We start from the raw sequence: 84,294 nt of genomic DNA, 5'->3' as shown, positions 1-84,294 counted from the left end.
TGGTTCGATTGAAACAGTCAAAACGCGATAAGAAGATAGTAGGAGGGGGCATAGAGGCGTGAAGTCGCTAAGCAACGTCGGCGCGGAGCGCCTGGGAGACGCCCTCGGCGAATCCATCGACGACGGCGCGAAGTTGTCGATAATCAGCTCGTATTTCACCGTGTTCGCCTACGGGGAGCTCAAAGAGGAGCTCTCCAAGGTCGACGAGGTGCGCTTCCTGTTCAGCGAGCCCACCTTCATCAAGCGCATGGCCGACTCGAAGGAGCCGCGCGAGTTCGAGGTAGCCCGCCGCGCGCGCGAGGTCGGCGTCGGCGGCTCGGGGCTCGAGCTCACGCTGCGCAACAACCTAAACCAACGCGCGCTCGCCCGCGAATGCGCCGAGTGGATCCGCGAGAAGGGCGTCTTCAAGTCCGCCAAGACGTCCGGCGCCATTCAGCCGGGCGGCACCTACGTGGTGGAGAACCCATCCGGCGACGACCACGCCTTCATGGGCGCCGCCGCGAACTTCACGCAGGAGGGCCTCGGCTACGAGCGCCGTCCGGGAACCGTGACCTGCGTGAGCCATTTCGAGAACGCGACCGAGGCCGTCGGCCTCAAGATGATGTTCGAGTCGGTCTGGGACAACCCTGCCATGGTCGAGGAGGTCACCGCGCAGGTGGCCGCCCAGGTCGAGACGCTCTACCGCGAGAACCCGCCCGAGTTCATCTATTTCCTGACCCTGTACCACCTGTTCCGCGACTTCATGGAGGACGACGAGGACAACGGCATCCGCCCCGGCCTCAAGTTCGAGGAGTCCGTGGTCTGGAGCAAGCTCTACGACTTCCAGAAGGACGCCGTCGTGGGCGCCATCCGCAAGCTGGAGAAGTACAAGGGCTGCATCATCGCCGACTCGGTGGGCCTGGGCAAGACCTACGAGGCGCTCGCCGTCATGAAGTACTACCAGGAGCGCAACGACCGCATCCTCGTGCTGTGCCCGAAGCGCCTGCGGGACAACTGGACCCTGTGGACGCAGGACAACGACGACCGCAACCCGCTGGCCGACGACCGCTTCAGCTACACGGTGCTCAACCACACCGACCTGTCGCGCTACCACGGCATGAGCGGCGAGGTGGACCTCGAGCACCTGCGCTGGGGCCACTTCGACCTCCTCGTCATCGACGAGAGCCACAACTTCAGGAACAAGAGCACCGACGCGGACAAGACCGACCGCTACACGCGCCTCATCGAGGACGTCATCAAGTCGGGCCAGCGCACGAAGGTGCTCATGCTCTCTGCCACCCCGGTGAACAACCGCCTGCTCGACCTGCGAAACCAGATCGAGCTCATCACCGAGGGAGACGACGCGTACCTCGCCGATACCGATGGCATCCCGTCGATCACCCACGTGACGCGCGTCGCCCAGCAGAGGTTCAACGAGTGGAGCAAGCTCTCCGACTCCGAGCGCACGACCGAGAGCTTCGTGAACGCGGTGAACGCCGACTACTTCAAGCTGCTCGACGTGCTGACCATCGCGCGCAGCCGCAAGCACATCACGAAGTACTACGGCGCCGCGAGCGGTACCTTCCCGGCGCGCCGGCCGCCCCTGTCGTTTCAGACGCCCATTGACCTAGAAGGCGAGCTGCCGCCGATTGCCGTGCTCAACGACATGATCGCCCAGCTCACGTTCGCCCAGTACCAGGTGCTCTCCTACGTGCGCGCCGACCAGCGCCGCAAGTACGAGGACCGCTACGGGGACACGTGGGGCAAGGACTTCGAGAGCCAGGTCCACCGCACGACGGCGGTGGCCAACCTCATGCGCGTCAACGTCCTCAAGCGCATGGAGTCCTCCGTGAACAGCTTCCGCATCACGCTGCGACGAATCCTCGACGGCTGCGTCGACCTGCGCGCGAGGCTCGACGCCGACGCGTCGGGGGTCGCCTACGGCACCGAGGGCCTCGAGGACGGGTTCGACGACGACGATGCCGAGGAGTTCGAGGCCGGCGGCAAGGTGCGAGTCGACCTGCGAGACGTCGACGCCCTGCGCCTGGGCCAGGACCTCGACTTCGACATCCAGGTGCTCCGGGCCCTGCTAACCTATGCCGACGCGGTGACGCCCGAGCGCGACGCCAAGCTCGTGAAGCTGCGCGACTTCATCGCGGGCAAGGTCAGCGAGCCGTACAACCCCGGCAACCGCAAGGTGCTGGTGTTCAGCGCGTTCGCCGACACGACGGCGTACCTTTTCGAGCAGCTGGCGCCCTGGCTGAAGCGCGAGCTCGGAATCGAGTGCGCCGAGGTGGCGGGCAGCTCCAACCGGACCTACTCGCTGAAGCTTCCCAGGACCACCTTCGAGAACATCCTCGCGAGGTTCTCTCCCGTCTCAAAGGAGCTGCCGGAGAGCCAGCGGGAGCTCGGCGAGATCGACGTCGTCTTCGCGACGGACTGCATCTCCGAGGGCCAGAACCTGCAGGACTGCGACTGCCTGGTGAACTACGACATCCACTGGAACCCCGTGCGTATCATCCAGCGCTTCGGCCGCATCGACCGCCTGGGATCGAAGAACTCCCAGATCCAGCTGGTCAACTTCTGGCCGGACATCGCGCTCGACGAGTACATCCAGCTCGAGGGCCGCGTGAAGGGGCGCATGGCGCTGCTCGACGCGTCGGCAACCGGCGAGGAGAACGTGCTGGAGGCCAAGGGCAATGGAGAGATGAACGACCTCAAGTACCGTCGCCGGCAGCTCCAGCAGCTCAAGAGCGAGGTGCTCGACCTCGAGGACATCTCGGGCGGCATCTCGATCACGGATTTCGCCTTCGACGACTTCCGCGTGGAGCTCCAGCGCTACGCCAAGGAGCATCCCGGCGCGTTGGAGAACTCGCCGGCGGGACTGCACGCCGTGGCCCCCATCCCCGACGAGCTTCGCAGCGACGTGAAGCCAGGCGTGGTCTTCTGCCTCAAGCAGAACGACGAGGGCAACGATCCCAGGGACACGAACCCTGTCTTCCCGTACTACGTGGTGTACGTGTCGGCCGACGGCGAGGTCATGACGAAGCACACCCAGCCCAAGCCGGCGCTCGACATCATGCGCGCCGTCTGCTCTGGGCATCCCGAGCCCATCGCTAAGCTGTGCCGCGAGTTCAACCGCGAGACCCGCGACGGGACGAGGATGGACGCCTACACCGACCTGCTTGACGATGTCGTTGCGGCCATCACCGGAACGCAGCAGGACAAAGGCATCGAGAGCCTGTTCAGCCTGGGAGAGGTCGGCAGCGGCACCGTCATGGGCTTCAACGACTACTCGTTGGTATGTTTCGCGGTGCTGCGATGAGCGGCATCGACTGGAACGGAATCCTGCGCCTGCCCGAAGCGGCGCTCGCGGGATGCCGCCGCATTCCCAAGACGGTGCTCGTCAAGCAGGCCATGCTCACCAAGACCGAGCAGAAGAGGCTCGACAAGGTCGCGCGCCTCGAGCACTTCGCCACGGTCCAGAAGTCCACGACGCGCATCCCGCCGTACGAGGACGACGAGCGCAACGTGCAGAGCGTCGTCTTCCTCCGTTGCGAGATGACAGCCGGGACCATGGCGGTGGCCGAGGTGGCGGAGCTCGTGCACAAGTGCTTCCCGAACCCGACGGTGCTCCTGGTCGAGGCGGGCGGCTGCGCGTGCATATCGGTCGCCCTCACGCGGAGGAGCCAGGCCGAGCAGGGCGCGACGGTCGTCGACCGAGTCGAGTCGACGGGCGCGTTCGATCCTGGCCGTTCAGAATACGCGGACTTCCTAGGCGCGCTGGCATTCGGGCGGCTCTCGCAGGGCGACCTCTGGGAGTACCTGGTCGACCTGTCGCGCACCGTAGCGCTGTCCCGCGCGATTGGCGGCCTGGGGTTCTACCCCGTATGCCCCGCTCGAGACCGGGAAAAGCTGATCGCCCTCACGTCGCGCTACGATGAGATGGGAGCCTCCGTCAAGCGGCTGAAGGAGCAGCGGCGGTCGAAGGACATAACGCTCAACGAGTCCGCGAAGCTGAGGATGGAAATGAAGGAAGAGGAGCGACGCCTGAGGGCGGTCGCCGATGAGATAAAGGAGATCTGCAATGGCCGTTCTAGATGAGTATATTTTGCGAGCGGCGCGCCTTTTGAGTGATGCTGCAGATGAGGATGTTGATGCGCTCTGCCGTGAAATCATGCAGGTCTTCGACCTCGACTACACTAACCCCGAGGCTTTAAAATATATCAATTCCTCAAGCTCATTTCGCTACTCGAAAAGCGACCTAGGGATGATTCTCCAGAAGCTGCGCCTAAAGCGGGAAGACTCAGACGACAAAGCGTTCGGTGCCGCATTCTGCGCAACTATAACGCAGCATATCAGGAGACTGGAGCAAGCTCTTGAAGAGGGCGTGAAAGACGACGAGCTCAAAGCCGTATACGACTCAATCGACTACGTCTACGCAAACGCGAGGGGCTACGACTCCTACACGGACGGACTAGCCTCCTATTCCTATGGGTCTTCCAATCGCAATGATTTCAACGATGAACAGACGCAACTACGTATCGACAAACTGAAGCATTTCCGTGATGAGGAGCTCCGTAAGCTGAAAATCGCCGAAGCGCAGGGCGCTAGCGTCAGCCTCACGGCATCCGCCACGAGCAACGTACAGGTCACGTTAGAGGCAACCTTTGAACAGATTGACAAATTGCCAGAGACAACGCTTTCCGATGACGAGAAGACGCTGCTCAAAGGGATGATGGGCGATCTCAACACAAAAGATAAAAGCAAACGGGGCAGCAAGCTTGACAAACTCCTGAGCTGGCTTGCCGGCAAGGGCACCGACGTTTTTATTGCCGCCATGCCCTACATAGTTCAACTAATCAAATCTCAACTTTCCTAGGAGGAGACCTCATGGGCGAGATAGAAAAGATGACTCTTGAATCGGAGAGTCTTATTGACGACCGCCTGAATAAGCTCAAGGAGCTGATGCCCGAAGTGTTCTCCGAGAGCGGAATCGACTTCGACAAACTGCGGCTGGAGCTTGGCGACGAGGTAGACGAGGGCCTGGAGCGCTATGCGTTCACGTGGCCCGGCAAGGCCGATGCCATCCGCCAGTCGCAGATGTCCAGCACTGCTACTTTGCGTCCCCGTATCGAGAAAAGCCGCAGCCGCGATGGAGAGGATGGGTCCTTCGACTCGGACAACATTTATATCGAAGGCGACAATCTCGAGGTGCTGAAGCTCCTACAGCGCGGCTACCACGGCAAGGTCAAGATGATCTACATCGACCCACCCTACAACACGGGTCACGACTTTGTCTACAAGGACAATTTCGGCAACTCTGTCGATAACTATAAGGAGCAGGCGGGACTCGCCGGCCAGTCCAACGCCGACACAAGTGGCCGCTACCATAGCGACTGGTGCTCGATGATGTACCCTAGGTTGAGACTGGCTCGAGAGCTCCTAACCGACGATGGCGTCATTTTCATTTCGATTGACGATAACGAAGACCGCAATTTGCGCATCCTCTGTGACGAGGTGTTCGGAGAGGCAAATTTCGTTTCTCAGCTAATCTGGGAACGAGCTTACTCGCCCAAGAATGACGCCAAATACGTTTCAAATAGCCATGATTATGTTCTCGTATACGCCAAATCCATTGAGCGCTTTGTGATTGGACGCCTGCCGAGAACAGACGAGGCAAACGCCCGCTACAAGAATCCAGACAACGATCCTCGAGGCGTTTGGAAGCCAAGCGACCTCAGTGTAAAGACTTACAGCCCAGATTCCGACTATCCAATCACAACGCCCTCGGGGCGTGTTGTAGAGCCTCCAGCAGGACGCTGCTGGAGGCTCTCGCGAAACGCGTTTCGCGAGAGACTCCAGGATAACCGCATTTGGTTTGGCCCAAACGGCGACAGCGTCCCTTGCATCAAGCGTTTCCTAACAGAGCTCAAATATGATGGAATGGCTCCAACTTCAATCATGTTTTACAAAGAAGTGGGTCACAGCCAGGAAGGCGCCAAGGAGCTCGTATCTCTATTTGACGGAAAGGGCTATTTCGATGGACCGAAACCGACGAAACTACTTCAGCGCCTGATAACCCTTGCGAATCTGCTAATGTGCGATAAAGAAGTAATAGAAGTGTAAAAAATTTTGCCGTTCCTATCCGGCACTTAGGGCTGTGTCGGATAGGTCAGGCGTTAGGCTTCCGGCAAGTCTATCTTGCCGACAAAGCTGTAATAAATCTCAATGTCCTGCCTGCGGGTGCCGTTCTCGTCATAGCTGCACTCATGCACGACGATTTTCTCAATCATTTCCCGCAAGAGGGTGGGGGTCAATTCTTCAAAAGCAAGGTGCGCTTTCTCACAATCCCCATGAATTTCTCGGCGTTGACGGTGGCGGCCTGCGACTTGGAAAGTTCCTCCTGCAAAGCGGCAGCCCGGTCTTTCAGTTCCCGCTGCTCCTGCTCATAGTCCGCCGACAGCTCCATGAAACGCTCGTCGCTGATTTTGCCGCTTACATTGTCCTCATACAGCCGCTTGATAATGCGGTTCACTTCGGCAATGCGTGTCTGGGCCTGTTCAAGCTGCTTCGTGGCTGCGGCGGTCTTTCTCTTGCCGCCGATTTCGTTCTGCTGGATGAGCAGCTTTACAAAGCGGCTCTCATGCCTGGCGGCGTATTCCGTCACTTGCCGGAGATTGGAAAGCACGCCCGCCGTCAAAAGGTCGGTGCGGATAAAGTGTGCCGTACAGTCACGGGTACGCTTCTTGTAGCTGCCGCAGATATAACAGTCCTGCTTGCGGTTCTATTCGTCTGTTCCTGGTTCAAAATAGTTTCTCCTCTCTGATACTGATTTTATCAATGATATTTCGCAATAGCCAGCAATGAACGCTTGCATTGCGCAAGACGTTACATTATCTTCTGAAGCATATAGCGCACCTTGTCCAGGCGGCTGTTTGGACGGCGGGGCTGGATGACTGGCTTGCCGACAGCGGCCTGATACCCTTTCAGTTCTGTAAGGCATACGCTCTGCCCGTTGGTGTAAAAGGCCAGATCAGTACGGTATGCCTGTATACAGCGGGCGGGAATCTCGCCAGTAAAGACAACTTCATCCTTTTTTACCTGGACCGTTTCGATGGTGGCACAGTATTTCGGTGCATCATGATAAGCCCTGGAAAGATATTCCCGGGGCGCATAGAGGGTGAAGGAGAGATAAGGTTCCAGCAGTTGCGTCCCTGATTCCTTCAATGCCTGTTCCAATACAATCGGGGCCAATGAGCGGAAGTCCGCCGGCGTGCTGACCGGACTGTAATAAAGCCCGTATTCAAAGCAAATCTTACAGTCCGTTACGTTCCAGCCGAACAAGCCCTGCTCCAGCCCGTAACGGATACCATCCCTGACAGCGTTTTGAAAACTCTGGTTCAAGTATCCCAGCGAAACCCGGCTCTCGTATTGTACACCGGAGCCAAGCGGGAGTGGTGTAACAGACAGTCCGATGGATGCCCAAAACGGGTTGGGCGGCACCTCGATATGGATGGTGTGGCTGGCTGCTTTGAGCGGCCGCTCCATATAAATGACGGTGGGTTCCTTTACCACTGTTTCAAGCTTGTATTTTTCCGACAGCAAAGCGGAAACAACCTCCAACTGCACCCGGCCCAAAAAAGAAAGAATGATCTCATGGGTGATGGAATCCACCTCGCAGCGCAAAAGCGGGTCAGTATCCGCAAGTTGCGTAAGAGCGTCCAGCAGCCGTTCTCTTTGCGCTGCCGTTTTCGGCGCAATCGACGTCCGCAGCATGGGGAGGGGGTCCTCACGCCACCTTTTACGAGGGAGCCGGGTTGGGTCCCCTAATACATCGTTTAACCTCACGCTGTCGCTGGGAAGGATAACAATTTCACCCGGATAAGCGGTGTCTGTCCGAACAATTTCCCCTTTGGATGGAATACGCATCTCTGTGATTTTCAGCTTTTCTCTCCCGGCCAGGGCCACCGTATCCCGCAGGCGCAGCGTTCCGCTGTATAGCCGTAGATAGACACGCCGCTGGCCGCAATCTGTATACTCCACCTTGAAAACGCTGCCGCATAGGGCGGCGCTCCCCTGTTCCCCAATCGGTTGGAACAGCCCTGTCACCGCATCCATCAACGGTTGAATGCCAAGGCCCTTTTTGGCGCTGCCATAATAGACCGGGAACAGGGAGGCGTCTTGAACCCGCCGCTGTTCCTCCCGCACAAGTTTTTCCCGGCTGATTGGTTCTCCTGCGATATACTTTTCCAATAATTTATCGTTATTTTCGATGACCGCATCCCATGCTTCTATGTCGGTATTTTCCTCCAGGACTATTTCCGGGGACAGCGACACCGTCTGCTCGATGATAATATCGGCGGAGAGCTTATCCCGAACAGACTGAACCACGCTCTGCAAATCAACGCCAGCCTGGTCGATCTTGTTGATAAAGATAACGGTGGGAATGTTCATTTTCCGCAGGGCATGGAACAGAATACGGGTCTGGGCCTGCACGCCATCTTTAGCGGAGATCACCAAGATGGCCCCATCTAAAACAGCCAAAGAGCGGTACACCTCCGCCAAAAAATCCATGTGGCCGGGCGTATCCACAATGTTGACTTTACATCTGTGCCACTGGAAGGAAGTGACTGCCGCTTGAATGGTAATCCCACGCTGCCGCTCCAAAAACATGGTGTCCGTCCTCGTTGTCCCTTTTTCGACGCTCCCCGGTTCTGAAATGGCTCCGCTGGCATATAGCAGGCTCTCCGTCAAGGTCGTCTTTCCAGCGTCTACATGGGCAAGAATTCCAATATTGATTATTTTCATGTGATTGTCCTCCCTTTACTGCCCCGAAGGGCATAAAAATCCCCAGCAGTAAAATACTTTTACCACTGGGGATGATAATTTGCGGACATACACATATGCAGCATACACCTGTTTGTGAGTGCTGTTTTTGGGGATATGTCAAAATTGATAAGGCAAAAGTATTCTTAAATTGGGTACAAAAAACTAAGCCCCTACAAAAGGAACTATCATAATCCTTTGTTCCCACTATTTGATTATAGTTTTATTTAAGAATACCTTGCCGCATATTTTTTACTCCTTTTCTGGACTTGAATTATTATATCACATCAGTTTTAGGAAAACAAGTATCTAAAAGAAATTTTTCTTCCCCTTATATGTAACAATCATACCGGCTTCCTAACGTTCAGAATGGTTTCTACTGTCTGCTGCGGTGTTTGGTTGGAATTGTCCAGCCAAAAGCCGATCCGTGGTGTTGTCTGCATTTTACTAAATACAAATTCAATGTATACAGAAAGAAATATATAAGGAGTGGGAGGGATTCCGCCGTAGTCGGCATTGTAGGAAAATCCAAAAGTTTAGATTTTCTCAAAATGCTTATCTTTTGGTCTTTGGTTCGGAATAGTGTAGTGCTGGCGGTCTATCTATTGTTTTCGGTTGCTTGCTTCTTTACCGTACATGAGCATTTAAGCACGGGTGATATTGTGCTTGATTTTTTCTCAGGCTCAGCATCGACCGCCCATGCCATGTTCCTGCAGGAGCTCGGAAAAGATGATCGCTATCAGTTTATCCTTGTCCAGCTTCCAGAGCCTTGTGACCCGAAACGCGACGCCTACAAGGACGGGTATGAGACTCTCTGCGACATAGGCGAAGGACGCATTCGCCGCGCAGGCGACAAAATCAAAACCGAGCTCGAGGAATCCAACCGTCAACTCAAGCTTGGCGAGGGACCCAAGCAGCTTCCCGACATCGGCTTCCGTGTGTTCGAGCTCGATGAGTCCGGCATTGAGAAGCCCGAGCCCGGTCAGCTCCTCTTCGACGTGGTCAAGCCCGATCGCTCCGATATGGATATCGTCTTCGAGATGATGCTCAAATGGGGCCTCGAGCTCACGCTGCCCGTCGAGAAGTCTGAAGCCGCGGGCTATCCCATCTGGTCCGTCGCTTGCGACGAGCTCGTCTGCTGCATGTCCCGAGGCCTCACCATTGAGGCGCTCGAGGCCATCGCCGACATGGAGCCCAGGCGCGTTCTCATCCTCGATTCCGTCCTCGACGACACCCTCAAGCTCAACGCCGTGCAGATCTTCAAGCACGCCGGCGAGCGCATGGGCTGTGAGATCGAATTGAGGACGGTCTAGCATGGCGGCGCTCGAGTTCAAGTTCTCATCCGACCAGCAGCACCAGCTGGAGGCCATCGAAGCAACCTGCGACCTGTTCCGCGGACAACAATTTATTGGCAGCGTATTCTCCGCCGATTCCGGCCGCAAAGGCCAGACGGCAATCGGCGAGCTCATGGTCGGCCACGGCAACGAGCTTCGCGTGGCGCCGGGCCAGCTCCTCGACAACCTGCACGCCGTGCAGGAGGAGGGCTGCCTCCCGGCAACCGACGTCCTCACCGATGGGCGCCTGCGAGACTTCACCGTCGAGATGGAGACCGGCACCGGCAAGACCTACGTCTACATCCGCTCCATCTACGAGCTAAACCGCCGCTACGGCATCACCAAGTTCGTTATCGTCGTGCCGAGCGTGGCCATCCGCGAGGGCGTCCTCAAGAGCCTCCAGACCACCCGCAGGCACTTCGAGACGCTCTACGACCGCACGCCGCTCGACTACTTCGTGTACGACTCGAAGGACATGGGGCCGGTGGGTAACTTCGCCACGTCGAGCTCCATCCAGGTCATGGTCATCAACATCGACGCGTTCAACAAGGGCCTCGAGAAGGATGGCACCGCGAAGGAGGGCAACCTCTTCCACCGTCCCAGCGAGAAGCTCACCGGCGGCTTCAGCCCTCGCGAGCTCGTGAGCGCCTGCAAGCCCGTCGTCATCATCGACGAGCCCCAGAGCGTCGACAACACCAAGCAGGCCAAGGCCGCCATCAAGAGCCTGAACCCGCTGTTCGTGCTGCGCTACTCGGCCACGCACAAGCAGGCCTACAACATGATCTACCGCCTCACGCCGGTCGACGCCTTCGAGCGCCACCTGGTGAAGGGCATCTGCGTGGACTCGATCAAGGCCGAGGCGAACCTCAACGGCGCGTACGTGAGGCTCGAGTCCGTCAAGTCCGACCCGTTCTCCGCCAAGGTGTCCATCGACGTGCGCCAGGCCGACGGCACGCAGAAGCGCAAGGCCGTCACGGTGAAGACCGGCAACGACCTCTACCAGAAGAGCGGCGAGAACAGCGACTACGAGAGCGGCTGGGTGGTCAACAACATCGGCGCCGCAGTGGGCGACGAGTTCATAGAGTTCCAGAACGGCGAGGTGCTCGAGCTCGGCGAGGCGCTGGGCGACGTCAACGAGGAGGTCGTCAAGCGCGCGCAGATCCGCCGCACCATCGAGGACCACCTGGCCCGCCAGTTCGAGCTGTGGCCGCGCGGCGTGAAGGTGCTCTCGCTCTTCTTCATCGACCGCGTCGACCGATACCGCGTCTACGAGCCCGAAGTCCACGGCGGCCTGTACGCCCTGATGTTTGAGGAGGAGTACGCAGGTGCCCTGAACTCGAAGGCGCCTCGTCGCATCGCAAAGGCGGCGGGGATCGGCAAGGGCACGTGGCTCGAGTGCTACGAAGCCGTCGGCGCCCCGCTGGTGCGCGACCCCCACGCCGTGCACCAGGGATACTTCGCCAAGGACAAGAAGGGCAAGTTCAAGGACTCCAAGGGAGCCGCCGGCACCGCCGACGACGCCGGGGCCTTCGAGCTCATCATGCAGAAGAAGGAGACGCTCATCTCCTTCCCGGACGGCAAGGACGCGGACAAGGACGTCTCTTTCGTCTTCAGCCACTCCGCGCTCAAGGAGGGCTGGGACAACCCCAACGTGTTCCAGATCTGCACGCTCGTCGAGACAAAGGACAACCTGACCAAGCGCCAGAAGATCGGCCGCGGTCTGCGCCTGTGCGTGAACCAGGATGGCGAGCGCCTGTACGACCCAGAGGCGAACGTGCTCACCGTCATCGCGAACGAGAGCTACGACGACTTCGCCAACGGCCTGCAGAAGGAGCTTGAGGCTGAGGACTTCAAGTTCGGCGTCATCACTCCGGAGAGCTTCACGAAGGTCACGGTCAAGGGCGATGATGGCGTCGAGGAGCGCCTGGGCTACGAGAAGTCCAAGCAGGTCTACGACCACCTCGTCGCGACCGGCATGGTCGACGACAAGGGCGCGGTGACGCCCGAGCTGAAGGCGGCCGCCGAGGAGGGCAAGGTCGAGCTCCCCGCCGAGCTCGAGCCTGCCAAGGAGCAGGTCGAGGCGATCATCATCCACAAGTCCCAGAGGGTCCAGATCCGTGACAAGGCCAAGGAGGTCTCGGTCGAGCTGCAGAAGGACGTCACGCTCGACCCTGCGTTCCAGGCCCTGTGGGACCGCATCCGCCAGCGCACGCGCTTCCAGGTCGAGGTCGACTCCGGCAAGCTCATCGAACATGCCATCGAAGCTGTCGACGGCATGCTCGCCGTGCGCCCGCCCCAGGTGACGAGCGAGCGTGCCTCGCTGGGCATCGACGACGCGGGCGTGAGCGCCGAGGGCACGGGCACCTCCGTGGTGTCCGTTTCGGGAAAGGTGAAATACGACCTTCCCGACCCGATCGCAGAGCTGCAGGACGCCGTCGGGCTCACCCGCGGCACCATCAAGGCGATCCTCGAGGGCTGCAGCCGCCTCGACGAGTTCGAGATCGACCCCGCGACCTTCCTCGCGCAGGTCGGCGACAAGATCAACCGCGTGAAGAACGACCTCATCGCCCAGGGCATCAAGTACGTGCGCCTTCCCGAGGACGAGTGGTACACCATGCGCGACCTCGAGCTTGACGACTACACGGCCTACCTTGGGCAGAACGCGTGGAAGCCGGACATGACGAGCAAGAGCCTGTACAACTACGTGGTCTACGACTCGGCGGGGGTCGAGCGCTCCTTTGCCGAGGCTCTAGACAAGCAGGAGGAGGTTCTCGTGTTCGCGAAATTGCCCTCGGCGTTCAAGATCGACACGCCGCTCGGCAGTTACAACCCCGACTGGGCGTACGTCGAGGAGGCCGACGGCGAGCGCCGCGTGTACTTCGTGACCGAGACCAAGGGCGGCAAGAACGGCGAGCCCGCCCTGCGCGACGCGGAGAAGATCAAGATCGGCTGCGCCAAGAAGCACTTCGAGGCGCTGGACCTCGGAAACGACTTCCATTACAACGTGCGCACGACCTACCAATACGAGGCGGTGAAGGCTTAGGATGTCGAAGCTGCCCGGAAAGATGACGCGAAAGCAGCACTGGGTGCCGCGGTTCTACCTGCGCCATTTCGCGGATTCCTCCGGGCAGCTTCATGCCTACAGCAGACAGAAGGGCTCCTTCTTCCGCACGAATTGCGAGAACCTTTGCAGCATGCGCGATCTTTATGAGGTCGAGCATGCCGATGCGACAGGCGATGCGACAGACAGATTCTATGCGCAGAACCTCATCGAGGTTAAGCTATCTGAGCTCGAGAGCCGCATCGCGCCGCTTTACGATCGCTTTTTGGAACGCCAGAAAGAAGACCAGTGCGAAGACGAAGGGTATTCTGATGGGAAAGCCGCCGTTTGCGAGCTGGCAGCAAATATCATCGTCCGGCACCCTATCAGTATGCGCGTCGACAAGAAATGGTCACGCGAGACTGCCGAAGAGCTGCTCAGAAACGTTCATCTGACACCCTATGAGCTCGGCTTGCTCGATTGGTCGGATTGGCGCGGGGATTCCCAAGCGGTGGTCGAGCTTGCCGCCGCCGCAACCATGCTCTTCTCCAACGATGATATTGTGCCAGTTAACCGTATTCGAAAGGCTTTTTTTGAGAAGAGCTTCTCCATCCTTAGGGCACCCGTCGGCTCAGGGTTCGTTACGACGTCGATGCCTATGTTCATCATCGGGCCCGAGGACGACTCGTACGATTTTCATCTCGCGTATATGCCGTTGAGCAGTGAGTATGCTGCGGTCTTTTCAGATGACCCTCTATTTCCGCCGTTTGCGAGACTCGGTTTTTCGGGCGTCGAGTTCATGAACCGACTTCTTCTGCTTAACTGCGAGCATTGGGATGTCGCCATATCGAGGGGAAGCGGCCCGCTCGAGCACGCGGTACGCGATTGAAGTCAAGCGAACAGTGCCGAATTCATGCACGAGATGTTCACGCGCGACGGCAGGGAGCTATCCCTCGACACAGTGATCTACGACCGCTCGAAGAAGAAGGGGCAGACGATGATCGATACCATCGACCGTGGCTGCCTCGAGGGCGGCTGCCTTGATGACGAGGACCTGCGCATCATCTTCGAGCACCTTCTGGGGAGAAGACGGCAAGGACCGGGAACATTAAAGGGTCAAGCAGCGTATTGATAAAATTGACCCCGCCAGCAATAACCGCAAAGGATAGATAGGGCTTTAAGGATGGATGCAGGAAAAGCAACGATAAGCGGCGTGTTCAACGGATCGCGCCTGCTCGAAATACCTTTTTACCAAAGGGCGTACGTCTGGGGAGAAGAGCAATGGGAGCGTTTCCTCGGCGACATGGAGTTCGTCACGGCCTCGAAGCGGCCCTATTTCCTGGGCTCCATCATCCTGAAGCAGGCCTCCTCCGGCAACGCCTGGTCCGAGGTCTCCGAGGTTCGCACCGTCATCGACGGCCAGCAGCGACTCACGACCATGGTCATCTTCTTCAAGGCACTCTGTGCAAAAAACGGCACCAACAATTTGTTTGAGCGAGATTTCGTCCTGGAGACCGGCGATGTCGCCTTGCGGCACGGCAAGTACGACCGGCAGGATTTCGAAAAGGTCGTCAGCGCCACGGGCTGCGAACCCCTCGAGGGCTCCTCGGCCATCGTCCTTGCCTACAACTACTTCCTCAAGAATATCGACCCGGAGAAGGTCGACAGGAACACGATCAAGTCGAACGTCCAGTTCGTCTGCATCGATCTTACCGAGGGCGAGGACGAGCAGCAGATATTCGACACCATCAACTCGCTCGGGGTGCGCCTGACGACGGCGGAGCTCCTTAAGAACTACTTCTTCAACCGCGAGAACGAGCAGGCGTTCAAGGAGTGCTGGGAAGACGTCTTCGAGCCCACGGCTGAGAAGAGGGAGTATTGGGAGCAGGAGATCGTTACCGGGCGCATCAAGCGCACGCTCGTCGACCTCTTCTTCGACGCGTTCCTCCAGATTCTGGTCCAGGACAAGAGGCGTGGCGTCACGACCGAGGACAAGCTCTTCTATTCGCGTACTTCGAACCTCTTCCAGTCCTACAAGGATTTCATCGGCAGGTACTGCAACGGCGACAAGGTCGAGATTCTCGACAACATGAAGGCGTATGCCGAGGCGTTCGAGTCCACGTTCGACCCTGGCTACTGCGACGCGGACATCCCCTCCGCTTCCGGCGTCGAGCGCCTGAACGTGCTGATATTCGGCCTCAAGAACTCGACGCTCATCCCGTACGTGCTCTACGTTCGAAAGAACGCGGAGTCTTCGAGCGAGGAATCTAAGATCTACGCCCTGCTTGAGAGCTACATCGTCCGCCGAATGCTGGTTCAGGCGACCACGAAGAACTACAACAGGCTGTTCACCTCGCTGATCTTGAACGAGGTGAAGGACGCGGAGGCGCTGAGGAAGGCTCTCGAAGCCAATGACGAGGCGACGACGTACATGCCCGGCGACGCCGAGGTTCGAGCGGCATTCGAGGAATCGTGTCTGTACAACCTCCAGTCCAAGGGCGTCCTCTATCTGCTGGAAAGCGCCATTCGTCCGGGCATGAGCAGCACGGCCCTGCTCGGGTTCAACCAGTACACCCTCGAGCACATGATGCCCAAGAAGTGGCGCAACAAATGGGGAGCCCTCGACGATGAGGCTGCCACGCGAAGGGACCGGAAGCTCCTCACGCTCGGCAACCTCGCCATCATCACGCATTCGCTCAACGCCTCCATCCGCGATGCCGATTGGCCCACCAAGAAGCAGGGAAAGGGATACAAGGACGGCCTTGCCCTCTGCGCCGCCGGCCTTGCGACCATGGCCGGCGCCCTAGAGAAGGAGTCTTGGAACGAGGGCGATATCGCCGATCGCGCCGAATGGCTTGCGGACAAGGCGTTGGAGGTCTGGCGCTAGGCCCTACCTGCGTCCCATCTCGAAGATGCTTGCGGTGTCGGAACCCGCATCGATGACGGATGGAACCGGCTCTTCCAAAAACGTAGTTCGTGGCGATGTCTCTTCCGTCGGCGCGTCAAGAGGCTCGCCGAGCGCTAGGAAGAACCTCATCACGTGCTCAATTCTCTGTTGCAGGGACTCGCTCAGCTCGCCGTAGGAGGCCGCCAGCCGCACCTCCTTGGCCAATTCCGCCATCGAGTCCCTCAGTGCCTTCTGCACGCTCACGGAGGGCCTCACCTCGACCTGGGTATCGGTGAGCTTGGCGATGATGTAGTCCTGCCTGTTCATGCCGCTCCAGGCTGCCATCTCGCATATGAGCTTGCGCTCCTCGGGCGTGCAGCGGAACGCCATCGTCTTGCTGCGCTTGCGGGCGCTGTTCTCGCACGGCATCCTTCTTACCCCCTCGCCCCGTCGAGCGCGGCGGCCATCTCGTCCTGCTTCGTGGGGAACAGGTGCGCGTAGCGGTAGGTGATGTCCACCGCCTCGTGGCCCATGCGCTCGGCGATGGCCAGCGCGGAGAAGCCCATCTCTATCAGCAGGCTCACATGGCTGTGGCGTATGTCGTGTATGCGGATGCGCTTCACGCCCGACGCCTTGCACCCGCGCTCCATCTCGTGGGCCAGGAAGTGCTTGGTCACGGCGAACAGGCGCTCGTCGGGGGCGACGTCGTCGCGCATCTCGATGAAGTCCGCCATCTCGTCGCGCAGGAAGGCGGGCATGACGATCGTGCGCACGGACTTGGGCGTCTTGGGGTCGGTCACGGTGTCAACGCCGTTGAGGCTCTGGTACGACTTGTTGATGCGCAGCCGCGAGCTCTCCAGCATGAAGTCGGACGGCGTGAGCGCCAGGAGCTCGCCGCAGCGTATGCCCGTCCAGTAAAGCAGCTCGAAGGCGTGGAATGAGAGAGGCTTGTCCATGACGGCCTCGCTGAACCTCAGGTACTCGTCCTTGGTCCAGAACTGCATCTCGCCGCCCTTCTTCGAGCCTATCTTGTCGACCCTGCGCACCGGGTTGTCGCTGAGGCCGTAGTAGCGCTCGGCGTGGTTGAAGATGGCGTTGAGCTGGTTGTTCACTGTGCGCAGGTACGTCGGTGCCCAGGGCTTCCCGTCGGCGTCCCGGTGCTCGGTGAGCTCGTTTTGCCACCTGATGACGTCGATCGGCCTCACGTCGCACATGCGCATGTCCCCGAAGAACGGCACGAGCTTGTCGTTGATGATGTACTCCTTGGTGATCCACGTGTGCTCGCGTATGCGCGGCTTCACCTCGGAGGCGTACACCTCGACGAACTCGGAGAACGTCATGTCCATGGCCCCGCCGTTAAGGCTCTTGAACTGGCTCTCCCACACTGCGGCCTCCACCTCGGAGGAGAAGCCGCGCTTCGTCTTGTGGCGCTTCGAGCCGCGGGCGTCGCGGTAGTAGCACTGCACGTAGAACGTGCCGTTGCCGTCGTCCTTGTACACGGGCATGTCAGTCCACCTCCGGGAAGTACAGGGCGTCGAAGACGTCGCTTCGAACGCGCCCGCGGATGACCACGCGCCCGCGCGCCTCCTGCTCGGCGTTTATCTTCCTGATCACCTCGTAGGCGCTGCCTTTCTTGATCCTCAGCAGCTCCGCGACCTCGTCGGCGTCCAGCATGTGCGGCCTCGGCGTCTTCGCCACCTTCTCGTCCATGGCTCCTCCAATCAATGGCGTACGGATACGTACGGTTCACAGATTCAGAGTAAACGTACATATCTGTACTGTCAATAGAATTGCGTACATTTGCGTACGCTGATAAGATGTGCTGGTACGTAATTCCAGGAGGAGGGCTCATGTCCGTAGGCGAGAACATAAGGCGGTACCGCAAGTCGCGCGGCATGACGCAGGCGCAGCTCGCCGAGGCGGTCGGCCTGACCGAGGGGGCCGTGCGCCACTACGAGAGCGGCATCCGCGCCGTGAAGCCCGAGCTGCTCGAGTCCATCTCCGCGGCGCTCGGCGTGTCCGTCAACGCCCTCAAGGATTACGGCGTCGAGACTGCGGGCGACCTCATGTCGCTGCTCGTGCGGCTCGAGGACTCCTTCGGCATCGTGCCCGCAGCCGACGGCACGGGCCTCTCCCTGAACCCCAAGGCGCCGCACGCGCCCAAAGCCGCGATGGCGATCGAACTGTGGGCAGAGAAGCGCGCGCAGCTCGAAAACGGCAAGATCGACGCCGACGAATACGAGGACTGGAAAGCCTCGCTGTAGCGGCTCTCCGCATTTCGCGATCAACGCAACCGAATCAGGACGGTGGACCAGGCGGCGAGCGCCGCTCGGGCCTGCGTAAGCTGAGTTTTTACTCCCCATTGCATGCCAAGGCATTTCCGGCGCACCTGGGGAGTAAATGACGCGGTGGCTTACACGGCGGCACGCGGCAGTACGCCGCGGCATTTCCCCTGGTTACTCCCGTTTTCATTGAGGCGGCGAGATTCTTTACTCCCCATTAACCACCTGGGAAAACGCTGTGAGAAGACCGCCGAAAAGCCTATTGAGTTCGATTTGAGTTTCACAGGCCCCGAAACGGCCCCGTTTGGCTCTCGGAGACAAAAATCGCGCGTCTACTCACTTGGGATGAATCCTTACTCCCGTTCCTCCGAATGCCGCACCGTGCCTTGCCGTCTTGAAACACGGGGGAGTAAATTGCGAAATCGCAGGTGAAAGGGAGTAAAACGACAAAGAAAAAGCCTCCGTCCCAACGCGGGAACGGAGGCTCGGTTATCGTATTTACTCACCAACATCGCTGGCGGCTTTGCCATGACTCTCGTACGAAACGAAACTCAGCGGCACAGTGCGGCACTCAAAAATGCAGGTCAGAACCCTATCAGCCTACTCCCACTCGATCGTCGCGGGGGGCTTGGGGGTGATGTCGTAGCACACGCGGTTGGCGCCCGGCACCTCGGCCACGATGCGGCTCGAGATCTTCGCCAGCAGTTCGTAGGGCAGCTTCGCCCAGTCGGCGGTCATGGCGTCGGAGCTTTCCACGGCGCGCAGGATGATGGGGCGCTGGTAGGTGCGCTCGTCGCCCATGACGCCCACCGATTTGATGTCGGGGAGCACGGCGAAGTACTGCCAGCAGCTGTGCTCGCTGTTACGCTCGCCGGTCTCCTCGAATAGGCGCTGGTTGTACGCGTCAAGCTCCTCGCGCACGATGGCGTCGGCGTTCTTCAGGATCTCAAGCTTCTCGGGTGAAACCGCGCCGATGATGCGGATGGCAAGACCCGGGCCGGGGAAGGGCTGGCGATGCACGATATGGTCGGGCAGTCCCAGCGCCGTGCCGAGCGCGCGGACCTCGTCCTTGAAGAAGTGGTCGAGCGGCTCGATCAGGTCGAAATGCACGCCCTCGGGGAACGGGATGAGGTTGTGGTGGCTCTTGATGGTTGCCGCCTTGCCGCCCGTCTTGCGCGCGCCGGACTCGATGATGTCGGGGTAGATGGTGCCCTGGGCCAGGTACTTCACGCCGTCGAGCTGCTGGGCCACGGCGAAGAACTCCTCCCAGAACTGCGTGCCGATGATGCGGCGTTTCTGCTCGGGGTCGGTGACGCCGTCGAGCAGCTTGGCGTAGCGCTCCTCGGCGTGAACGTGGATGAAGTCGACGTCGAACTGCTTGGTGAACACGTCCTCGACCTGCTCGGGCTCGCCCTTGCGCAGCAGGCCGTGGTTGACGAACACGCAAGTCATCTGCTTGCCGACGGCGCGAGCGCCCAGCGCGGCAACCACGGAGGAGTCGACGCCGCCCGAAAGGGCCAGGATGACGCGGTCGGAGCCGACCTTTTCGCGGAAGTCGGCGGTCAGGGTGTCCACCAGGTTGTCCATGGTCCAGTTCGGCTCAAGGCCGCAGATGTCGAACAGGAAGTTCTTGAGCATCTGGTTGCCGAACTCGGTGTGCTTGACCTCGGGGTGGAACTGCGTGGTGTAGATCTTGCGCTCGGGGCACTCCATGGCGGCCACAGGGCACACGTCGGTGGAGGCGACTACGGAAAAGCCGGCGGGAACGTCCTTCACGGCGTCGAAGTGGCTCATCCACACGGTCTGATCGGCGGGCGTGCCCGCGAACAGCTGGCCGCCGGAGACGTGCAGCGTGGCGGGGCCGTATTCGCCCACCTCGGGGTGGTACACGCTGCCGCCCAAGGTGACGGAGGTGACCTGATGGCCGTAGCAGAAGCCCAAGATCGGCACGCCCAGCTCGTAGATGGCGGGGTCGACGCGCGGAGCGTCCTCTGCGTTGACGGAGGCCGGGCCGCCGGACAGGATGATGGCGGCGGGCGCCATCTCATGCACCTCGTCGGCGGTGATGTCGCACGGGACGATCTCCGAGTACACGTGCAAATCGCGCACGCGGCGGGCGATCAGCTGCCCGTACTGCGCGCCGAAGTCGAACACGACGACTTTCTGGTTGGTGGAACTGGACGATGCGGTGCTCACTAGAAGGCTCCTTCTTCGGTTGTATCATGCTGCCCGGCCGCGCTTGCGGCTGCACTTTTGTCTGCGTATTTGTATCAACGATTGTACAGTAAGCTGCGCTAATCCATACCTGTCGGCTGTGCATCTTCAATACAACGCTACGCAAGGCCCATGTTATCGCCTGCGTTTTGCCCTTCCAATATCAAATGCAGGTAAAGAAAACGTGCGCCCGCTCTGGTTTATCGGGCCTTGTGCGGCTCTCGGTGCGCGTGGCGCTTCGCCGCCTTCTACAATTTCGAATCCGTGCGGCATCGCGGGCTTATTCGGCCCGCGTTCGCGCGTGAAGGGCTCACCGAAAGGCGGAACATGATCATCGAAGCGTTGAAATCCCTACTGATCGGCATCGTCGAGGGCGTCACCGAATGGCTGCCCATCTCGTCGACGGGCCATATGATCCTCGTCGATGATTTCGTGCAGCTCCAGGTTTCTCCGGAGTTTCTTGCGCTGTTTTTGGTGGTCATCCAGATCGGCGCCATCCTGGCCGTGCTCACGCTGTACTTCCACAAGCTCAATCCCCTGAGTCCGCGCAAAAACGCCGACGAGAAGCGCGCGACCTGGCGGCTGTGGGGGATGGTGGCGATCGGATGTATCCCGGCGGCTGTCGTGGGCATTTTGCTCGACGACTGGGTGAACGCCCACTTCTACAACAAGGTCACCGTTGCCGCCATGCTTATCTTGTACGGCGTGGTGTTCATCGTCATGGAGCGCCGCAACCGCCGCCGCATGCGCCGTGCCCGTGCCGCGGTGCGCAACCAGGCGCGTGCCCGTGTCGAGCAGCCTCCGGCACCGCGCGGCCGCCATGCCCGCGTGCAGGCTCCGTCTCATCCCGCGCCCGCTCATGCCTGCGCCGCCGACCTTGACGCCGCGGCAGAGCGCGGCATCTTCCGTATCGCCGATGTCGACGACATCGATTGGAAGACGGCCCTGAAGATCGGTTGCTTCCAAGTGCTCGCCATCGTCCCCGGCACCTCCCGTTCGGGCGCCACCATCATCGGCGGCATGCTGTGCGGCTGCAGCAGGACCGCCGCGGCGGAGTTCACGTTCTTCCTGGCCATCCCCATCATGTTCGGCTGGGGCCTGGTGAAATGCATCAAGTTCGCCGCCGCAGGCCTTGCCATGACGACCACCGAGGCAGTGGTGCTCGCAGTAGGCGTGGTTTCGGCGTTCGCCATGTCCGTGGTGTCCATCAAGTTCCTGATGGGGTACATTAAGAAGAACGACTTCACGGCGTTCGGCTGGTACCGCATCGCGGTGGGCGCGCTGGTGCTCGGCGTCTTCGCGCTGCAAACCGCGGGCATCCTGGCGTAACGGTCCGCGCCCGGCGCTTTCCCGCCCTGCTCCGTGAGCTCGCGCAATGCACGGGGAAAGGGAAGGGAAGCGGTGCTTAGCCAGTTCAGCAGCATCTTCACGCAGATGGTGGCCCTGTTCGCCGCCATAGGCGTCGGCTATATCTGCAAGAAAACGGGCGTCATGGACGCCGATTTCGACAAGAAGCTCTCGGGGCTTGTCCTGAGCGCCACGTTGCCGGCGCTGATCTTGGCGTCGGTGCTCAACGTGGATAGCTTGCCCGATCCCGCGCTTATGGCTCAGATCATCGGGCTTTCAGTGCTCAGCTATGTGCTGTTCATCCCCATCGCCTACCTGGTCACCTACGTGCTGCGCATCCCCGACGGCCGGCGCGGGGTGTACCGCTTCATGCTCATTTTCGGCAACACGGGCTTCATCGGTTACCCCGTGCTGTCGGCCATCTTCGGCCCGCAGACGGTTGTATACGCCGTTGTGTACAACATCGTGTTCAACCTGCTGTCGTTCACCTTCGGCGCCTGGCTCATCGCATCGGACAACGAATACGGCGTCAAGGTGCGCATGAGCTGGCGCGATTTCGTCACGCCCTGCAACATCGCCACGCTCATCACCATGGCGTTGGCGTTTTACGGCGTGCATGCCGTTCCTGTGGTCGGCCCCGCGCTTTCCACCATCGGCAGCTTCACCACGCCCGCCACGCTGCTCATCGTGGGTTCGTCGCTGGCGAACCTTCCCGCCGCCAAGCTTCTGGGAACCCCTCGCCTGTGGATCGCGTGCCTGGTCCGCATGGTGGCCACCCCGCTGCTCATCTTCGCCGTCATGCGCCCTCTTGCCGGCGGAGCATTGCTGGGTGTCGTCGTGGTGCTGGCCGCCATGCCCGTGGCCACCAACGGCACCATGTTCTGCTACCAGTACGGCGGCGACGCCAAGACCATGGCGCAGGGCACCTTCATCACCACTGTCTTGGCGCTGGTCACCATCCCGTTGCTGGCAACGTTCTCGGCTGTTTTGTAGCCGGGGCAGGGCGCTGTTCCCATTTACCTACTTTATTCCTCAGAATTTCCGGAATCGGTCTGTGGTTTTGCTATCATGATGCGCACACGAGGGCCGCTTTCGTCCTGCACGGCGCGCGTCTGGTACTCGACGCGCCGCGCGGCCATGCTCGTTACCGCTCAAGAACAGGAAGGAACGCCGATGTCTGATCAGAACAGCTCGTTCGAGCAGATCCAGGAACATCGTGCAAAGATCGACGAGCTTGACCGCCAGATCGTCGCGCTGCTCAACAAGCGCGCCGGTCATTCGCTGGTCATCCGCGGCCTGAAGCCCGGTGCGCACCTGGGTCTGTACGACCCCAAACGCGAAGAGGAGATCTTCGAGAAGGTGGACAGCTATAACGAGGGCCCGCTCTATAACGATAACCTCCGCGAGATCTACAGTACTATCCTGAAAGTCATGAAGGAGACCCCGTCAGCATGAGCGAGCAGAGAATCGAAGCGAAACTGCCGGATTACGGCACTCGTACCGACGAGATAACCATCTACGCCGGCCCTTGCTCGGTCGAAAGCGAAGAGCAGTTCTTCGAAGTGGCCGAGTGCATCAGCGACCTTGGCCTGACCTGGATCCGCGGCGGCGCGTACAAACCGCGTACCAACCCGCATAGCTTCCAGGGTCTTGGCGAGGAAGCCCTTAAGATCATGAAGGCCGGCGGCGAGAAGTACGGCCTGAAAACCCTTACGGAAGTCATGGACTCCGAGCACTGCGAGCTGGTGCATTCCTATGTGGACGGCTTGCAGGTGGGCGCCCGCAACTTCCAGAACTTCAGCTTGCTGAAAAACATCGGCAAGGTCACGAAGGACTCCCATAAGATGGTGCTGTTCAAGCGCGGCTTCGCGGGCACCATCGCCGAGTGGCTGGCGGCAACGGACTACATCACCATGGAGGGCAACGACAACGTGGTGCTGTGCGAGCGCGGCCTGCGCACGTTCGAGACGGCCACGCGCTTCACGCTCGACATCTCGGCCGTGCCCGTCATCCACAAGCAAAGCCTGCTGCCCATCTGCGTGGACGTGTCCCACCCGGCAGGCGTGCGCGACCTGGTTCCCAGCCTGGCGCGCGCTGCAGTGGCCGTGGGCGCCGACTCCATCATGATCGAGGTGCACCCCAACCCGCCGGTGGCGCTTTCCGACGGCCCGCAGCAGCTGACTCCGGCGCAGTTCCGCGTCCTGGTCGAGGAGCTGCGCGAGATCGCCGCGGTGTTCGGGAAGAAGATCGTCTAGCGGTCGCGAAGCGTTTTGCATAACGTAACGAAGGCGGATCGGGAAACCGGTCCGCCTTTTTTCGTGTTGGATTCGGTTGGCGGCAAAGGCGTTTTGGACCGCGGCCTCTGCAAGGGCGGGGAGTTTGCGTTGCCCGGGCGCGCTTCCGACGGTGCGCACCCGATTGTTCAGCGCTTGCCGTACGATATGGCGCGCTCAGGGCAGGCGCGCATACATCCAAGGCACATGAGGCATTTCTCGTATGGCCAGGTAGGGCGACCGTGCTTCATAACGATGGCGTTGGCGGGGCAGGTGCGCTCGCAGCGCCCGCAGCCCACGCACGCATCGCTCACGGCAAAGTTGCTGCAGGATGCTACGCGGTCGAGCTCCACATGGCGCATAAGACCGTCGACGCTGCTCGCCTTCCTCCACGTTCCCATAGCCGTCTCCCTTGTGCCGCCTGCGTTTTCGCCCTTCACGTTATGGTATCGCAAAATCGCGGTTCCCCTCGAAGCCATCTCCTCGTTCGCCAGCGGAATCGAACGTTATCTGCCTATGCTGTGCACGCGCGCCCGGGCGCATGCCGCCGCCGTGCGAAAGCGGTAGAATCTTCAAGTTGCGCTCATTGCAGCGCGCATGGATCGTAACAAGTCTCCGCCGCCGTTCCCGCTGTTTCAGGTTCACGCCCGAAGCGCCCGTTTCCGGTGGCGAGTTGCTAGCGCGAAGGAACGTCATATGCCCGTCGATATCACCACGCTCAACGGCCCCCAGCGTCAGGCCGTCGAATGCACCGAAGGCCCGCTTTTGGTCTTGGCTGGTGCTGGATCAGGCAAAACGCGCGTGCTCACGTACCGCATTGCGCATATCCTGGAGGACTTGAGCGTGGCGCCATGGGAGATCTTGGCCATCACGTTCACCAACAAGGCGGCCGCTGAGATGCGCGAGCGCTTGCAGGGCCTGGTCGGCCCGCGCAGCCGCGGCATGTGGGTGTCCACCTTCCACAGCATGTGCGTGCGCATGCTGCGCGCCGACGCCGAGCGCCTGGGATTCTCGAAGAGCTTCACCATCTACGACACCGACGACCAGAAGCGCCTGTATAAGGAAATCATGGCCGAGCTGGACATCGACCCGAAGCGTTTCCCGATAAACGCCCTGATGAACCGCATTTCCACGGCAAAAAACGAGCTGAAGGTGCCCGGTAACTTCGCCAAGGAGGCCAACGACCCGGTGGGCAAGGTGGCCGCGCGCGTGTACGAGAAGCTGCAGGAGCGCTTGAAACAGGCCAACGCCTTCGACTTCGACGACCTGCTGCTGTACGCGTACCTGCTGCTGAAGAACCATCCCGACGTGCTCGAGGCTTATCAGCTGCGCTTCCGCTACATCATGGTCGACGAGTACCAGGACACCAACCACGCCCAGTACGAGATCACGCGCCTTCTGGCCGAGCAGCACGGCAACATCATGGTGGTGGGCGACGACGACCAGTCCATTTACAGCTGGCGCGGCGCCGACATCCGCAACATCTTGGAGTTCGAGAAGGATTACCCCCAGTGCACCACGGTGAAGCTGGAGCAGAACTACCGCAGCGTGGGCAACGTGCTTGCGGCGGCCAACGCCGTCATCGCGAACAACCAGCATCGCAAGGTGAAGAAGCTGTTCACCGATCAGGAGGACGGCGAGAAGATTCACGTGTACATGGCCTCCGACGAGCGCGATGAGGGCCGCTGGATCGCCGGCGAGATCGAGAAGCAGCGCCAGAAGGGGCTGTCCTACAACCAGGTGGCGGTGTTTTACCGCACCAACGCCCAGTCGCGCATGCTTGAAGATATGCTGCTGCGCGCCGGCGTTCCGTACCGCATCGTCGGCGGCACGCGATTCTTCGACCGCGCCGAGATTCGCGATGTCATGGCCTACCTCACGTTGGTGGTCAACCCCGCCGACGACATCGCGGCGAAGCGCGTCATCAACACGCCGCGCCGCGGCATCGGCAAGTCCACGGTGGAGCGCATCGAGCAGTTCGCGCGCGAGATGGATATGACGTTCATGGAGGGCGCCGAGATCGCCATAGCCGACCCCGAGCTGCGCGCCGCCACGCGCCGCAGCGTGGGGGAGTTCGTGCAGATCATCAAGGACGCGCAGTCCTACTCGGGTGACCTGCGCAAGTGCATCGAGGCCGTCATCGACAAGTCGGGCCTGATCAGCGCCTTGCAGGCTGAGAACACCGACGAAGCGCGCGGGCGCGTGGAGAACATCCAGGAGTTCCTGTCCGTAGTCGATGAGTTCGTGGACACCCACGATGAGGAGGACGCCGACTACGCAGCTCCCACGGCAGGTGAGCAGGGCGGGGAAGGCGAAGGTGCCGCCGAGCCCGTACGCGTGCTGCGCGGCGATTCGCTGGCCGACTTTTTGGAGTGGGTGCGGCTGCGCACCGACCTCGACACCATGGACGAGGACGGCCAGGCGGTCACCATGATGACGGTGCACGCTTCGAAGGGCCTGGAGTTTGACTGTGTGTTCGTGGCGGGCATGGAGGAGACGCTGTTTCCGCATATGAACAGCGTCGGCGATGCCGCCGGCATCGAGGAGGAGCGCCGCCTGGCTTACGTCGCCATCACGCGCGCCCGCAAAGTGCTGTTCCTCACCTGCGCCTACACGCGCCAGATTTTCGGCCAGACGCAGGCGAACCCCGTCTCGCGCTTCATCCACGAGATCCCCGGCGAGCTTCGCCAGACCATGGGCGTGGGCAGCCAGGGCTTCTCCGGCACCGGCTGGGAGAAGCGCGGCAGCCGCAAGGGCATCTCCGGTAGCGGCGTGGAGGCGGGCGGCGGCCGCGTGTTCGGCCGCTCGAGCGCCAGCGCCCCCGGCGGCAGGTCCGAGCGCGAGCGTCGCGAGGTGCGCACGAACCGCATCGGCGCAGGTCGTTCGGTATCGGGCGCCTACGTGCGCCCCGGGGCGGAGAAGAAGGCGGCAGCCAAGATGACCTTCGCCGCAGGCGACACCGTCGATCACAAGACGTTCGGCCGCGGCAAGGTGACGAAGGTGGACGGCGACACGCTCTACGTCCGCTTCTCCAAGTCCGGCCAAACGAAGAAGCTGCTGAAAGATTACGCGCCCATCGTGAAAATAGGGTAGGGCGAAAGCGACTACAATCGGGTCGTCGCGCTGCGGCCTGCATACGGAAGCGCCCCGCAAACCTCGGTGGTTTGCGGGGCGCTTCGCTTGTTGAACGGGGGCGAATGTGTGCTCGCGTTGCGAGCCTTGATGGTTCGCAACGGCCCCTTGTTCGCGCTGGTTTTGCGCATGGGTGCGGAAAGCCGGCGACGCGGCCTTCTATTTCCCACACATGTGCGATTCGCACCAGGCGCAGGCGTCGGGGGTTGCCGCCAGGCCGCCCAGGGCCGATTCGCGCAGCTCGAAGGGAAGGCTGCGGCCCACCTTGTACATGGCCTCCACCGTTTGGTCGAAGCCCACCAGGTTGCCGATGCCGGCAAGCGAGGTCTGGGCGCTCACCAGCGCCGTTGCCGCGCCCGAGGCGTTGCGCTTCTGGCAGGGCACCTCCACCAGGCCGGCAACCGGGTCGCACACCAGGCCCATCATGTTGGTGAGCGCGTTGCCGGCGGCGTTCAAGCATTGCTCGGGCGTGCCGCCTTCAAGCTCCACGCACGCGGCCGCGGCCATCGCCGCCGCCGAGCCGATCTCGGCCTGGCAGCCGCCTTCAGCGCCGGAGACCGTGGCGTTGCGGGTGATCAGGTAGCCCACGGCGGCGGCGCAGGCAAGCGCGTGCTGGAGCTGCTCGTCGGAATACCCCTTCGCCTTCTGCAGCGCCAGCAGCACGCCGGGGATGACGCCGGCCGATCCGGCGGTGGGGGCCGCCACGATGCGGCCCATGGAAGCATTGGTCTCCAATACGGCCATGGCGTAGGCGGCTGCGCTGGCTATGGGCTCGCCGAGCACGTCGACGGCCGAATCGCGCACCTTCGCCATGCGTTGCGCCTCTCCGCCCAAAAGCCCGCCCATGGATGCGGCCGGTGCATCGAGCGGCAGGAACGCGGCGTCCTTCATGACGCGCAGCGCGTAAGCGAGATACGCGCTCGTGTCGTCGGCATGCCCGCCTGCCTGCTGCACGGCGGCCTCGCGGCGTAGGAACACCTCGGAGATGGCGGCCTTCTGTGCGGCGCAAAGCGCGAGCAGCGGCGCCCCGTTCGTGAAATCGAGCGCCCGCAGACGCTCAAGCGCCGCTGCCTGTTCGGCTTCCCCGATGACAGCCTGCGCTTGGCCGAGCGCGGCGGCGGGGATGACGCGCACGCCGCGGATCAGGGGGTTTTCCAAGATAGTCGCCTGTGCATCGTCGTCGATGCGCTGGTCGGTCTCGAGCACGGTCCATGCCGTGTCGCCGCGCTGCTCGCGGTATAGGCGGGCCGTGGCGATGTTGACGCCGTGCGCCGAAAGGCTGGTGGCGATGTGCGCGAGCACGCCCGGCAGGTCGCGCTGCTGCACCACGATCGAGTGGTTCTCACCGGTGATGCAGACGTCCACCTCGTCGATCTTGCGGATGACCGCCGCGCCGCCGCCCACGCTTTCGCCGCGCACCTCCATGCGCCCGCCTTCAGCGGTGTCGATGACGATATCGATGGTGTTGGGGTGCTCGTAGTCGTCGCAGTCGGGCAGGGGGGTGAACGTGAAGTCGAGCCCCGCCTCGCGGGCGTGTGCGAACGAGCTGCGGATGCGCAGGTCGTCGGGTGCGAAGCCGAGCATGCCGGCGACCAAGGCCTTGTCGGTGCCGTGGCCGGTCAGGGTGTGCGCAAAGCTGCCGAGCAGGCGGAACTCCACGTGCACAGGCAGCTCGCCGGCCAGCTTGCGCGCCATGTACGCGATGCGCAGCGCGCCGGCGGTGTGGCTGCTCGAAGGCCCCACCATCACCGGCCCGATGATATCGGTCAACCCAATCGTTTCCATGCCTGCTCCTTCGCCCTCGTCGCCTTATGCGGTCGTTTCCGTTTCCGTACACTATACCGGCTTGGCGGCGCAGCGCGTAGCGGTTTACGCATGGTTATCGGTTCCAACATGGAGAGGAAACCGTGCCTGCGGGCATCAGGGCTGCATGACGGCAGCCGTCGTTCCCGGCTCCGCTCGGCCGTTCGGCATGGTTTTCCGCGTCAGGCACTGTTTCCCGACCTTCGTTTGCGCTGCATGACGGCGGGGTTTGTCTTGGTCGATGCTGTATCGGCGCGATATAGGGGCGGCGCATGCTACGTTCGAACGCTGCATCCGGCGGTCGTTTGCGCTCGGTTCGTGGCTGTTCGCTAGCGTTTTGGGCATGCGCGGTAAGCGAGGTTATAATAAATGGTCGGCGTCGCGTCTTTTGCGAACGCTTCGCCGAAAAGGGTAGGACGATGAAGGCCGGGCGTAACCCGGCTAGCGAAGGAGCGATCACATGGCGGCACCCATCCTGGTGTTCGGTCACAAGAACCCCGACAACGATGCCATCAGCGCAGCTGTTGGCTATGCGTACCTGAAAAACGAGCTGGCCAAGCGCGCCGGTTCCGACGCCGTCTACGAGGCGTGCCGTCTGGGCGGCCTTCCGCCGGAGACCGAGTGGATCTTGGGCGAGAACGGCATCGAGGCGCCGCGTCTGATCGAGTCCCTTTCCGAGGGCCAGCAGGTCATCCTCGTCGACCACAACGAGGCCCTGCAGTCCGCCGACGGCCTTGACGCCGCCGAGATCGCCGAGATCGTCGACCATCACCGCCTGGGCGGCCTGGTCACCGCGCAGCCGCTGCGCTTCAACGCCAAGCCCGTGGGCTCCACCGCCGCCATCGTGGCGCGCGAGTTCGAGATCGAGGGCGTGGAGCTGCCGCGTGGCATCGCCGCGCTGCTGCTCGGCGCCATGCTCACCGACACCGTCATCATGAAGTCGCCCACTACCACCGACTTCGACCGCGACATCATCGCCCGTACGGCCGCTGCCGTGGGCGTCGATCCGGTCGAGTACGGCATGTCCATCTTCAAGTGCCGCTCCAACCCCGCCGAGCTGTCCGTCGACAAGCTGGTCAACGCCGACGCCAAGGAGTTTGAGCTGTCCAACGGCAATAAGGTCTACATCGGCCAGTACGAAACGGTCGATCTGCAGGCCGTGCTCGGCCGCGAGGCCGAGATCCGCGAGGCCATCAAGGGCCTGGTTGCGGACAAGGGCTACCAGTTCGTGCTGTTCTTCGCCACCGACATCCTGGCCGAGGGCAGCCAGTTTATCTGCGAGGGCGACACCGACTTCGTCAACCGCGCTTTCGACATCGACTGCACCGGCAAGTCCGTCTGGATGCCCGGCGTGCTCTCCCGCAAGAAGCAGGTGGCCGCACCCATCCTGGCGCTCTAACCCCGTGTTAGCAAACGTCATCGCGAAAGGAAGCCCCCGCGCAACCGTGCGAGGGCTTCCTTTCGCTTTCGGACGCATTGCGCGCCCGCTCGCCGACGCTCGGACGCTTTGGGTGGACGCTTCGGGGACGTAGCGTTATCTGTCAGGTTTCGTCCCGCTCTGCTTTCGCCCGCCGGTCGTCCCTATCTTGCTGCCCAATCCGCGCATCTCAATTCCGGGTGTCCGGCCTTCGCTTGCGGGGCCCATACGCCGCTTATGCGTCCGCTTCGCCCATGCGCCGCCTTATGAACTCCAGCAAAAACGCGTGGAACTCGGCGGCCTTCTGGCCGAGCGGGTGCTTGGCCGTCTCCACCACGATATCGCGCGCGAACCCCGCGTCCGCGATCGGCGCCAGCGCCACGTCCGACTCCTCCAGCGCACCCCAGCTGTGTTCAGGCCAAAATCCCACGCCAAGCCCCAGCGCGATGAACTTGCGCACCACATCGGGGCTGTCCGACTCGAAGACCACGTTCGGCGCGAACCCCGCCTTCAGGCACAGCTCGTCGCATACGCCGCGGAACCCGCGCGTTCCCGCCAGGCACACGAACGACGCATCGGCGAAATCCGCCAGGCGAATTGCTTTGCCTTTCGCCTGCTCCTTGGGGATGGCCAGGCATATGCGCTCGCGGAACACCTGGGACGTGCGCGCATCCGGCTTGCCGGCGTCTCCGGGCGTCACCGTGCGAACCCGCACGTCCCAGCGAGCTTCGCTGTTCGCTTGGTTGATAACGAAGGCGGCCTGCGGAACCGTCGCGCGAAACGCCGCGATGGCGTCGACCGTCATGGATGTTGCGGCTTCGACATCGATGCGCACCGTGTCGCGTTCCTGGCCCTTCGCCTGTGCAATGGCCAGGGGAATCTCGTCGAATGCGGCAAGCAACGGCGCTACCTTGGCCTCAAGCGCTTCGCCGCAGGGGGTCAACCTGATGTTGCGCCCGGCGCGCTCGAACAGCTTCGCATCCAACTCGCCCTCAAGACGGCGGATGGCCTGCGTCAGCGCCGGCTGAGCCACGCCAAGGCGCTTCGCCGAGTTCGTCATATGCTGGGTTTGCGCCACCTCGTGAAAATAGCGCAGCTGCAACAGCTCCATGCGCACCTCCTTCAGCCTCAATGTGATGATAACGCGCAGATTATGGAAAACGCTTAACCTATAACGTTGACAGTTTTACCATAGCAAATCGCCGAGGGCATGCGCCCGCGGCGAACCTGCAGAATACCACTAAGGGAGATGACGGAAATGGCAGAGGCGCTTGAGGCGATCATGCTCATTTGCTTCGGGCTTTCGTGGCCTATGAACGCATACAAGAACTTCAAGGCCCGTACGGCTGCGGGAACCAGTTGGCAGTTCATCCTGCTGATCACGCTTGGCTATTTCGCCGGCATCGCCGCGAAGTTCGTGTCCGGCACCATCAACTGGGTGCTTGCCGTGTATTTCATCAACGTCGTCTGCATCGCCGCAAATTGGGTTGTGTACTTCCGTAATTGCGCCATCGACCGTGAGCGCGATCGACTGCGCAAAGAGGAGGACGCGCAGGACGCCATGGCGCAAGCGCGCGCCGCGCGATAACGGCGCCTCCCTGTGCCGCGTGGTCGTTTCAAGCAGTCCTTGCGTTCGCGCGGGCGCTGGCCTATATCTATATATGAATCATTTCGGAAAGCCGCCTGAGCGCGGCTTTCCGCGTATCCCGGCGAATCGGCATCCCGATTTACCGACGTCCTGACTGAAAGGGGAGCCTGTGAAGCCCGACCGCCTGCTCGATTTGTTCTGCGAACTTGCGCACATCGAAAGCCCGTCGCGCCATGAGGCCGTTATGGCGAAACGGTGCAAGGCCGAGCTGGAGGGCCTGGGCTTCACCGTCCGCTTCGATGATTCCGCGGAACGGACCGGTTCCGACACGGGCAACCTGATCGCTTTCCGCGCCGGCAGCGCCGCCGGCGCGGTGGCGTTGTGCGGGCATATGGATACCGTGCGCCCATGCAAGGGGATCGAACCCGTGGTGGAGGACGGCGTGATCCGCAGCGCGGGGGGTACCATCCTCTCTGCCGACGATAAGGCTGGCGTGGCCGCCATCCTCGAGGGTGTTCGCAGCCTCATCGAAGCAGGGGAGACGCTTCCGGATGTGCATGTCGTCCTGACCACGTGCGAGGAGATGCACCTGCTGGGCGCCGGCGCGCTCGATACGTCGTTTTTGCCGGAAGGCACGCCGTGCTACGTATTGGACGCCGATGGCGATCCGGGCACCATCATCAACCAGGCACCGTGCCATTGCACGTTCACCGCAACCTTCCGCGGAAAGTCGGCGCATGCCGGCGTCGAGCCCGAGCGCGGCGTCTCGGCGCTTGCCATGGCGGCGCAGGCGGTCTGCCATATGCCCTTGGGGCGCATTTCCGCGCATACCACGTCCAACGTAGGCGTCATCGAGTGCGATGGGGCCACGAACGTGGTGCCCGGCACTTGCTGGCTGTCGGGCGAATGCCGTTCCACCTCCCTTGAGCGCGCCCGTGCCGAGCGCAGCGCCATGGACGAGGCCATGCGCTCGGCCGCGGCGCAGGCTGGCGGCAGCGTCGACATCGAGTGGCGCACCGACTACCTTCCTGTCTCCTACGCCTCCGATCACCCGTTGGTCGAGGGCGTCATTCGCGCGGCCCGGGCGGCCGGGTTGCGTCCCCGCCTTGCCGCATCCGGCGGAGGAGCGGATGCGAACATCTTGGCGGGACGTGGAGTCTCGGCGATCACGCTTGCCACGGGTATGGCCAACTACCATTCCTGCGACGAATACATCACCGTGGACAATCTGAACGGCTGCGCGCGTCTGGTCGAGCAGCTGGTGCTCGAAGCCCGCGAATAGCGGCTCTGCCGCGCCGAGAGCGGTTTCGCCGCCGGGGAAGGGCCCAGGGAGGCGCTGCCGGCGTCCTTGAAACGTCGGTTTCACGCCCGTTGCAGGGCTTGCGGGGATGCGCGACGACCATGCCGATCAGGGCCGTGCACCGTTTCGCAACTTTTGCAACAACTTTTCGCGAAATTGTGTGCAAAACGTGCATCGCGGAACAACAAAACGTTGCATGACCTGCCAAAACACGGTACAATACCAATAGACACGCCCGGGTGCGTGGCGTTTGACAGCCCCTATACCCGGTGATAAAGTTCCAACTCGCGCTCCGAAAGGGGCAGGGTTTTCGCGTGCGTATCAGCTGAACGCACTTGGAAACCCGCGAGTAATGCGGCGGTGGTCTCGTACGCCGCCGGAGGCAAATACAGAAGGAGAAGATTTTGCCTACCATCAACCAGCTGGTCCGCAAGGGCCGCAAGAAGTCGGTCGACAAGAAGAAGACGCCGGCTCTGAAGGGCAACCCGCAGAAGCGTGGCGTGTGCACCCGCGTGTACACCACCACCCCCAAGAAGCCGAACTCGGCTCTGCGTAAGGTCTGCCGTGTGCGCCTGGTCAACGGCATGGAGGTCACGGCCTACATCCCCGGCATCGGCCACAACCTGCAGGAGCACTCGATGGTGCTCATCCGCGGCGGTCGTGTTAAGGACCTCCCCGGTGTGCGCTACAAGGTCATCCGCGCCGCGCTGGACTGCGCCGCCGTGGACAACCGCAAGCAGGCTCGCAGCCGCTACGGTGCCAAGCGCCCGAAATAAGTAACCGCTAAGCCGCGCGGGTTGCATGAAAGCGCCTCTCTCGAAAGGGTCGGGAAGGCGGCAACCTAATGGGAAGGAGAAAGCTTCCCCGAAGCGCGCAGGAATCAGAAGGAGTTTTACATGCCGCGTCGTGCAGCAGCAGTCCGCCGTGAAGTTCAGCCGGACGCCGTCTACAACAACCGCCTTGTCACCCAGTTGATCAACAAGATCCTGCTGGACGGCAAGAAGTCCACCGCCGAGGGCATCGTCTACGGTGCTTTCGAGCTGGTCCAGGCCAAGACGGGCGAGGATCCGCTGGCTATCTTCAAGAAGGCCATGGACAACGTCCGCCCCACCCTCGAGGTCAAGCCGAAGCGTGTCGGCGGCGCCACCTACCAGGTGCCCATGGAGGTCAACTCCCGCCGCGCCACCACGCTGGCCATCCGCTGGATCGTGGACTTCTCCCGTAAGCGCAAGGAGCACACCATGAAGCAGCGCCTGGCCGCTGAGATCATGGACGCCGCCGAGAACACCGGCGCTTCCGTGAAGAAGCGCGAGGACCTGTATAAGATGGCCGAGTCCAACCGTGCGTTCTCGCACTACCGCTTCTAGGGCGTGAACTAACATGGCTAAAGCTAATGATCTGAAACTCACGCGTAACTTCGGCATCATGGCCCACATCGATGCCGGTAAGACCACCACTACCGAGCGTATCCTGTACTACACGGGCAAGACGCACAAGATCGGCGAGGTGCACGACGGCGCCGCTACCATGGACTGGATGGTCCAGGAGCAGGAGCGCGGCGTGACCATCACCGCTGCCGCCACCACGTGCTTCTGGAAGAAGGACGACGAGACGTACCGCTTCCAGATCATCGACACGCCCGGCCACGTGGACTTCACCGCCGAGGTCGAGCGCTCCCTGCGCGTCCTCGACGGCACCGTCGCCGTCTTCGACGCCGTTGCAGGCGTGCAGCCGCAGTCCGAGACCGTGTGGCGTCAGGCCGAGAACTACGGCGTGCCGCGCATCGCGTTCATCAACAAGTACGACCGCGTCGGCGCAGACTTCGAGCATGCTATCCAGACCATGAAGGATCGCCTGCATGCCAACGCCGTCGCTGCTCAGCTGCCCATGGGCGCCGAGGACAACTTCTGGGGCGTCATCGACCTGGTCACCATGACCGCTTGGGACTTCAAGGCCGACGACAAGGGCATGACCTACCCCGAGCCCATGGATGCCATCCCCGCAGAGTTCGCCGACGAGGCCGAGCTGGCTCACCAGGAGCTGGTCGAGGCTGCCGCCGACTGCGATGATGAGCTCATGGAGAAGGTCCTCATGGAGGAGGAAGTCTCCGTCGAGGAGCTGAAGGCTGCTCTGCGCAAGGGCGTCATCGCCTGCAAGATCAATCCCGTGTTCGTGGGCTCCGCCTACAAGAACAAGGGCGTCCAGGAGCTGCTCGACGCCGTCGTCGACTACCTGCCGGCTCCCGTCGACGTTCCCGCCATCAAGGGCACCATCCCCGGCACCGACGAGGAAGACGAGCGTCCTTCCGACCCGAAGGCCCCGTTCAGCGCCCTGGCGTTCAAGATCATGACCGACCCGTTCGTGGGTAAGCTGACCTACCTGCGCGTCTACTCCGGTTCCCTTGACGCCGGTTCCTACGTGACTAACGCCACGAAGGACAAGAAGGAGCGCATCGGCCGTCTGCTGCAGATGCACTCCAACCAGCGCGTCGACATCGATTCCTGCTCCGCTGGCGACATCGTCGCCGTCGTCGGCCTGAAGAACACCACCACCGGTGACACCCTGGCCGATGACAACGCTCCGATCATCCTGGAGTCCATGGAGTTCGCCGACCCGGTTATCGACATCGCCGTCGAGCCGAAGACCAAGGCCGACCAGACCAAGATGGAGATCGCCCTGCAGAAGCTGGCCGAGGAGGACCCGACCTTCCGCGTGTCCACCAACCATGAGACCGGCCAGACCATCATCGCCGGCATGGGTGAGCTGCACCTGGAGATCATCGTCGACCGTCTGATGCGCGAGTTCAAGGTGGAGGCAAACGTCGGCAAGCCGCAGGTTGCCTACCGCGAGCGTCCGGGCCACGAGGTCCTCTCCGCCGAGGGCAAGTTCGTCCGCCAGTCCGGTGGTCGCGGCCAGTACGGCCATGCGGTCATCAACATGTACCCGCAGGAGCCGGGCAAGGGCTACGAGTTCGAGAACAAGATCGTCGGCGGCGTCGTGCCGAAGGAATACATTCCTTCCATCGACAAGGGTATCCAGGAAGCCCTCAACACGGGCGTTCTGGCCGGTTACCCCGTCGAGGACGTCCGCGTCGAGCTCATCGATGGTTCTTACCACGACGTCGACTCTTCGGAAGCTGCCTTCAAGGTTGCCGGCTCCATGGCCATCAAGGAAGCTCTGCGCAAGTCCGACCCGGTCATCCTCGAGCCTGTCATGGCCGTCGAGGTCGAGACCCCGGAGGAGTACACGGGCTTCGTCATGGGCGACATCCCGTCTCGCCGTGGCATGATCCAGGGCCAGGAGCAGCGCAACGGCGCCGTCGCCATCTCCGCGAAGGTGCCGCTGGGCATGATGTTCGGCTACGCTACCGATCTGCGTTCCGGTACGCAGGGTCGCGCAACCTACACCATGCAGTTCGACTCTTACGAGCCGGTTCCCAAGAACGTCGCTGCAGAGATTATCAGCAAGGCCGGCGGCAACGCTTAAGCGTTGAACGTCCGAAAGCTTAACGGAGGAAATGAAAGTGGCTAATCAGAAGATTCGCATCCGCCTCAAGGGATACGATCATGAGATCGTGGACCAGTCCACGAAGCTCATCGTCGATACCGCTCAGAAGACGGGTGCCAAGGTGTCCGGTCCCATCCCGCTGCCGACGGAGCGCAACCTGTTCACCGTCGTCAAGGGCCCCCATGTGGACAAGGATTCGCGCGAGCAGTTCGAGATGCGCACCCATAAGCGCCTGATCGACATCCTGGAGCCCACCCCCAACACGGTGGATTCCCTGATGCGTCTGGACCTCCCTGCCGGCGTCGACATCGAGATCAAGCTGTAAGGGGTGTCAATTAGCATGATTAACGCTATTTTTGGTAAGAAGATCGGTATGACCCAGATCTTCAACGAGGAGGACAAGCTCATCCCCGTGACCGTGATCCAGGCTGAGCCGAACACGGTGTGCCAGGTCAAGACGAAGGCCACCGACGGCTACGAGGCCGTGCAGCTGGGCTTCGGCGAGATCAAGGCCAAGAAGGTCAACAAGCCCATGGGCGGCCATTTCGCCAAGCAGGGCATCGAGCCTACCCGCTACCTGCGCGAGGTGCGCGTCGAGGACGCCGCCGAGTACAAGGCCGGCGACCAGCAGACCGTGGCGGCGTTCGCCGAGGTCAAGAAGGTCGACGTCACCGGTACCTCCAAGGGTAAGGGCTTCGCCGGCGTCATGAAGCGTTACGGCTTCGCCGGTGGTCCGGGCGGCCATGGTGCTCACTTCCACCGCGCTCCCGGTTCGGTGGGCATGTGCGCCACGCCTTCCCGCGTGCTCAAGGGCATGCGCCTGCCTGGTCACATGGGCTGCGACACCGTCACCGTCAAGAACCTGACCGTGATGCGCGTCGACGAGGAGCAGAACCTGATCCTGGTCAAGGGCGCCATCCCCGGCGGCAAGAACGGCATCGTGCGCGTGCGCATGGCGTAACCTGGACTATCTATAAGGAGTTTTCACTACCATGACGACTATCGAGATCAAGGACGCAAGCGGTAAGAAGGCCGGCGACGCCGAGCTTTCCGCTTCCGTGTTCGGCATCGAGCCGAACGTGCCCGTCATGCACCAGGTTGTGCGCGCTCAGCGTGCGTCTTGGCGTGCCGGCACCAGCAACACCCTCACCCGCGGCCAGGTCCGCGGCGGCGGCAAGAAGCCGTGGCGCCAGAAGGGCACCGGCCGTGCCCGCCAGGGCTCCATCCGCTCCCCTCAGTGGGCTGGCGGCGGTACCGTGTTCGGTCCGCATCCGCGCAGCTACGCCTTCCGCGTGAACAACAAGGAAGTCAAGCTGGCCATGCGCTCCGCTCTGTCCGCCAAGGTGGCTGACGGTCAGTTCACCGTTGTCGACGAGTTCAAGTTCGAGAAGCCTTGCACCAAGGACGCCAAGGCGTTCATCAAGGCCATGGGCTTCGAGGGCCAGCGCACCACGCTGGTCATCGGCAACGACGACGTCACCACGTGGCTGTCCTTCCGCAACCTGGAGAAGGTCAACATCCTGCCCGTCGCCGAGGCCAACACCTACGAGCTGCTCGACAATAAGCAGCTGGTGTTCACCGCTGAGGCCCTGAAGCGCATCGAGGAGGTGCTCGCATAATGAAGGATCCCCGCGAGGTCATCATCCGTCCTATCGTGACGGAGCACAGCTACGACCAGATGGAGAACAACGTGTACACCTTCGAGGTGGCCAAGGACTCCAACAAGGTTGAGATCCGCCAGGCCATCGAGGCTATCTTCAACGTCTCCGTGGTCAAGGTGAACACCCTGAACGTCAAGCCGAAGCCCAAGCGCGTGCGTTATCAGGTCGGTCAGACCCGTACGTGGAAGAAGGCCATGGTGACGCTGAAGGAAGGCGATACCATCGAGCTGTTCGGCGCCAACTAAGGTTGACGTTACACCAAGCTAACGCTTGAACCGCTTAGAGCGCCCCGGCACATATGCCGGGGCGCTCTTTTGTATAATCAGGTGAAGGAAAGCACCCGAAGAGCAAGGTGGGGACATGGCGTTCGTGGAATTCAACGATGTTCGTAAGGTGTACAAGATGGGCGAGGTGGAGGTTGCCGCTGCCGATGGCATGACCTTTTCCGCCGAAGCTGGTGAGTTCGTGGTGGTGGTGGGTCCTTCGGGTGCCGGCAAGACCACGCTTTTGAATATGCTTGGCGGCATGGACTCATGCACGTCCGGCACCATCACGCTTGATGGGCGCGAGATCAGCCGATTCACCGAACGTCAGCTCACGCAGTACCGCCGTCTGGACATCGGCTTCGTGTTCCAGTTCTACAACCTGGTTCAGAACCTTACGGCGCTCGAGAACGTCGAGCTTGCCAGCCAGATATGCCCGCATCCGCTTGATGCGGCGCAGGTGCTTGCGCAGGTGGGCCTTGCGCATCGCATGGACAACTTCCCTGCGCAACTTTCCGGCGGCGAGCAACAGCGCGTGGCCATTGCCCGAGCGCTTGCCAAGAACCCTAAGTTGCTGTTGTGCGACGAGCCTACCGGCGCCTTGGATTACAAAACCGGCAAGGCTATCCTGAAGCTTCTGCAGGACACGTGCCGCACTACCGGCAAGACGGTGGTGCTCATCACCCACAACTCCGCTTTCGCCGACATCGCCGATCGCGTCATCCATGTGCGCGAAGGCCGAGTAGCCAGCTGCTATATCAACCCCCATCCTGGCAACGCCGCTGATTTGGAGTGGTAGACATGGGAGCCTTTCGTAAAGAAGTCCTGCGCTCCATCACGCATTCGTGGGGAAGGTTCTTGGCCATTGCCGTGATGGCGGCGCTCGGTTGCGGCTTCTATGCCGGCTTGCGCATGACCGGTCCCGATATGCGCTTGGCAGGGGACGAGTATTATGACGCAACCGAGCTGTGCGACCTTCGCGTGGTGTCATCGCTCGGGATGTCCGATGAGCAGGTCGATATGCTGCGCGGCGTCGAAGGCGTATCGGGCGTCATGCCCGCCTACGAGGCGGATGCCGTATCTCAGCTGGCAGGCGTGCAGTACACGCTGCGCTACCATTCGCTTGACGTTGATGCTGCGAAAGCGAGCAGTTGCGACGATGGCATGCATGTGCGATCGGACGATGACGACTACGTGAACCGGCCCATCTTGGTGGAGGGCAGCTGGCCGGAATCGGATGACGAGTGCCTGCTTTCCGTTGACAACGTGTGGACGTCCCCGGTTCATATCGGCGATACCGTCGAGCTGCTTGAGGGCACGCAAGACCTGGATGGCGTGTTCACCACCCGTACCTTTACCGTCGCGGGTTTCGTGCGGTCCTCGTATTACACGTGCACTACCAATACCGGCGCCACCTCGCTTGGCTCGGGAGAGCTTTCGTCCTTCGTGTTCGTGTCCGAAGGGGCGTTTGCGGCCGATTATCCTTATACGGAAGCGTTCCTCACCGTCGACGGGGCGGCTGGCGAGGCATGGCCCGATAGCGCCTATCAGGAGCGCGTCGACGCGGTGGCGCAGCGGTTGAACGACCTTTCCCCGCGGTTGTCTGCATCGCGCGTCGAGCAGCTACAGCGTGATGCTCAGGCAGAGCTTGACGATAAGCGTGCGGAGTTCGAGCGCGAGAAGGCAGACGCCGTCGCGCAGATGGACGATGCCCAAGCGCAGCTTGACGATGCGAGCGCCCAGCTTGATAACGCTGCGGCTCAGCTTTCCTCCGCGGCGGCGCAGCTCTCCAGCAGCCAGGCTCAGCTTGCCCAGGGCGAGTCGGAGCTTGCCAGCGGCCGGGCGCAGCATGACAGCGGCACGGCTCAGCTTGCCGAGCAACGCGAACAGGCTCAGTCGGCCATAGCGCAGGCCCAGGCTCAGCTCGATGCCGCACAAGCGGAGTACGACCAGGCCATGGCGCAACGCAGCCTGCTCGAGGCGCAGCTCGAGCAGGCGCGCGCGGCTCAGCTTGCCGATGTGGCGGCGCGGCTGGAGGCCGCAATCGCTCAAATCGATGCCCAAACCGCCGGCGCACCCGATCAGCTGGCCGCAGGTCGGGCCGAGCTCGATGCGCAGCGAGAACAGGCCGCGTCGCAGCTTTCCGCGGCGCAGGCTCAGCTTGATAGCGCGCAATCCCAGCTTGATGACGCCGCGGCCCGTCTGACATCCGGTCGTGCGCAATATGCCGCCGGGCAGCAAAGCTACGAACAGGGTCGTGCCGAGTACGAAAGCGGCTTGGCCGAGCAGCGAAGCGGGCAATCCGAGCTTGATGGGAAGCGTGCCGAGGCGCAGCAGCGCTTCGCCGACGCCGAGCGGCAGCTGGCGGATGCGCAGGCCGAGATCGATGCCATCGCCGATAAGGACGCCAGCGTGTACGTGCTCGATCGCTCGAAGAACCTGGGGGCGGAGAGCTTCCGCAGCGATGCGGGACGCATGGACCAGATCGCCGCAGTGTTCCCGCTCATGTTCTTCCTGGTTGCCGCGTTGGTGTCGCTTACCACCATGACCCGCATGGTGGAGGAGGAGCGCGTGCTCATCGGCACGTACAAGGCGCTGGGTTATTCCAATGCGCGCATCACGTCGAAGTACCTCATCTATGCGGTGGTGGCGTCGAGCGTGGGCGCGGCCGTGGGCATCGCGTTGCTTTCCCAGTTTCTGCCGTGGTTCATCATGAACGCGTATTCCATCATGTACATGGTGCCTTGCATGCCCACTCCCGTGAACCCGGGCGTTGCCGCAAGCGCCGCCGGCTTGGGCGTGGGCATCACCGTGGCCGCAACATGGTTCGCGGCGGCTGCCACCCTGCACGAGCGCCCGGCTTCTTTGATGCTGCCGCGTGCGCCGAAGGCCGGCAAGCGCATCTTGCTCGAGCGCATCCGCCCGCTGTGGAGCCGGATGACGTTCAGCTGGAAGGTCACGGCGCGAAACCTGTTCCGCTACAAGCGCCGCTTCTTCATGGCTATCATCGGCATCGCGGGCTGCACCGCGCTGCTGCTCACAGGCCTGGGGCTGCAAAACGCCATCAACGACATCATCGATAAGCAATACGGCGAAGTGTATAGCTTCAACACCATCGTGCGCATGGATGCCGACGAAGCCGACCAGACGGCTAAGGATGCGGTGTCGGATGCGGTCAGCTCGGATGGCCAGGAGTTCACTTGGGTTTCCACTGAGAACAAGATCGCCCGAGCCTCCGAGGGTGGGGCAGAGCATCGCCTGGAGCTGGTCTGCTCCCAAGACCCTCAACAGCTGCAGCGTTTCGTGCAGATGCGCGAACGCGCAGGTGGTCGGCCGCTCACGCTCGATAGCGGCGGCGCCATCATCAGCGAGAAGCTTGCCAGCCAGCTGAGGGTTTCCGTCGGCGACACCCTGACGCTCTACGACGAGGATGGCATCGGCAACTTGGTGGGGGATGGGCATGCAGTGACCGTCGCCGGCGTCATGGAGAACTACGTGTCGCAGTACGCCTATGTCACCGCCGACGTATACGAGCAGGCCATGGGTCAGCCGGCTGAGTTCGCTACCGTCTATGCGGACCTTGGGGAAGGCGTCGATCGCGACGCGTTCTCCGATCAGCTGCTTGCCATGGATGGAGTGAAAACCGTTACCTATAGCGACGAGACCATCGACAGCTATCGCACCATGCTCAAGACGGTCGATAGCGTGGTGGTGGTGCTCGTGGTCGCAGCGGCGCTGCTGGCGTTCGTGGTGCTGTACAACCTCACCAACATCAACATCACCGAACGCGCGCGGGAGATCGCCACGCTCAAGGTACTCGGCTTCACGTCGCGCGAGGTGGATGCCTACATCTTCCGCGAAACCATCCTGCTGTCGGTGATCGGTGCCGCGATCGGCCTGGTGCTCGGCGTATTCATGGAAGGGTTCGTCATCACCACCGCAGAGGTCGATCAGGTCATGTTCGGCCGCGACATCCACGCGGCAAGCTTCGCCATCGCGTTCGCGCTCACCATGGTGTTCTCGGGCATCGTGGCCTTTGCCATGCGCGGCAAGCTGCGCCGCATCGACATGGTGGAAAGCCTGAAGTCCAACGAGTAAGGCCCGCCGCAGCCGATTTCGCTATCCGATCATGCGGGGCTTGCGCGGGGCTGCTGGAAGAAGCCGAAAGGCAGAAGGGTTTTGCTGCAATGGAGGGGGCCCCGGTGGCGCTCCTGCGTCTTTCCGTCTCCCGCATGAGCCGTCCATTGCGTCTGCGTGATTTGCGTTAAAATAGGCCGTACCGCTTTGTTTCAAACAAGAAGGGGACACCCAATGAAGGTTACCGAAAAGAAGAATCCCGACGGCACCATCGATCTGACCGCCGTTGCCGCCACGGCGGAGGTCGCCCAGGCGTTCAACGTCGCCCATCACTCGTTCCTGGCGAACATGGGCCTGCAGGTCGGTCCGACCCAGACGCCTGCGCAGGTCGCCGAGGAAGAGCTGGGCATCGTGAACCTCGATGCGGTCTCGCAGCAGCTCGCCGTCGATTACCTTGTGCCGTTCGCCGTCGACAAGCGCAATCTGTGCCCGGCGTTTCCGCCCAAGCCGGTTATCAACCAGATGATCAAGCGCGGCGAGCCGTTCGAGTTTCAACTGATCGTCACGCCCAAGCCCGATTACGAGCTGACCAGCTACGAGCCGGTTTCCGTCACCGTGCCGGCGCTGCGCTTTGACGAGGCCATGGTCGACGAGCAACTGCGCCAGGTGCTCGAGAGCTATGCCACGTATGTGCGTTGCGATTCCCATCCGCTCGGCGAAAACGACGCCGCGCGTATCAAGGTCGAGGCTACGCAGGGCGGCAAGGCCAACAAGAACCTGTCCACCGATGGCCGTACCTACATCATGGGCATGAACCTGTTGCCCGAGGGCTTCGAGAAGAACCTGCTTGGCATGGCCGAAGGCGACACCAAGTCCTTCAGCTTCGATATCCCTGGCGCCGAGGAGGGAGCCGACCCCATCGACTGCACCGTCACCGTCCTGGAGTGCCAGTGCAAGAAGGTCCCCGAGCTTACCGACGAGTGGGTCAAGCAGAACATTCCGATGCTGCCCGATGCCGCTGCGCTGCGTGCTTCCATCCGCGAAGCCCTGCTTGCCCAGCAGCAGGCGCAGTATCGCGAAATGCAGCTGTCCATGGTGGCCGATGAGCTGGCTCGTCGCTTCGAGGGCACGATTGCTGACGAGGTATACGAATCCATGCGCGACACGCTCATGCAAAACGTCAAGGGTTCGCTTGCCCAGCAGGGCCTGCAGTTCGACGAGTTCGTGGCCATGCAGGGCGGTATCCAGCAGTTCAGCATGATGCTCATGGTCCAGGCACGCCAGATGCTCGTGCAGGGCTATGCGCTCGATGCGCTGTTCCGTCACGAGAAGATGACCCTCGACGACGAGGACATCATGGCAGCTTGTCGCGCCATGAACCCTGCCGACCCCACCACGGCTCGTCGTCAGATGGAGGGCAACGGACAGGCGTTCGTCCTGCGCGAGACCGCAGGCCGCCTGAAGGCAAACCGTTGGCTGCTCGAGCACGCCGACATCACCATTTCCGACGAGCAGCCCGAGGCCGAGAAGGCCGAGTAGGCGAAAAGCCGCTCGCAGCCGGGGTTGGGGAAGCCCGAGCTGGCGGCTGTGTTATGCCGCTGCCAGGGGATTTCTCTCTCGGAGCCCCTTTCGCGGAAAACATGTGAACGCCACGCGGGAACGTCTTCGTGCGTGGCGTTTTCCGTGCTATAATGCAAAGGCTTGTCTTCCGCCTTGGTCGGAAACCAAGGCACGGTAAAAGGAGTACCAGACTATGAAACAAGGAATCCATCCGGAGTACGTGGAGTGCACCGTCAAGTGCAGCTGCGGCAACACCTTCACCACCCGCTCGACGAAGTCCGAGCTGAAGGTCGACATCTGCAACGTGTGCCATCCGTTCTACACCGGCCAGCAGCGCTTCGTCGACACCGGCGGACGCGTCCAGCGCTTCGCCGACAAGTTCGGTTCCGCTAAGGAGCAGGTGGCTGCTCGCGAGGCTGCCAAGAAGGCCGAGCGCGCCGCTAAGGCCGCTGAGATCGAGGCCGCCAAGAAGGCCGAGCGCGAGGCTAAGGCCGCCGCTAAGGCAAAGCGTGCCGAGGAGTTCGCCAAGAAGGCTGCTGCCGAGGCTGAGAAGGCTGCCGAGATCGAGGCTGCTACCGCCGCTGCCGAGGCCGTCGAGGCTCCTGCAGAGGCCGAGGTTGAGGCTGCTGCCGAGACCGCTGCCGAATAGCACCATAGCGCCAAGCACAAAAAGCACTGCACAAAAAGCAACAGGAAGGCCCGCGAAAGCGGGCCTTCCTGCATGTCAGGGGCTTTCGCGTATGCAGCATGTCGGTAACGCTTTGCTTTTGCGCCGCAATCGGGGTGCTGGGCGGCGTATAGTCGAAGATATGGAGGGATGAAGCGCGCTCTGCGGCGTGCAGTCGACGGCGCGGCCGGGGTCGTGCTGCATCAGATCGCTCTGCGTCTCTTGTTGCTTTCGGCTCCTCGCTTTTCGTTCGTCGTCTCTGGGTGCTTCAGCCTTCCGATGTTCGTTATCCCGTCCTTTCCGTTGTTGGTGCAGGAAAGATAAGCTAACACTAATAGGAAGCTTTATCATTTATAATGAAAAACATGTAAAGCGAGACCAAGGAGGCTCCTATGTTCGATAAGCAGGCATTTCATTCGCTCAGCTACGGCATGTATGTCATCGGCGCGCGTTGCGATGGCAGGGATTACGGTTGTGTAGCAAACACGTTCGCCCAGGTCACTTCATCTCCCTTGCAGGTGAGCGTGGCGCTGAACAAGGAAAACGCCACTACGGCCGCCGTGCGTCAAGCCGGTCGGTTCACGGCATCTTGCTTGTCTGAGCAGGCCGACATGCAGCTGATCGGCACGTTCGGGTTCCATACCTCCACCGAGCTCGACAAATTCGCGCAGCATGCAAGTGCGCGCGATGAGGCCGGCATGCCCTATGTGGCCGAGCAATGCTGCGCGTGGTTTTCCGCGAGGGTGGTCTCCGAACTTGACTTGGGCACGCACGTGCTGTTCGTGGGGGAGGTGCAGGAATGCGCCAAGGTCGCCGACGCGGCCGCTCCTATGACGTATGCGTTCTATCATCAGGTTAAGGGCGGCAAGACGCCTCCTAAGGCTTCCAGCTATTTGGGCGAAGAACAGCCCGCTGCCGCACCGGCTGAGTCGAACGGCGCCGAACAGCCCAAGGTTGCCTGGCGTTGCACCATTTGCGGGCATATGGAGTATGTCGATGAGCTTCCCGATGATTTTGTTTGCCCCGTCTGTGGCGTTGGCAAAGAGTTTTTCGAGCGGGTTGAACTGTAAGGTTTCATGCGGGTTTTGCCGCTCTCGGCGGTTGGGGTAGGCAGCTTGCGCGGCACAACGCCTCGAGCTGTTTCCTGCCCATCAGCTGGCTTTCTTGCTAGAAGCGTTCCGACGGCATATCGCGAAAGGGCGTGCAAGCTGTTCTAAGGCTTGCACGCCCTTTGTCGTTTCAGCGAGGGACGTTTTCTAGAAGAACACCTTCGCTGCGTGGTTATAGAACCCTTCGTCCTTGTAACGCAGAAGGGTGGTGGGTACGTCGCCGCGGCGAACGTACAGGCGGCGAAGGGGGCGGTCGAGCTCAACCAGTTCGCCGTCTATGAACAGGGTGGCATTGCGATCATCCTGGTTTTCGGACAGGTCCATCTCCACCACATCGGATGGTGCGGTGACCACGGCACGGGAATGCAGCGTATGCGGTGCGATGGGCACGGCCACCAGGCCCGTGAAACCCGGCGCCACCAGCGGTCCGCCCGCTGATAGCGCATAGGCCGTGGATCCCGTAGCGCTTGCGACCACCAATCCGTCACCGCGCATGTTCGCCAAGTGCGACCCCGAAACGCCCAGCCCGAAGTCAATGATGCGGCCGTTGGCGCCGCGGGTGACGGCAACCTCGTTCAACGCGAAGAAGTCACGTTGTTCGTCCGGCTCGGCTCCGGCGCCATCATCGGCATAGGGGTCGGCTTCGCCTTCGCACACCACCCGTATGTCCAGGTTCGTGCGCACCTCATGGGCCGCGTCGCCGGAAAGCGCTGCAACCAGCGGTTCCATGACCCCCGATTCGTTCGGGTTCGCCAAAAAGCCCAGTCGGCCGTAATTGATACCGAGGATCGGCGTGCCGTGGAAGCCCACCTGGCGTGCCGTGCGCAGGATAGTCCCGTCCCCGCCTAAGGCCACCGCCATGTCCACGCCATGCTCGAACAGGTCGGAAAGCTCTGGGGCGGCCAGGGGGGAGGCAAGCTTCGAGGAGTCCACCACGGTGTAGTCGATTCCCTGTGTGGCCAGGTACGTTACCAGCAGCAGCGATGCATCGATCGCCTGCGAGTTGGAGTTATTACGCACGATGAGGATGTGCATGCGGAGCCTCTTTCCGTGTTTGCTATGATGATCAATCATACCATCACGAGAAAGCGCTTTTTCATGTCCGACAAGCTCGCACGAGCTCGACACACTCGTTCTGCCGATCTCGCGGCCTCTGCCGCTTCCCCGCAAACCCAGCAAGCCATGCACCAGGTGGATAACGCACCCGGCGAACCTCGTCCCTCTCAGGGCGGTGCCGACCAAGGGTCCACCGCTGCCATCGGCGGTTCTGCGGCCCTCATCAGCATCTGCACCATCATCTCCCGCATCACCGGTTTCGCTCGCACCTGGGCCATGGCCTTCGCGCTCGGTTCCACGCTGTTGTCAAGCTCCTATCAGGTGGCGAACAATCTTCCCAACCAGCTCTACGAGCTGGTCTGCGGCGGCATGATCGTCACCGCGTTTTTGCCCGTGTACGTTTCGGTGAAGAAGAAGCTGGGGCAGCGTGCCGGCAACGAATACGCTTCGAATCTGCTTACGCTCGTAGTGCTGCTGCTTGGAGCGGTTTCGCTTCTGTGCATGCTGTTCCCCTCGGCGGTCATCTACACGCAGAGCTTCTACTCCGATCAGTCGCAGATGGCCACCTCGGTGTTCTTCTTCCAGTTCTTCGCCATACAGATCGTGTTCTATGGATGCTCGGCTATTGTGTCGGGCCTGCTCAACGCAAGCCGCGACTACCTGTGGTCTTCCATCGCTCCAGTTGCGAACAACCTGATCGTCATCGTCACGTTCTTGGCCTATTCGTTTGTGGCTCCGTACGATCAGCAGTTGGCGCTTTATATCATCGCCATCGGCAACCCTGCCGGCGTGTTCGTCCAGATGGCTATCCAGCTGCCCGCGCTCAAGCGCAATGGCATCCGCATCCGTCCGCGCGTGAGCCTACGCGACCCCGCGCTTCGCGAAACGTTGGGAATCGGCGTTCCTGCGGTGCTTGTCATGCTTTGCTCCTTCGCCATCGTGTCGGTGCAAAACGCCGCTTCTTATAACTTCGCCGACAACGGTCCTTCCATCCTGGCATACGCGCGCCTGTGGTTCACGTTGCCGTATTCGTTCTTGGCCGTGCCCATTACCACCGCCATGTTCACCGAGCTTTCCGATATGCAGGCAGAAGGTAACACGGAAGGCGTGAAACGCGGCATTGTGTCGGGCACCGATCAGATCCTGTTTTTCATGATCCCGTTCGCTATGTACCTGGCTGTGTTCAGCATGCCTCTGGTTACCCTGTATCATGCCGGTGCCTTCACCATGGAGAACGTCTCCGCTATCGCCACGTATCTGGCAGTGTGGGCCGTTGCTTTGCCCCTGTACGGCGTGAACACTTACTTGCAGAAGACGTTCTCCAGCCTTCGTCGGATGGGCGTGTTCGCCGGCTTCAATTTCATTGCGGGTGCCGTGCAGATCGGCCTGACCATGTTCGCCGCAAGCCATTCCGATGTTATGCCCATTAGCTCCATCGCCGTTGCCGAGGCGCTGTTCTACTTGGTTTTGGACGTGTGCTTGTTCGGGTATCTGCGACGAACCCTGGGCCCGTTCGGTCTGCGTTCCGTGGCACGTGCCTTGGCGACGGCCGTGTTGCTCGGCGGTGCCGGTGCCGCTGCCGGCGCTGCTGTGCTGTGGTTGCTGCAGACGCTGATTTCCCCGCTGTCCGGTTCTATCGTGCAGGCTCTAGCGTATGTCATGGCGGGTGGGCTGGTTGCCTTGGCCGTCACGTTCGTGCCGGCTTGCAAGCTCAAGGTGCCCGAGGCCGCCTTCATCAACACCATCGTTCGCAAGATCGGCGGGAAGCTGGGTCGGTAGTCGTTCCGCCGTCGATAGGGCGGTGCGCTTTGCTTGCTGCTTTCTGATTTCCGTGATTCCCGACGTGCCCTGCGCTGTTTGAAGAGCGCAGGGCACGTTTGTATTTGGGCCCTGGGGTTGGTCGCCTATTCTTCTTACATTCGGCTTGATGCGCGTTATGGGTTGCTGCTAAGCCTTTGCGGGCTTTTATCTGCACGGCTTCTGCTGTGCGCTGTATGCGTTCAGGCGCTCATTGAGCGAGTCGGTCTAACGGATGTGCTGTGCAGCCTCTACTCCAATCCTTGCTTGTTGCTGCTTGTCCTTACTGCTGTATTCGATTGGCGGTGCATACCTTCATGTAGGTCATGTTGCGACCTATCATCACGTCCTCGTATCATCGTTCGTGCCAGTGTCTGCATGCCGTTTTGGTTGCCGGTACACGGTGTCGTCATCCCTTTGCATTCGCCTGTTTGCTTTGAGGGCTCTATGGGACCCGCTGCAAGGGTATTTCCAAACAAACTAGCCATTAATCTGCACAAATAGGAGAAACCGATGCGTATATGTCTACAAAAGGAATAACCGATACACGCCAGGTAAAGCACAGGTTCGGTAAGCAATCGGCTAAAATCGCTTGCGTTGCATACGACTCTGCAAAAGCCCTCGAACGCATCCTTATGCACCCTTATCCGGAAACTGTTCATTGCGCGCGTTCGCTTGTTCAAACAAAAACGCCCCGCGAGCAATCTCGCGGGGCGTGAATACCTTGGTTGTGGGCACCAAGCAACTATGTAGTTAGGTCCTATTTGTGGAAGTACCTACGCTGCTCGTACTTCGGCTCGCAGCAGATGTTGATGCCGAGCGTGCGGTAGAGCTTCTCGTCGGTGGGGCTCAAGATCACGCTGAAGAACGCATCGCAGCCGCGCAGCTGATCGGCTGCATCCACCAGCTGCTTGGCAACCGGGTCGGTGGCGCTAGACACGGAAAGCGCTAACAGCGTTTCATCGGAATGCAGGCGCGGGTTCTTCGCGTGCAGCGTGGAGGTCTTCAGGTCGCAGATGGGCTCGATAACCTCGTCGGAGATGACGAAAAGATCCTCGTCAACACCAGCCACGCCTTTGAGCGCGTTCATAAGCAGCGAAGAAGCTGCGCCCAGCAAATCGGACGTCTTGCCGGTGACCACGCGGCCATCGGGCAGCACCATGGCGCCAGCCGGAGCGCCGGTCGCCTCGGCCTTGAGCAGGGCGGCCGAGCGTGCGGGCGAGAAGTTCGTGTCCACGCCCACCTGGTTCATCAAAAGCTCCAGGTGCTCCACGTACTCGTGATGCAAACCGGTGCGGCGCTCGTCCACCGCGGCTTGGAAGTAGCGGCGTACGATCTCCATCTTCGCAGCCTCGCGACATGCCTCGTCGTCGACGATGGCCATGCCGGCCATGTTCACGCCCATGTCAGTGGGGGACTGGTAGGGGCTCGTGCCCAGGATGCGCTCCATCATGGCCTTAAGCACCGGGAAGATCTCAACGTCGCGGTTGTAATTGACCGTGGTTTCCCCATACGCCTCAAGATGGAAAGGGTCGATGGTGTTGGCGTCGTCCAGGTCAACGGTTGCAGCCTCGTACGCCACATTCACCGGGTGCTTGAGCGGAAGGTTCCAAATGGGGAAGGTCTCGTACTTCGCGTAGCCCGCCTCGACGCCGCGCTCGTGCTCGTGGTAGAGCTGGGAGAGGCACGTGGCCATTTTGCCGGAGCCGGGGCCGGGAGCGGTGACCACTACCAAGGGGTGCGTGGTTTCCACGAACTCGTTTTTGCCGTAGCCTTCCGACGAGACGATGCGCGCCGTATCGTAGGGATACCCGGCGATGGGGTAGTGCAGGTAGCTCTTGATGCCCAGGCTGTCTAGGCGATGGCGGAATGCCAGCGCGTTGGGCTGGTTCTCGAAGCGGGTGATCACCACGCCGGCGGTGGCGAAACCCATGGAGCGGAAGATATCCAGCAAGCGCAGGACGTCTTCGTCATAGGTGATGCCCAAATCGCCGCGCACCTTGTTCTTCTCGATATCGTTGGCGTTGATGGCGATGATGATCTCAACGTCCTCGGCCATCTGCTGCAGCATACGGATCTTGCTGTCGGGCTGAAAGCCCGGCAGCACGCGCGAGGCATGGTAGTCGTCGAACAGCTTGCCGCCGAACTCCAGATACAGCTTGCCGCCGAACTGGCCGATCCTTTCGCGGATGTGCTCAGCCTGCAAAGCCAGGTATTTATCGTTGTCGAAACCGATGCGCATGGGCGCAACCCCTTTCCATGATGGTAGGTTTAACCGAACCAGTATAAGGTTCGCGCGCGAAAGCGAGAAGAGATGTGCCCATCAACACGCGAAAAGCGGAGATGAAGCCAGAGCGATCGCGTCCGATAAAGAAGGCGAAGGGAAGCGCAGTGGCACGTCCTTCGGTCCGGCATGATGACGTTCGGCTTTGCCGGGCCGGTTCCGCATAAGCCGGAAAGGCGGCGAGGCCTCCCTTGCCGTCCATCTCGTTTCGGTTTCGTTTCCCCTCTGTTAAAAGGTTCGCGCGGCGCTGCGGGAGAAGTTGCGCGGCGCGTACAATAAACCAACGTTTGGAGTTTGCCGTTGGCGTGCTGCAGGCGTATCGGCCTAGGCGCAGCGTGATCGGCGGTGGGGAAATACACCGGTTTTTAAGCGCGAAGGAGAACTATGGCCAAGCATATTTTCGTAACCGGCGGCGTCGTGTCGTCTTTGGGCAAGGGTATCACGGCCGCCTCCCTGGGGCATTTGCTGAAGGCCCGCGGCTACAAGGTGACCATGCAGAAGATGGACCCGTACCTCAACGTGGACCCGGGCACCATGAGCCCGTTTCAGCATGGCGAGGTCTTCGTTACCGAAGACGGTCACGAAGGCGATCTTGACCTGGGGCATTACGAGCGATTCATCGACGAGAACCTGTCCCGCGAATCGAACTTCACGCAGGGTTCCATTTACAAAACCCTTATCGCCCGCGAGCGTCGCGGCGACTTCCTCGGCGGCACGGTGCAGGTGATCCCGCACGTCACCGAGGCTATCAAGGAGCGCCTGCGCCGCATCGCCGATCAGTCCGGCGCCGACATCGTCATCTCCGAGATCGGCGGCACCATCGGCGACATCGAGTCGCAGCCCTTCATCGAGGCCGCGCGTCAGTTCAGGAAGGAAAAGGAGCGCGGCGACGTTTTGTTCATCCATGTCACGCTGGTTCCTTACATCGCCGCAGCCCACGAGGTGAAGACCAAGCCCACGCAGCATTCCGTCAAGGAGTTGCGCTCCATCGGCGTGCAGCCCGACTTCATCGTCTGCCGCAGCGACCACGAGATTTCGGACAAGGTACGCGAGAAGATCGCCTTGTTCTGCGACGTGCGACCTGACGAGGTGCTCGCGTGCACCGATAGCCCTTCTATCTACGAGGTGCCGTTCGGCTTGTACGATCAGCGTTTCGACGTGAAGGTGCTCGATCGCCTGGGCCTTCCCGAGCGTCAAATCGACTTGAGCCCCCTGCGCTCCTTCGTGGATGCGGCCGCTCATGTGGAGCATGACTGCGACGTGGCCATCGTCGGCAAGTACACCAGCCTGCCGGACGCGTACCTTTCGGTCATCGAGGCGCTGCATCATGCGGGCGTCTACAACAACACCCAGGTCAACGTGCATCTTATCGATGGCGAAGAACTTAATGACGGCAACGTCGAAGAGGTGCTGGGGTCCATGGACGGCATCCTGGTGCCCGGCGGCTTCGGCCAGCGCGCCTTCGAAGGCAAGATCTGCGCGGTGCGCTACGCCCGCACGCATGATGTGCCGTTTTTGGGCATCTGCCTGGGCATGCAGGCGGCGGTGTGCGAGTTTGCGCGCGATGTGGCGGGCATGCCCGGCGCGACGTCTGCGGAGTTCGACGAGAACGCCGAGTTCCCCGTGATCGACCTGATGCCCGAGCAGGAGGATGTCGAGGACAAGGGCGGTACCATGCGACTGGGCGCCTACCCGTGCAAGGTCGCTCCCGCGTCCATGGCCTTCAAGGCCTACGGCGAGGAGCTCATCTACGAGCGCCATCGCCATCGCTATGAGGTGAACAACGCGTTCCGCGACCGCTTGGCGGAAGCGGGCCTGGTCATCTCAGGCGTTTCTCCTGATGGTCGCCTGGTTGAGATGATCGAGCTGCCCGACCATCCATGGTTCGTGGCAAGCCAGGGCCATCCTGAGTTCAAAAGCCGTCCGACCAGGCCACACCCCTTGTTCCGCGACTTCGTCGCCGCGGCACTGGATCATCGCGAGTAATCCGGCAGGTTCCGGGGTTCGGACTAAACCGGTTGAAGGTTTACATAATGTTGTTGTTGCGAAAAGGCCGCCGTATCGGGCGGCCTTTTCGCGTGCTGGGGTATATAAAGATGGACCGATAGGGAAGGAAGCGCTAGTGGACGAGAGCATCGATACCGACGATCTAATCGATTTGGCGGCAGAGTACATCGCCTATCTGCGCATCGAGCGAGGCAGCTCGCCGCGCACCATCGAGGCCTACGAGGCCGACCTGGAAACCTACCGGGATTTCCTGTCTTCGCAGGGCATCGAGAAGCTCTCGCAGGTGTCGCGCGAGTCTATCGTGGCGTACCAGGAGCATCTGTTCGCGCAGGGCTACGCCGCCTCGACGGTGTGCCGAAGAGCGTCGGTGGTGAAGGGCTTTCACCGGTTTTGCGTGGCCGAGGACTACACCGAAAGCAACCCTGCGGCAGGGCTGCCGCTGCCGAAAACCCCGGAGCGCCTGCCCGACGTTCTGTCCATCGACCAGGTGCAACACTTATTCGAAGAGCTTGAGGGGCAGGAGGGCGGTCCTGCGGCAGCGCGCAACCACGCCATGCTCGAGGTGCTCTACGGATGCGGTCTGCGCGTCAGCGAGCTGTGCGGCCTCGACCTGTCCGACGTGATGCTCGACCAGGGGTATCTGCTCGTGCTCGGCAAGGGCGGTAAGCAGCGCATCTCCCCCATATCGGGTGCGGCGGCAACTGCGTTGGCCGACTACTTGGAGAGCGCACGCCCGCAGCTGTGCAAGCCTTACGCCAAACCCACCGATGCCGTGTTCTTGAACGCTCGCGGCGGCCGCCTGACGCGCCAAAGCGTGTTCAAAGTGGTGGCGCGAGCGGGCCTTGCCATCGGCGTGGACAACCTGCATCCGCACACGCTGCGCCATTCGTTCGCCACGCATATGCTGCAGGGCGGGGCGGACCTGCGCGTTATCCAGGACATCCTGGGGCATTCCGACATCTCCACCACGCAGGTATACACCCACGTCGATCGCAGCCACCTGCGCGAGGAATACCTGCACGCGCACCCGCGCGCGTAAAGGTTGGGGAGCGAAAGCATTCGCAACCGTATTCAACCGGTCCCGCTATCGGTTACAGACGGTTACCGGTATCATTTCTCGCGATGCGTCGGCGGACAACGGACAGCGCCTTGCGCAGCGCGGCAGCAGCCACCGCGCCAACGCCTCCCACTTTGTCCCACTCATCCCACATCGCCCCACGCCACCGAATCCGCACAAATGCAATCCCACTTCATCCCACCCCATTTTCGCCCTTAGGCAAATCTATATATTGTGGTTGGCGAAGCACCTTGCGCACCATATGGAAACCACCCCCGAAAACACCTGTTTTACGAATGAATCAGGCAGGTTACAAGGGGTCAACGCCTGTGCAAAACCGCCCAAAACGTGCCGCAAGATGTTGCGAAGTGGGATGAAGTGGGGTAGAATCCCAAACACCGAACGGAACAAACGGAAAGCAGCGGAAGGAAGGCATGGCAGAAGGCGTCGACAAGCCGATCGACATGAACGGCTCCTACCGACATAAGGTAGACGCCAAGGGCCGTATGTCCCTGCCCGCCGCGTTTCGCAAAGTCCTTTCGGAAGATCTGGTGGTAACCCTCAGCCCCGATGACGAGTGCCTGTACGCATTCGAGCCTCAGGCGTTCGAGGACTGGATCGTGTCGCTGTTCGAAAGCAAGTTCGGCGGCTACGACCCCACGTCCAAGGCCCACGTCGGCTTGCGTCGCAAGCTGAAGAGCCGCGCCAACAACGTCAGCGTCGACAACGCCGGGCGCATCGGCATCCCCGCCGAGCTGCGTCAGAAGGCCGGCATCGACAAGGACGTCGTCGCACTGGGCAACACGGGCTACTTCGAGATCTGGGACGCAAAGCGCTTCGATGAGCAGGATGACGACATCGACTTGAGCGTGTTGTTCAGCTAATCGGAAGGCGTGAGCGAATTGGCAAACCAAGAGTTTCGGCATATACCGGTCCTGCTCCCCGAGTGCCTCGAGCACTTGAACCTCAAACCGCAGCAGACGTTCGTGGACGCAACGCTCGGCGGGGCAGGGCATTCCTTCGAAGTTGCCCAGCGCATCGGATGCGGGGGCACCCTCATCGGCATCGATCAGGACGACGTGGCGCTTGCCGCGGCCGCCCGCAAACTCGGCTCGCTGCCCGATGAGCTGCGCCCGCATCTGGAACTGGTGCGCAACAACTTCGGCAACATGGACGAAGCGCTTCTGAGCGTGGATGTTCCCGGTGTTGACGCGTTCTTGTTCGACATCGGCGTATCCTCCGTTCAGATCGACACGCCATCACGGGGCTTCTCCTTCAAGGAGGACGGCCCGCTTGATATGAGGATGGATCCGGGGAAAAACACCCTAACCGCAGCAGAGGTCGTGAACACCTACAACGCAGCAGACCTCACTCGGATCATCCGCTCCTACTCCGATGAGCGGTGGGCCAGCCGCATCGCGGACTTCATCGTCCGCGCCCGCGAGAAGGCCCCGCTTGAAACGAGCGCGCAGCTGGTCGACGTCATCAAGGCGGCCATCCCGGCAAGCGCGCGCCGCGCTGGCGGGCACCCTGCCAAACGCACGTTCCAAGCCCTGCGCATCGAAGTCAACGGTGAGCTCGACGTTCTGAAAAGCGGCCTGGAAGCTGCCATCCGCTGGGCGAACCCCGGCGGGCGCATCTGCGTGATCAGCTACCACTCGCTTGAGGACCGCATCGTCAAGGATATGTTCCAAAGCTTCGCGAACCGTTGCACCTGCCCGCCCGATCTTCCGGTGTGCATGTGCGGCAAGGAGCCGATACTCAAGGTGCTTACCCGAAAGCCCATCGTCCCCACGGCCGATGAGATAGCGCGAAACCCCCGCGCCCGCAGCGCCAAGCTGCGCGTGGCGCAGAAGCTGTAGCGCAGCACGACGACAGCAACAACACGACAACCGAGCGAACCCGTTCGCGCAACGTGCCACCGTAAACGAAGCAGAAACACGAAAGGAGGTGGAGCATGAGCGCCCAGCCTGCGTATTCCCTGTATCCCGAACGCGCCGTCGAGCGCGCCCCGCGCACGCGCATCTCCGTCGTGCCCGGCCAGCGCACCCGCTCCGCCGCTCCCGCCTCCACCGTCACGCCCGGCCTCGTGCTGAAGGCGGCGATCATCGTCATGGCGGTTTTGGCCCTGGTGGGCATCGCAAGCCTCACCCTTTCGGCGGCCACCGTGACCACCTCCATGCAATCCCAGGCGCTTTCCAGCCAGATCGATGATGCCCGTGCGCAGGGCAGCTCGCTCGAGGTCACGCAAAGCCTGCTTTCCAACTCCACCCGCGTGCGCATGCAGGCCGAGAAGCTCGGCATGGCGGCGCCTGCGGAAGTGGGTACCATCAACATGCCCGAAGACGTGGTTTCCACCAACGACGATGGGTCGCTTTCCCTGTCCCGCAGCGTGGAGACCGCCACCAACGCCGGGGAGTAGCCCGTTATGCAGAATCGAAACCGCCCGCCTCGCAACGACGGCGGCGCCCGCGATGCCCAGCGTCGCGCGAACAACAGCAGATCAGGCCGTTCGTCAGGCCAACACGCAAGCCGCACCGACGCCCGCAGCGCATATCGCTCCGGGCGTCACGGCGCTTCGGGGCAGGGCCGTTCCCGCAACGCGCGCTCTGAGCGCGATGTGCGCACGTTTCGCTCGCGAAACGGCGAATCCCGCCGTCAGCCCGCCCAGCCTAAAAGCGGCGCCGCGGGCTTCCTTGCGTTCCTCAATGCCGAGCGCGCGCTTGCGCCGCTGTTCCTGTTCGGCCTTGTCGTGGCGCTGTTCTTCGGCAAGCTCGTGTGGCTGCAGGTCATCAAGGCCCCCGAGTTCACCGAGCAGTCCCAGGCGCAGCGCACGTCCAAGATCGTGCTCGAGCCGCGCCGCGGCACCATATACGATCGCAACGGGGTGGTGCTCGCCACCAGCGTCGACGCGACCACCATCTACGTCAACCCCGTCGAGGTGAGCGACCCCAACCTGACCGCGGGCATCCTCGCGCAGGTGCTCGGCGGCGAGGCGAAGGACTATCTGGAAAAGGTCACCGCCAGCGACACGTACTATTCCATCATCAAGCGCAAGGCCGACACGAGCGTCGGCGACGAGGTCAGGCAGCTGGCCTCCGAGCGCGTCGAGGAGGCTCAGAATAAGGAGACGGCCGACGCCAAGGCGGCGGGTCGCAAAGCCGAGACCATCGCCTCGGGCATCCATTACGTCTCCGAGAGCCGTCGCGAGTATCCTAATGCCCAGGTGGGCGGCCAGGTGGTCGGCGCGTGCAGCATCGGCGTGGATTCGGACACGAACCGCGAATACTATTACGGCATCTGCGGCCTCGAGGCGCAGTACAACGACGTGCTCTCCGGCACGCCGGGCTACATGGAGCAGGAATACGGCCAGACCGGCCAGCTCATTCCTAGCGGCACGCACGAGAAGGTGGACGCCATCGACGGGCAGGACATCGTCGTGTCCATCGACATCGAGCTACAGCGCCAGGTCGAGGAATCCCTGACGTCGGGCTGCAAGGGCCTCAACGCCACGGGCGGCTCGGCCGTGCTCATGGACGGCTCCACCGGCGAGATCTACGCTGCCGCATCCCTTCCGCTGTTCAACCCCGCCGATCGAAGCGAGGTCAAGGAAGGCGCCATGCAGCTCAAGGCCGTCACCGACCTGTTCGAGCCCGGCTCCATCTTCAAGTCGGTCTCGGCAATGGCCATCTTGGAAACGGGCACGCTCACGCCCGATTCCGAGCTTTTCTGCCCGGCTTCGATCACCGCGGACGGCTATACCATCTCCGACGCCCACGAGCGCGGCGACGCCACGTTCACGCTGCGCCAGATCCTCGACCAGTCCTCCAACGTCGGCATCTCGCTTGCCACGGAGAAGATGGGCTTCGAGGAGCTGTACAACCACATCGTCCGCTACAACCTGCACTCGGACACCGGCGTGGATTATCCCGGCGAAGGGGAGGAGGGAACCGACGTGCTCGGCATGCTCGCGCCCTACGACCAGTGGTCGGCGGTCCAGGCGTACAACGTCTCGTTCGGCCAGGGCGTGTCGGTCACCCCGCTGCAGATGACGCGCTTCTACGGCGCCATCGTCAACAACGGCGTCGAGTGCGTGCCGCACTTCCTCATCGGCATGCCGCAAAGCGGCACCACGCCCGCCTACGGCACCACCCAGGTCATCGAGAACACCGATGCCCTCGGCGACATGCAGTCGATGCTCAAGACCGTCGTCACCGACGGCACGGGCAAAAAGGCCGCTATCGACGGATTCAGCGTGGCGGGCAAGACCTCCACGGCCGAGATCTACGACGAGGAGAACGGCGGTTACCGCAAGAACGTGTGCAACTTGGCGTTCACGGGCTTTTTGGCGGATTCGTCAAGCAAGCTGGTGTGCTTTGTGGGCGCAAATGAGGTTCCTGGGGACGGCGTCGTCACGCCTATCTTTAAGGATATAATGACTGCAGCAATCGATCGATTCGGGATTACGTCTGAGTGAGGTATCCAAATGGGTAAGACCTGCACCGAACTGTTTGAAGGCATGGACTGCACCATCATCGGCAACGCGCAAGATGAGGTTGAGGGCATCGCCTATCGAAGTGATAAAGTCAAGCCCGGCGACGCGTTCTTCTGCATCGTCGGCATGAAAACCGACGGCCACACCTTCGCCCAGGACGCCATCGACCATGGCGCGAAGGTGCTCGTGGTGGAGCGCAAGGTCTACCTGGCCGACGCCACCGACGTCACGGAGGTCGTGGTGTCCGATACGCGCAAGGCCATGGCAGAGGCATCGGCGCGCTTCTATGACGATCCGTCGCGCGCGCTTTCGCTGGTGGGCGTCACGGGCACCAACGGCAAAACCACCACCACGTATCTGGTGGAGCATATCGCCCGCGTGGCGGGCAAGCGAACGGGCGTCATCGGTACCGTGGGCACCGTCATCGGCGATGTACACGAGAAGTCTTCGCACACCACGCCGGAATCGCCCGACCTGCAGCATCTGCTCGCCCGCATGCGCGACGCGCGCTGCGACGTGGTGGCCATGGAGGTCTCCAGCCACGCGCTCGACCTTGAGCGCACGTACGCCTCGTCGTTCGCGGTCACGGCGTTCTCCAACCTGACGCAGGACCACCTCGACTACCATCACACCTTCGAGGCCTACTTCGAGGCGAAGGCGCGCCTGTTCAGCAAGGATTACCCTGCCCGCCGCGTCATCTGCATCGACGACAAGTGGGGCAAGGAGCTGCTGCGCCGTTGCTCGGAGGCCGGCGATAGCGTGGTCACCACGGGCTTCGATCGCTCGGCTCTCATCCATCCCAAGGATGTGCAGTACTATCCCACGCACACCTCCATCACGCTCAACGTGCGCGGCTCCTACTATGAGTTCGACTACCCGCTCGTGGGCAAGTTCAACGTCGAGAACATCATGTGCGCGTTCGGCATCGGCATCCAGCTGGGCATCGGCGTGTCCACCATCATCGATGCGCTTCGCGAGGCCCCGCAGATCCCGGGCCGCCTCGAGCGCGTGCATACGCCGCATGACGGCGGCGTGTCGGTGTTCGTGGACTACGCGCACACCCCCGATGCCCTGGAGAAGGCCCTCGGGTCCATCATGGCGCTCACGCCCGGCCGCACCATCTGCGTGTTCGGCTGCGGCGGCGACCGCGATGCATCCAAGCGCCCCATCATGGGCCGCGCCGCGCTTGCGGCCGACCATGCCGTGGTCACGTCCGACAACCCCCGCACCGAGGATCCCGATGCCATCATCGCCGATATCGTGGCGGGCATGGGGCAGGGCGAGGGCCGTTTCGACGTGCAGCCCGACCGCCGCGCCGCCATCGCGCGCGCCATCCAGCTTGCAAAGCCCGGCGATTCCATCCTCGTTGCCGGCAAGGGCCACGAGGACTATCAGCTGGTAGGCAAGGAAGTGCTCTCCTTCGACGACCGCGTCGTCGCCCGCGAGGAGCTTGAACGTGCATTCGGCGAAGGAGCTTGTGAGTAACCAATGCGTTTCACCATCGACGAAGCCGCCCGTGCCACGGGCGGCTCCTTTTCCATCGACCCTGTAAACGATCAGGCGGAGATCACCAGCTTGACCTGGGATTCCCGCAACGTCGAACCCGGGGCGCTCTACGTTGCGCTGCCCGGTGAGCGGGTGGACGGGCATGCCTTCGCCGCCTCCTCCGTGGCGGCGGGCGCGGTGTGCGTGCTCGCGCAGCACGCGCTCGACCAGGCTTCGGACGACGAGATCGCAGCCGTCGGGGCCGCCGTTATCCAGGTCCCCGATACCCAGGCCGCCGTCACGGCGCTTGCGCGCGCATGGCGAGACCGTCTCGAGGGCCGCGTCATCGGCATCACCGGGTCCACGGGTAAAACCACCACGAAGAACCTCGTGCGCGACGTGCTCGCCGCAGCTGGCAGCGTGTGCGCAACGAAGGGCAACCAGAACAACGAGCTCGGCGTCCCCAACACCGTGCTGGCCGCTCAGGCCGACACGCGAAACGTCATCGTCGAGATGGGCATGCGCGGCCTTCATCAGCTCGAGGAGCTGTGCGGGTTCGTGCGCCCGCAATGGGGCCTTGTCACCAACGTCGGCGAAAGCCACATCGAGCTTCTGGGCAGCCGCGAGAACATCGCGCGCGCCAAAGCCGAGCTCCTCGAGGCGTTGCCCGCAGGCGGCATGGCGTTCGTCAACGCCGCGAACGATATGACCCCGAAGCTGCTCGAGTTCGCCAACCTGGACTCCCGTGGCGTCACGTGCGTGCTCTACGATGGCACCGCTCAGGCCGCCGAGCGTCGTGCGGCCCTTTCCGCCGTCGACGCGGCGCGTCCTGCCGTGTGGTCCGAGGATGTGCGTCTCGATGCGTCGGGCTGCCCGCGTTTTGCGCTGTGCGCCTGCGGGTTCGACGGTATGCCCGAGCCCGTGCGCGTGGAATGCGCCCTTGAGCTGCGCGGCATGCACAACGTGTCCAACGCCTGCTCCGCCGCCGCCGTTGGATTCGCCGCCGGCATGGAGGCCGCGCAGGTTGCGGCGGCGCTTTCGGGCGCCAAGCCCGAGGCGGGCCGCCAAGAGGTCATCGAGGCTCCGGGCGGCTTCACCGTCGTCAACGACGCCTACAATGCGAACCCCGATTCCATGCGCGCGTCGCTTTCCACGTTCGCCGCGCTCGATGTCGCCGGAGCGCGCATCGCGGTGCTCGGCGACATGGGCGAGCTCGGCTCGTTCGCGCCGCAGCTTCACGAGGAAGTGGGCGCCTTCGCCGCCGAATGCGGCCTTGACCGCCTTGTGTGCGTCGGGCAGCTTGCGCAGGGCATTGCGGCAGGCGCGCAAAAGGCCGGCATGCCGGCTGATCGCATCGTTCTCGTCGCCGACGGGGCCGCCGCGCTCGCCGACGTTCGCGAGTATGCCGCCTCCGGCAGCGCGGTGCTCGTGAAGGCCTCGCATTTCATGGGCCTTGAGAAAGTGGTGGAAGGATTGGTTGAATAGCTATGTTGCACATATTCGCGTCATACCCCACGTTTTTGGTGTTCGTGGCCATCGTGGTCGCCATTGCGGTCACCATGGTGCTTATGCCGGCGTGGATCAAGTTCCTCAAATCTAGCCATATCGGCCAACAGGTGCGCGCTGACGGCCCTGAAAGCCACTTGGTGAAGCAGGGCACGCCCACCATGGGCGGTGTCATCATGCTCGTCTCCGTCATCCTCACGGCGCTCGTGGTGGGCCATCCCACGCCTGAAACGTTCGCGCTGCTCATCGCCACCGTCCTCACGGGCTGCCTGGGCCTTATCGATGACGCCGAGAAAGTGGTCAAGGAGCGCAGCCTGGGCCTTACCCCGAAAGCCAAGCTGGTGGGCCAGTTCGTCATCGCCACGGTGTTCGGCCTGGTGGCCGTCAACGTGATGGGCATCGCCCCCACGGTCGAGATCCCGTTCGTCTACACGTTCGACCTTGGCGTGCTCACCACGCATTTCGGCTCCGTGGAGGTGCCGTGGCTCTACATCCTGTTCGTGGACATCCTGCTCATGGGCATGTGCAACGCCGTCAACCTCACCGACGGCCTTGACGGCCTGGCAGCAGGCACGGTCATGATCGTCATGATCGTCATGGCGGCCATCGCATACCGCTCAGACATGCTTGACTCCGCAATCTTCGCCGCCGCGCTCGCCGGCGCCTGCGTGGGCTTTCTCTGGTTCAACTCGTTTCCCGCCGACATCTTCATGGGCGACACGGGCTCCCTCGCCCTCGGCATGGCGCTCGGCTGCCTTGCGGTGTTCACCAAGTCCGAGTTCATCGTGCTCGTCATCGGCGGCCTGTTCGTGGCCGAGGCCCTGTCGGTCATGATCCAGGTGTTCTACTACAAGAAAACCCATAAGCGCATCTTCCTGATGGCCCCGCTCCATCATCATTTCGAGAAGAAGGGCTGGTCCGAAACGAAGGTCGTCGTGCGCTTCTGGATCGTCTCCGGCGTGCTGGCCGCGCTCGGCTTCGCCGTGTACTTCGCAGAAACCTTGATGGCGGTGGCATAGGGTATGGAGAACCAGAAGATGCTTGCAGGCAAGAAACACGCTCCCGAAAGCTTGGGCCGCGTCCTCGTGCTCGGTCTGGGCAAGTCCGGCCACGATGCTGTCGATTACCTCATGGCGCAGCTCGGCGGCCGCGTGGCCCAGCTGGCCGTGTTCGGCGGGCAGCCCAATGCCGCTTCCGATGCGTATGCGGGCAAGGCGCGCGACCGCGGCGCCATCGTCGAGTTCGGCGAGGGCGCGGTCGATCGCTTAGCGCAAGCGTGTGGAGGGCATTTCGAGCTGTGCATCGCAAGCCCGGGCATCTCCGAGTTCTCCGACCTGTACCGCTCGGCCGCTGCCGTAAGCGACGAGGTCGTCAGCGAGGTCGAGCTCGCATGGCGCGAGTCCGATGACTCCAGCACGTGGGTCGCCGTCACGGGCACCAACGGCAAGACCACCGTCACGGCGTTGACCAACCATCTGCTTCGCGCCGCGGGTATGGCAAGCGCCGCTGTCGGCAACATCGGCGACACGTGCATCTCCGCCGTGGCCGCCGGCGAAACCGACGTCTACGTGGCCGAGGTGTCGTCGTATCAGCTCACATCCACGAAGCTGTTCGCGCCCAATGTGGCCGTGCTGCTCAACATCACGCCCGACCATCTGCATTGGCACCATACGCTGGAAAACTATGCCGCCGCCAAGATGAAGGTGCTCGACAACTTGTCTCAGGTTCCCGGCTCGGTCGCGGTCATGGACGCCTCCAACGACGTCGTCCGCGCCGAGGTCCGCCGTCTGCGCAGCATTGATGGCGGATGCGGTTTCGCCATCGTGCCCATGGGCACGGCAGAGGGCTTGCAGGGCGACATGCGCGCACGTTGCGGTGCCGACAACGCCGCGTTCATCAACGGCGAAGGCGAGCTCGTCGTGGCCCTCAAGGGGCAGGAGCATGCCCTCATCAACGCCGATCGCCTCAAGATCAAGGGCGCGCACAACGCCGGCAACGCGCTTGCCGCCGCCGCGGCGGCGCTGGCCGCCGGCGCTTCCGACGAGGCCGTGTGCGAGGCGCTTGCCACGTTCAGCCCGCTCGAGCATCGCATCGAGCCTTGCGGCACCGTGCGCGGCGCCGAATGCTATAACGATTCGAAGGCCACCAACGTCGACGCCACGCTCAAGGCGCTGGCGGCGTTCCCTCATACCCGTCCCATCGTGCTGCTCGGCGGCGACGACAAGGGCACCGATCTGGCCGACCTGGTCGCGGCGGCCCATGCCCACACGCGCGCCGTGGTGTGCTTCGGCGCGGCGGGCGCCCGCTTCTTCCAGGCGTTCAAGGAGCAAGGTGCTCAGGCGCCGGCGGATTTCCAACTGCTCACGGCGAACAATATGGAGTCTGCGCTTGACGTCGCGCTCGAACAGGCGAAGGCTGGGGAAGTGGTGTTGCTTTCGCCCGCCTGCGCATCGTTCGACGAGTTCCACTCCTTCGAGGAGCGCGGCGAGGTCTTCAAGAAGCTCGTGGCCGCTCGCGCGGCCAAGCTTGGCGCGTAAGGGCGGTTTTACATGCTTTCCGCGCGCAATAGGCGCTCCGATGCAGAATCGGTCATCTGGCCCCAGGTGCTGCTTGTGGTGGCCGTGGTGGCCCTCACGCTCATCGGCTTCGTCATGATCTACTCGGCCTCGCAGGTTACCATCCTTTCCGAGGCCGCCACGAACTACTATGCCGACACCGAGGCGGGTCAGTACCTGCGCGATACCATTTCATATTCGGACTACATCGCACAGCAAAACCCTTCGGCGAAGCTCATCAGCCAGTTCATCTACTCTCTGGCCGGCATCGTCATCGCCGTGGCTATCTGGTTCATGCTCCCCCGCAGCGGTTGGAAGGGCGCCATCGTCAAAGGCTATTGGGGAGTATGCGTAGCGCTGCTCGTCATCACGTTCCTCTTCGGAGCCGCGGCGCTCGGCGCCCAGCGCTGGATCGTCATCGGTCCGTTTTCGCTGCAGCCCTCGGAGTTCGCCAAGATCGCCATCGTGCTCATGGCCGCCAACCTTATGGACGACCTCAACGAAGGGGCTGAGTTCAACGCCACCATGCTCAGGGCTGCGATCTACGTGGCCGCCCCCACGTTGTTTTTGCTGTTCACGCAATCGGACCTGGGAACCACCATCATCATCTTCGTGGGCGTATACGCGGTGCTGTGGTTCGGCGGCGCTCCCGGTAAGCTCATGCTCGCCATCGCCGGCGTCGCCGTCCTTGCGGTCATCGCCATCGTCTTGTTCGGCTCGGGCTATCGCCAGGACCGCTTCGTGGTGTACAACCCTTGGAACGACGGCGAAGGCGGCAGGGGCAACGGTTACCAGACCATCCACTCGTTCTACGCGTTCGCCGAGGGCGGCCTGTTCGGCGTGGGCCTGGGCAATTCCAGCGAGAAGTACGACTACCTCCCCGAGGCCGAGACCGACTTCGTGTTCTCCATCATCGGCGAGGAGTTCGGCATGCTCGGCGCTCTCGTGGTCATCGCGCTGTTCTGCTGCATCCTGTTCGCCGGCATGCGCATCGCGAGCGCCGCGGCAACGCCCAACGAGCGCATCGTGGCGGGCAGCGTCACCATCATGCTCGTGTTCCAGGCGTTTCTGAACATGGGCTGCGTCATCGGCCTCGTGCCCACCACGGGCAAGCCTTTGCCGTTCGTGTCCGCAGGCGGCTCGTCGCTTATCGCGTCACTCATGATGGTCGGCATCATCATGGCCGTTGCACGAAACGCCGATAACACCACCGTCTACGATCGACGCCGCGCGAACCTGCGCGTCGTGCGCGCGGTCGACGACGATTTCAACGGCTCCCGCAACGCCTTGCGCGGCCGCGGCAGCGCCGAATCGCGCACGCGCGCCCCGCAAGGTGCGCGGCGCCGTCAAACGCATTCTTCATCCCGGAGGTGACATCATGCGCATAGTCCTTTCCGGCGGCGGTACCGCCGGCCACATCAATCCGGCCCTCGCGCTTGCCGATGTGCTGCGCGAACGCGGGCATGAGGTGCTCTTCGCCGGGACGCCCGGCGGCATCGAGTCGCGCCTCGTCCCCGCGGCGGGCATCCCGTACAAAGCCTTCGAGGCCGCGGGCTTCAACCGCAATCATCCGCTCACGTTGCCGAAGGCCGTCATGAAGATCCAGCGTTCCACGAAGCTGGCGCGCAAGTGGTTTTCCGAGGTCCATCCCGACTGCGTGGTGGGTTTCGGCGGCTACGTATGCATCCCGGTCGCCCGTGCTGCCGAGCAGTGCGGCATCCCCGTGGTGGTCCACGAGCAGAACTCGGTCATGGGCATGGCGAACAAGTACCTGGCTCGTAGGGCCCGCGCCGTGTGCCTGACCTACGACCATGCCGCTCGGGCGCTTTCCGACAAAAGCCATGTCGTGCTCACCGGCAACCCCGTGCGCGCTAGCGTGTTCGCCGCAACGCGCGCCGAGGGCCGTGCCGCGTTCGGCGTTCCCGAGGATGCGCGCATGCTTCTCGTCACCGGGGGAAGCTTGGGTGCACGCCATCTCAACGCGGCCATCGTTCAGCGCAAGGATATGCTGCTCGGCTACCCCGACCTGCATATCGTGCACGTCACGGGCCCCAAGGAGCTCGATAGCGTCACCGAGCAGCTGGCCCTGACCGACGAGCAGGCAAAGCGCTGGCACCTCATGGGCTATACCGACCAGATGGGCCTTGCCATGGCCGCCGCCGATGCCATCGTCAGCCGCGCGGGCGCCACGTCGCTCGCCGAGATCTCGGCCCGTCATCTCCCGGCGCTGCTCGTGCCGTTCCCGTACGCCACCGAGGACCATCAGACCACGAACGCCCGCGCATGCGTGGAAGCGGGCGCGGCCTTCCTCGTGGCCGACGCCGACGTCGAGGGCGCGCAGTTCACCGACTACCTCAAAACGCTCGTCGAGGATGAAAAGGCCCGTCAACGCATGTCGGCTGCAGCGGCCGCGGCGAAGACGCGTGATGCGGCGGGGCTGCTCGCTGATGTAGTCCTTAAGGCGTGCGAATCCAAGTCGGCGCAATAGGGTAAGATAATAGAGTTTGAGCAAGCACGGGCGGCCTTGGCGCCGCCCGTTTCCCGGGTGCGCCCGGGTTTCACATCATCGCGCCGCGGGCGGTTAAGGCTTCGGCGCATAGGCTTCAGGAGGCAGGCAACATGAGCGAAGAGCGCATCAAGCAGGTGCACTTCATCGGCGTCGGCGGCGTGGGCATGAGCGGTATCGCCCGCGTGGCCCACGACCAGGGCATGCAGGTGTCGGGCTCCGATATCAAGGAAAGCCGTTACACCAAGCAGCTGCGCGAGGCCGGCATCACCGTGTTCATCGGCCAGAAGGCGGAGAACATCCCCGAGGGAAACCCGGTCATCGTCATCTCCACGGCAATCCTCGAGAACAACCCCGAGCTCATCGAGGCGCGCCGTCGCGGCCTTGAGATCTGGCATCGCGCCCAGATGCTCGCGCATCTCGGCGTGGGCCTCGATACGCTCGCCGTGGCCGGCACGCACGGCAAGACCACCACGTCGTCCATGCTCGCCAGCGCGCTCGACGCGCTGGGCGCCGACCCCACCTTCCTCATCGGCGGCATCGTGCGCGCCTATGGCACCAACGCCCACTCCGGCACCGGCGACCATTACGTCGTCGAGGCCGACGAGTCCGACAAGTCGTTCACGTATCTGTCTCCCAAGGCGGTGCTCGTCACCAACATCGAGGCCGACCACCTCGACCACTACAAGGACCTTGATGAGATTTACGACAAGTTCCACGACTTCATGGGCCTTGTTCCCGAAGATGGCGTCATCGTGGCATGCGGCGAAGAGCCCCATGTGGTCGAGATCGCCCGCTCCGAGGGCCGTCGTATGTACACGTACGGCTTCAACGAGGGGTGCGACGTGCGCATCACCTCCTACGAGCCCCACGGCATCGGCAGCCGCTACACGGCGGTCATGCCCGACGGCACGCAGGTCGAGGGCACCATCAAACAGAACCCCGGCCGTCACAACGTCTTGAACGCCACGGGCGTCGTCACGCTGCTGTGGGCGCTCGGCTTCGATGCGGCCAAGGTCGCCCAGGCGCTTTCGGGCTTCGCCGGCGTTCGCCGCCGCTTCGACCTGGTCGGCGAAGTGGGCGGCGTCACCGTCGTCGACGACTATGCGCATCACCCCACCGAAATCGCCGCAACCATCTCCGCCGCAGCGGGGCTTGGCTATAAGCACGTCCATGTGCTCTTCCAGCCGCATCGCTACTCCCGCGCGCCCCTGTTCACGCAGGTGCTACACGACGAGTTCGGCGCCGCATTCGACAAGGCCGACAGCGTCACCTTCATGGATGTTTACCCGGCAGGCGAGGCCCCGGTGCCCGGCGTTTCCGGAAAGACGTTCCTCAACGTCCTGCTCGAGCACGAGGGCCATCCCCAGGCTGATTTCGTGGCCCATCGCGTCGACGTCGTCCCGCATCTCATGGACAAGCTCCAGCCGGGCGACCTGGTCATCACCATGGGCGCCGGCGACGTGACGGCCATGGGCCCGCAGATCATCGACGCGCTCCTCAAGGTGCGAGGCTAGGCTGCCATGTGCGCGCGTCACGCATGCTCGCCGCTTGAGGCGCTGCTCGTCGACAGCGCCTTCGACGCCGACGTCTATCCCGACGAGCCCATGCGCCGCCATACCATGTACCGCATCGGCGGGCCTGCGCGCTTCTATGTGCAGGTCGGTTCCATCGGCGCGCTCAAGCGCTTGGTTGCCGCCTGCCAAGAGTGCGCCATCCCGTGGGTTGCGGTCGGCCGTGGGTCGAACCTGCTCGTCTCCGACGAGGGCTTCCCGGGCGTCGTCATCGCCCTCGGGCGCGATTTCCGCGCATGCCGCTTCGACGAGGAAACCTGCAGCTTCATTGTGGGCGCCGGGGTACCGCTGTCAAGCGTTGTGCAGGAGGCGTTCCGCCGCAGCCTTTCGGGGCTTGAGTTCGCGGTGGGGACGCCGGGCACCGTCGGCGGCGCCGTGCGCATGAACGCCGGCACCCGCGAGCAGGGGATAGCGGACAGGGTGGTATCGGTCACCACGTTATCGCCGCGCTCGGGGCTCGTGCGCCGCGAGGCGGCGGATATCCAATGGGGTTACCGCTCAAGCTCGTTCGCCCCCGACGAGGTCATCGTCGAGTGCGAGCTTGCGGTCAAGCCCGCCGACCCCTATCTGCTGCGCGGGAAGATGGAGGCCGCCCACGCCCGTCGCAAGAAGACGCAACCGCTCACGCTTCCGAGCTGCGGCAGCGTGTTCAAGAATCCCGAAGGGTCGTCTGCGGGCCAGCTCATCGAGCAGGTAGGGCTCAAAGGGGAGCGCGTCGGCGGCGCGCAGATATCCGAAGTTCACGCGAACTTCATCGTGAACAGGGATAATGCTACCGCTCAGGACGTGTTGGAACTCATTAACATGGCAAGGTCGAAGGTATACGAGGCGTATGGCATCGAATTACAACCGGAAGTCCGCTTCCTCGGGTTCGCATAGGCGCGCTCAGGCGCCCCGCGGCGGGTCGCGCTCTCCGCGTGGCCCGCAGCGCCCATACAGCCCGGCGCCTGGCGCCCGGCTCACATCGGTGCGCGTAGGCGACCTTCCCCAGAGCGACCACGGCTCGCGGGCGCGACGGACCTACCAGCGTTACCTGGTGCGCCTCGGTGCCCTTGCCGCCGCGGTGGCGGCGCTCGCCATCGCGGCCGTCATCGTGTACAACTCCAGCTTGTTCACCATCGAAAGCGTTTCGGTTTCGGGTGCCGATCACCTTACCGCCTCCGACATGCAGCAGCTTGCCGGCGTGCCCGCCGGCACCACGCTTCTGCGCGTGGACGCTGCGGGCATCAAGGAGAACCTGAAAAAGGACGCATGGGTTGCCGACGCGAAGATCAAGCGCGTGTTCCCCAACACCCTGCAGATCGACATCACCGAACGCACCATCACGGCGGTGGTGGAGGTCCCCAACGAGAACGCGCAAAACTCCACGCAGTGGGCCATCGCGTCGGATGGCATGTGGCTCATGCCCATCCCCGATCGCGATTCCGAGGCGGGGCGCCGTACCAACTCGAAGGTGTACGAGGACGCCGAATCGGTGCTGCACATCACCGACGTGCCCTACGGCACCAAGCCCGCCGTCGGCTCGTACTGCACCGACGCCAACGTCAACAACGCGCTCGCCATCGTGGCCGGCATGACCACCGAGCTCGCCGACCGCGTCACCTCGGTGAAGGCCACGGAAACCGCATCCACCACGCTCACCATCAAAGACGGTCCCGACATCGTCTTCGGCACGGCGGACAACATCCGCGAGAAGGAGCGCGTGTGCCTGCAGATCATGAAGGAGCATCCCGAGGGCGTCACGTACATCAACGTGCGCACGCCCGATAGGCCCACGTGGCGTTCTTTATAGCCTCAAGCGGCCCGTGCGCGCAGGCGTGCGGGCCGCTCTGATATGTGCATGTGGTTGCCGTTGGGGGGCGAAGCGTTGCAAACCCACCCTCTTTGTGTAAAATAATCCCACGTGAATACAACCACGAGTGTGTGAAACGCAGCTCAAAGCAAGCGTAATAGTGTGGAGGAATACAATGCCAAACAATTCGGGCGAGCATCTGGCGGTCATCAAGGTCGTCGGCGTCGGCGGCGGCGGCACCAATGCCGTTAACCGCATGGTCGAGGCGGGCGTCAAGGGCGTGGAGTTCATCGCCGTCAACACCGACCGTCAGGCCCTTCTGATGTCGGATGCCGATAAGACCATCCACATCGGCGAGGAGCTCACGCGCGGCCTGGGCGCCGGCGCGAACCCCGAGGTCGGCTGCCAGGCCGCCGAGGAATCCCGTGCGGAGATCCGCGAGGCGCTGGCCGAGGCCGACATGGTCTTCGTCACCGCCGGCGAGGGCGGTGGCACCGGCACGGGCGCCGCACCCATCATCGCCGAGATCGCCCGCGAGGAAATCGGCGCGCTGACGGTGGGCATCGTCACCAAACCGTTCTCCTTCGAGGGCCGCACCCGCCGCAACCAGGCGGAGCAGGGCATCGATCTGCTGTCCCAGAAGGTCGACACGCTCATCGTCATCCCCAACGACCGTCTGCTCGAGATCGTCGACAAGAAGACCAGCATGCTCGATGCGTTCCGCATCGCCGACGACACGCTGCGTCAGGGCATCCAGGGCGTCACCGATCTAATCACCATCCCGGGCCTGATCAACCTCGACTTCGCCGACATCCGCACCGTTATGAAGGACGCCGGCACCGCCATGATGGGCATCGGCCTGTCCTCCGGCGAGAACCGCGCCCTCGACGCCGCGCAGCAGGCCACCAATTCGGCGCTGCTCGAGGCATCCATCGCCGGTGCCTCCCGTGTGCTGTTCTCCATCTCCGGCGGTCCCGACCTCACGCTTACCGAGGTCGACGAGGCTGCCCGCACCGTCGAGGCCTGCGCCGATGAGAACGCCAACATCATCTACGGTCAGATCATCGACGAGAGCATGGGCGACAGCGTGCGCATCACCGTCATCGCCACCGGCTTCAAGGTCAATGCGCCCCAGCAGTCCGCCATGGACTTCAACCGCAAGGACCTGTTCGCCTCCACGGCCGCTCCCGAGCCTGCACCGGCGCCCCAGCCGTCCACGTATTCCACGCTCACCAGCACGCCCGGCCGCTTCGCCGACGAGGACTACATCCCCGATTTTCTGAAGCGCCAGCGCTAAGGAGTAAAAGCTTTGCATACCGTGTGCGAAACATTGCCTGCACCGAAACTCGACGCGCGCCCTTGCGGCGCGCGTCGCATTTCCATGCTCACCGACGATGCGCTCTTCCAGGCCTGCGGTGTCCGCATCGCCTTCACCGGGCGCGACGGGGGGTCGAGCCAGGGGCCGTTCGCCTCGCTGAACCTCGGTGCCCACGTGCAGGACAACCTCGATCATGTCATGGAGAACCGCCGCCATGCCATGCAGGCTCTCGACGGCGAAGGTGTTCCGGTCATCGTGCCCAACCAGGTGCACGGCACCGAAATCGTCTCCATTCACGCCTCCGATGCCGCCAGCGTCGTGGCGGCCCAGCAACGTGCGCAAGCCGCTGCCGATGCGCTCGTGGTCACCACATCCAACGTGGCGGCCATGCTGTGTTTCGCCGATTGCACGCCCGTCATCGCGGTGTCGCCCACGGGGCGCTTCGCCGTGGCCCATGCGGGGTGGCGCGGGGTGGTCGGCGGCATCGCGGCTTCGTGCGTCAAGCGCCTAACACTCGAAGATGGAGCGAAAACGCCTGATGAGCAGCGCGAAATCGCTGCCGGCTACAACGTCTACATCGGCCCGCACATCCACGATTGCTGCTTCGAGGTGGGAAGCGAGGTCGAGCATCGCTTCGCCGAGCTGTTCGGGCAGGGCTGCGTTCGCCCATCGCGTCACGTCAGCATGCTCGATGCGTTGCGTGTCCAGCTTGCGGCCGTAGGCGTCGACCCTGCGCGCATCTGCGATGCAGGCATCTGCACGCAATGCAATCCGCAGCTCTATTTCTCGTACAGGGCATCCGGCGGCACCTGCGGCCGCCACGGCGCCATCGCGTTTCGAAAGGAAGCATAGCCATGTCATTCGCTCAGCATTATCAGGAAACGCTCGAAGAGCTTGCCCGCGTGTGCGCTTCGTGCGGACGTGACCCGCGCGAAGTGAAGGTCATCGCCGTGTCCAAGACGGTCGATGCGCCCGCTATCTCCGCAGCTATCGCCGCGGGAGCCCACGATTTCGGCGAGAACCGCCCCGACGTGCTTGCCGCCAAGGTGGCGCAGCTGCCGGAGCAAACCTGGCATTTCATCGGAAACGTCCAGTCGCGCAAGATCCCCGAGATCGTCGCTTGCGCATCGCTTGTGCACTCGGTTTGCAAAGAAGAGCATTTCGCCAAATTCGACCAGGCGGCCGAGCGTCTTGGCAAGGTGCAGGACATCCTGCTCGAGGTCAACGTGTCGGGGGAGGAGAGCAAAAGCGGTTTCACCCCGGATGAGGCGATTCATGCGCTGCAGCTTGCCGAGACGTTCCCCCACATCGCCGTTCGCGGCCTTATGACCATGGCCCCGCAGGGTAACCTGGATGTGGCGCGCGAGTGCTTCGAGGGTCTGGCCGCCTTGCGCGACGCGTTGCGCAGCCAGCTTCCCTCTGAGCAGGGCGCACGCTTCAATGAACTTTCCATGGGCATGAGTGAGGACTGGCGCGAGGCCGTTTGCGCGGGTGCTACCATGGTGCGGATAGGCCGAGCTCTGTTCAGCGACTCCTTCGAGTCCGTTCAGGCATAAGGCTCGCGTCCGCAATACCGAACATGCAGCGGCGGCGTCGACCGCCGTCCTTAAGAAACGAAGCAGGAGAGCGGTATGGCAATGCCCAAGTTCAACAAGCCCGAAGGCATGCTCGACAGCATCAAGTCAAAGCTCGGGTTCTCCGATGGCGGCGATTACTACGATCGCGGCCGCAAGGACTACGACGATTACGATTCCGGCGACTACGACGATTACGACGATGACTACGAAGAGGACGATGCTGCCCCCAGCTCGAACTACGATCCGTACGATTCGGTCACCACGCGTCCCGCGCGCGGCAATCATGCCCGTACGTCGGTCGGCTCGGGCGGGTATCGCCCGGCCAAGCTCGTCTCCATCGACGACGTGCGCGCGCACACCACCGTGCCCGACAGCCTGAACCGCGACCCGCTGCCGCCGCGTAAGGTCAGCTCGGCATCATTCGGCAACCGCACCATGGTGGACCCGGCGTTCACCGCTCCGGCCAACACGCCCAACGCAAGGGCTGCGGCAGCTGCCGACCAGGAGCGTTCGGAAAGCCTGAACGCCCTGTTCAGCACCACCGCCGCCGAGGCTGCCGAATCTAGCGCCGCCCCGACCGCCCAGACGGCCGCGAAGCCTATCGAAGGCGCGTTCACGGCGGCTGCTAAGGCTGCTTCCGCCGCCTCCTCGTTCGATCCGTACAAGGCCTACGAGGGCACCGCAACGGGCACGCACAGCCCCACGCGTTCGGTCACCATCGTCAAGCCCACCAGCTACGGCGAGTGCGAGAAGGTCGCAAAAGCCCTCAAAGCCGGAGACGCCGTGGTGCTCGCGCTCAAGGAAACCCCCGATGCGCTGGCTAAGCGCGTGCTCGACTTCTCGTTCGGTGTTTCGAGCGCCCTCGATGCAAGCGTCGACTGCGTCGCCGACAAGGTCTTCGTCATCGCGCGCGGGGCGGCTCTCAGCGAAGCCGAGCGTGCAAGCCTGCGTTCTCAGGGCATCCTGTAACCGTACATATCGAAACCGACCCCGGGCTTGGCGTCCGGGGCGTTAGCAAGGAGCGAAACACCCCGCATGCTCAGTTTGAAGTACCTTATCGTGTCGCTTTCCGATGCGTACAGCATGATCATCTTCGTATATGTCATGCTGTCATGGTTCCCGACCGATCGGGGCATCCTCGCAGACATCAACAACGTGCTCGCACGCATATGCGACCCGTATTTGAACCTGTTCAAGCGCCTGATCCCCCCTATTGGAGGTATGGTGGACGTAACGCCCATCGTCGCGCTGCTTGTACTACAATTCGGTGTACGTTTGTTGGTAAACTTGTTCTAGGTGCGCACCTGCGCATTCCCGCACATCAGATGAAGGGATACAAAGATGGCTATCACCTCTGCTGAAATCCATAACCAAAGCTTCTCCATCGATCGCAAGGGCTACGACGTCGACGAGGTCGATGTCTTCCTCGAGCACGTCGCCGATGAGATCGACGGCCTGAATCAGCAGATCGCCTCGCTGCAAAGCCAGATCGGCGAGGACACGTTCGCCGGCTTCGACCGCCCGGCCACCTTCGACGACGAGGTGTTCGACGAGCCCGAGCCCGAGCATGCCGCCGAGCAGGACGACCAGCCCGCAGACTCCGTCGACCCGGCCATCCTGGCCGAGAAGGATGCCGCCATCGCCGAGCGCGATGCCCGCATCGCCGAGCTCGAGAAGCAGCTCGAGTCCAAGAAGGCCGACGGCAACGCCATCGCCCAGGCGCTCATCATCGCCCAGCGCTCCGCCGACGAGATCCTGGCCAACGCCAAGGCCGATGCTGCCGCCACGATCAAGGATGCTGAGGACGAGGCCGACCGTATCCTCGACAAGGCCGAGAACGATCGCCAGAAGGTCATCGATGCCATTCACAAGCTCGAGGATGATCGCGAGGAGGCGCGCGAGGATTATCGCGACCTGCTCAATGACTTCATCACCGACGCCACTCGCAAGCTTGCCGAAATCGGCGAGAAGGCCCCGAAGGCCGCAGGCGCGCTCGCGTCCGGTCAGCATGGCCGCTATGCCACACATGTCGACTCCGAGCCGGTCGTGAAAGAGGCCGCTGCAACCGCGCCGCAAGCCCCGCTCACCGTCGATGGCTCCGATGCCTATGACGACGCGCCCGCAATCCCGGCTGCCGTTCCGGCTGCTGCCGTAACCGCTGCATCGCCCGCGGTCACCGGTTCGGTCGCTCCTGTGGCATCCAGCGTTGAGAAGGACTTCTCCGGCTTCGGCGATGCCGCCGATGATTTCGAGATCGACGATCTCGATTAATCTGCAGCGGCAAACGCCTGCAGGTTCACGGTTAGGCGAGCGCTTTCGCCTAACCTGGCAGCTTCGGCCGTTCGCCCTTGTACAGCGCTTTCGCGCAATACGCACCATAAAGCGGGGATCAAGCACAAGCTTGATCCCCGCTTTCGTCTAATTGGAAGGTTCGCCGGTCCAATAAGGTTCGGCTAAAACTCGCGTTCAGGCATCCTTCGTCGCCGGACATCGATAAGCGCGATGCCTATGAAATGAAAAAGCTCCCGAATGGGAGCCTTTTGAAAACCGCGAGCGAGTCGATAAGCCGGGTTCTGTCGTTGGACGACCATTTATCTCGAACGCGCGTCACCGCGCGTCTCAAGCACGCAACCCGAATGCACGGAAGGGCGGCCGTATGGCATTCCTATTTGCGCTTGCTCCAGATGGGGTTTTCCAAGCCACGTTGTTGCCAACGCGCTGGTGCGCTCTTACCGCACCGTTTCAGCTTTTCTCCCGCTTGCGCGGGGGAGTTTACTTTTCTGTGGCACTTTCCGTCGGGTCGCCCCGCCCAGCCGTTAGCTGGCATCTTGCCCTTTGGAGCCCGGACTTTCCTCACGCCGCTCAAGACGGCGCGCGATCGTCTGGCCCGCTCGCAGTGTGGTATTCTACCATATCGGAACCGAAACAAGGAGCATCATGACAACCTGCGCATTGGTTGGCGCCACATATTTCAACGAAAAAGATTTCATGGCACGCTATAACGAGGGGTTTTTCGACTTCATCATCGCCGTCGACGGCGGTTTCGCCCCGCTCGATCGGCTCGGCGTTGCGCCTGATATGGCCATAGGCGATTTCGATTCCCTCGGCTACGTTCCTCGTGCGAAGCGGGTTTCCCGTCACCCTGTGAACAAGGACGCATCGGATATGGAGCTTGCCCTCCAAAGAGCGGCGAACTATCACCATACCGACATCTATGTATACGGCGGCATCGGCGGCAGGCTCGATCATACGTTGGCGAACCTGCAGCTGTTCGCCGCGTACTCCGAGCGTGGGTTCTACGTTACCGGCATCGCCGAGGGATTCGCCATCCGCTGCCTTACCGGCCCCGACGTGTTCACCCTTCCCGATAACGTGGAGAAGGGCACCGTCTCGGTCTTCGCGGCAAACGATCGCGCCGAGGGCGTCATCGAGCGTGGGCTGGAGTATTCGCTTGACGACGAGCCCCTCACCAATCGAACCAGCCTCGGCCTTTCCAACGAGCTGATCGGCCAGGAGGCCACCATCGCCGTGGAGTCGGGCACGCTTTATGTCTTTTATCCTTTGCCTTGGGAAACTTCTGAGTAGCCGGGGATATAATAGCGGCCACATCAACCGTATATCGGGGGAGCTTGCTAGCGCCGTGCGCCGGGCAGGCTGAGAGGAGGCCCCGCATAAGCCTCGACCCGCCGAACCTGCATGGGTAATGCCAACGAAGGGAGCATCTATGGGTAACGAATCCTCGAACCTCATCACGCAAATCGACTTCGCCCGCGCGGGGCAGATCACGCCCGCCATGCGCGTGGTCGCCGAGAAGGAAGGCCGCAGCGCGGAGTTCATCCGCGAGGGCGTCGCCGCCGGCCGCATCGCCATCCCGGCCAACATCCACCACACGTCGCTGTCGCCCGAAGGCGTCGGCGAGGGCTTGCGCACCAAGGTAAACGTCAACCTGGGCATCTCCGGCGACCTTGCCGACGAATCCGTCGAGTGGCAGAAGGTCGATACGGCCATCGAGCTTGGCGCCGAGGCCATCATGGACCTTTCCAACAGCGGCAAAACCCAGGCGTTCCGCACCAAGCTCATCGAGAAGTCGCCTGCCATGATCGGCACCGTGCCCATGTACGACGCCATCGGCTATCTGGAGAAGGCCCTCATCGCTATCAAGGCGGAGGACTTCCTCGATGTGGTCCGCCGCCATGCCGAGGATGGCGTCGACTTCGTCACCATCCACGCCGGCATGAACCGCCGCACCATCGAATCCTTCAAGGAAACCGGCCGACTTATGAACATCGTCAGCCGCGGCGGCTCGCTCATCTTCGCCTGGATGGAGGCTACCGGCAATGAGAACCCGTTCTACGAGCATTACGATGAGGTTCTCGAGATCTTGCATGAACACGATGTGACCATCTCCATCGGCGATGCCATGCGTCCTGGTTGCACCTACGACGCAACCGACGCCGGCCAGATCGCCGAGCTCATCGAGATCGGCAAGCTCACCAAGCGCGCTTGGGACGCCGGCGTGCAGGTCATGGTGGAGGGTCCCGGTCATATGGCCCTCAATGAGATCGAGGCGAACATGCGCCTGGAGAAGCGCCTGTGCCACAACGCGCCGTTCTACGTGCTCGGCCCGCTCGTAACCGATATCGCCCCGGGCTACGACCATATCACCGCCGCCATCGGCGGCGCCGTGGCGGCCTCCTCGGGCGCCGACTTCCTGTGCTACGTCACTCCCGCCGAGCATCTGCGCCTGCCCGATGCGCAGGATGTGCGCGACGGCCTAGTCGCCACGAAGATCGCCGCGCATGCCGCCGATATCGCCAAGGGCATTCCGGGCGCCCGCGATCGTGATAACCGTATGAGCGACGCCCGTCGCCGTATGGACTGGGAAGAGCAGTTCGGCCTTGCCATCGATTCGGTTCGCCCGCGCAAGGTCTTCGAAAGCGCCCCGCCGAGCAACGAGGGCACCTGCACCATGTGCGGCAAGATGTGCGCCGTGCGCACCGTCAACACCATCATGGACGGCCTCGTCATCGACCTCGACAACGAATAAGCCGATAGCGCTGGCGTCAAAGGGAGGTTTCCGATGAAAGCAGTGCTCAGCATCGCAGGCTCCGACTCAAGCGGCGGAGCGGGCATCCAGGCCGATATCAAGACCATCGCATCGTATGGTCTGTACGCGGAAACGGTCATCACCGCCATCACGGCGCAAAACACCTGCGGCGTGCGCGCGGTGCAGGATATCTCGCCCGAAGTGGTCGGGGCGCAGATCGATGCGGTGTTCGAGGATATCCGCCCCGAAGCGGTGAAGATCGGCATGGTCTCCTCCGCCCAGATCATCAACGTCATCGCCGAGCGTCTGCGTTTCCATCAGGCGCGCAACGTGGTGCTCGACCCGGTCATGGTTGCCACCAGCGGCTCTCGTCTCATCGAGCAGCAGGCTGTCGATGCGCTGGTCTCGAACCTGGTGCCCCTGGCTGACGTTATCACCCCGAACATGCCCGAGGCCGAGGTCCTGTGCGGTTTTCCCGTCGCCGACGACGAGGGCATGATGCGGGCGGCGAAGCTGCTTTCCGGGAAAACCAACGGAGCCGTGCTCGTCAAGGGCGGTCATCGCGCCGATACTGCTGACGACCTGCTCGTTCTGCCCGATGGCCGTTACGCTTGGCTGAGGGCGAAGCGTATCGCCACCGGCAACACCCACGGAACCGGCTGCACGCTCTCCAGCGCTATCGCAAGCGGTTTGGCGCAGGGGAACGGCATCGAGCAGGCGGTTCGCCGCGCGAAAGGCTTCGTACGAGGCGCTCTGTCAACCGGCCTTGACCTTGGGCAGGGCAGCGGTCCCCTCGATCACATGTGGTGCCACGGAAAGCCGCACCTGCCGTACAACGCCTAAGCAACGGCGTCTCCGGCGCCACACCTATGCTCACGGCAACGCCGAAGGCGATCGATTGCGTGCCCATGCAGTCCGGCGGCTGTCCGGCGTGGTTGGGGATAGACGTGCGCAGCACAGCCCGTCTATCCCCGTTTTGCTGGCGTCGAAACGTTACAAATGCAAAGCGCCCCAAGAGGCTTGCCGAGCCCCCTTCTATTTCGCGGAAACGCGGAAACGGAAAGGGGCTCGCTGGCCATCTTGGGGCGCTTTCGGTCCTTCTAGGCCTCGAACACGCAGCGTCCGCCCATCCAGGTGGCGGTAACATGCGCATCCAGGATCTCGTCGTCGGCGCATGCAAGCAGGTCGGTGTCCAGCACCGCCATGTCAGCCAGCTTGCCTGTTGCCAGCACGCCCGCTTCGCCATTGCGCTGGGCGGCGGCGTCGCTGCCGGCGGTGTATGCGCGGATAGCCTCCGCGCGGCTGATAAGCTGCTCAGGGCGCCAGCCGCCTTCAGGCGCGCGCGTTTGCGGGTCGCGGCGCGTGGCGGCGCTGTACAGCACGCCCATGGAGTTCACGTCCACCACCGGCGAATCCGTGCCGAACGCAAGCGTCTCGCCTTCATCCAGCATGGTCCTGAACGGCCACATCAGCTTCACGCGCTCGTCGCCCAAGTCACGCTCGGGACCGCCCGGGTCAAGCGTCATATGCGGCGGTTGCACCGCAGCGATCACGTCAAGCTCGGCCAGGCGCTCCACGTCGCCGGGCAGGAAATTCTCCAGGTGCTCAAGGCAGTTGTGACGCCCTTCGGGAAGCGGGCCGAATTGCGCGCGGGCATCTTCGAAGATGTTCAGCGCTTCGTGGATCGCCGCATCGCCGATGGTGTGGATGCGCACAGAGTAGCCCTTCTCGGCTGCTTGCATCACCAGCGCACGCATCTTGTCGGGCTCGATGGTGGGCCTGCCGCAGTCGTCCTCGCATCGAGCGTTGCTATAAGGCTCGGTCACCCATGCGGTGTGCTGGCTGGATACGCCATCGAAGAACTGCTTGAAACCGGCGCAGCGCAGCACCGGGCCTGTATAACGCGCAGACATCGCCTCGAACCTGCTCATATCCTCAAGCAGGGTGGGGAAGAGATTCACGCGGCACGTCAGCTCGTCGGAGTCAAGCAGGCGTGCATGGACGTCGTCTCGGATGAAGTCCAGGCCGGGGTTGGCCATAAGCGACATGTCGCAAACGCTCGTGATGCCGTTTTGCGCCAACGTGCGCAAAAACCCGCGATAGGCATCGGCTATCTCGTCGTCGGAAAACGCGTTCATGATGCGCGGCATCAGCTCCATGGCGGCCGCTTCGCGCACGATGCCCGTCAGCTCGCCATCGGCATCCCTGTCGTAGCTTCCTCCCGCGGGGGGCACGCTGTCGCGATCGATCCCCAGCTCGGCCAGCGCGCAGCTGTTGAGCCACAGCGTATGCGCGTCGCCGGAGTACAGCGCCACGGGGCGGTTGGGGAACGCCTCGTCAAGCGAGTGCTTCGACGGCAGCACGGGCGGGTCCCATCGATATTCGCGCCAGCCCTGGGCCAGCAGCCATCCCTCGGGACGGCCTTCGGCGAAACGCTTCATGCGCTCAACGCAATCAGCCTCGTTTTCACCCAGGAAGTTCGTGGCCAGCGGGGAAGAGTACACCGCAGAATGGAAGAAGTGCACGTGCGAGTCATGAAAGCCGGGTGCGATGAAGGCGTCGCCGTAGTCGACCACCTCAGGTTCGGCGTTTTCGTCGGCTTCGCGGGCTAACGCAAGCGCATCTTCTTTCGATCCGACGAATGCGATCTTGTCCCCGGAAACGGCGATGGCAAGTTCCTCGGCGCTTTCGGTCAAACCGGTGAATACGCGCTTGCTGCAAAGAATGCGGTCGATTCGCATGATGGTCAACCTTTCCTCAAAACGTTGAAGGCTCGATTGCTACATCGTCCCCAGCGACGCGCCTGTCGGCCTTTCAGTTTCGTCACATGCCAGCGAGGATATATCCAATCAGCCCATCATGTCCAGTGCGATCACCCGGGTATCCAGAAGAGGCATCGCCTTATCGAGCATCGGGAAGGCGCACAGTGCATCTTCGCAAGAGTTGGGAACGCGTACAGCGTGATTCGCCTGGCCCATACACCAATCGTCGTCAATCGTCACATCACCCGTAATTTCTCGCAATCGCCGATGTGCGCCGAATGCTCATAGGTCCGCTACGTTAATCGCGTATATGTTCCTTCGGTCTTTCTATCATGCTGCTTGTTGCATATCGAATAGGCGGCAGCAGGTCTTTTGCTTAGGAGTAGAGAGCATCCGCCGTCCAAACTGCGGCGCACGACCGAGGTCACGTATATCGGGAATGCTGATATCGGGATAGGAGTTCTTGCGTCAGCGATACTTCGTTTGCGAAGCTTGCTGTGTGCTGCATTTTGCAGCTCGAGTAAGGGGGGGCGGTATCGCTGATAACAAAAAAGCCGAGGCAAAAGCCTCGGCTGTACCTGTGGTAGCTCCGACCGGATTCGAACCGGCGACCTTCGCCTTGAGAGGGCGACGTCCTAAACCGCTAGACGACGGAGCCATTAAAAAGGCCGCGAAACACGTGGCCTGGGTAAAGCTTGGTAGCTCCGACCGGATTCGAACCGGCGACCTTCGCCTTGAGAGGGCGACGTCCTAAACCGCTAGACGACGGAGCCATTAAACGAATTTACCAAAAATGGCTGGGGTGGAAGGAGTCGAACCCTCACATACGGTACCAGAAACCGCTGTCCTGCCATTAGACGACACCCCAGTGGCAAATCCTCTGCGCCATTTCCTTCGATTTATGTCGGAGGGCCAAGCGCGAGAAGATATATTACGCACCTTCCCCTATTCCGTCAACACTTTTTGGCAACTTTTTTGAAAAACTTTTCCCAATCACGTTGCGCAATGCGTATTCCTCCAGGTCAGGTGCCAAATTTGCAACTTCTCCGTCAATAACGGCATCAAGCAATTGTGCAAGGGCTTCTCCAATCTCGGGCCCTTGGGCAACTCCCAGCCGCATAACGTCACGCCCGTTGATAGCCAAGGACTTGACCGTAAATGCCTCGTCGGCGGCGATTATCTCCTCAAGAGTGCGTTGCAGGTCGTCGGCAAGCGCTATGCGCGGGCCGCTGAACTTCGGCGATTGCCCCCTTGCGTCCCCTCGCTTCAAATCGCAAAGCGCGGCGAACAGCTCGGTGTCGCCGCCAAGCCGTGCCAGCATGCGCTTCACCGCTTTAGGGTTAGCCGGCACCACGTCGTCATGACGTCTCACCAAAGCAAGCACCCTATCGATGAAGGTGTTGGAGAACGTCAGCCGCTGCATGATGCCGCGCGCTATGGGAACGCTCACTCCTGCGTGGCCATAAAAATGCCCGGTGCCGTTTTCGTCTTTGAAGAAGCACGCGGGCTTGCCCATATCATGGAACAACGCGGCCCAGCGAACCAGCGGGTAGGGTGGAACGCCATCGACGACCCGAGCGGTATGCTCAAGCACGTCGAATATGTGATAGGGCGTCTGCTGATCGAAGCCCTTCATGGCGACAAGCTCGGGCAAAACGGCCGAAAGCGCATCAACGCAGGCAAGCAGAGCGTCGCCGGCATGCGGGCCAAGCACCAGCTTCTGCAATTCATGGGTTACGCGTTCGGCGGATATCTTAGACAACAGTCCCTTGTTTTCCAGCATCCCCTGATACGTGCAAGGTTCGACGGCGTATCCAAGCTCAGCGCTGAAACGACAAGCCCGCAGGATGCGCAGCGCATCTTCGGCGAACCTTTGATGGGGATCGCCTACTGCACGGATGACGCCGAGCTGGATATCGGCCTTTCCCCCGAAGGGGTCGACCAGACCTCGGTCGGGTCGCCAAGCCATAGCATTGATGGTGAAATCCCTGCGGGCAAGATCTTCCTCTATCGAGGACACGAACGACACCGAATCGGGGTGCCTTCCATCCTTATACTGTCCATCGCTGCGGAAGGTCGTCACCTCGAACGCCGAATCCCCGCAGATAACGGTGATGGTTCCATGGGCGACTCCGGTTTCGTGGGTTCTCAGCCCCGCCTGTTCGCAAACGCGTTTCGTGTCGGCCCACATCGCGCTGCAGGCGATATCGATATCCGAGCAAGCTCGACCCAACAGCGCATCGCGCACAAAGCCGCCAACGGCCCAAGCCTCGAATCCCGCGGCATCCAATATAGAAAGAAGCGCAAGGGCATCCTCAGGAAGATCGATCCGCAGATCTGCGTCCAAATCCATCACCCCCTTATATAGATTCCTCAACCCCATAGTAAAACAAGGAAGCGAATGGGAGAGAGGGAAGTCCGCATCCGATTACGGCGAACAGCCGTTTCCGGGTTGCCGACGAACGGGTCGGGGCCAAAGTAGTTTCGGGCTAAAGGGGGGCCGGCATATCACTGTTTGAAAAACGACGGGATCAAGCAATCGATTGATGCCGGAAGCGGACAGGAAGGCGGCAAGGCCTTGCGCGTTAACGGCGAACAGCCGTTTCCAGCATGCCATGGACCTCATAGGGGGGGTGAAGCGAATCATCGACCGCATGAGCAACAGGAAAACTCAAGAAGAAGAATGCTCGAGGTGCAAAAGAAGCCGAATAAGGTAAAAAGGTAATTAGGAAAAATCGGAAATAGAAGCACTATATAAGCCAAGAATGAAGAAGTGAAGGAACGTGGCTAAGCCGTAAGGGGCTTGGTTCTAAGGGAAGTTGCCTTGTGCCAGGGTGTGATGCAATCGAAAACAACCACTATATGTAGGGTGGAAGACAAGCATGGACACAAGGAATGAAAGGGAAAAGCCACATATTGTGTTCAGGATGTGAAGACCAGGGCAAAATCCGAATCAAGGGATTGCCAAGAGGCCGCCAGCCGCGTAATATACATCCCCGCCCTGAGGCAAGGGCGCACCGGAACGGGAGGCTAGGCCGACCGGCCGAGGGCTGGAAAGGGACTTCGAAAAAAGTCCTTGACAGCGCCGAGGCGCTCCGGTAAAGTGCCTCTTCGCGCCGAACGCCGGAAAGGCGGGAGGCGGAAAGCCGCGGGCGTTGAGCCCGCAGGCGGGAACCTTGAGAACCGGATACTGGACAGACGGAATCA

General features: G+C 62.1%; 69 protein-coding genes, 3 tRNA genes and 1 other RNA gene. 55 read left to right on the top strand and 18 right to left on the bottom strand.

Annotation, left to right across the window (positions count from 1 at the left end; genetic code table 11):
- Nucleotides 1–58: 58 nt before the first annotated feature.
- Genes DW178_RS06270 through DW178_RS06255 form a run of 4 tightly spaced genes read left to right on the top strand, consistent with a single transcriptional unit; the run spans nt 59 to nt 6,108 of the window.
- Nucleotides 59–3,304: a helicase-related protein gene (locus DW178_RS06270; protein WP_033499418.1), complete on the top strand. Its 3,246-nt coding sequence runs from the start codon at nt 59–61 to the stop codon at nt 3,302–3,304.
- Nucleotides 3,301–4,083 carry a DUF4391 domain-containing protein gene (locus DW178_RS06265; protein ID WP_033499419.1) on the top strand — a complete coding sequence of 261 codons (783 nt, stop codon included), beginning with the start codon at nt 3,301–3,303 and terminating at the stop codon, nt 4,081–4,083. Before DW178_RS06270 ends, DW178_RS06265 begins: the two co-directional genes overlap by 4 nt.
- Complete coding sequence (locus DW178_RS06260) at nt 4,067–4,861, top strand: hypothetical protein (RefSeq protein WP_033499420.1); 795 nt, start codon at nt 4,067–4,069, stop codon at nt 4,859–4,861. The genes DW178_RS06265 and DW178_RS06260 overlap by 17 nt, the downstream gene beginning before the upstream one ends.
- Before the next feature lie 11 nt (nt 4,862–4,872).
- Entirely contained in the window at nt 4,873–6,108 is a 1,236-nt protein-coding gene (locus DW178_RS06255) for a site-specific DNA-methyltransferase (RefSeq protein WP_197702168.1), read from the top strand.
- 53 nt (nt 6,109–6,161) lie between these two features.
- Here DW178_RS06255 and DW178_RS11715 read toward each other — a convergent pair whose 3' ends face one another.
- The 3 genes from DW178_RS11715 to tet(W) all read right to left on the bottom strand — a co-directional run bounded on the left by DW178_RS11715 (nt 6,162) and on the right by tet(W) (nt 8,790).
- Nucleotides 6,162–6,275, bottom strand: coding sequence for a DUF4368 domain-containing protein (locus DW178_RS11715; protein ID WP_276635242.1), 114 nt, complete (start codon nt 6,273–6,275; stop codon nt 6,162–6,164).
- Nucleotides 6,276–6,295: 20 nt separating this feature from the next.
- Nucleotides 6,296–6,670, bottom strand: a complete 375-nt coding sequence (locus tag DW178_RS11710) for a hypothetical protein (RefSeq protein WP_502695383.1) — start codon at nt 6,668–6,670, stop codon at nt 6,296–6,298.
- A 200-nt stretch (nt 6,671–6,870) separates the two neighbouring features.
- Nucleotides 6,871–8,790 (bottom strand): tetracycline resistance ribosomal protection protein Tet(W), encoded by a 1,920-nt coding sequence (gene tet(W) / locus DW178_RS06245; protein ID WP_118350179.1) that lies wholly within the window; start codon nt 8,788–8,790, stop codon nt 6,871–6,873.
- Nucleotides 8,791–9,470: 680 nt separating this feature from the next.
- On the opposite strand from tet(W), the gene DW178_RS06235 reads away from it, so the two are divergent.
- From DW178_RS06235 to DW178_RS06215, 5 genes are read left to right on the top strand one after another with little or no spacing between them, the layout of a single operon-like run.
- A complete protein-coding gene (locus DW178_RS06235) occupies nt 9,471–10,121 on the top strand; it encodes a hypothetical protein (RefSeq protein WP_199408098.1) in 651 nt (216 codons plus the stop codon).
- Nucleotide 10,122: 1 nt separating this feature from the next.
- On the top strand, nt 10,123–13,185 hold the full coding sequence (locus tag DW178_RS06230) for a type III restriction-modification system endonuclease (protein ID WP_033499421.1): 3,063 nt from the start codon (nt 10,123–10,125) through the stop codon (nt 13,183–13,185).
- Nucleotide 13,186: 1 nt separating this feature from the next.
- Nucleotides 13,187–14,071: a DUF4238 domain-containing protein gene (locus DW178_RS06225; RefSeq protein ID WP_022349656.1), complete on the top strand. Its 885-nt coding sequence runs from the start codon at nt 13,187–13,189 to the stop codon at nt 14,069–14,071.
- Between the two features lie 24 nt (nt 14,072–14,095).
- The gene (locus DW178_RS06220) at nt 14,096–14,314 is read left to right on the top strand and encodes a hypothetical protein (RefSeq protein WP_022349657.1); all 219 of its coding nucleotides are present in this window, start codon (nt 14,096–14,098) and stop codon (nt 14,312–14,314) included.
- 51 nt (nt 14,315–14,365) lie between these two features.
- Complete coding sequence (locus tag DW178_RS06215) at nt 14,366–16,069, top strand: DUF262 domain-containing protein (protein WP_118350178.1); 1,704 nt, start codon at nt 14,366–14,368, stop codon at nt 16,067–16,069.
- Between the two features lie 3 nt (nt 16,070–16,072).
- Here the strand turns inward: DW178_RS06215 and DW178_RS06210 are convergent, their stop codons facing one another.
- The 3 genes from DW178_RS06210 to DW178_RS06200 are packed head-to-tail and all read right to left on the bottom strand — an operon-like array spanning nt 16,073 to nt 17,779.
- Nucleotides 16,073–16,498, bottom strand: a complete 426-nt coding sequence (locus tag DW178_RS06210; RefSeq protein WP_022349659.1) for a plasmid mobilization protein — start codon at nt 16,496–16,498, stop codon at nt 16,073–16,075.
- A gap of 5 nt (nt 16,499–16,503) precedes the next feature.
- Nucleotides 16,504–17,574, bottom strand: a complete 1,071-nt coding sequence (locus DW178_RS06205; RefSeq protein WP_022349660.1) for a site-specific integrase — start codon at nt 17,572–17,574, stop codon at nt 16,504–16,506.
- A gap of 1 nt (nt 17,575) precedes the next feature.
- A complete protein-coding gene (locus DW178_RS06200; protein ID WP_006681531.1) occupies nt 17,576–17,779 on the bottom strand; it encodes a hypothetical protein in 204 nt (67 codons plus the stop codon).
- 140 nt (nt 17,780–17,919) lie between these two features.
- Between DW178_RS06200 and DW178_RS06195 the strand changes: the two genes are divergently transcribed.
- Nucleotides 17,920–18,333 carry a helix-turn-helix domain-containing protein gene (locus tag DW178_RS06195; RefSeq protein ID WP_022349661.1) on the top strand — a complete coding sequence of 138 codons (414 nt, stop codon included), beginning with the start codon at nt 17,920–17,922 and terminating at the stop codon, nt 18,331–18,333.
- Nucleotides 18,334–18,951: 618 nt separating this feature from the next.
- Here the strand turns inward: DW178_RS06195 and guaA are convergent.
- Nucleotides 18,952–20,547, bottom strand: coding sequence for a glutamine-hydrolyzing GMP synthase (guaA, locus tag DW178_RS06190; RefSeq protein WP_118350177.1), 1,596 nt, complete (start codon nt 20,545–20,547; stop codon nt 18,952–18,954).
- Between the two features lie 345 nt (nt 20,548–20,892).
- On the opposite strand from guaA, the gene DW178_RS06185 reads away from it, so the two are divergent.
- From DW178_RS06185 to aroF, 4 genes are all read left to right on the top strand, one after another.
- Complete coding sequence (locus tag DW178_RS06185) at nt 20,893–21,894, top strand: undecaprenyl-diphosphate phosphatase (protein WP_118350176.1); 1,002 nt, start codon at nt 20,893–20,895, stop codon at nt 21,892–21,894.
- 72 nt (nt 21,895–21,966) lie between these two features.
- The gene (locus tag DW178_RS06180) at nt 21,967–22,905 is read left to right on the top strand and encodes an AEC family transporter (RefSeq protein WP_118350175.1); all 939 of its coding nucleotides are present in this window, start codon (nt 21,967–21,969) and stop codon (nt 22,903–22,905) included.
- Between the two features lie 180 nt (nt 22,906–23,085).
- Entirely contained in the window at nt 23,086–23,367 is a 282-nt protein-coding gene (locus DW178_RS06175) for a chorismate mutase (protein ID WP_118350174.1), read from the top strand.
- Nucleotides 23,364–24,167, top strand: a complete 804-nt coding sequence (gene aroF, locus DW178_RS06170) for a 3-deoxy-7-phosphoheptulonate synthase (protein WP_118350173.1) — start codon at nt 23,364–23,366, stop codon at nt 24,165–24,167. Before DW178_RS06175 ends, aroF begins: the two co-directional genes overlap by 4 nt.
- Before the next feature lie 167 nt (nt 24,168–24,334).
- On the opposite strand, the gene DW178_RS06165 is transcribed toward aroF, so the two are convergent.
- Nucleotides 24,335–24,586 carry an EFR1 family ferrodoxin gene (locus DW178_RS06165; RefSeq protein ID WP_158574085.1) on the bottom strand — a complete coding sequence of 84 codons (252 nt, stop codon included), beginning with the start codon at nt 24,584–24,586 and terminating at the stop codon, nt 24,335–24,337.
- A gap of 295 nt (nt 24,587–24,881) precedes the next feature.
- Here DW178_RS06165 and DW178_RS06160 point away from each other — a divergent pair, with 295 nt between their 5' ends.
- Nucleotides 24,882–27,278 carry an ATP-dependent helicase gene (locus tag DW178_RS06160; RefSeq protein ID WP_118350171.1) on the top strand — a complete coding sequence of 799 codons (2,397 nt, stop codon included), beginning with the start codon at nt 24,882–24,884 and terminating at the stop codon, nt 27,276–27,278.
- Nucleotides 27,279–27,476: 198 nt separating this feature from the next.
- Here the strand turns inward: DW178_RS06160 and sdaAA are convergent, their stop codons facing one another.
- Nucleotides 27,477–29,102 (bottom strand): L-serine ammonia-lyase, iron-sulfur-dependent, subunit alpha, encoded by a 1,626-nt coding sequence (gene sdaAA, locus DW178_RS06155; RefSeq protein WP_118350170.1) that lies wholly within the window; start codon nt 29,100–29,102, stop codon nt 27,477–27,479.
- 478 nt (nt 29,103–29,580) lie between these two features.
- Here sdaAA and DW178_RS06150 point away from each other — a divergent pair, with 478 nt between their 5' ends.
- The gene (locus DW178_RS06150; protein ID WP_118350169.1) at nt 29,581–30,519 is read left to right on the top strand and encodes a manganese-dependent inorganic pyrophosphatase; all 939 of its coding nucleotides are present in this window, start codon (nt 29,581–29,583) and stop codon (nt 30,517–30,519) included.
- Between the two features lie 253 nt (nt 30,520–30,772).
- Here DW178_RS06150 and DW178_RS06145 read toward each other — a convergent pair whose 3' ends face one another.
- Nucleotides 30,773–31,648: a LysR family transcriptional regulator gene (locus DW178_RS06145; protein ID WP_118350168.1), complete on the bottom strand. Its 876-nt coding sequence runs from the start codon at nt 31,646–31,648 to the stop codon at nt 30,773–30,775.
- A gap of 147 nt (nt 31,649–31,795) precedes the next feature.
- Between DW178_RS06145 and DW178_RS06140 the strand changes: the two genes are divergently transcribed.
- The 14 genes from DW178_RS06140 to DW178_RS06075 all read left to right on the top strand — a co-directional run bounded on the left by DW178_RS06140 (nt 31,796) and on the right by DW178_RS06075 (nt 46,230).
- A complete protein-coding gene (locus tag DW178_RS06140; protein ID WP_118350167.1) occupies nt 31,796–32,125 on the top strand; it encodes a hypothetical protein in 330 nt (109 codons plus the stop codon).
- A gap of 169 nt (nt 32,126–32,294) precedes the next feature.
- Nucleotides 32,295–33,407, top strand: a complete 1,113-nt coding sequence (locus DW178_RS06135; protein WP_118350166.1) for a M20/M25/M40 family metallo-hydrolase — start codon at nt 32,295–32,297, stop codon at nt 33,405–33,407.
- A 422-nt stretch (nt 33,408–33,829) separates the two neighbouring features.
- Nucleotides 33,830–34,201 carry a 30S ribosomal protein S12 gene (gene rpsL / locus DW178_RS06130; RefSeq protein ID WP_042433264.1) on the top strand — a complete coding sequence of 124 codons (372 nt, stop codon included), beginning with the start codon at nt 33,830–33,832 and terminating at the stop codon, nt 34,199–34,201.
- 120 nt (nt 34,202–34,321) lie between these two features.
- Complete coding sequence (gene rpsG / locus DW178_RS06125) at nt 34,322–34,792, top strand: 30S ribosomal protein S7 (protein WP_042433267.1); 471 nt, start codon at nt 34,322–34,324, stop codon at nt 34,790–34,792.
- Between the two features lie 13 nt (nt 34,793–34,805).
- Complete coding sequence (fusA, locus tag DW178_RS06120; protein ID WP_042433269.1) at nt 34,806–36,911, top strand: elongation factor G; 2,106 nt, start codon at nt 34,806–34,808, stop codon at nt 36,909–36,911.
- Between the two features lie 37 nt (nt 36,912–36,948).
- Nucleotides 36,949–37,257, top strand: coding sequence for a 30S ribosomal protein S10 (rpsJ, locus tag DW178_RS06115; RefSeq protein ID WP_042433704.1), 309 nt, complete (start codon nt 36,949–36,951; stop codon nt 37,255–37,257).
- A 15-nt stretch (nt 37,258–37,272) separates the two neighbouring features.
- A complete protein-coding gene (rplC, locus tag DW178_RS06110) occupies nt 37,273–37,893 on the top strand; it encodes a 50S ribosomal protein L3 (RefSeq protein WP_042433272.1) in 621 nt (206 codons plus the stop codon).
- A gap of 31 nt (nt 37,894–37,924) precedes the next feature.
- Nucleotides 37,925–38,551: a 50S ribosomal protein L4 gene (gene rplD / locus DW178_RS06105; RefSeq protein ID WP_042433275.1), complete on the top strand. Its 627-nt coding sequence runs from the start codon at nt 37,925–37,927 to the stop codon at nt 38,549–38,551.
- Nucleotides 38,551–38,838 (top strand): 50S ribosomal protein L23, encoded by a 288-nt coding sequence (gene rplW, locus DW178_RS06100; protein WP_042433278.1) that lies wholly within the window; start codon nt 38,551–38,553, stop codon nt 38,836–38,838. The genes rplD and rplW overlap by 1 nt, the downstream gene beginning before the upstream one ends.
- A 115-nt stretch (nt 38,839–38,953) precedes the next feature.
- A complete protein-coding gene (locus tag DW178_RS06095; protein ID WP_118350165.1) occupies nt 38,954–39,655 on the top strand; it encodes an ABC transporter ATP-binding protein in 702 nt (233 codons plus the stop codon).
- A gap of 2 nt (nt 39,656–39,657) precedes the next feature.
- On the top strand, nt 39,658–42,954 hold the full coding sequence (locus DW178_RS06090) for an FtsX-like permease family protein (RefSeq protein WP_118350164.1): 3,297 nt from the start codon (nt 39,658–39,660) through the stop codon (nt 42,952–42,954).
- Nucleotides 42,955–43,167: 213 nt separating this feature from the next.
- Nucleotides 43,168–44,472: a trigger factor gene (locus DW178_RS06085; protein ID WP_118350163.1), complete on the top strand. Its 1,305-nt coding sequence runs from the start codon at nt 43,168–43,170 to the stop codon at nt 44,470–44,472.
- A gap of 214 nt (nt 44,473–44,686) precedes the next feature.
- Nucleotides 44,687–45,142, top strand: a complete 456-nt coding sequence (rpmE, locus tag DW178_RS06080) for a 50S ribosomal protein L31 (RefSeq protein ID WP_042433290.1) — start codon at nt 44,687–44,689, stop codon at nt 45,140–45,142.
- 410 nt (nt 45,143–45,552) lie between these two features.
- Nucleotides 45,553–46,230 (top strand): flavin reductase, encoded by a 678-nt coding sequence (locus DW178_RS06075; protein WP_118350162.1) that lies wholly within the window; start codon nt 45,553–45,555, stop codon nt 46,228–46,230.
- A 186-nt stretch (nt 46,231–46,416) separates the two neighbouring features.
- On the opposite strand, the gene DW178_RS06070 is transcribed toward DW178_RS06075, so the two are convergent.
- Nucleotides 46,417–47,304, bottom strand: a complete 888-nt coding sequence (locus tag DW178_RS06070; RefSeq protein ID WP_118350161.1) for an NAD(+)/NADH kinase — start codon at nt 47,302–47,304, stop codon at nt 46,417–46,419.
- Between the two features lie 63 nt (nt 47,305–47,367).
- Between DW178_RS06070 and murJ the strand changes: the two genes are divergently transcribed.
- Complete coding sequence (gene murJ, locus DW178_RS06065; RefSeq protein ID WP_286168541.1) at nt 47,368–49,104, top strand: murein biosynthesis integral membrane protein MurJ; 1,737 nt, start codon at nt 47,368–47,370, stop codon at nt 49,102–49,104.
- 778 nt (nt 49,105–49,882) lie between these two features.
- Here the strand turns inward: murJ and DW178_RS06060 are convergent.
- Entirely contained in the window at nt 49,883–51,364 is a 1,482-nt protein-coding gene (locus DW178_RS06060) for a DUF1846 domain-containing protein (RefSeq protein ID WP_042433299.1), read from the bottom strand.
- Nucleotides 51,365–51,790: 426 nt separating this feature from the next.
- Here DW178_RS06060 and pyrG point away from each other — a divergent pair, with 426 nt between their 5' ends.
- The 21 genes from pyrG to DW178_RS05955 all read left to right on the top strand — a co-directional run bounded on the left by pyrG (nt 51,791) and on the right by DW178_RS05955 (nt 75,549).
- Entirely contained in the window at nt 51,791–53,392 is a 1,602-nt protein-coding gene (gene pyrG / locus DW178_RS06055; protein ID WP_042433303.1) for a CTP synthase, read from the top strand.
- A 136-nt stretch (nt 53,393–53,528) separates the two neighbouring features.
- Nucleotides 53,529–54,452, top strand: a complete 924-nt coding sequence (locus DW178_RS06050) for a site-specific tyrosine recombinase (protein ID WP_286168540.1) — start codon at nt 53,529–53,531, stop codon at nt 54,450–54,452.
- A gap of 452 nt (nt 54,453–54,904) precedes the next feature.
- Nucleotides 54,905–55,354, top strand: coding sequence for a division/cell wall cluster transcriptional repressor MraZ (locus DW178_RS06045; protein WP_042433305.1), 450 nt, complete (start codon nt 54,905–54,907; stop codon nt 55,352–55,354).
- Between the two features lie 18 nt (nt 55,355–55,372).
- A complete protein-coding gene (gene rsmH / locus DW178_RS06040; protein ID WP_202898054.1) occupies nt 55,373–56,332 on the top strand; it encodes a 16S rRNA (cytosine(1402)-N(4))-methyltransferase RsmH in 960 nt (319 codons plus the stop codon).
- A gap of 95 nt (nt 56,333–56,427) precedes the next feature.
- Complete coding sequence (locus DW178_RS06035) at nt 56,428–56,892, top strand: cell division protein FtsL (protein ID WP_042433310.1); 465 nt, start codon at nt 56,428–56,430, stop codon at nt 56,890–56,892.
- A 6-nt stretch (nt 56,893–56,898) separates the two neighbouring features.
- Nucleotides 56,899–58,947, top strand: coding sequence for a peptidoglycan D,D-transpeptidase FtsI family protein (locus DW178_RS06030; RefSeq protein WP_118350159.1), 2,049 nt, complete (start codon nt 56,899–56,901; stop codon nt 58,945–58,947).
- Between the two features lie 9 nt (nt 58,948–58,956).
- Nucleotides 58,957–60,450, top strand: coding sequence for a UDP-N-acetylmuramoyl-L-alanyl-D-glutamate--2,6-diaminopimelate ligase (locus tag DW178_RS06025; protein ID WP_118350158.1), 1,494 nt, complete (start codon nt 58,957–58,959; stop codon nt 60,448–60,450).
- A 3-nt stretch (nt 60,451–60,453) separates the two neighbouring features.
- Nucleotides 60,454–61,935: a UDP-N-acetylmuramoyl-tripeptide--D-alanyl-D-alanine ligase gene (locus DW178_RS06020; protein ID WP_118350157.1), complete on the top strand. Its 1,482-nt coding sequence runs from the start codon at nt 60,454–60,456 to the stop codon at nt 61,933–61,935.
- Between the two features lie 2 nt (nt 61,936–61,937).
- Nucleotides 61,938–62,975 (top strand): phospho-N-acetylmuramoyl-pentapeptide-transferase, encoded by a 1,038-nt coding sequence (gene mraY / locus DW178_RS06015; protein ID WP_118350156.1) that lies wholly within the window; start codon nt 61,938–61,940, stop codon nt 62,973–62,975.
- A gap of 3 nt (nt 62,976–62,978) precedes the next feature.
- Nucleotides 62,979–64,493, top strand: coding sequence for a UDP-N-acetylmuramoyl-L-alanine--D-glutamate ligase (murD, locus tag DW178_RS06010; RefSeq protein ID WP_118350155.1), 1,515 nt, complete (start codon nt 62,979–62,981; stop codon nt 64,491–64,493).
- 12 nt (nt 64,494–64,505) lie between these two features.
- The gene (locus DW178_RS06005) at nt 64,506–65,885 is read left to right on the top strand and encodes an FtsW/RodA/SpoVE family cell cycle protein (protein WP_118350154.1); all 1,380 of its coding nucleotides are present in this window, start codon (nt 64,506–64,508) and stop codon (nt 65,883–65,885) included.
- A 4-nt stretch (nt 65,886–65,889) separates the two neighbouring features.
- Complete coding sequence (gene murG / locus DW178_RS06000) at nt 65,890–66,999, top strand: undecaprenyldiphospho-muramoylpentapeptide beta-N-acetylglucosaminyltransferase (protein WP_118350153.1); 1,110 nt, start codon at nt 65,890–65,892, stop codon at nt 66,997–66,999.
- A 131-nt stretch (nt 67,000–67,130) separates the two neighbouring features.
- A complete protein-coding gene (gene murC / locus DW178_RS05995; protein WP_118350152.1) occupies nt 67,131–68,534 on the top strand; it encodes a UDP-N-acetylmuramate--L-alanine ligase in 1,404 nt (467 codons plus the stop codon).
- Nucleotides 68,535–68,540: 6 nt separating this feature from the next.
- Nucleotides 68,541–69,470, top strand: a complete 930-nt coding sequence (murB, locus tag DW178_RS05990) for a UDP-N-acetylmuramate dehydrogenase (protein WP_118350151.1) — start codon at nt 68,541–68,543, stop codon at nt 69,468–69,470.
- A complete protein-coding gene (locus DW178_RS05985) occupies nt 69,424–70,383 on the top strand; it encodes a cell division protein FtsQ/DivIB (RefSeq protein ID WP_118350150.1) in 960 nt (319 codons plus the stop codon). The genes murB and DW178_RS05985 overlap by 47 nt, the downstream gene beginning before the upstream one ends.
- Nucleotides 70,384–70,558: 175 nt before the next feature.
- A complete protein-coding gene (gene ftsZ, locus DW178_RS05980) occupies nt 70,559–71,680 on the top strand; it encodes a cell division protein FtsZ (RefSeq protein ID WP_042433334.1) in 1,122 nt (373 codons plus the stop codon).
- Between the two features lie 21 nt (nt 71,681–71,701).
- Nucleotides 71,702–72,553 (top strand): purine nucleoside phosphorylase YfiH/LACC1 family protein, encoded by an 852-nt coding sequence (locus DW178_RS05975; protein ID WP_286168544.1) that lies wholly within the window; start codon nt 71,702–71,704, stop codon nt 72,551–72,553.
- A gap of 2 nt (nt 72,554–72,555) precedes the next feature.
- Nucleotides 72,556–73,257: a YggS family pyridoxal phosphate-dependent enzyme gene (locus tag DW178_RS05970; protein WP_118350149.1), complete on the top strand. Its 702-nt coding sequence runs from the start codon at nt 72,556–72,558 to the stop codon at nt 73,255–73,257.
- Nucleotides 73,258–73,332: 75 nt separating this feature from the next.
- Nucleotides 73,333–74,247 carry a cell division protein SepF gene (gene sepF / locus DW178_RS05965; protein WP_118350148.1) on the top strand — a complete coding sequence of 305 codons (915 nt, stop codon included), beginning with the start codon at nt 73,333–73,335 and terminating at the stop codon, nt 74,245–74,247.
- A 66-nt stretch (nt 74,248–74,313) separates the two neighbouring features.
- On the top strand, nt 74,314–74,574 hold the full coding sequence (locus tag DW178_RS05960; protein WP_042433343.1) for a YggT family protein: 261 nt from the start codon (nt 74,314–74,316) through the stop codon (nt 74,572–74,574).
- A gap of 45 nt (nt 74,575–74,619) precedes the next feature.
- The gene (locus tag DW178_RS05955) at nt 74,620–75,549 is read left to right on the top strand and encodes a DivIVA domain-containing protein (protein ID WP_118350147.1); all 930 of its coding nucleotides are present in this window, start codon (nt 74,620–74,622) and stop codon (nt 75,547–75,549) included.
- 275 nt (nt 75,550–75,824) lie between these two features.
- Here DW178_RS05955 and rnpB read toward each other — a convergent pair.
- Nucleotides 75,825–76,172: RNase P RNA component class A (rnpB, locus tag DW178_RS05950), an RNA gene on the bottom strand.
- Between the two features lie 94 nt (nt 76,173–76,266).
- Between rnpB and DW178_RS05945 the strand changes: the two genes are divergently transcribed.
- From DW178_RS05945 to thiD, 3 genes are all read left to right on the top strand, one after another.
- The gene (locus DW178_RS05945) at nt 76,267–76,863 is read left to right on the top strand and encodes a thiamine diphosphokinase (RefSeq protein WP_286168539.1); all 597 of its coding nucleotides are present in this window, start codon (nt 76,267–76,269) and stop codon (nt 76,861–76,863) included.
- A gap of 139 nt (nt 76,864–77,002) precedes the next feature.
- Nucleotides 77,003–78,325: a phosphomethylpyrimidine synthase ThiC gene (gene thiC, locus DW178_RS05940; protein WP_118350145.1), complete on the top strand. Its 1,323-nt coding sequence runs from the start codon at nt 77,003–77,005 to the stop codon at nt 78,323–78,325.
- A 33-nt stretch (nt 78,326–78,358) separates the two neighbouring features.
- On the top strand, nt 78,359–79,168 hold the full coding sequence (thiD, locus tag DW178_RS05935; RefSeq protein WP_118350144.1) for a bifunctional hydroxymethylpyrimidine kinase/phosphomethylpyrimidine kinase: 810 nt from the start codon (nt 78,359–78,361) through the stop codon (nt 79,166–79,168).
- A 257-nt stretch (nt 79,169–79,425) separates the two neighbouring features.
- Here the strand turns inward: thiD and DW178_RS05930 are convergent, their stop codons facing one another.
- The 5 genes from DW178_RS05930 to DW178_RS05910 form a co-directional block, all read right to left on the bottom strand.
- Entirely contained in the window at nt 79,426–81,066 is a 1,641-nt protein-coding gene (locus DW178_RS05930; protein ID WP_118350180.1) for an amidohydrolase, read from the bottom strand.
- A gap of 602 nt (nt 81,067–81,668) precedes the next feature.
- Nucleotides 81,669–81,745 (bottom strand) — tRNA-Glu (locus tag DW178_RS05925).
- A 38-nt stretch (nt 81,746–81,783) separates the two neighbouring features.
- Nucleotides 81,784–81,860: transfer RNA gene (locus DW178_RS05920), tRNA-Glu, on the bottom strand.
- A gap of 21 nt (nt 81,861–81,881) precedes the next feature.
- Nucleotides 81,882–81,955, bottom strand: a tRNA-Gln gene (locus DW178_RS05915).
- 63 nt (nt 81,956–82,018) lie between these two features.
- The gene (locus tag DW178_RS05910) at nt 82,019–83,440 is read right to left on the bottom strand and encodes a CCA tRNA nucleotidyltransferase (RefSeq protein ID WP_118350143.1); all 1,422 of its coding nucleotides are present in this window, start codon (nt 83,438–83,440) and stop codon (nt 82,019–82,021) included.
- Between the last annotated feature and the right edge of the window lie 854 nt (nt 83,441–84,294).

It is taken from the genome of Eggerthella sp. AM16-19, assembly GCF_003474385.1.
In the GTDB taxonomy this organism is placed as follows: domain Bacteria; phylum Actinomycetota; class Coriobacteriia; order Coriobacteriales; family Eggerthellaceae; genus Senegalimassilia.
This window is presented reverse-complemented; position numbering and strand designations above follow the sequence as displayed.

Bases quoted from the DNA above. Each gene is read 5' to 3' on its own strand.
- DW178_RS06265 (WP_033499419.1), top strand. From the start codon at position 3,301: ATGAGCGGCATCGACTGGAACGGAATCCTGCGCCTGCCCGAAGCGGCG.
- DW178_RS06260 (WP_033499420.1), top strand. From the start codon at position 4,067: ATGGCCGTTCTAGATGAGTATATTTTGCGAGCGGCGCGCCTTTTGAGT.
- DW178_RS06255 (WP_197702168.1), top strand. From the start codon at position 4,873: ATGGGCGAGATAGAAAAGATGACTCTTGAATCGGAGAGTCTTATTGAC.
- DW178_RS11715 (WP_276635242.1), bottom strand. From the start codon at position 6,275: ATGATTGAGAAAATCGTCGTGCATGAGTGCAGCTATGACGAGAACGGC.
- DW178_RS06230 (WP_033499421.1), top strand. From the start codon at position 10,123: ATGGCGGCGCTCGAGTTCAAGTTCTCATCCGACCAGCAGCACCAGCTG.
- DW178_RS06225 (WP_022349656.1), top strand. From the start codon at position 13,187: ATGTCGAAGCTGCCCGGAAAGATGACGCGAAAGCAGCACTGGGTGCCG.
- DW178_RS06220 (WP_022349657.1), top strand. From the start codon at position 14,096: ATGCACGAGATGTTCACGCGCGACGGCAGGGAGCTATCCCTCGACACA.
- DW178_RS06215 (WP_118350178.1), top strand. From the start codon at position 14,366: ATGGATGCAGGAAAAGCAACGATAAGCGGCGTGTTCAACGGATCGCGC.
- DW178_RS06210 (WP_022349659.1), bottom strand. From the start codon at position 16,498: ATGCCGTGCGAGAACAGCGCCCGCAAGCGCAGCAAGACGATGGCGTTC.
- DW178_RS06205 (WP_022349660.1), bottom strand. From the start codon at position 17,574: ATGCCCGTGTACAAGGACGACGGCAACGGCACGTTCTACGTGCAGTGC.
- DW178_RS06200 (WP_006681531.1), bottom strand. From the start codon at position 17,779: ATGGACGAGAAGGTGGCGAAGACGCCGAGGCCGCACATGCTGGACGCC.
- DW178_RS06195 (WP_022349661.1), top strand. From the start codon at position 17,920: ATGTCCGTAGGCGAGAACATAAGGCGGTACCGCAAGTCGCGCGGCATG.
- DW178_RS06185 (WP_118350176.1), top strand. From the start codon at position 20,893: ATGATCATCGAAGCGTTGAAATCCCTACTGATCGGCATCGTCGAGGGC.
- DW178_RS06175 (WP_118350174.1), top strand. From the start codon at position 23,086: ATGTCTGATCAGAACAGCTCGTTCGAGCAGATCCAGGAACATCGTGCA.
- aroF (WP_118350173.1), top strand. From the start codon at position 23,364: ATGAGCGAGCAGAGAATCGAAGCGAAACTGCCGGATTACGGCACTCGT.
- DW178_RS06165 (WP_158574085.1), bottom strand. From the start codon at position 24,586: ATGGGAACGTGGAGGAAGGCGAGCAGCGTCGACGGTCTTATGCGCCAT.
- DW178_RS06160 (WP_118350171.1), top strand. From the start codon at position 24,882: ATGCCCGTCGATATCACCACGCTCAACGGCCCCCAGCGTCAGGCCGTC.
- sdaAA (WP_118350170.1), bottom strand. From the start codon at position 29,102: ATGGAAACGATTGGGTTGACCGATATCATCGGGCCGGTGATGGTGGGG.
- DW178_RS06150 (WP_118350169.1), top strand. From the start codon at position 29,581: ATGGCGGCACCCATCCTGGTGTTCGGTCACAAGAACCCCGACAACGAT.
- DW178_RS06145 (WP_118350168.1), bottom strand. From the start codon at position 31,648: ATGGAGCTGTTGCAGCTGCGCTATTTTCACGAGGTGGCGCAAACCCAG.
- DW178_RS06140 (WP_118350167.1), top strand. From the start codon at position 31,796: ATGGCAGAGGCGCTTGAGGCGATCATGCTCATTTGCTTCGGGCTTTCG.
- rpsG (WP_042433267.1), top strand. From the start codon at position 34,322: ATGCCGCGTCGTGCAGCAGCAGTCCGCCGTGAAGTTCAGCCGGACGCC.
- fusA (WP_042433269.1), top strand. From the start codon at position 34,806: ATGGCTAAAGCTAATGATCTGAAACTCACGCGTAACTTCGGCATCATG.
- rplC (WP_042433272.1), top strand. From the start codon at position 37,273: ATGATTAACGCTATTTTTGGTAAGAAGATCGGTATGACCCAGATCTTC.
- rplD (WP_042433275.1), top strand. From the start codon at position 37,925: ATGACGACTATCGAGATCAAGGACGCAAGCGGTAAGAAGGCCGGCGAC.
- rplW (WP_042433278.1), top strand. From the start codon at position 38,551: ATGAAGGATCCCCGCGAGGTCATCATCCGTCCTATCGTGACGGAGCAC.
- DW178_RS06095 (WP_118350165.1), top strand. From the start codon at position 38,954: ATGGCGTTCGTGGAATTCAACGATGTTCGTAAGGTGTACAAGATGGGC.
- DW178_RS06090 (WP_118350164.1), top strand. From the start codon at position 39,658: ATGGGAGCCTTTCGTAAAGAAGTCCTGCGCTCCATCACGCATTCGTGG.
- DW178_RS06085 (WP_118350163.1), top strand. From the start codon at position 43,168: ATGAAGGTTACCGAAAAGAAGAATCCCGACGGCACCATCGATCTGACC.
- rpmE (WP_042433290.1), top strand. From the start codon at position 44,687: ATGAAACAAGGAATCCATCCGGAGTACGTGGAGTGCACCGTCAAGTGC.
- DW178_RS06075 (WP_118350162.1), top strand. From the start codon at position 45,553: ATGTTCGATAAGCAGGCATTTCATTCGCTCAGCTACGGCATGTATGTC.
- DW178_RS06070 (WP_118350161.1), bottom strand. From the start codon at position 47,304: ATGCACATCCTCATCGTGCGTAATAACTCCAACTCGCAGGCGATCGAT.
- murJ (WP_286168541.1), top strand. From the start codon at position 47,368: ATGTCCGACAAGCTCGCACGAGCTCGACACACTCGTTCTGCCGATCTC.
- DW178_RS06060 (WP_042433299.1), bottom strand. From the start codon at position 51,364: ATGCGCATCGGTTTCGACAACGATAAATACCTGGCTTTGCAGGCTGAG.
- pyrG (WP_042433303.1), top strand. From the start codon at position 51,791: ATGGCCAAGCATATTTTCGTAACCGGCGGCGTCGTGTCGTCTTTGGGC.
- DW178_RS06045 (WP_042433305.1), top strand. From the start codon at position 54,905: ATGGCAGAAGGCGTCGACAAGCCGATCGACATGAACGGCTCCTACCGA.
- DW178_RS06035 (WP_042433310.1), top strand. From the start codon at position 56,428: ATGAGCGCCCAGCCTGCGTATTCCCTGTATCCCGAACGCGCCGTCGAG.
- DW178_RS06030 (WP_118350159.1), top strand. From the start codon at position 56,899: ATGCAGAATCGAAACCGCCCGCCTCGCAACGACGGCGGCGCCCGCGAT.
- DW178_RS06025 (WP_118350158.1), top strand. From the start codon at position 58,957: ATGGGTAAGACCTGCACCGAACTGTTTGAAGGCATGGACTGCACCATC.
- DW178_RS06020 (WP_118350157.1), top strand. From the start codon at position 60,454: ATGCGTTTCACCATCGACGAAGCCGCCCGTGCCACGGGCGGCTCCTTT.
- mraY (WP_118350156.1), top strand. From the start codon at position 61,938: ATGTTGCACATATTCGCGTCATACCCCACGTTTTTGGTGTTCGTGGCC.
- murD (WP_118350155.1), top strand. From the start codon at position 62,979: ATGGAGAACCAGAAGATGCTTGCAGGCAAGAAACACGCTCCCGAAAGC.
- DW178_RS06005 (WP_118350154.1), top strand. From the start codon at position 64,506: ATGCTTTCCGCGCGCAATAGGCGCTCCGATGCAGAATCGGTCATCTGG.
- murG (WP_118350153.1), top strand. From the start codon at position 65,890: ATGCGCATAGTCCTTTCCGGCGGCGGTACCGCCGGCCACATCAATCCG.
- murC (WP_118350152.1), top strand. From the start codon at position 67,131: ATGAGCGAAGAGCGCATCAAGCAGGTGCACTTCATCGGCGTCGGCGGC.
- murB (WP_118350151.1), top strand. From the start codon at position 68,541: ATGTGCGCGCGTCACGCATGCTCGCCGCTTGAGGCGCTGCTCGTCGAC.
- DW178_RS05985 (WP_118350150.1), top strand. From the start codon at position 69,424: ATGGCATCGAATTACAACCGGAAGTCCGCTTCCTCGGGTTCGCATAGG.
- ftsZ (WP_042433334.1), top strand. From the start codon at position 70,559: ATGCCAAACAATTCGGGCGAGCATCTGGCGGTCATCAAGGTCGTCGGC.
- DW178_RS05970 (WP_118350149.1), top strand. From the start codon at position 72,556: ATGTCATTCGCTCAGCATTATCAGGAAACGCTCGAAGAGCTTGCCCGC.
- sepF (WP_118350148.1), top strand. From the start codon at position 73,333: ATGGCAATGCCCAAGTTCAACAAGCCCGAAGGCATGCTCGACAGCATC.
- DW178_RS05960 (WP_042433343.1), top strand. From the start codon at position 74,314: ATGCTCAGTTTGAAGTACCTTATCGTGTCGCTTTCCGATGCGTACAGC.
- DW178_RS05955 (WP_118350147.1), top strand. From the start codon at position 74,620: ATGGCTATCACCTCTGCTGAAATCCATAACCAAAGCTTCTCCATCGAT.
- DW178_RS05945 (WP_286168539.1), top strand. From the start codon at position 76,267: ATGGCACGCTATAACGAGGGGTTTTTCGACTTCATCATCGCCGTCGAC.
- thiC (WP_118350145.1), top strand. From the start codon at position 77,003: ATGGGTAACGAATCCTCGAACCTCATCACGCAAATCGACTTCGCCCGC.
- thiD (WP_118350144.1), top strand. From the start codon at position 78,359: ATGAAAGCAGTGCTCAGCATCGCAGGCTCCGACTCAAGCGGCGGAGCG.
- DW178_RS05930 (WP_118350180.1), bottom strand. From the start codon at position 81,066: ATGCGAATCGACCGCATTCTTTGCAGCAAGCGCGTATTCACCGGTTTG.
- DW178_RS05910 (WP_118350143.1), bottom strand. From the start codon at position 83,440: ATGGATTTGGACGCAGATCTGCGGATCGATCTTCCTGAGGATGCCCTT.